Source organism: Phytohabitans houttuyneae (assembly GCF_011764425.1).
In the GTDB taxonomy this organism is placed as follows: domain Bacteria; phylum Actinomycetota; class Actinomycetes; order Mycobacteriales; family Micromonosporaceae; genus Phytohabitans; species Phytohabitans houttuyneae.
The window spans coordinates 1,766,587-1,881,929 of the sequence record NZ_BLPF01000001.1; the positions used below are offsets into that span (position 1 = coordinate 1,766,587).

A 115,343-nucleotide genomic window follows, 5' to 3' on the forward strand; every position below is an offset into this window, starting at 1 on the left:
CACAGTGGACGCCGACCATTTGCGAAGAGATCCAACGCCTGGGTGACCTAGGATCCGATGAATCGCTCGACCCAGTCGTCAACGTGGCGATCCGCAACGCCCTCCACCCGCACGCCCAGGGCTCTGGCGTCACCAAGGATCCTGCCGCGCGGGCCCTTGAGCGATTCCCTGCCTCGCTCGAACACGACTTCGCGCTCGCCCTCCACGACGGCTGGGGCCGCATCCTGGGCCGCAAGCGAGGCTCACTCGATGATGCGCCCGACCGGCAAGCCTTCTTCGACCACGTAGCCTCCAAAGCAACGAACCTGTGGGCCGACGAGGAACTGTGCAACCGGCTGGAGCGGCGCCTGACCACCGAACGACGCGCCTTCAAAGCCGGTGGTGGCAGGGCAGGCAACCCCGCCCCCTTCGTCTGGACCTTGATCCGGACGCGGCCCTCGCTCGGCTCCGTCATCTGTCGCCGTGTTATCGACGACCCAACCTCGGTACTTCTTGAGCTCGTCCCCACGGCCCTGAGCAGGTTAGCCAACAGCAATTCCGCCGACACCATCGCTCTGGCGGATGCACTCATCGCCACGGGTTCGACTGTCGTCGCTCGACACGTCGCCCACGCCTTCGCGTGGGGCCGCGGCGACCGCAGCGACCTGCTCGACAACGAGGCCAACCTCCTTCGATCACTTGCCACCCACGATGACCCGACCATTCGCCAGATCGCTGCCCAAGCCGTTCAGCCGCTGAGCAGCGGCCAACGACCGCTCGCCCTCGAGCTGGCCGCCACGATCCGCTTCGTCGACGATACGCAAATCGCCGCCGAGCTCCTGGGAGCCTTCGGCTCCCACGGCCGCCTACGCTGGGACGAACTCTCCGATGCCCAAGCCAGCGACTTTCTCGACCAACTCCGCCACTGCCCGTCAATCGACGACTACCACATACTCGATTTCCTTTCCCACCTTTCCCGGACCGAGCCAGACACGGTGGTCAGGCTGTTGCTCGATCGAGCAGAGATCGGCGACGAACTACCCTACGCTAAGTACCGACCATTACCGCATCACTGGGAGCCCTCCCTGCACGTCAGAGCGAATGATCGATTCCCAGAGATTCTTCGCACGATTCGCGACTGGATCGTCGATGGCGAAGCCCCTAGCCGTCGTTCCGACGGGCCGGAAATCTTCCACGCAGTCGCTCAGGATTACGATGCCCAAGCGATCCAGATCCTCGACGAAACACTACTTGCCGACACCCCGCAACACATCAGAGTCGTCGGCGCGATCCTTCGTGAAGCGCCCAGGCACCTGGTATGGGACAACGTGCCTTTCGTAGCACGAGCACTGCACATCGCCGAAAGGCACGGCCAAGACTCTATACGCGCCATCGGCAACGGTCTCCACGCAGCGGTAACAACCGGTAGCCGCTCGGGCAGCATCGGCGAACCGTACCAAGAAGACATCGAACAACGCGACAAATCCGCCGAGATCGCCAACAAGCTGCCGACCGGATCGATCGAACAAAGTTTCTACCACTCGCTGACAAGGGCAGCAGAGGCAAGCATCAAATGGGAAATCGAACACGACCGCGCCACCGACCGGCGAGACTGGTAGCGGCTTCGCACAACGAAACCAAGGCCGGGAATCGTGTTGTGTCGAACGCACGGTAGTGTCGTACGGCACCTGTACCGTACCTCCGTGCTGCCCTCGCTCACCCTAGTACCTGCGCCGGCCACAGACACCCCACACTGGGCCGATATCTTGCAGGCGTACGCCGCCTGGGCCGGTGTGTTGGTCGGCGTCATCGCAGCCACGGTAACGGGCGCGCTGCTCGTCTTCGAAATCCGCCGGAGCCGCAAGGCCGACCGTGAGGCGGCCAGCGACCGCGCGGACGCTGCCGTCGACCGAGAGCTAGCTCGCCAAGATCGGGACCGGGCTACCGCGGAGCGACGCGACGCGGAGATGGCACAGGCACGCACCGTCCTGCTCGGCCAGGTCACGATGGACGACACGAATCCAGAGTTGCGGCGGGTGAATGTGGCGGTACGGAACTACGGCGTCGAGCCCGTGACCGATGTCCGGCTGGAAGTTACCGGCCCTGCGGGACAAGCCGAGTTCCGAATTGTGGACGGGACCACCGTGCTCGGCGGTGGCGAGGCCCTCAACATCGACGAGAGGCTGCCGGGCCTGGTCGGGGCCATGCTGAGGGATGAGCGAATCCGGCGGAATCTGGCCGTGACAGTGGAGTTCGCCGACATGCGCGGGCTGCGGTGGCGTCGGGTCGACAACGGACCGCCGGAGCGGGTACTCGTCGACGAGTTTTCACCCGGTGCAACGGCCCTGGGTCCGGCTTGCTGCGACCGGGAGGAAGCGTCCACATGAAACGAGGTAGGACGCTCCCGGGGTGGCGGCATGCCGCGGACCGTACCCGACCGCCGGACCGGCGGGCACCACATTTCCGGCGCCCCTTCACCCTCCCACCCGCCGCCGCTCGACGTCTAGGTAGATGCGTACCACCGATCGTAGAGGAGTTCCGTCTCGATGCCGCTGGTGGCGACGTCGACGTGCTTCGCTGTGTCCCGTACGGTACCTCCTTGTTGCGGCTGGCCGAAGGCACTTGCCTCCTTTGCAATCAGGTCCCTCGAGTGGCAGCCAGGGGTGTTGCCCCGGTTCTAACTGCCGAACCCGGCACGCTCTGAGGTCCGAGAGCTCTTCACTGCCCAGCGAGCCAGCACCGCCGACTCATCCCCAGGGATCCGCGAGCGCAGCCGACCCCAAGACCCACGCAGCCGTCAACAACATCGCACAACTTTGCGGCACGCTCATGGCCACCCGCCTGCAGGCCGAAGGGTCTGCGAGTCGCTGGTGTCCGGATTCGCCCCAGGAATCATCGCCAACAACGACACCAAGACGGATCGCCTCGATGATCATCGAGATACAGAGCCGCGACGCGCAAGCCAACGACTGGATGGAGTCGCTGTTCGCCCAGGATACGACGATGCTCGGTGTCCGACTCGCGATCGCCGAAGCACTCCTGGGCGGCGACCCCGACGGCCGGGCAACCCCTGCTCAAAGACCGGCCAGACTGCCCGCCCGAAGTGGTCACCTAATCATCAACAAGCTGCCGCCTCTGAACCCGCCTCCGCCGTGTCGCGAGCAGTTGGGTTCTGTGCTGTTCCGAGCGGCAAGCCGCGAGGCCTGACACGGAGTCGTTGCTGAGTGGAGGGTCATGTCGGTCGTTGCGGCTAGTCTGTTTCGGATATGGCTGAAACAGACCTGCTCAGAGCCAGCCGCGACGGCGACCAGTTCCATTACTACTGGGCGGCGCGCCAGTGCCTGGGTCTTCTCGCGCCGGCGGCGTCGCTTGTTGCGGTGTCGATCGAGGGCGTATCGGCGCGGGAGTTCCCGGTTGGTAGCCGGGTCGTGGCCGGCGAGCAGGTTGTGGACATCGCGGAGTACTACGGCTCGGAGGAGGTTTCCGAGGCTGACGCGGTTATCTATCGGCAGCTAAAGCACTCCACAGTCCGGGAGACCACACCGTGGACTATGTCGGGGCTGAGGAGGACGTTGGCCGAGTTCGGCAAGCGGTTCAATGCCCTCAAGACAGCAGATCCGGCCATATCCTCCAAGATCAGCTTTCGGTTTGTGTCGAACCGTCTGGTTGGGGAGAAGGTCCTCCAGACGCTGGAGGACCTGGCTCGGGGGCAGGCGCCGCGGCATGCCGATCAAATGAAGCTACTACGGCGATACCTCGCCCTCGCTGACGACGCGGCGGCTTCGGAGTTTGCGCGCGCCTTCGACCTTGGGCGTCCTGAGAGAGGGCTCCTGGCGCTTCGCTCAGACTTCGAACGGGGTGTTGCGGATTACCTGCCGGGCATGCGAGGTGATGCGCCGCTGCGGTTGAAGGAGATCGTCGCGCAGCGAGCAACCTCGTTGGGCGGCGATTGCACGATCAGGCGCGCAGATGTGCTGGTGTCGCTCGGGGTGACCGAGGACCAGCTCCTGCCCGCACCGTCACGCCTGACGGCGGTTGGGAACCGCCTCGACAGACGCCAGTTCCGTGACATCGCTGACCAAATCATCGCCACTGACAGCGCTGTGGTCGTGCACGCCGTCGGCGGGGTCGGTAAGTCCGTGCTTGCTGGGTCGCTCGAGCAGTACCTGCCCGAGGGATCGGCGTGCATCACGTACGACTGCTTCGGCGGGGGTGGGTACCGCCGTATGAGTGAGCCACGCCACGAACATCGACAGGCGTTGTTGCAAATCGTCAACGAGTTGGCGGGCCGCCGCCTCTGTCAGCCGCTCATACCCGCTTCGACCGCTGCTGCGGCGGACTACACTGCCGCCTTCCTGGACCGGGTAGAAAGGAGCGCAGCTGCACTCGGTGCCGCCAATCCGGGCGCCCTACTGATCATCGCTGTCGACGCTGCCGACAACGCAGTAACGGCGGCGAGGGACCACAACAGCGAATCTTTCGTACCGGATCTGTTGGCGGAGAAACGGCTGCCCGGCAACGTTCGGCTGGTCATGTTCGCCCGCACCGAGCGCGTGGGCACGCTTGATCCACCCCCGGGCGTCGCGCGAGTAGAGCTGACCGGCTTTTCCCTGGCAGAGACCGGTGCCTACCTACACGCGAAATTCGCCGACGCAACCGACGCGGACGTCGCCGAGTTTCACCGCCGAACCTTCGGCAACCCGCGAGTGCAGGCCCAAGCACTCGAGGATGCAGACCGCGTTGAGGACTGCCTTCGGCTCTTGGCTGCCTCAGCCGCTGCCGATGCCGCGGGTGCTCTCGATGCCGTGATTGCTCAGGCCGTGGAGCGGGTTCGGTATGACCGAGTACTAAGCACAGAAGAGGTCGACCTGATCTGCGAGGCACTGGCGGCGCTCCGCCCACGTGTACCGGTGCAGGTCATGGCAGACCTTTGTCGCCTGCCAGCACAGGTGGTCCATAGCTTCGTCAGTGATCTTGGTCGGCCGCTGCTCATCGATGGCGAATCCGTGCAGTTTCGCGACGAGCCGACCGAAACGTGGTTCCGGAGAAATCACAGGCCGACTGGTCAAGCATTGGCCTCCTTCCTGCAGAGGCTTCGGCCGCTGGCCGACCGCTACGCGTACGCCGCGGCCTCCCTTCCTCAACTGCTGTGGGAGGCCGAGCAGTTCGCGGAGCTAGTTCAGCTGGCCGTCGACGGCGCGGCACTGCCGACGCAGAACGACCTCGAACGCGCGGAGATCGAGCAGCAGCGCATCCAGTTCGCCTTGAAGTCGGCGATGAAGCGCAACATGAAGCCCGAGGTGGCACGGTTGGCGCTGAAGGCAGGCTCGCTTTCGGTGGGCCACTCTCGCCGGCTCACCCTGATCAAGGAGAACACGCACCTCGCCGGCGAGCTGCTCGACGGGCAGACTCTCGATGACCTCGTCGCGCGCCGCGCCTTCAGTGGCGACTGGCCCGGGTCGGGCCTTGGCTACGAGGGTTGCATGCTCTCGTTCGTGCCCGAGGAGCTTGATCTGGCGCGCAGCCGGTTGCGTAGCGCTGTGGATTGGATGGTGGGCTGGTCCCGGTTGCCCGCCGAGGCTAAAGAGAATCATCGCCTTCGAGACGAGGATGTTGCGCAGGTTGCATTGGGTCTGGTCAACACCGACGGTCCTGAGGCTGCGGTGTCTTACCTCAAGGGGTGGACCCCAGCAACCGTGGCGTATCGAGCTGGCCTCATCGTCGCCGCCCGCCTGATCGAGATGGATCGCATCGAGCAGCTCAACAGACTCGTCGTCGAAGCAGCCGACAACGCCTTCATCCAGATGGCTGTGCTCTACCACGCCAGCCGGTCCGATCTCACGCTTGGGCGCGAGGCTGCTGGCACGGTGCTAACCACCCTCCGACGGCGCCGCAAGGCGATCGACGTATCGGGCGGCCAACGGGAATACGGGCACGAGCACGACGCGCTATACGCGGCGATCGCCGCCGTTACCGCGGCAGCGAAGCACCGGCTGAGCGAGTCGAGGGCTCTTCTGCGGATCTTGAAGGTCTACTTGCCTGCGTCCCTACCGCACGGCTTGGGCGACCGTTTTGGTAGCCAACCTGATGTCCTGCTGAAGGCATACGCGCTCAAGGCCTACTGGGAGGGGCGAGACTTCATCGACCGTGACCTCGCCCATGCCGAACTGCTGAAGGAGATGGACAAGTCCCGGCATCAGGATTCCCGCGAGCTGTTCGACTTCCAGCGGAACATCACCCCGATTGTTCCCTGGGCGCGGATCTGGGCTCGAGTCGCATGCGGCGATGACGACGTGGAGGCGGAGCTCGATCGGGCCGCTGAGAAGGCCTACGCACAGAGTGTCACCGACTACCAGACGCCGTTTGCCATGCTGCGTCTGACAGCGTGGCTGTCCGCGCAAATCCTCAGCCGAGGGTGTGGCGCTGGCCTAACGGCGAGGTTCAACGACTGGCTGCGGCGGGTCGAACAGTTCGTCTCCTGGGAAACGCTGATCGACGTCGTCCGCCGCACCGCCCAAGCTGAACACATGGACGAGGTCACCTTCGCCGTCGCGGCACGGCTTGATGAGGCGATCTCGCAGGCTCGTAGTCAGGCCAGCGAGAAGATCTCCGCCTTCACCGAGCTGGCTCAAGCGATTCGCCCAGCCAGCCTCGACGAGGCACGCGCCTTCTTCGGCCGTGCGATCGACACCGCCGACAAGATCGGCGACGATGTCATGCCGCGTTGGGAGGCGATCAACGCCTTGGCCCAGCAGGCTTCGAACGCGGGCGAAGATGCCAAACGTGCCTATCTGACTGCCAGAACCTTCGAAGCGCTCGCCGAGTACCTCGGCGACGCAGCGTTCCACCCGCAGTGCATCCAGACCGTTGCCAAGTTCACTAGGTCGAGCGCTCTCGCGTTGGCTGCTCGATGGCGCAGCCGCCGGTTCGGAGCGGGCTCTCGCGTGCTGCAAGCACTGCTGGAGCCCGACGCTCGCCTGGTGGCGGACGTGCCGCTGGGTGGGGTGGCGCTGCTGCCCTTGGCCGAGACCTTCGACGTGCGTGTTGTCCTGGAGCAGGCGTTGCGTGGAGGAGACGTCGAGCCGGCACGGCTGTTCGAGGTCGTGAGTATCTACGACCGCGTCACCTGGCACACCATCGAGTACTTCGAACAGGTCGTCGCGTTGGCCCATCGTGCCTCAGTCGACCTCAGCAACACGAGCTACGCCCAAGATCGTTACCAGCGCCGCCTCTACGACCCGAACAGACACGCATCCCGCCACAGCTACACCTCATCGTGGCTAACGCGTAAACCCGAAATTGAGGCCCGCCGCGAGGTCGAGCTTGGCGCGTTGAGAACGCTCGACCTCAGCAATCCCAGCGACCTGGAAACGGCACGCCGCATGTGCGAAGAGCGGTCCCGCACCCTTCGCCTCGATGACTTTATCGACGCCGTGCTCGCCACGCCGAGCCGCCGGCTACACAGGGCGATAGACAACCTCCGAAACAATCATCACGTCGACACCTACATCTACCGGTCGGTGCTGGAACGGCTCACCACCACCGAGGGCCTACCCCGTGCCGCCGTCGACGCAGCTCGTGACCTTGCTAGGTACGCGGTCCGGCGCTTTTGCCACAAGATAGCCGGCGCCCACAGGTACGAGCCGTTGCCTTTGGATCTGCTGTCCCGAGCAACTGGGCAGCAGCCCGACGTGCTCTACGACCTGGCGCTGGCCGAGTGGGGCGCACGAAGCGACCTGCTCAAGAGCGAAGACTGCTTCAGTCTCGTCTACAGTCTCGCTCCACGGTTGTCGGCCGAGCACGCGCGAGATGCCTTCGACCAAGCGATAGCGGAGCTGGACTACCTGAACAACGCAGACACCGCAGATGGACCGTGGGACAGCACCCTCATTCCACCGATCGACCTGAGTCGCTGCATCGCCGGCTACATCTGGTCGGCGTTGGCCGACCCTGACGAATCGGTCCGCTGGCGCGCCGCGCACGCGGTTCACATGCTTTGCCGACTCGGCGCCACCACCGAACTCCAGGCACTCGCCGAACTGGCAACGGCAGCATCGGCCGGTCCATTCACTGACGCCCGCATGTTGTTCTACGAGAAACATGCCCTGCTGTGGCTCCTCATGGCGATCGAACGCGCCAGTCTGGATGCGCCGGCGGAACTCAAGCCCTTCGAGACTGTCCTCCGACAGGCCGCCCTCGGCGTCGACACCCATGTGCTGCTTCGCGAGGCAGCGCGTCGCGTGCTGGCCATCCTTGACCGCAACAACGTGGTACGCCTCGATGACAGCGAACGCGACCGCCTGGCCCGGCTCAACCAACCAATCGGCCAGGTGAGCGGCCGTGCGGTCCGGCCATCATGGAGCCAACGCACCGGCAAACGCCACGACGACGAGTACTGGTTCTACTTCGACTTCAAAGACCACTGGATCGAGCCACTGGCCGAGCGCTTCGGTCCGCCACTGGATGAGCTCAGCCGCCTGGTCAGTGAGGTGATCACGACCTCCTGGGCGCTACAACTGTCCGACGGGCGCGTCGAGGATCAACGCCGCACCCGCCGGATCCTCCAGGACGAACGCACCTCTTACTACAAGAGCGAGATGCCGGCCGTCCACGATCTCGACTTCTACCTCAGCTTTCACGCGCTCATGACCGTTGCCGGGCAACTGGTCGACACGATGCCCGTCCAAATGGACACGAACGGCTTCGACGAACACGAAGACTTCACGAGGTGGCTACAAGGCTTCCGACCCACTCGCCCCGACGGCCGGTGGCTTGCCGATCGACGCGACACAGTACCCGCCGACCAGGTCACACTGCTCGACGCCGACTACCGCGATGGCACTTGGACCGACGAAGTGCGTCGAGAGGACCTACTGAGCCGGGTATTCGACGTCGCCCCTGACGCAATCACGGTTTGGGAGTGGTCCACACAGGAGCATAGTGGCGCGAAGGAGACCGTCACCATCGAAACGGCGTTGGTCGCACCCGATCGTGCTGCACACCTAATGGCCGCATGGCAGACATCTGCCCGCAGCTGGAGCTTCAAGGTGCCGACCGCGGACGACGAAGACGACGACCTGGACGTCGACGGATACCGGCTCATCGGATGGGTCGAGGACCACGATTTGACGAGCACCCTGGACGAACGCGACCCGTACGCCAGTGGCGTTCAGTTTCCCGGTCCACGGCCGTCGGCTCAAGCAACACAGTGGCTCGACATCGTCGGCGATCCTGACCAGCGGGTGTGGTCACGCGACGGCGAAACCGCACTGATCTCAAGCGTGTGGTCCGACATGAGCGACGTTTCAGGTCGTAGCAGCGGAAGTCAAGGCAAACGGCTCAGCATGAGCCTGGACGATCTACGCCGCCTAACGAACGTGACAACCATGAGCGTGATCTTCAAGGTCACCCTCAGACGGCGTAAGCGCGACGCCAAGGAAAACAGGCTGGAGCCAGATGAACCAGGAACGCAAAACGCCGATCCCCATTTCAAGATACTCGTCTTCGACGAACAACTCGGGTTCATCGAGCTATGACAACATCGTCGCGCTCGGCCGCGAACTCGCCGACTGCCTGGAACCACACGACACGCTCGGTCGATGGATGGCCCACTACATCGCCGACCTGATCTACCGCGCCGAGGGCGCCGATAATTCAGATCGCGACCGGCTCCAACGTGAGTGCGCCGACGAAATCCTGCGCCTGTGGAACCACCGCGGCAGCTTCCGGAACCCCGACCGGCCGATGGCCAGCTACGAACCTATCTACCGCGCTCTGGGCAGGCTCGATCCAGAAAACCCTCCATGGACGTACTGGCGCGGCTTCAATCGTGACAACGCCCCAACCCCGGACCAGTTGGAAATCAATACTCTGCTGAAGGCGGCGCTCGCGATCGAGGAGGCGGCCCGTGACGCGGTGCGCGAGCTGATCCTTGCTGCGGCGCACGCAGCGACGCTGAAGGAGGCCAAATGGCTTGACCTCGCCAAACACATCGACGACGGCGAAACCGGACTGTTCAGAGCCTTCGCGCGGCTCAGACACGCACGCACAGATGACGAGCCGGACGAGTCTGCGGATGAAGAGCCTGCCGATGATGCCGTCCGAGCCCTTGCGGCGCTGTCGACCGCCTGCCTTCGTGCGCGTGAGGTAGCGGAACTGCACCGAGGGCCAAACGCCTGACATGTCCTCGGCGCTCTGTGCTACGTATGCCTCCGCCGCGTCCAGTTGTGGACGTGGCAGCAGGGACTGCACTTGATTAGCGCCGTTAATCAACACGCTCACAGTAGAGATCAACCATCTTCGAAGTAACGCTTTTGAGTTTCGGAGGGGCGGTTCTGTGCTACCGCCGAATCGACCAAACCGGCCTACTCAACCCACTTGAGACGCGGCCTAAGCCGGCTGTTTGCGGGGACGGTCGCGACGGACGGCGAGGATGTCGCGATGCGGCCGGGTCGACGAGCCGTTCCTGCTGGAAGCCTGAGCCTGGCGCTCCTGTTTGTCGACTGCTACGGCGCTCTCGGCGGTCCGCGCGCCGTCCCTATGTGTGAGGGCTGCGGGTGGAGGCCGGTTCGCACCTGCCGCTTGGCGCCATCACCGCTGATCTACTCGCGTGCCGCGATGCTCTGAAGGCAACTGCGAGGTGTCCCTCGTCCCAGATGGGAGCACTGCCGAGAGGCTGCAGGGGTGGTGCTGGCCAAAGCCTGGTGCCTGGGACCCCAGGGCATACGCCGAATGGGGTTCAATCGCAGGCCACGTCGCTGACTCCTTTACTCGGCCGATTCATAATCGTCGCGACCTGGGCAAACGTGCGTGAGCATGCCCGCTGGACCACCGGACTACTGGGGGTCAAGGGCTGCAGACGGGAGCTGATCACGGGTGCGCGGCGGCTTGCGGGCCGATCCGTCCGCGCAGCAGCGGCGGAGTCCCCGCCTTAGCGGCCTGGGCCTGGGGAGCACCGCGATCTGGTGTGCGAAGCGCCCCAGCCGCACGGTGGCTGGGGCGCTGGTTCAGCAACGTGTCGCCTGCTCATCGGCGAGGGGATGTGGTTCGCCGGACAGGGCCGTCAGGGCGGCGGCGACCTCCTGAATCGTGGCCCGGACGTAGGTGGTGGTGGTCCCGGCGTCGGTGCCGCTGTCGTTGTGACCGGCGTAGGCGCGGGCGACGGCGTAGCCGAAACTGCGTTCGACCCAGGTGAGCGTGGTGTGCCGTAGCCAGTGGGTGCTGATCTGTTGAGCTGCCACCCAGGGCAGATGCCGTCCCAGGCGGGCCCATAGGTGGTCGTAGCGGCGGTAGGTTATCGGCCGTCCGCTGCGGTAGCGCAGCAGCTGCTCCCCCGGTGGCGCATGCCGTTGTTCGGCGTGTCCGATGAGGTGCGCCATCAACGTCGGCGAAACGGGCTGCCAGCGGACGGTGCCGCCTTTTTCCCGCAACATGATCAGGCACTGCTGCGGGTCAAGGTCGGCCGGCCGCAGCGCGAGCGCGCCGCCGAGACGGCAGGCCGTCTCGGTGTGCAGCCGCAACAGCAGGCTGTCCAGCACCGGATCGTCGCCGGTGCCAGCCGCGACCGCGTTGATCTCCGCAAGCCGGGTATCGGCCACGGCCTGGCGGGTGCTGGGCAGCCGCCGCGGCTTGGCCACCTTCCGGGCCGGGTTGTCCGCCTCGGCCACGTGTCCGTCCTTGACCGCGTGGTTGTAGAGGCAGCGCAGCGCAGCGATCAGATGCTCGGCGGCGCTGCGGCCACCACGGCCGTTGCGCCGCACGACCACACCTCGCTTGACCTGCTCGGCGAGCCGTTCGATCTGCGACGGGGTCGGCTCGTCCAACCGCCGCCCGCCCCACTGCTGTGCGATCCGGGTCCAGTAGCTGCCATACACCCGGCGGGTGCCGTCGCTGACCGCGGCGGACACCACCGGATGTAGTCACCGAACGTCGGCGTCACCGACTCCGGTCGTGTCGGCGTACGGGTTGAAGTGCACAGGCGCGTACGGATAAACGTGCGCAGGGCTGCGTACGGGGGCTTCACCTGGCTGGCGGCGGTGATGACGTTGTGTGAGGCCGACACCGGTCTGGTACCAGTGACCGGCTAGCGGTCGCTGTCGCTACCGAAGTCGGCGGGTCATCATGAGTGCGAGATCGTCATCCACTTTCACTGGGGCGCCGGGCTGGACGGTGATCCCGCGATAAGCCACGCCGCGCCCGTCTGGTAGGTAGCCGCGGCGTAGGTACATGAGGTGGGCGGCTGCGTAGTCGGCATTGAGGCCGACGCCGATTCCTGCGGTGTCGCTCCTGGAGACGGTGAGGTCCTCGGCTGCGTCCATGAGCGTCGAAGCGATCCGTCTGCGGCGGAACTGTGGAAGCACGTTCAGGTCCACGACCTCGGGGATGCCGGCAGCGCGGAACGGTGTGTAGTCGCTGCTCCAGCGCACGGTCAGGTAGCCGGCGAAGCGTCCTTCGAACAATGAGACGAGCACGGCGCGTGTCTTGGCGGTCTGGTCATCGAGGTAACGCCGGTACTGGTCGACAGTCTTTCCTGGCCAACCGAGCGCACTGAACGCCTGCGCGATCGGGACGGGATCGGCTGCGGTCAGCGGGCGGATCTCTATCCGAGGCACCATCTCATGGTCGAGGACTTGGAGGACGGGCGCGACCGTATTCGACCTCGACCCTTCGGGGTGAGTTACCGGCGGTGGTCGCCGATGGCGTAGCGGCTCCAGGTGGCGCCGGTTGTCTGCGGCTTCCGGGCAGGTCGGGTCATGCGACGTTGGCGCCGGCGGTGCTGGCGTTGCCGTCGATGGCGGTGAGGCGGTTCTTGAGCCGGTAGCTGGGGCCGTTGATCGCGATGACGTCGCAGTGGTGCAGGAGCCGGTCGAGGATCGCGGTGGCCAGGACCTCGTCGCCGAAGACCTGTCCCCACTCACCGAAGCTCTTGTTCGACGTTAATAGCGTTGAGCCTTTCTCGTATCGTTTCGAGATCACCTGGAAGACCAGGTTCGCCTCGGCGCGTTCCAGGGGCTGGTAGCCCACCTCATCAATCACGAGAACGCTGGGCCGTAGGTAGGTGTGCAGCTTGCGGGTCAGGCGGCCGATCGCGTCGGCCGCGGACAGCTGACGGACCATGTCGTCCAGGGTGGTGAAGTAGACGGTGAACCCGGCCCGGCAGGCTGCGACCGCCAACGACACGGCGATGTGGGTCTTGCCGACGCCGGGTGGGCCGAGCAGGGCGAGGTTGGCCTTGGCCTGCACGAAGGCGAGGGTGGCTAGGTCGCGGACCTTGCGTGGGTCCAGGTCGGGTTGGAAGGCGAAGTCGTACTCGTCCAGGGTTTTGTGGTGCGGCAGCTTGGATAGCCGCAGCCCGGCGCGGAAACGGCGCTCGTCGCGGACGGCGAGTTCCTCCTCCAGGACCAGACCAGGCCGCAGCCAGACGAGCGCTGCGTGAGGCAGACACGCGCAGCACCGAGCAGATAGCCGACGAGGTTGGGCAGCTGTACCAGCGCTTTCTCGACGCCTGGTGGTACGGCTCCGCTGAGCAGACACGACATGCCGCGCAAGCGTTCGCGCGGGCCATGGAGCATCCGTCCGCTGACCGGCTCTACGTGCACGCCGCGGCCGTCCAGGTCGGCGACTACGTCCGCCTGGTGGGTTTCGACCCCTTCGGTGCACGGGACGCGGCTACCGGTGTGGTCGAAGACGTGACCTACACCGAGCGGGTCGTCGACCCCTACGGATTCGGCGAACCTGACAGCCACTACGGCTTCGCGTTTACGGTCAATCCAGTGGTCCGCGCCGACCGCGTTGCGGACGCGGAAGAGATCTGGGTTCGCGAGACCGGCTCACCGGAGGTGCTGCGGCTACCCCGGCCGGTCGACCGGGGGCGGCAACCATGGCTGGACGAACCCAACGAGCCGGCACCGGAGCGCGGACCGGCGTCGGTGGCTGGCCTGAGTTTCGGTACGGACGCTGGCGCGGCCGCAGACCAGTCCGACGCCGTGCCGCAGACCGGCGAGCGGCGACGCAACGGGCGGCCGCCGGGGACGATAACACCACGGCGCCGACGGGCCGGCCAAGGCGCCCGCTCGAGCGCACGCGGGCCGAACCACAAACCGACGCGCGGCGACTCGGCCTTAAGACGTTCGCTCCTTGAAGTGCGCGAATACGTTCGGTCGGATTTCGGGTCTGTGCAGGGGCAGGCTGGCGGTTACGGTGCTGCCGCCGTTTGGCCCGTCCGCAGCTGTGAAGGTTCCGCCAAGCCCAGCGACTCGGTCTTGGAGGTGCTGGAGTCCGCCGGCCGGTTCGACTCGGGCCCCTCCGGTCCCGTTGTCGCGTATCTGGACGTAAGCCTGGCCGTTCCCTTCGCGGACACAGACCGCGACGGCCGTTGCCCGGGAATGCTTGACGGCGTTGGTTAGGCACTCCGCCACTGTGAAGTACACGGTCGCCTCCACTGCCGGGTCCCATTCGTGGTCGGCGACGTTCAGAGTCATCGGTAACGGGCTGGTATCGCGCAGTTCCTCGAGGGCGGCTGCCAGCCCGTTGTTGGCGAGCGTCGCGGGGTACAGGCCGCGGGTGAGTCGGCGCAACTCGGCGATTGCGGCGGAGAGCCGGTCGTGGGCGCGTCGCAGGCTGGCGCCGGCGGCATCGGTGTCGTGTTGCTCTAACAGGTGGTGCTCGGCGTCGTCGATGAGGGTCAGGACGGAGAAGAGCATCTGCTGTGCCCCGTCGTGGAGGTCTTGTTCGATCCGGCGCCGTTCGCCGAGGGCGGTGGTCACCAGCCGTTGCCGGGAGGATGCGATCTCCTCGGCCTGCTGCAACGCGAGCGTCTGCAGCCGTAGTGCCTCGAACGCCGCGCCGACCATGGCGAGGATCGCCTCGATCTCGACTGTGGACCGGCGCCAGACCTCGTCGCAGCGCAGCACCGCGACTGTGCGGCCTTGCCAGCGAATCGGCCAGTCGACCCGCCCGACCTGGGGCGGTGGGATACCCGGCCCGTCGGTGGGATATAGCCGGAGTCCGGGGTCGTGCAGCGCGTAACGCAGTGCCGTTTCCAGGCCAAACATTCCGGCGGCTGCCGGTGCATCACCGACTCCGCCTGGCGAGGCCGGAAGGTTCGGATCGGGGGCGGGCAGCAGCCGGCGCATCATCTGCCAGCCCAGGCGCTGCCGGAGCACAGGGATCGCCAGCAATCCGAGCTGGACGAGGTTGAGTGTCGCCGCGGTCAGCGCGAGCCGGGCTTCGCGCGGCAGCGGGCTCCATGACGACACGGTGACCACGAACCCGCAGACGGCGGCCACGACGACGAACGCCCACGTCGGCAGGGTGACGCTGCGGTGGGCCTGGCGGGATTGCAGCCACCGGATCAGCACGATGGCGAACATCGCGGCGATCATGATGGCGAGGGTGGCGGTGCCCAGCGCCTCGGCACTGGTGCCGGAGCGATCGGCCCGCTCGTCCCACCACGGTCGGCGCGGGACGAGGTCGCCGTCGAGAACCAGACGCCCGATCTGGGTGCCGATCGCTCCCAGGTATGCGGTGACGATCAGTGCCCAGGCGGTGCGGTGGCCGAGGAACGGACGCGCCCACACCAACGCGAGGTGGCCGAGGAGGGCGACCCAGACGTAGGAGGTCGCGAACACCAGCGGAAACAGCATCGGTACGTGCAACGGAGCCAGCACACTGACGTAGTAGGTGAGCCCGACGAGCATGACGAGCCGACCACGGGTGCGCGCCGGTGCGTCCCGGGTCATGGTTGCACCCAGCAGCGCCACCAGCAGACCCCATGTCGACAGCGGCGCGGTGACCCACCACGGTTTGGTGGAACCGGGCCACGACAACGCCACACCGGCGACGGCGAGCGCCACGACAACCGGCGTCATCCACGAGCGTGACGCGTCGATGCGGAAACCCAAACGTCCTGTACGGCGTCTCACGCGGCTCACCCCCCGCATCAGTGTGTAACAGCCGCTGCGGGTGCTTCGGTCATCGTCCGGGCGGGCCTGCGTCGTGCCGGAGAAACGCGAGGACCGCAAGGACGCGGACGTTGAACTGCGGGCGCTCCAGCTCGGTCAGCGACGGTAGTCCGAGTTTGTCGGTGATCGACGACAGATGGCGTTCGACGGCGCCGACCGTCAAGTTCAGCGCCTGGGCGATGCCGAGGTTGGACCGGCCCTCGGCAACTCGCTCCAGGACGCGGCGCTCCTGCGGGGTCAGCCGGTCAAGGGGGTCGCGTCCACGCTTTCGTGAGAGGAGCTGATCGATGAGCCAGGGGTCGATCACCACCTCGCCGGCGGCGACCCGGGTGGCCGCCTCGATGAGGTAGGACAGCCGGCCGGCACGCTCCTTCATGAGATAGCCGACAGCGCGTGACTGTTCCTCCAGCGACAGCAGCCGTTCGGCAATGGCCGGGGTGCCGTCCTGGGCCAGCAGCAGAATTCCGACGGCCGGGTAGCGTTGCCGCACCGCAGAGGCGATCTGCAGGCCCTCGTCGGAGTATCCGGGCGGCAGTCGGATGTCGGCCAGCACCACATCCGGCACTGTCCGGTCGACCGCCGCCAGTGCGCCGCCCAGATCCTGAGCCTGGCCGACCACCTCTACGCCCCGCCCTTGGAGGGCCTCGCTCAGGGTGTCGAGGAACAATCCGTTGTCCTCGACGATCACGATCCGCACCGGGGACCCTCCGCCGATCTTGACAGGCCGTGCCGCCAGGCTAGCCGCGCCGTCGGCTCGGCGGACTCGGGTTTTCCGCCCAAATCTGCGCGGGTCTCCGACCGGACGGCGGTCGGGATACCTCATGGATACCCAGCGTTACCCCGTCGATCCTGTGAGGTGCGAACACGCCCCTCGGCCCGGGTGGGCGGTCTGACTTGCGAAGGAGCAGCAGATGGTGCCATCCGTAGATCCGTGCCCGCCGCAGGCGACCAGGCTCAGAGCGCGTCCGAGCATCGCCGCGGCGACCGTCGCGCTGCTTGTCGCGATGCTGGTCCCGTTTCTCACCACCGCACCGGCCCAAGCCGATGATCATGTGATTTGCCGGATCAGGATGGTTGTGACGACCGGCTCCGATGGCATTCGAGACGAGTCGGAGATCTACGTGCGACTCGGCGGCGAAACTTTGTACGACGGGCAGTCGTTCCTCTTCGAGGACACCGGACAGCCGTTCCACACCGGCGGCACCGGCGACCGCCGTGACACCACCTTCGTCTGGTTCGCCCGCGCCACGCCCTGCGTCCCGGATTCAGCGCTGGTCCGCGGCTTCGAGATCCAGCACCGCAGCACCTCCGGCGGCTCAGTTGCTGCGGACAACTGGACCATGCAAGGTCTTACGATCAGCGATGTCGCCGACAACGCCGGACCGGATGATCCAGGCCGCGTACTCTACGACCGGCCACCCGCCACCGGCCCGATCTACCGGTTCAAGGCGAACACCGGCGCGGTTTGGAACACCACCGGGCGCGATGACGGCGTCGCCTGCCGGGTCCGGGTGATGCTGACCACCGGCGCCGACGGCATCCGCGACGACACCGGAGTGGAGATCACGCTCGGCGGACAGAAGCTCATCTTCGACAACGCCGACGGCGACGACGACCTCGACCCATATACCTACGTCGACTCCAACGGCGACGAACACGACGATCTGCCGAACGGTGTCCGCACCCACCGCGGCGGGACCGGAGACCGCCCATACGACACCCTGACCTGGAACGCCCGGCTGTCCCCCTGCGCGCCGTACCCACTGCTACGCATCGGCGTGCGCGTCGAGCACGTTCCCGACGGATTCCCCAGCCCGAACGACGACTGGGAACTGGCCGGGCTGCGGATCGTCGACCTGGACACCAACGAAACCTACATCGATCGACCGATCTCCTTTGATCCTCCGCTGATGACATTCCACAACGACACCGACACCGTCTTCACAACTGGCGCCACCTGGCCGTTGACGGCGCCGGCCGACGCGGCCGTGGACACTGATCAAGACGGGCTCACCGACCGAGTGGAGCTGCACGGCATCCCCAAGGGTGACGGCACCTTCGACACCTGGCTGCCCGACCACGGTGCCGACCCGTGCCGCCGGACCGTGGCGGTGGACCTCGACTGGCTCGCCGAGAAGTCCCAGCCCGGTGAGCCGCCCGCGCCTTCCGACCGGCCCCTCCTGACTGCGCTCAACGAGACCAAAGACACCTTCACCCGCGCCCCGATTCAGGCCCCCGCGAGCTGCCCGTACGGGTGGCGTCCCAGCAGCGGGGTCCAGTTGATGATCGACATCATGAACGGCGCGATCAAGGTCTCTTCCGCGGAACGGGAGCAGCCGCTCGCGGGTGACCTGGGCCGACGGGACCTGCAGGCCTGCGCGTCCGGCGCGAGCTCCCCACAGTTCTGCGTCCAGCGCGAGGCGCACTTCCCCGCCTGGCGCGAGGGCTTCTTCCACTACAGCCTGTGGGGCAAACGGTTCCACGCCGGCAGCACCACAAGCGGCCATTGCTGCTACGGGCCGCACGGCACCGACTTCATGGTGACCCTCGGCGCCTGGCCCCCCAGAAGCCCAGCCGTTTCGAGCCGTATCCAGGCCGGCACCTTCGTGCACGAGCTCGGCCACGCGCTCGATCTGCAACACGGTGGCGAGGACTCGGCCAACTTCAAGCCGAACTACGCCTCGGTGATGAACTACCGGTACCAGACGGTCGGTGTCACAGACTTCAGCGCCGCGACGGCCGCACTCGGCCGCCTGCCGACCGAAACGGACTTCGACGACCGAGAGTCCCTGCTCGTCGCTTCCGGCCGGGTCGACTACTCCCGGCGGGAGCTGCGCCCGCTCAACCCGAAGGTGCTGCTTGAGTCGGCCGGCGTGGAGGCGGCCGAGGACTACGCGGTCACCTGGTGGGACCCGGACTTCGTCTTACGCGCCGGCAACGGCCTGCGCGGGATCGACTGGGACAACAGCCAGAACGGCACCGCGAACCCGGACAACGGCACCGCCAACGTCAACATCATGAGCGGATTCGAAGTGTGCGCCGAACCACCCGAAGGCTCCTCTACCTTGGCCACAACCGTCCACAAGGACGACAGACTGGTCCGAAACAAGATCATTGCATTCGACGGCAAATGTGACAGTCTTCGCAAGGCCCCGGACGTCGGCGTCGACCAGGGCTTCGACTTTCCGACCACGTTCGGCTACCGCAACGGCGTTCTCGGGCACGATGACTGGCAGACATTGCGGTACCGCCTAGACGGCCAACCGGGCACCGGCGAGCCGGGCATGACCGAACCCGAGCACAACCAGCAGGTCACCGACCTGTTCGACGCGATCGCCGGGCATCCTGCCCCACCCTCGATCGGCCCGCGGTGGGCCTACGCGTACGTCACCGCGGCCACCACCGCCGAGGCGCCAATCGGGGTGACGACCGCGCTGCACCCGGGCTGGAACTGGAGCACCGGAGGCGGACAGGCGACCGTCGTCCACACCGACACCGGCGAATACCAGGTCCGACTGCCAGGCATAGCCGCCGCGAGCGGGGTCGCCCACGTCACCGCCTACCGCACCGTCTACCGGGGACGCACCTGCGCCGTCACCAGCTACCGCCCCGACGGACTAGACGAACTCCTCGGCGTGCGCTGCGTCGACGAGGCCGGCAACCCGATCGACTGGTGGTTCACAGCCATGTTCACCTCCCCCACCATCGGCACCCATCCGTACGCCACCGTGCGGTACGACGGTGCCGGGAACGCCGACCCCGCCGTCAACAACGGCACCTTCAACTCGGCGGGGCAGCCCAACCAGGTCCTGCACGACGGCGTCGGCCAGTACCGGGTGCGGCTGAACGGAGCGGCGTTCGCCGCCGGAACCGGGCACGTGCAGATCACGCCGTACGGCGGGAGCGTCGCGGCCCGCTGCGCGGCCGAGCACCTGACAACGCTCCCTACGGCGGTAGAAATCGCGGTGACCTGCCGCACGATCGACGGCCACGCCCACCAGGACAGTGGATGGCTCTTGTCCTACACCGATGGCGTCGGCCTACACGGCGACGAAACCGTCCCGGCCGCCTACACCCAGATCCTCGGCGACCCGGCCGCCCCCACCATCGACGCAACCCACTCGTGGAGCACGACCGGCGCAACCCCGACCGTGACCCGCCTAGGAACCGGCTGGTACCGACTGACCTGGGCCAACGGCGGCAAACTAGGCGGCAACGTTCACATCACAGCAACCGGTTCCAGCGGCGGATACTGCCACCTCGGCGTGATCAACGACTATGCCGCGCAGCCACAACTGTCCATCGACGTTTACTGCCACACCCCCTCGGGCCAGCGGGGCGACAACACCTTCGGCGTCGCCTACATCCGTCGCCCCTGACCCTCACCTGCAACATCACGACCGGCACCGGCTGCCCACCCGTGGGCGGCCGGTGCCATACCAAGCAGGACCGGCCTCCCCGCGGCGAAGTCGCGAGCTGCGCTGAACTCGGCTGGGCGGTCAGCAGACCCTCTGCATACCCGGACAGGAACCCTCGCCGGCACGTAGGCGGCCTGTCCACTGAACGGGCCGAATAAGTGGCTTCGTTCGTCACCGTGTCGCCTGTCAGATCGTGGCGCTCACGGCTACGGGCATGAGGCCCCAATCCCGCACGGACCTGCCGCCGACAAAGCGCCACTCGTCCTCACACTTGAAGCAATCGATTCGCACGTCGTGCTCCCGGAAGCCCGGTACGTTGTCATGCTCCTCGATGATCGCCCCGTCACCGCAGGGACACCGGTACTCGTAGCGCTCCACGGTCCCCGAATTAGCGCCCCAGCCCCCATGATCGTGGTCGCCTCCACCAATCGACTCGGTACGAAGGGGCGCTGCCGACGGCACGGTCCTCATCCACTCCGCGATGGCGCTGACGACAGCGTCGTACGCCTCGGGCGAGTGCGAAACCACGTGGAAGATCGCCAGCAGATCATCGGGGGTACGGGCGATGCGGTGGTCGCTGTCTCGCACACCCACGACGTAGTCACCCGCAAGATCGCCGACGACGTCGTTCCGGCCAGCCTGCAGGACCAGCCAGTCGTGAAACGGAGCTGACAGGGCCACCGGAGCAGGCCGGACCCAGGCACGTGTGATGCGCTCACCTGCCGCCGCCCGCGCGAGCACGGTCTGCAGGTATTCATATCCGGCGGGGCGGTGATGGTCGGCCTTCGGCCGAGTCTGCCCCGAGCCGGTCATCCGGCGCACGTAGTCGTGCTCGCGCTCCGGCACACCGATCAAGAGATTCGGCCCGGAGCCGCCCGGGTCGACAATTGGGAGTCCCAGCGCTGCCGCCGCCCAGATCAGGCGGCCGTTGGACACGTAGGAGCAGTGCCAGCCGAGGAAATATTCTGCGGTGTGCTTCAAGGAGTAGGTGTCTACCTCCGGCCTCTCCGAGTCCGGCATCGGCGTGAACATCCGGAGCATGTCCGTAATGAGCGCGAGTTTGATGAAGTCGGTCTCACGATCGAAGCGCCACGCCGCTTCCGAGCGGAAGCCGTTCTCGCCGAGGCGAGGGGAACCACCGCGCGCGCCGACCACCTCGTGATCAGCGAGTGTGGCGATCAGGTGCCGGGCGCTGACAGGCTCGCCGAGAAGTCCCTGGGCCAGAGGGGAGTCCATCTGGCGCAGCGCGGCGGTGTACTTCGTACCCGTGAAGTCTGCCCACGCACGCGCATCCTGCTGGAGCTCGCGATTGCGGGTGTGGTTGTCGGAGGTCATCTCAACTCTGCTCCGGACTGTGCCACCCACGCCTGCCAGCCCTGTGCCATGAGAGAGATCTCGACCGACAGGTACTGCGCATCTCTGGATCGGCCCCCGTTGTCCTCGGCGTCGTCGTCGCGTGGGGACTCAGACTCGGAGAAAGGCAGTCCAGACCGCCCACACGAAGCCTAACAGCAGACGCCCATCTTCGCCGTGGCCCATCTCGCACAGCACCATGGCCCGACTCCTGACAACCACGAGGCGCACTCACCGACCCGAGGGCGGCGCAGCGCCGTGATGGCAGGGTCGCGGCCTACTGCCAGGTTTCCGCGTCGATCGCGATCTCTGGAAGCAGAGTAGCGACCTCGGCGGGCGGATCCTTGACGCCGCGTTCACGCAGGGCCTCGATGAGGGCGTGGAAGACGGCGCGCGGTGCGGGAACGACTCCGTCGGTCGTTGCCGCCCTGAGATGACCGAGGTAGCCGTGCGGTACCGGAATGCCGCTTTCGTGAAGAGCATCCAGTGCGGCAACGACGACCTGCTGGTACCGCTGCGTGCGTTGCCCGTCCGGGCAGTCCTGCAAGGCACCTTGTAGTGCGTACTTGGAGACGAGGATGAGATTGTCCGCGGACACCTGGGCGGCCACCAGCGCTACAGAACGCCACGCGTGAACACTTTGGGTGTTGAAGCGTCTCCACCACTGGCTGCGGCTGATGTTCAGTAGGCCAGCGCCGCTCCAGGTACCGTCGGGCTCCAGGAACGCCAGGTCGTGGCCCTGCAACGGGAGGTCAACTACGTTTTCCGCTCCGAGCTGACGGATCATCTGGATCGCCTGGTCCGTCGAAATTCCAGCTGCGGATATCAGGTCGGTGGTGCCGAAGGCGGGGACGTTGTTGGCGCGCGCGGTCTGGCGCAGGGCGACGTCGTCGGCGTACAGGGCGATGCCGAGCCGGTGGGCGAGGCCGACGGCGTCCAGGGCTGGCCCGCGGCTGGGTTCGACGTCGTGGTGTGTCAAGCGGGTGGTGATCCGTTCGAGGTCGACGGCGTGGGCGCGCAGGGTCGCCCGCCGGTCGTCGGGGATGGCTTCGCGGCGAAGTTGTCCGTTCTGGATCCCGAAGGTGAGTTCGGCGGCGGTGGTGGCCCAGACGCTGTCGCGGGTGCGGATGGCATCGTCGGCGGCGCTGCCCGGCGTGTGCAGTCGCGCGAAGCGTGTCCGCAACAGCTCGCCCTCACGGCCGAGCAGTTGCTGCAGGTACACCGCGGACTGGTCGAGGACGACCTCGCCCTTCGTCAAGGCTTCGCGGGCCGCTGCCACCCCGGCAGCAACGATGGCCGGTTCGGGGTCGGTGGCGACGGTCATGCCGGCGGTGCGCAACAGCAACATCTTGCCGTATGGGCTGCGCGCCAGCGACGCCAAGGCGGCGAGGGGTTCACGGCCCTGCTGGACCTGGCGGCGGAGAGCTTCCAACCGTTCGTAACCGATCTGTCCGAGTTGCTCGGCCACGACGTTCTCGGCGACCACGTCGGGATCCGCGCCGGCGTGCACGGTCGCGGACAACGTGTCGATGCGGTCCTGCAAGGGCTGCGGCCACTCAGGGACGCAGTCTCGTCGACGGCGGCTCTGCTCGCGGCGCAGCAGCATGGTAAGGCCCTCGGCCAGGGCCGGTACGTCGAGGAACCGTTCGGCGAGGTCTGTCGCGATGTCCGCGTCCCGGTCGGTGAGGTCGACGCCCAGATGCAACTGCGCCCAGAGCCGCGCCCGTTGTTCAGTGTCCGGGACAGGGCAGTGCTGTATGAGTGCGGTTCGCGCGGCCGGGACGTCACGTACGAAATGCAGTGTCTGCACCAGGCTCCAGGCCAGGTAGTCGTCGCGGCGTTCCTGCAGACCGGCTCGGCATACGCGGATCGCCCGGTCCCAGTTGCGGCACTCGCGAAGATGGTGGACAAGGCGGCGACGGAGCCGGGCCCGGGCTTCGCCCGAGAGTCTGGGGTCTGCGAGGAGGTCGGTGACTAGGGATGGCGTGCCGTCATCGGCCGAGTCCCATGCGGCCTCGGGCAGGACATCGACGAGCGCGATGTCCTGCCACCGGTCCAACTGCTGCCGCCACTCCTGGGCGGCCGCGGTCCCACCGTGATGCCGCTCGATCAACATGATCAGCCGAACCGCCGCGGCGACGCGGTGCTGCGCCATGGCACGCACGATCGGCAACGCCCCCGCAGGGTCCCCGGTCGCGGCACGCGCGACGGCCTCGGCCAGGTTGTACGTCCACTCCGGGGTGATCGATCGGGCACGGAGGTCTTCGGCCTCCGCGATCGGCCAGACGCCGAGGTCGGCCAGGCGCATGACACACGAGGCGCGGCTTCGATCGTCATCGGCGGCGCGGAGCGCTTCCAGCCATGCTTGCTGCCTCTGCGCGAGATCGCCACCCTGAACCTCGAGGCGCTGCGCATCCAGCTGGGCGAGATACGGGTCACCCTCCAGGGTCTGCCGGAACACCGCCAGCGCATCAGCACGGCCGGACATGAGAGCAGCTGTTGCGCCGCGTCGGGCGATCTCGGGCGCTGCAGCCTCCCGGTCCGATGCCGCTCCGCCTGCGGCGGCTGGTAGCGCGAGCTCGACCACCGTGGCGACATCGCCGTCCAGCAGTTCCAGGTCTAGGAGCTCCCCAAGTGCGCTCTCGCTCGGGCCAGCCCATCGGCGGAACTCCTCCAACGCCGTCCGGGCGTGCTGGCGCGCCTCCCTGCTGTCGGGGCCACCGAAGCCGGAGTGCTCCTGAATCCGACGTCGCAGCATCTCTGCCAGCCGCAGCCGCATGGCGGGATCACACCCGCCTGGCCTGTCGACGACGCGCCGAATGAAGTCGACTGCACCGTCGACGTCGCCGCCGCGAAGCCGATGCTCGGCCAACGCGTTCAGCACGGTGGGCTCGGCGTCGATATCCGTGTCCGACGCATGCAGGATCGACAGGGGCAACTCGACCTGCTGTGCTACATCAGCGGGAACGGTGAGAGCGGCAAGGCCGACGTCGGCGAGCAGGACGGCTCCCTCCGCCTTCGCCTCCTCCAACCACGCCCGCGCCTCATCCCGCCGTCCGGCACCGATCAGCACAAGCCCGCCAAGCGCCCGTCGGCGGGGAGCCCGGGTGCCACCGGCCTGCACCGACATGTCGAACGCCTCGACGGCGACGTCGTTCTCGCCGTGAGCGTTTGCGTATGCGGCGGTCGCCGCCCACAGCTCGGCACTCACACGGCTTCCGACCAGCCAACTCGGCATCGCCGCCAACACCTGTCGAGCCGTGAAGCACGGCTGCGCGCGTCCCTCCGCCAGGAGTTGCGCAAGCCGGGCGGTCCCCATCCGATCGTCCGCCTCCACCGCCTGCAACACCCGCGCTGTTGACCACGGCAGGACTTGGAGCGACTGGTCATAGACGGCGAGCGCCGCTGGCCCCAGCCGGCGGGCGATGTCCTCGAGGGCCGGCTTCGCCGAGACGTCCAGCACGTTGGACGACGGCACGATGACGGTGAAACCTTTGCCGGACCCATCGCTGGTGATCTTCGCGGTGGTGTGGTCGACGACCTGCCAATACAGCTTCTCGGTCGCGGGATCGTGCAGGATCACAATCACGGGCAGGCTATGGCCGAGCCAGTAGTTGTAGTGCTTGAGGTTGCTCTCGTAGAACGTCCACCCGCCCGGCGCCACCTTGGAGAACCAGAACGGACCGCTCTTGATCTGGGCGCCGATGAGCTTGCCGGTCAGATGGTCATCATCCGAAACGACTTCCAGGTGCCCGTCAATCCCGTAATCAGCGATCGACTGCTCCCGGAAGATCCACTTCAGGCGCTTCGTGACCACATGATCTATTTCGACTACGCCCTCGCGCTCGACCTGGTGAGTGTCAGCACGGGTCGGCAGCTCGGTCGGCTCGACGGTCACAGATGAATTCTCGTGTCACGATCCGCTACCGCACGTGCACGTGACGCGCGTGTCGCAGATTGGACACAGCCCCCGCGATCGCGGCCGGCAGGTCGTTCGCATCGAGGTCGTCGACAACGCAGGCGACCACCCAGACAACAGTGGGCATCGACGACCCGGCTCGCCCAAACACGGCGGTTGCAGAGCGGAGGTCCTCTTGCGCGGTCGAGCCGGCTGCCACCCGGATGGGGCCGCCAGGCGTCCACGACCGGCAGGAAACCGGGTCCCGCTCCGCGGCGAATCCGAAGGCAATCTGATGCCGCCTCGTTGCCGCTCCGGCCAGACCTACGACTTACGACCTCGCGCAAGATCGAAGACCAGACGGCTCGGAGGTGCGCCGATCAGCACAGACCGGTCCGGACGCTTCCGAAACAGTGGATCACTTTTCGGACACAGTAGGTCCACAGTGGATAAACGAAGAAAGACGGTTGATCTACGTTTCTGCACTTCAACCGCCTCTTGACCCTGGGCACTCAAAGGGACTCGAACCCTAACCTTCTGATCCGTAGTACAGGATGCCCAGCAGTCCTGGTCGCAGCCTTGATCGGGCCGAGCGGGTGCTACTCAATTACGCATCGTTTGACCTGTTTGTCGTCCACATTGGATGGTTTCTGACCGCGTCAATCAAGATCAACGGCGGTTATCGGCGGCCCGCGCGCTACGGGTAGCGCTCCCTGAAATGCACGGCCGGCCTTGGTAGCGGGTGGCGGCACGCGCGCCACCGCTACGGCCGGGCACCGTGCGCTTCCGCTTCCGCTTCCTCCTTCCTACCGCAGAAGGAACAGGAAGCGGAATGTCGCCCCGTAGCAGCGGCAGCGCGAGCGCCGATTCGGCCGGCATCGGAAGTGGTAGCCGGGGCCCGGTGGCGAAACGAAAACGTGCGGTCAATCGGGTCTGCCGGTGCGGCGCCTGGGGGCTCAGCCGCTGCTTCCGTCCAGCCGCACACCGGTGCGCTACCGGTACCCGTAGCGGTGGGGTGAGCCGTGGTTAGCGGCGGCGCTACGGGGCTACGGCAGCGCCGCCGGTAACCCATCGGCGCCAGCGTGGCCGACATGACCCGAACCCGTCGAACTCTTGTGCTGCTGGCCACCGCGGCGGTTGCGGCGGCCTGCTCCTCGGGCTGTTCCCCGGCGTCGCCGCCGACGGCGCCCGCAACATCCGCGACTGCGGCCGCCGCCGACCCGGCCATGGACTACCGCGGCCCAGCGCGGGTGTGCCGGGCGTTCGCCGCGGCGCTGCACCGGGCCGACACCACAGTGGACGGCGGACCGGACGAGGCGGTCGCGAGGGTCTCGATCGAGTGGTCAAGCGCGCTTGACCACCGGTACGTCAAATCAAGCAGATATGCTTGGCGTTTGTGTCCGAGGGGGACTTGAACCCGCGCCAAGCGAGAAAGCGTAAGCACGCCCTACTGAACCCGAGCCGATCCAGACCCCGCTTGCTGAACACGCCGGGCGAGGTCTCCCGACCACAGCATCGTAAGCCGGAAGCCGCGGGTCTCGTTGGTGGATAGGTCAACGCGATGTCGCCAGCCCTCTTCCTGCTCAAGCGCCCTCCACGCGTCTGCTAGAGCCGCTTCTTCGGGGGCTTCTGCCCTCGCTTGGGTTGCCCAACGAAAACTCGCACGCCCGCATCTATGAGAATCTGGCGTCGTCCCTCTTTACCAGACGCCTCCCACTTCTCACCAAATGTGAGGCCAGTTGATCTCAGCTCGAGGCGATCCTCCGTCTCCGGCAACGCACTCAGCATCTCAATGCGGGCCTCAACCGCCGCAACCTGGCGCTCATAAACCTTCGCCACAGCCTCGCCTTTACCTGCAGCGCGGGTGATCAGGTCGGCCAAGATCGCCTCGGCCTCGGCCAACTCTTCTCGATACGACTCGCCCTTAATCTTGACGGGAACTAGGACTTCCAACTCACCACAGACTGGGAGCAGCACCTCTCCGACCTGGGACTCCACGTCGTGCGCCCGGATTAAGCCGGCTTGACAACGGTCGGCGGGATCTTCCACGGGCCAAGTTCGGGCGCTTGCTCGACAGTAATAGTAATAGTTGGTGGATCGGCCGTTGTATTTCTTGACATACAACTTGCGTCCGCAGAAAATACAGAACCCAACGTCCAACATCATGGACACGTTGCGCCTGCCCGACTGTGGGTTGCGGGTTGCCTCGGCCAATTTGATCTGGATGGTGTCGAAATCTTCGCGCGCTATCAATGCCGGCGCCTTCTGTACCGGTCTGCCTTCTTCATCCAGAACTACCGCACCCCGGTGCTCATGTTGTCCGAGCAGAACCTTGTTGGTGAGAAGGTTAGTCAAGGTTTTCGGGCGCCAAAGGATGGGATGGGTCAGGCGTTGCCCCTTCTTAACCATCTGCCCATCCCGGAAGGCAAGCCTGGCCTCTCTAGGAAATATCGACACTTCCTGCTCGCCAACCCTAACCACCCCGTTCTTACCAATGGTCAGCGAACCGTTCGTGGGCGCCACCGGTATACGCCCGGAGCTTCGTGCGGCATACTCCCGCGGCGATTCGATTCCTGCCACGTTTAGTTCTTCACATAGAGGTAGGCGCCTTACTCCCTCCAAAATACGGGCGATGATGTGCCGCATGGTTGGTTCGGTCTCGGGGTTGAACTGGAGACGCCATTCCCTGCCCTCCTGCACAGGCATCAGGTGATACGGTGGAACTCCCCACGCCATCGACCCAGTTGACGCATGTGCGCCGCCGCATCCCTGTTCCTTTCTCTGATCTCTTGCCATTCCATCTGGGCCGCAAAAGCCAGGATTGTCAGGATGAGGTGTGTGACCGCATCAAGTGGACCTGCGCGAAGATCCAGCTTAAGAAGGCCACCAGCAGGGCCGCTCGCAAACATGATGATCTTGCGACGATCAGCCGCCCATTTGGCCAGCTCGTGAAGATCAGCCATCGACCGGAGTGCCCGGTCGAAGCGAGACCAGATAATCCCGTCAAACTCATCCGGACGTTCCCGAAGCCATTGTCCAAGGTCAGGACGCTCGAACGGCGACACCAGGCCAGCGCTGACATCCAGATCTCGGGCCCAACCAACGACCTGGCCACGCTCCTCTGCCGCAGCCTGGGTAATCGAGGCTTCCTGGCGCTCAGGTGCAGTTGACGGATCCGCCTCACCCCTGTGCCTGGACAGTCGGATAGCTCCCAGGAAGCCGAGACCCCGCCTGTCTGCGATGCTCATGCCATTGAGCGTAGAATTTGGGATGAAGCATGTATAGCGCGCCTTCGAAGTCGTCGTCCCAGCGGTTGACCCGCCACGCGTCCTGGGCGAGCTGCACGAGCTGGGCGCGCTCGCGCTCGTCATACACCCCGTAGACGTCGAGCAGCGCGACCACGTGGTCGCGCCGGAACGGCCACTCGGCCCGCTCGTAGCGCGCGAGCGTGGAGAACTCCACGCCGAGATACGCGGCGATGTACTTGAGTGTCAGACCCCGCTCCTCGCGGAGCTCGCGCATTCGCTGGCCGAGCCACTGCGCGCGAATGGTCTGCACGAACTGCTCTCGTTTGGTTGGCATTCCACCCTCTCAAATGGACCTGTTGCCGGCCGGTCAGGGGAAAGGCTTGCGAAATAAGGGATGCGAGCGGGTGCAAGCCGCCGGATCCGGTCAGTGTTTTACCACGGCATGGTCAGCAGGTGCCAGGGGATGCAGGGAAAGTGTTGTATTGCTATTCACCAAATAGCTGGCGCCCCGCGCTCAGTGGACAAACGACCTTGGCCCGAGGCACCCAAACCCTTGGGCGGCATCGCCTTTCGCATCGCTGCCCTTGTTCCAACAATTCGCCTTTGGCAGCGTGCTGACCAGCGGGCACGGCGACACACCGGGCTCACAGCAATACCGGCAATGGCTCAGTGGGAAAGGCTCCAGTGAAATCTTGCAAATGACGACCGGGAGGCTATTCCGCTCCCGGCCACCCCGGGGCGCGTGTGCGAGACGCGCTCCGACCTTCCCCCGTTAGAACGACTCCCCGGCGGTGCGCCGACACCGATTCCGCGCCGCCGGGTGAGACCGGCGGGCGTGCTCGCGCGCCTCCCGCAGACGCGCCACATGCGCGGGCACGCCCGCCCTTTCCCATCCCCGGAGGAAACGTGAACCTCGTCAAACGCGCATCGGCCGCCGCACTCGCGGTACTGCTGGCGGTGGGTGCCTGTGACAGCGGCGGCGCCGCACCCCGGAGCGGTTCGCCGGACAAGGTGACCTACCTGACCGCGGTCGGCGCGTTCGGCCGCGAGTCGTACGCGTGGGTCGCGAAGGAGAAGGGCTTCTTCACCGAGGTCGGGATCGAGGTGGAGATCAGGCCCGGCTCCGGTACGACCGAGAACCTCGGGCTGCTCGCCTCGGGGCGCGCCCAGTTTTCCGCGAACGACCTCTCGGCGGTGATGATCGTGCTCGGCAACGGCAAGTACCGCACGGACGTGCGCGCCGTCGCGGCGATCCAGCAGCGCACGCTCAACTCCGTCACCGCGCTCTCCGGCAGCGGCGTCACCACACCGGCCGACCTGCGCGGGCGGACGGTCGGCGGGGTGCGGGGCGGCGCGCCGTGGCTGCTGTTCCCCGCGTACGCCAAGCTCGCCGGCATCGACCCGGCCACCGTGAAGTGGGTGGGCGTCGAGGCGGCGCAGATGCCGAAGCTGCTCGCGGCCGGCCGGGTCGACGGGGTGGGCCAATTCGTGGTGGCGCGGCCCGCGGTCGAGAAGGCGGCGGGTGGGCGGCCGGCGGTCGTCCTGCCGTACTCGGACGTCCTGACCGACCTGTACGGCAACGCGCTCATCGCGTCGACCAAGGTGCTCCGCGACGACCCCGACCTGGTGCGGCGCTTCACGCGCGCGCTGCTGGCCGGCCTCGTCTACGCGATCGAGCACCCGGAGGAGACCGGCGAGATCCTGCGCAAGTACGTGCCCACTGTGGACCCTCTCACCGCCGCCGCCGAGGTGCGGCTGATGGAGCCGTATGTGCGCGCGAACGGCGTGGTGGGCACCCTCGACGGCGCGCGCGTGGCCCGCGCGGTCGCCATCCTGCGTGGCACCGGCATCGTCGCCGGCGAGCTTCCCACCGCCGACCTGGTGGCGTTCGACCACGTCAGCGGAGGAGTCCGATGAGGACGGTCAGCACCGCCGACCTCGACGTGCGGCGGGACGTGTACCTCGCGGCCGCGCTCGACACGTTCAGCATCGGGCGCCTGGCCGGCCTGCCGAACCTCACCGGCGCGCGCTGCCTGGACCTGGGACCGGCCGGCAGCGCGGTACCCGTGTGGCTGCGCGACCGCGTGGGTGCGCACGGCGAGGTGGTCACCGCGCCCGGCGACCCGCTCCCGCCCACCGTCCTGACCTCAGGCCGGTACCGGCTGATCCGGGCCCGCCTCGTGCTCATGCGCGTGCCGCACCCGGAAGCGCTGCTGCGCCGGCTGGTGGCCGCGCTCGGCCCGGACGGCACTCTGGTGGTGGAGGACTGGCACCTGTGGCCGGAGGACGCCGTGCTGTGCGCACCCAGCCCGCGCGACGCCGACCTGATCTCGCGCTGCATCCGCATGCTCGTCACCGACATCCTTCCCGGCCACGGCTACGACCCGAAGTGGGCCACGAGAGCGCACGCCGCTGCCCGCGCCGCCCGCCTGACCACTGTGGACACCCAGATCCATCTGCCGGTCTGGCCGGCCGGCGAGCCGGGTGCGCTGCTGCTCGCGGTCGACCTGATCCGTTACCGCCGGCGCCTTCTGGCCGCCGGCGTGACCCCGGCCGAGCTGGACCGCGGGCGCCAGCTGGTCACCGATCCCGGCTCCGGGCTGGTGCTGCGCGGCCACCCGCTCTACTCCACGTCGGGCCTCGCCCTTGAGGACTCATTCCAGATGATTTGAGCTACCGCGACGCCCGCGGTGGTCCAGACCGTTGCTCCCGCGGCCTCACCGTCCGCGGTCGTGCACCTCAAACCCTTACTGACGGCGCTGGTCGGTTGGGACGCCGGCCCGCGAGGCCCGACACGGTCACCGGATGCCTTGAGCCGCCACAGGCGGCCAGGTCGAGAGCCACGCGGCGGCAACCCCTGGCTCTTCGGGGTGAGCTGGCCCCCCGCGGAGGGCAAGGCCCGCGGGAGCAACGGTCCGGACCACGACGGACGTCGCGGTAGCCCTCATCTGCTTCTCGGGTTGGACTCTCTGGAGGCTGCCGGCGATCGGCCCGAAGGCCGCTAGAAAACGCCGAAGTAGCCGGCGAAGAAGCGGTCCGGAAACACGGACGTCGCCACCTCGTGCGGGCCGCCGGCGGACGGGCGCCAGGCCGTGGCGCCGTCGGCCGCGACCGTCACCTCGCCGCGGGTGAAGGCGCACACCTCGTCGTCGAAGATGGTGGCGGCGGCCAGCGGGTCGTGGAAGTGGAGGCCGTCGCGCTCGGCGAACCACACCGCGGCGAAGTCACGCACCGGGCGCAGCAGCGGGGTGGTGCAGCGGGCGCTGAAGGAGTCGGCGTCCATGTACACCTGGCGGGTCACGTCGAGCCCGACGGCCCGTAGGCGCGGCACCGGCGCGGCGAACACGGCGGTGGCGGCCGCGGGGTCGCAGCGGATGTTCCACTCCGGCTTGCCCTCGGTCGTGTAGCGGCCGCCCATCAGCACGAGGGCCTTGAGGAGCGGTGCCACGTCGGGGTGGCGGTCGAAGAGGAGGGCGGCGTTGGTGAGCGGGCCGATCGTCAGGAGCGTCACCTCGCCGGGGTGCGCGCGGATCGTGCGCGCCAGCAGGTCGACCGCGTCTCCCGGCGGGAAGTCGGTGTCGTGCGGCCACCTGGCCACCCGGTCGGCCTGGTGGGCCAGCGCCTGTGGCGAGGGCGCGCCGGCGAGCGTGTTCTCCGCGCCCGGACGGATCGGCACGCCGGCGCCGGCCACCCGGCAGAGCGCGGAGGCGAGCATCGCGCGCTTCGTGGCCTCGCCGGTGACCGTGGTGATGCCGAGCAGGTCGCAGCGCGGCTGGGCGAGCAGGTACGCGAGGCAGACCGCGTCGTCGATGTCCGAACCGATGTCGGTGTCCAGCAGGATTTTTTCCGGCACGCCGACATTCAACCCGCTTGCCGGAAGGCGTGCCCAGGCGGCACACTCGACGGCGTGACGTACGCCGCGACGCGATTTCCACGCCCCCGGGTGACCGGTGGGCGACCGCGGCTGCGCTGACGGAGACGGCGCGAGACGAGCCCCCTGGCCACGCCGGGGGCTCGCTCCCTTTTCCGCCGCCTTCCGAAGGATCACCATGACACCCGAAGAGCTCCGCGCTGCCCTTGAGCTGCGCGACCTGACCGACCCCGACGCCGGCGAGCACGCGATGCAGCACGTCGTGTCCGCGATCGAGTACGCGCTGGCCCGCGACTGGGGCGTCCCTGTGCGCCGCGACCCCGGCCCGCGGATCGTGTCCGTCACCGACAACTACGACCGGCTGCGCTACTCGCCTGAGGCGGTGACGCGGGACCGCCGGTACAGCCGCTACCTGGACGGCGGGCGCATGCTCCGCTCGCACACCACCGCCCGCATACCCGCCCTCCTGGACGCCAACGCGCTGCCGGACGTGCTGCTCAGCGTCCCCGGCATCTGCTACCGCCGGGACGTGATCGACCGCCACCACGTGGGCGAGCCGCACCAGCTCGACCTGTGGCGGATCCGCCGCGCCGGTCCCCCGCTCACCGAGGCCGACCTGATGCACATGATCGGCCTGGTCGTGGCGGCGGTGCTGCCCGGCCTTCCGTGGCGGACGCAGCCCAACACGCACCCGTACACGCTGGCGGGCCGCGAGATCTACGTGGGTGACGTGGAGGTCGGCGAGTGCGGGCTCGCGCATCCCGAGGTGACCGGCGGCCACAGCGGGCTGGCGATGGGGCTCGGCCTCGACCGGCTCGTGATGCTCGCCAAGGGCGTCGACGACATCCGGCTGCTGCGCTCGGCCGACCCGCGGGTGGCGGCGCAGATGCGCGACCTCACCTCGTACCGTCCGGTCTCGGCCATGCCCTCCGCGCACCGCGACCTCTCCCTCGCGGTCGCCGGCGACCTCGACGCCGAGCTGCTCGGCGACCGGGTGCGCGACCTGCTCGGGCCGGAGGCCGCCGCCGTCGAGGAGATCGTGGTGCGGGCCGAGACGGGGTACGACGAGCTGCCCGACTCCGCGCGGGCCAGAATGGGTGTGCGGCCGGGCCAGAAGAACGTGCTGCTCCGCGTGGTCCTGCGCGACCTCACCCGCACGCTCACCTCGGCCGAGGCCAACGCGCTGCGCGACCGGATCTACGCCGGGCTGCACGAGGGAGAGGTCTACGAATGGGCGACCTGAGCGACGAGCTGCACCGCCTCGACCTGGACGGCGCCCGCGTCGTGGTGCTGGTGCCGGACGGCACCCGGTCGATCCCGCTCGGCCGCCTCTTCGCGGAGGTGCACGACGCGCTGATCGGCCGGGTGGCCTCGCTCGACGTGCTGATCGCGCTCGGCACGCACCCGCCGATGCCGCCGGAGGCGATCGAGCGCCGCTTCGACCTGCCGGCGGGCGGCTGGGCCGCCCGCTACCCCAGCGTGGCGGTGCACAACCACGCCTGGCACGACCCGGCGACATTCACGGACCTGGGTGAGATTCCGGCCACCGAGGTCGCCGCCGCCTCCGCGGGGCTTCTCTCCGAGCCCATCCGGGTACGGGTGAACCGGCTGGTCGCCGAGGCGGACGCCTGCCTGGTGCTGGGGCCGGTGTTCCCGCACGAGTCGGTCGGCTTCTCCGGCGGCGACAAGTACTTCTTCCCCGGTGTGTCGGGCCCGGAGGTGATCGACGCGTTCCACTGGCTCGGCGCGCTGATCGGCACGATGGACATCATCGGCAAGCCCGGCCTCACCCCGGTACGCGCGGTCATCGCGGCGGCCGCCGAGCGCATCCCGGCCCGCCGCCTGGCGGTCGCGGTGGTGGTCGCGCCGGGCGGCCCTTCGGGACCCGGTGAGGTGCTCGGCACGTACGTGGGGACGACCACCGAGGCGTGGGAGGCCGCCGCCGAGCACTCCGCTCAGGTGCACGTGCGGTACGTCGACCGCCCGTACCGCCGGGTGGTCTCGGTGATGCCCCCGATGTACGACGACCTGTGGACCGCGGCGAAGGGCATGTACAAGGTGGAGCCGATCGTGGCCGACGGCGGCGAGGTGATCGTGTACGCCCCGCACGTGCCGACCTTCTCGGTCACCCACGACGCGATGATCCGCCGGGTCGGGTACCACTGCCGGGACTACCTGCTCGCCCACGCCGACCGCCTGGCCGGCGTCCCCCGCACGGTGCTCGCCCACTCGATCCACGTGCGCGGCGCCGGCACGTACCGGGACGGGGTTGAGCGCTGCCGCATCGACGTGACGCTGGCGACCGGCATCCCGCCGGAGGACTGCGCGGCGGTCGGCCTCGGCTGGGCCGACCCCGCCTCCCTGGACCTGGCCGCCCTCGCCGCCGACGAGGACACGCTCGTCGTGCCCAAGGCGGGTGAGCAGCTCTACCGCCTGGCACCGTAAGCGCGGCCTCGGCGGTGCGGTTCGCGGTCCCGTACCGTAGCGGCGTGACGTACAAGGTCCAGGTCACCTGGTGGGGGCACAGCACCGTCTGGGTCGAGGACTCCGGCGTGCGCATCGTGACCGATCCCGTCCTCGGTGACCGGATCGCCCACCTGAGGCGCATGCGCGGGACCTCGCCGCGGCTCGCCGGGTCGCCGGACGCGGTGCTCGTGTCACACCTGCACGCGGACCACCTGGACGTGGCGTCCCTGCGGCGGATCGGCCCGGACGCCACGCTCGTCGTGCCGGCCGGTGCGGGCGCGTTCGTGCGGCAGCGGCTGGGGCCGGCCTTCCACCGGCGGTGCGCCGAGCTGGCGATCGGTGACGAGGTGACCGTGGGCGGGGTGCGGATCAGGGCCGTCCCCGCGGCGCACGACGGCGCCCGCGGCCCCTGGTCCCGGCACCGCGCCCAGGCCGTCGGCTACACCATGCACGGCGCGGCCAACACCTGGTTCGCCGGCGACACGGGCCTCTTCGACGGCATGACCGACCTCGGACCGCTCGACCTGGCCCTGGTGCCGGTGGGCGGGTGGGGCCCCACGCTCGGGCACGGCCACCTGGACGCGCACACGGCGGCCGAGGCGATGCGCCGCGCACGGCCGCGGGAGGCGGTGCCGGTGCACTTCGGCACGTTCTGGCCGGTGGGGTTCGCCCGGGTGCGCCCGGACCGCTTCCACAACCCGGGCCCGGACTTCGCGAGGTTCAGCGAGACCATGGCACCCACCACCCGCGTAACGGTCCTGTCCCCCGGCGACTCCATGACAGTTGTCCCGTGAGCGAGCGAGCTGGCGCGGCGGCGTCTGGACTGAGTGGCCCCGCCGACGCAGTCGGGGTTTCGGGGCCGCGAGGGAAGACGTCGCCTTCAGCGCCGCACGAGCGAACGAACCCGGGGTCACAGTGAGCGGTACCCTCAGCACGCTGATCTGGTTGATCGTCGTGGTGGCGTTCGGTGCGGTGGTGCCGATCGTGCCCACCGGGGCCGCGGTGAGCGGCGCGGCGGCGTACGCGGCGCACCAGAACCCGGTGTACGTGCTGCTGGTGATCGTGGTCGGTGCCGGCGGGGCGTACGTGGGAGACCTCGTCATGTACGCCATCTGCCGCTGGGGTGGGGAGCAGCTGGCCCGGCGCCTGCGCTGGCTGCGGGACCAGGAGCGCCTGGAGAAGATGCGCAAGAAGCTGAACGAGCGGCAGATCTCGGTGCTGCTCGTGTCCCGCCTGCTGCCCGGCGGCCGGGTGCCGGTGCTGCTCGCGGCGGCGCTGATGGGGCTGGACTGGCGGCGGTTCGCGGTGACGAACCTGCCGGCGTGCCTGCTGTGGTCGACCGTGTACGCGGGCATCGGCATCTTCGGCTACGCGATCTTCCCGGAGCCCTGGCAGAGCGTGGTGGCCGCGGTGCTGCTCGTGCTGCTGATCTCCCAGACGGCGGGGATTATCAGCCGGCGGCGGGAGGCGGCTGCCGAGCGCCGGGCCCTCAGCCCCCGGCAGAAGGAAGCCTGACCGGGGCCGCGACGGGCAGGTCGTCGTCCGGGACGGCCGGCGGCGGCGCCTCCGCGTCCGGCTCGCGCAGCCCCAGCGTCTTGAGCCAGCCCAGGAGCGTGCGGTACACGCCGTCCGGGCCGACCACCGGGTCGCTTTCCAGCGCCCACCCGGACGGGTAGAGCAGCAGCGCGTCGGTCTGCCAGCCGCCCAGCCCGCCGTGGCTGCCGACGAGCTCCTCGAAGGCCGCCACGTCGTCGATGCCCGGCTCCACCGCGCTGATCAGCACCAGGTCGCCGACGTGGTCCATCTCCTGGTGGCGGCGCAGGTCTTCGCGGGCGTGCGGCCCGTAGGCGGCGAGTGGGTCGTTGCCCTCCACGTGCCCGTCGCGCAGGCGGTGGCGGCCGCGGCGGCCGAGCGCCACCGGCCCGTGCTCCGCCTCGTCTACGACCACCACGCCCACGCCGGGGTGCGCGACGAGCCCCGCGATCAGCTCTGGGTGCTCGGCGTCGATCACGTCGCGGGTGAGCTTTCCGGGGTACCGGGTCAGGTAGACCATGCCGAGGTTGCCGGACGCGATCACCACGGTGTCCGGGTCGCGTTCGGCGATGGCCTTGGCCTCCTCGTCGGCGGGGCCGAGCGTGACCTCGCCGTCGCGGGTGTGCCTGCGGATCACCTTGCGGGTGGCGGCCGCGGTCGGCCCCTGGCGGCCGACGGCCTCGGTGAGCAGCGCGTTGACCCGGCCCCATTCCTCGACGGTGCGGGTGGCCACGCCCGGCCGGTGCCCGTTGGTGCCGCCCCTGGCCAGCCGCGCGACGACCTCCTCCAGCGACTCTTCGAAGCGCTGGCGGAACGTCGCGCCCTGGCTCTGGCCGTGGTCGGAGAGGACCACCAGGTGGTAGCGGCGGGCGGCCTCGGCGGAGAGCCGCTGCAGGATGCCGAGCACCTGGTCGAGCGACTCGAGCACGTCGAGCGACTCGGGCCGCGCGGGGCCGGCGTGGTGGGCCACCTCGTCGTAGTCGACGAAGTCGCAGAAGATCACCGGGGCGCCGCGCGCCATCTGCTCGGCGATCAGCGTGACGTTGAGGTCGCGCAGCAGGGTGGTGGCCGGCCGCAGGGCGAGGAACGCACCGCCCCGGCTCACCCGCGGGCGCACGTCGCGGCGCCGCTGCACGCGCGCCTGGTGCAGCTCGCGGATCAGCTCGCCGATGCCGACCACGACCGCGCGGGTGAAGCCGTACGGGCTGGTCATGAACGCCGCGTACCCCCGCGCGTTGCGGCCGGGCAGGGCGGCGTGACTGACGGTGAGGAGGCAGGTGGCTGCGTCGCCGGAGAAGACGTTGCTGATGCTCACGCCACCGTCGCGGAGCAGGCCCTGGCCGCCGGCCAGGCGGCGCTCGACCTCGGCCGCGTCGCGGGGGCGGCTGGTGACGAGGAGGCGGCGGCTGTCCTTCTCGTACCACCGGAACGCCGGCACCCGCCGGACGTCGCCGTAAAGGATGCCGGCCTGCGCGGCGGGCGTGGTGGCCGGGATGCCGGTGTGCCAGGTGGTGAGCCGGTGGCTGCGGGTGCGCAGCCAACGGCCGACGTTGGGCAGGTTGCCGGCGCGGACCGCCCACCGCAGCAGCGGCGCGGGCACGCCGTCGAGCTGGACCACCAGCAGGCCGTCGGGGCACGCGACGCCGGGTGTGCCCCGCTTGGCCTTTTCCTCGATCCGGCGCACGCGGTCCATCAGGCGGACCGTCTCGCTGACGAACGTGTCGTCCGTGCCGGCGTCGGCGAACCAGTTGACGAGGGCGGCCAGCGCCACCGCGACCCAGGACGCGCCGAAGACCACCGGGAGGTTGGCGACATGCGTGTCGGGCGCCAGCCACAGCGCCACGTACAGCACGATGGCCTGCACCATCGCGCCCAGCACCAACGCGCCGAAGCCGCCGAGCACCGTGGCTATCGCGAGCAGCAGCGGGCGGAGCAGCGCGCCGACGGCGGCGACCAGCACCACCAGACCGAGCAGGGCCGCGAGGTTGCTCGCGGTGACGCCGGGCAGCAGCCAGAACGTGCCGGCGAGCACGATGAACGAGGTGACCGCGCTGCGGAGCGTGCTGCGCACCCGGCGCATGGTGGGCCGCCAGCCGCGCAGGGCGCGCAGGCCGACGCGGGCCCGCCCGGGGCGCGTCGCCACGACGTCACGCTCCGGGTTCACAGTGGCCACCAGCAAACGATGGCACAGACCGTCACGCCCGGTTGAGGTATACCCTGTCTATCTTGCTGCCGTCGTATCACTTTGTCCTATTTTGCTGGTGGGTGGAGTCGCGGTACGCGCCCGGTGTTACCCCGTAGCAGCGCGTGAACCACCGGGTCAGGTGACTCTGGTCGGCAAACCCCGCCGCGACCGCCGCCTCCGCGATCCCGTGGCCGGCTCCGATCAGGCGACGGGCGCGCCGCAGCCGGCTCTGGCGCTGGTAGTCGCTCGGCGACAGCCCGTACACCTCGCGGAATGCCCGGTAGACCGCGAACCGGCTGGTGCCCGCGGCGGCCGCGAGGTCGGCGGCGGTGAGGTCCTCGGTGTACCCCTCGTCGAGCCGGTCCCGCACCCGCCGCGCGATGCCGGCGGCGCCGGTCAGCCGCGGTGCCGGCGCCGCGCGGGCGTGCCGGGTGATGGCCGCGACGGCGGCGGCCAGGCGTTCGTCGCGGGCGAGCGCCGTCGCCGGCCCGACCAGCGCCGCGTGCAGCCCGGCCACCGCGCCGGCCAGCGCCGCGTCGGGCACCACCGGCTCGGCGAACAGGGGCAGCCCGACCTCGCGCCCGGCACGGTCCGCGAGCACGTCGCGGACCAGATCGGGGCCGATGTGGACCATCCGGTACGTGAATCCCAGCGCGTCGGCCGCGTGACCGTCGTGCGGCTCATCCGGGTTGAACGCCATCACCATGCCGGCGGCGGAGGTGTGCGCGCCGCCGCGGCAGGTGAAGGACTGCGCTCCCGCCTCGGTCACGCCGAAGGAGTAGGTCTCGTGGCTGTGCCGGTGGTAGACGTGCTGCTCGAAGTGGGCGTGCATCGCCTCCAGCGGCCGGTCGGCGGCCCGCCAGTATCGCGCCCAGTCCCCCACCGTCCCAGTATCCCCCGCGTGCCCGAACGCCCTTCGGCCGGTGATCAAGTAGCGCACCAGCGTCCAAGACCGCGGCACCCGGTCGAGGTGATCATGGCGTAATGGCCACCACGAAGATCGCCATCGTCGTCCGCGACGACCTCGCCGCGTGGCAGCGGCTGAACGTGACCGCCTTCCTCGCCTCGGGCGTCGCCGGTGCCGCGCCGGCCACCGTCGGTGAGCCCTACGAGGACGCTTCCGGCACCCGCTACCTGCCGATGTTCGGGCAGCCGGTGCTCGTGTACGCGGCCGACCTCACCGCGCTCACGCAGGCGCGGGCCAAGGCGGTCGAGCGGGGCCTCGCGGTCGGCGTCTACACCGAGGAGCTCTTCACCACCGGCAACGACGAGGACAACCGTGCCGCGGTGCGCGCGGTGCCCGCGGAGAAGCTGCGGCTGGTGGGCCTGTCGGTGCACGGGCCGCGGAACGCGGTGGACAAGGTGCTGAAGGGACTGTCGCTGCATCCGTGAACGTGCCGGCATAGTCTCGGTGAATGCGTCTCGCCACGTGGAACGTCAACTCGCTGAAAATGCGCCTGCCCCGCCTCCTGCCCTGGCTCGCCGACAAGCAGCCGGACGTGCTGCTGCTGCAGGAGACGAAGCTCGCGGACGCGGCGATCCCCACCGCCGAGCTCAAGGAGGCCGGCTACGAGGTCGCGACCCACGGAGCGGGCCAGTGGAACGGCGTGGCGATCCTCTCCAAGGTCGGCATCGAGGACGTGGTGCGCGGCTTCGACAAGGAGCCCGGCTTCCCCGACCCCGAGGCGCGCGCGATCTCGGCGACGTGCGGCGGCGTGCGCGTGTGGTCCGTGTACGTGCCGAACGGCCGCGAACCCGACTCGCCGCACTACGAGTACAAGCTGAGGTGGTTGGCCGCCCTCCGCGACGCGCTGGCTGCGGACCTGGCTGCGGGGTCGGATCAATCCGGAGCTGGGCGCGGAGCGACCGGTCCGGATTGGGCCGGCAGCCGCAGCCAAAGCGAGCGCAGCGAGCCAGCCAGCAGGGCCACCCGCCGGCCCGTGGTGGTCGCCGGCGACTTCAACGTGGCGCCCACCGACGCCGACGTGTGGGACCCGAAGGCGTTCGTCGGCTCGACTCACGTCACCGCGCCGGAGCGGGACGCGCTCGCGCAGATCCTGGCGGCCGGCTTCACCGACGTGGTGCCGACGCCGATGAAAGGGCCGCACCCCTTCACGTACTGGGACTACCGGGCCGGCATGTTTCACAAGAACCTGGGCATGCGCATCGACCTGGTGTACGCGAGCGCGGGCGTGACGGTCGAGTCGGCGTACATCGACCGCGAGGCCCGCAAGGGCAAGGGTCCGTCGGATCACGCGCCGGTCGTGGTCGAGCTGAGCTAGGAGGTTCGGGAGCATGCTGAGCCCACAGCGGGTGCCCATGCCCGGGCTGCCGATGTCCGTGACCATCTGGGAGGTCGGCCCGCGCGACGGCCTGCAGAACGAGTCGACGATCGTCCCCGTCGACGTGAAGCTCGAGTTTCTCGACCGCCTCGCCGCCACCGGCCTCGGCGTCATCGAGGCGACGAGCTTCGTGCACCCGCAGTGGGTGCCCCAGCTCGCCGACGCCGAAGACCTCCTCACCCGCCTGGCACCCGCTCCCGGCGTGCGCTACCCGGTGCTGGTGCCCAACGAGCGCGGGCTGGAACGCGCGCTGGCGTTGGGCGTTCGCGAGATCGCCATCTTCGGCAGCGCGACGGAGACGTTCGCCAAGCGCAACCTCAACCGCACGGTCGACGAGTCGATCGCCATGTTCGAGCCGGTGGTGCGGCGCGCCCGCGCGGAGGGCCTGCGGGTGCGCGGCTACCTGTCGATGTGCTTCGGCGACCCCTGGGAGGGCGAGGTCCCGGTCGCCCAGGTCGTCTCGGTCGCCCGCCGCCTGGTCAGCCTCGGCTGCGACCAGCTCTCCCTCGGCGACACGATCGGCGTGGCCACGCCCGGCCACGTGGCGGCGCTGATCCGCGCCCTGTCCGACGCGGGTGTCGGCCCGGACCGGCTGGCGGTGCACTTCCACGACACGTACGGCCAGGCCCTCGCCAATACCCTCGCCGCCCTCCAGGCCGGGGTGACCACAGTGGACTCTTCGGCCGGCGGCCTGGGCGGCTGCCCGTACGCCAAGAGCGCCACCGGCAACCTCGCCACCGAAGACCTTGTGTGGCAGCTGCACGGCCTGGGCATCGAGACGGGCGTGGACCTGCCCGCGCTGGTCCGCACCAGCCTGTGGATGGCACAGCGGCTGGGCCGCCAAAGCCCGTCGGCCGTGGTGCGCGCGCTCGCCGCCGAGGTTTGACGCCCGATTGCTCTTCCGGCGCGCGCTTGTCCCGGGTACAACCGGCCGTAGGTAAAGGCCGTCAACTCCTGGGAGACCCGAATGTCCTATGTACGCGCGTCACTGACGCTCTCACTGACCCTGGCCACCGCCGCGGCGATCGTGGTCGCGGTGGTGGCACAGCTGCTCGTGCTCCGCGCTCTCCACATCGACCCGATGCTGCTGGCCCACCCGGTAATCGTGCTGGGCGACTACGCGTTCCACGCCTTCGACACGATGCTCCTCGCCAACCCGGTCATCGTCCTCGACTCCTACTGAGGTAGCAGTGAGGCGGTGCGAATGAGATCCCACTCCGCACCGAGACCGGCGTAGAGGCTGCGGGCTGCGTCGAGGTTTGCACGGGCACCACCGGCGTCCCCCGCCTCGGCAAGCGCGACGGCCGCCGCCTCAAGCGCCTGCGCCTGCGGCAGGGGGCGGCCGGCCGCCGCGTATCGCCGCGCCGCCTCACCCAACCTCACCGGGTCGCCCCCGACCAGGCCGGCAGCGTGCAGGGCGACGGCCTCAAAGGACGATCCGGTGTTGCGGCGCGCAAAGATCTCGACCTGGTCGAGGACCACCTGGATTCCAGCGCTGTTGCCCAGGCTCATCGCAAGGCGTGCGGCATCGGCAAGCAGATCGACCGCGACGTTGACCTCTTCAGATTCGTCCAGCGCACCGGTCAAGAGCGTCAACGCCTCGGCGCCTCGGCCCGTCCTCTCGTGCGCGAGGCACATCGCGAGGTGCCATGGTGCCACCACACGGCCACCGGGCTTTGTCGCCCGCCAGTCCTGTTTGCACAGTTCCTTGTCCGGGAAGGACGGGTCGCGGTGCGCCCGGATGACGTTGGCCACGCCCCAGACCGTCGCCTCGTCGTCCGGATGCGCTTGGCCATCGAGGACCAGGTGCGCTTCCATCAGCGCGTCATCCCACCGACCGACGTCGAACAGCAGCTCGATGAGAAGTGTTCTGGCCTGCCCCAGGCGGAGAACGTTGCCGGCCCGGTCCGCCGATGCACGCACTCGCTCAGCCGCATCGATGGCCTCCGACCGCCGGTCCAGGTGGCAGAGCACGGCCCCCCGGTTGAGCTGAAGCGTGAGCCACAGGTCGGCAAGCGCTGGGTCGTCCTTGGCAACGGCCAATGCGCGCTCACATAGGCGGAGCGACTCCGCCGCTTCTCCGCGCATCCCGCATGCCGCGGACAAGACGCTCAACGCCCGAGCCGTTGTGGGCGGGTCCTCCGCCCTGGTAGCAGCCTCCAGCGCCGTGCGGGCCAGCTTGCCACCCGCTTCGACCTCGCCGATCATGCAGCGAGTGCGGGCGGCGATAACCATCAGCCGGGCACGGTGTCTTGGCTCGAGGGCCGGCCTGGCGAGCGTTGGACCAAGCATCGCGAACGCATCCTCCGGGTGGCCTTCGCTGACTGTGGCCTCGGCGAACGTCCACATTAGGTCCACCAGCAGATCCGGATCCCCGGTCCGTGCGACCGACTCCCCCGCCAAGCGAGCGGCATCGGCGGTCTCGCCGGTCCGCCGAAGCGCGTCCGCAAGGCGGCAGACAAGTAGGTCGTAGTGCGGCGTGCCGCTTGGCCCCCGTGCGACCACCCAACGTAAGAGCGGGATCGCGGCGGCCGGGGCACGGCCGATCAGCTCATCCGCCACCCCGGCCAGCCAGCTCGCGGTCCAATGATCCGCGACCTCGGAGTCGATTGCGGGAAGCAGCTGCCGGGCCACCCGCTCAGGCGGAGCGCCGACGGCGGCAAGCGCTTTCGCCGCGTCACGGTGCCACGCCGCACGGACCGAGTGCGGCGTCTCCTCGTAGAGCGCCGTACGGAGGAGGGGATGCCGGAAGGCCATCTGGCGGCCGTCCTCCCGGAGCACGCCCGCCTCGATCGCCTCGTCGAGCATCGGAAGCAGTTCGTTGATACCCCGGCCGAGCACCGCTATCAGCTCCGTCACCGAAAACTCGGTGCCGAGCAGCGCGGCGGTCCGGAGAACCACGCGTGCCTGCTCGGACAGGAACTCAAGGCGATCGGCGATCGCAGCCGCCAGCGAGCCGGGCGCGCTGCCGCCATCGATCTCCACTCGTCCGGCCACCGGCACCAGCGCGGCCGCACGGGCGAGGGCGGCCATCAGCTCGGTCAGGTACAGCGGGTTTCCACCGGCGCCCGCGGCAAGCTCGGTCAGGTGAGGGCCGGGAGGGCCGCCCGCCGCAGCCGCCAGAAACTCGGCTACCTCGGCGCCGGACAGGCCACTGAGGTGGATCCGATTTGATGGTGGGAGTGCGCGGCGGAGAACGCTCAGGTCGCGCCGGTGCGGGATCCGGCGGGCTGCCGCGACCACCAGCAGGGGCAGGCGCTGGGTCATCCGCAGCAGGCGTCGCAAGGCGACCATCGTCGTGGTGTCCGCCCACTGGATGTCGTCCACCATCAGTGCCACGGGTGTCGACGCGCAGAGCTCGTCGACGAGGGCCAGCAGCCGCTCAGTGGCCGCCGCGACAAGATCTATTCGATCTCCGGACGAGGCGCTGGCCTCGAATACGGTCGCGACCGCGGGCGTGACGCGCTCCGCTGCCGGTATCGCCGCGTCGACCGTGTCCACTAGCGGCAGGAGCGGAAAGGCCTGGCTGAGCTCGTCGCACGACGCCCACAGCGTGCGGCACCCCTGTGCGGCGGCGTACGCCGACACGGCTCGCATCAGGTACGACTTGCCGATTCCCGGATCGCCGTCAATCAGCACCGCCCCGCCACGCCCTTCGAAAACCTCCACCACCCTGGCCCGCAACAGGTGAAGCTCCCGTGCCCTGCCGACCAGCTTGGCGGTCAGGACCGGCGACGGCTCAGCGGCGGCCAACGCTTGGTCTTCGGCGTCGCGCGCCTTCATCCACAGCGTGCGGAAGTGCTCGACGTCGCCGCTGAGTGCCGCGACCACCTGCTGCAACGGATCCCACCGGGGCACCCGCTGGCCGCGGAGCACGGCGTTGACCGTCGTGTGGCTCAGGATGCCGCGACCGATGCGGCGCATGACCTCGCGCGAGCTTGGCTCCCCCGCTTGGCGATGCAACAAGCGAATCTCGTCCAACAACGATCCAACGGAGTCACCGCTATCGGGCCGAAGAGATTGCGACACAAGGCAAACCAAATCGTCGAGGTGCACCACGCCGTCAACAGGCAACCAGGCCACCACCTTAGTCACCAATAACAGATCTTGACGCACGACAGCGTGCCAATTTCCCGCCGATCACTCATTGGGCTGATACTCCATCTCCGAACTCACAGAATTGACGTCACAGCGACACGTTCGGTAGTGGCGCGGTCCGCCGCACAGCCTGTGCGACGCAGATATCCCCACGTCGCCGACCAGGAGCGACACCATCCGGAGGGAACGCTCACGCCGGCCAGCATTCGAGGACCAGACATATGTCGCGGCCAGCGCGGCGAGGATAAGGGCAGATAGTGAAGCGAGCGACAATGCGATCAAAAGGATGATGGTCAACGAATCTCCTGAGGGAGCGGCGATAAGCGACGCCCATCAGGATTGCTCTTTCTCAACCGCATGGCACGGCCGTACAACAAGCCCTTACAAAGGCTGACAGTGCGCCCTCAGGTGGGTGGGTCGATGATCGTGGCGCCGGTGCGGCGGGCGCGCTCCAGGCCCCAGTCGTACATGGCCTGGAGCACCGGGGCCAGGCTGCGGCCCTCGTCCGTCAGGCGGTACTCGACCCAGGGCGGGTTGGTGTCGCGCTCGTGGCGGCTCACCAGGCCGTCGGCCTCCAGCTCGCGCAGGCGCTGCACCAGCATCTTCTCGCTCACCTCGGGCATGCGGCGGCGCAGCTCGCCGTAGCGGTGCACGCCTTCCTTCAGGTGGGCGAGGATGACCGGGCGCCATTTGCCGCCGACCACGTCCATGGTCAGCTCGACCGGGCAGTGGTAGCGGCTCGCCATGTGGGCTCCTTACCGGATGGTGCGTACTTGATCACGGTGGGCGTCCGTGTTGGGCTGTACCCATGGTGCACCCACCGACGTTGTTCGAATGGGCCGGCGGCACGGAGGCGCTCACGCGGCTCACCGAGGCGTTCTACCGCCGGGTCGTCGAGGACGAGCTGCTCCGGCCGCTCTTCGCCCACATGGACCCCGCCCACCCGCGGTACGTGGCGCTCTGGCTCGGTGAGGTCTTCGGCGGGCCGGCGGCGTACACGGCCGAGCGGGGCGGCTACCCGCACATGCTGCGGCAGCACCTCGGCAAGGCGATCACCGAGGCGCAGCGGCGGCGGTGGGTCAACCTGCTGATGGACGCGGCGGACGAGGTGGCGCTGCCGAGCGACCCGGAGTTCCGGGCGGCGTTCGCGGGCTACATCGAGTGGGGCACCCGGCTGGCGGTGCAGAACAGTCAGCCGGGTGCCCATCCACCCCAGGAGGCCCCGGTGCCGAAGTGGGGCTGGGGTGTCGCACCCCCGTACCAGATCAGCCCTTGACCGCGCCGGCGGTGAGGCCGACCGCGATGTTGCGCTGGATGGCGAGGAAGAACACCACGACGGGCAGCGACGTGATCAGGGCGCCGGCCATCAGCGGGCCCCAGGCGGTACCGCGGTTGGTCTGGTTCTGCAGCAGCCAGGCCATGAGGTTCTGGGTCTCCGGGTTGTTGAGCGTGTTGATGATGATGAACTCGTTCCACGCCTGGATGAACCCGTAGATCGACGTGGCCACGAGGCCCGGCCCGGTCAGCGGCAGGATGATGCGGTAGAACGTCTGCCACCGGCTGCAGCCGTCCACCAGCGCCGCCTCGTCGAGCTCGCGCGGCACCGCCGCGATGAAGCCGCGCAGCGTCCACACCGTGTAGGGCAGGATCAGCACGAGGTACGTGATGCTGACGCCGACGAGGCTGTTGGTGAGGTTGGCCCGGTTGAGCATCAGGTAGAGCGGGATGAGCAGCGCGAGCAGCGGTACGAGCTGCACGCCGAGGACCACCATGATGAGCGCCCGCCGGCCGTAGAAGCGGAACCGGGCGATCGCCAGCGCCGCCAGGAAGCCGACGACGATCGCGCCGGCCACCGCGGTCGTGGTGATGATGAGGCCGTTGCGGAGGTCGACGAGGAAGAACGGCGCCTTGATGGCCGACCGGAAGTTGTCCAGCGTCGGGTTTTCCGGCCAGAACGAGGGCGTGAACGAGAGCACCTCGGACGCCGGCTTGAAGGCGGTGTTCAGCACCCAGTAGACCGGGAACGCCATGACGATGACGAAGAGCACGCCGACGGTGTTCGCCGCCACCGTGCCCGCGCGCGAGCGCTGGGAGCGTGGTGTGGACATCAGTCGACCTCTCCGATCTGGAACATCTGCTTCACGTAGAACGCCATCACGCCCAGCATCAGGATCACGGTGATCACCGAGATGGCCGAGCCGAGGCTGTACTCGTTGCGCCCGAACGCCTGCGTGAACGCGTACGTGGCGAGGGTCTGGTACTCCTGCTCGGGTTTGCTGTCGCGCAGCGCCCAGACCTGGGTGAAGAGCCCGAAGTTCCAGATCACCGAGAGCGTGGTGACGATGACGATCAGCGGCCGCAGGACGGGAAGGATGATGTTGCGCAACGTCTGCCAGGAGCTGGCGCCGTCGACAAGCGCGGCCTCGCGCAGGTCCTGGGGCACCTGGGTGAGGCCGGCGTGGAGGGTGATCGCGAGGAACGGGATGCCGGCCCAGACGACGAGTGTGGTGATGACGATCCAGCCCTGCGTGGGGTCGGCGAACCAGCTGTGGTTGGCGAAGTCGACGCCCGGTATCTGGTCGATCATGTAGTTGAGCACGCCGAAGTCGGCGTCCACCATCCACTTGAAGATCTGCGCGGAGACCAGCTGCGGTATCGCCCAGACGAACATCATGGTGATCACCATGGCGATCCGCACGCCGCTGCTGACCCGCTGCATCAGCAGCGCCACGCCCAGGCCGAGCACGATCGAGATGGTCACCGAGACGACGGTGAAGATCGCGGTGCGGGCCACCACGCTCCAGAAGACACCGTCGGTCAGGATGTCCTTGTAGTTGTCGAACCCCACCCACGGCGGGGTGGCACCGGAGAAGAGGTGCCGCAGCTGCATGTCCTGGAAGGACAGCACGAGCATGCGGCCGAGCGGGTAGGCGAGCAGGCCGGCCAGCAGCACGAGCGTGGGGATGGCGAGAATCAGGGGTGTCCACTGGGGACGACGCCGCCGGCGTGCCCGGTGTCTGTCCGGTGTGGATGGCGCGGATGGCGCCGGCGCCGGTGGCGCGGTCGCCGGGCTGTCGACGGCGTGCATCGGTCTCCTTTCCGAGTTGTCAAGCCGCATCCGCGCCGTAGTGGATGGCGGCGGATGCGGCCGGTGAAGGCCGCGCCGCCCGCGCGAGCGGGCGGCGCGGCACCGGTTCAGCCGTTGAGCGTCTTTGCGATCTCGGCATCGCCCCACGCGGCGGCGTCGGCCACCGACTTCTTGCCGGTGACGATGTCGCGCAGCATCTGCTGGAGCACGGACGCCTTCTCGACGTCCGCCCACTTCTCGGCCATCGGCACGAACCAGCTGCTCTTCGCGGCCAGCGCGGTCGCCTCGTTGCCCTTCACGGCGGCGGCCTTGTCGAGCAGGTTGGTGGCGTTCGGCAGCACGGCCTTGGCCAGCAGGGCCTCCTGCGACTTGGTGTCGGTGAAGTACTTGATCCACTCAGCGGCGAGCGCCTGGTTCTGGCTCTTCGAGGCGACGCCGAGGTCGGAGCCACCGAGGAAGGACGGGATGCCCGGCATCGGCGCCGAGGCGACCTTGCCCTTCACCTTCGTCGGTACGAGCGCGGAGTTGGGGTCGTTCGGGTCTTTGCGCTGCTCCTGCGTGGCGCCGACCTCCCAGCCGTGGCCGTAGAGCATCGCCGACTCACCCTGCGCGAAGATCGCCGCGTGGTCGTTCTCGTCCTTGGTCACGTCGCCGGCCGAGTAGTTCTTGACCAGGTCGGCCCACTTCTGGAGGCCGGCCTGCGCCTGCGGCTCGGAGAGCGTACCGACCCACTTGTCGCCGTCCTTCTTGGCGATCTGCCCGCCCTCGGCGTGCACCCAGGACATCGCCGCGTACCAGTAGGCGCCCGGCATGTAGAAGGCGGCGAACTTCTTGCTGCTGCCGTTCTTCGCCTTGAGCGCGTCCGCCGCCGCGATCACCTCGGCGTAGCTGGTCGGCGGCTTGAGGCCGGCGGCCTCGAAGAGGTCGGTGCGGTAGATGAGCACCCGCGCACCCGCGTAGTAGGGCACGCAGTAGGTCTTGCCGTCCAGCTCGCAGGGGCCGGAGAGACCCTGGAGCCAGTTGGCGGAGTTTTCGAAGCGGCTCTTGTCCAGCTCGGCGAACGCGCCGCTGAAGACGTACTTGGGCATCTCGGTGTTGCCGAGCTCGACCACGTCGGGCACGTCGTTGCCGGCGAGGGTGGCGTCCAGCTTGGTGAGGTGGTTGGCCCACTGCTGGTACTCGACCGTCACGTTGGCACCGGTCGCCGCCGTGAACCGCGCGTTGGCGTCCTCGACGACCTCCTTCCAGGCGGACTGCGCGTCGACCATCAGCCAGACCTTGATGGTCTTGCCCTTGCCGTCAAGGGCCTGGGCCGACGTGTCGTTGGCTCCGGTGTCGTCGGAGCCGCCGCACGCGGCCGCGCCCAGCAGCGTCGCGGCGAGCGCCGCGGCGATAGCGATCCTGTGTCTCACGGATCCTCCAGGGTGGTGATTGGGTGTGTATTTCCGGTGCCCCCGCGGTGCTGGGGAGGTCAGTGCACGCCGCTGTGCTTGGCGGCCTTGTGGGGGTCGACGGCCTGCGCGGTGCGCTGGAAGGCCGCGTGCGAACGTTGGTGGGTGCGCTGGGCGACCGCCACGTAGAGCAGGTCGAGGACGACGAGCTGCGGGTGGCGGGCGGAGAGGGCGTCGGGCCGGAAGGTGGTGGCCTGGGTCGCGGTCAGGAGCACGACGTCGGCCAGCTCGGCGAGGGCGGAGCGGGGAAAGCTCGTCAGTGCGATGGTGGTGGCGCCGTGGCCGGCGGCCTCGGCGAGCATCTCGATGGTCTCCCGAGTCTGTCCACTGTGGGAGATCCCCAGCGCCACGTCACCCGGTCGGGAGAGCGCCGCGCTGGCCAGTCCGTTGTGGACGTCGGTCCACGCCCAGGCCGCCACCCCGATGCGGTGGAGGCTGAACTGCATCTCCTCGCCGACGAGCGCGCTGCCGCTGGCACCGAAGATGCTGACCCGCGACGCGCCGGCGATCGCCTGCGCCGCACGTTCCACTTCGGACAGGTCGAGCAGCGCAGCGGTGTCGTGCATGGCGCGCGTGTCGGCCGCCATGACCTGTTCGAGCACCTTTTCGAGCGGGTCGCCGGGCTCGATCTCGCGACCGATGTCGACGCTCCACCCGGCCGCCCGCGCCCGGCCCGTCTCGGCGGCGATGCCGAGGCGGAGGTCCGCGTACCCCTCGAAGCCGAGGGCCCGGCAGAACCGGGTGACGGTCGCCGGCGACGTGCCGCTCCGCTCGGCCAGCTCGACGATCGTGGACCGCGCGGCATTCGCCGGATCGGCGAGCACCAGCTCGGCCACCCGCTGCAGCGCTCCGGTGAACTCCGGCAGCTTCGCGCGCATGGTGAGGATCACCGACGCGTCGACCACTGCCGTCGGCGCGTGACCGTCCACCTCGCGCTCGACCATCGGCAAGCCCTTCAGAAAAGAAACTTAACTGTTAGTGGTAATATTTCTTACTGAAGCGCGCCTCAAAGCGCAAGAGCCTGGGCGGGGTTTTCAAACCGTTACGCGCCAACCGGCAGGGCAAAACAAATCAGAGCCGCTCAATCCGGGCACCGTCGCGCGCCCCAGAAGCTCCCCTCCCTACCCCCAGGCGCCAACCCCGGTTCGCCGAGACCTCCCGAGCCCCGCGCTCCGGAGGGAGGTAACTGCAAGATCCTGTTTTGCTGCCTCAGAGCGCGTGCGAGGCAACAAAACCGGGATTTGTGGTGAGCTTGAGCAGGTCGCCGTGGCGATCTGTCGGGATCGCAGCACGGTGTGGCGGAGGTCCGCCGAACCACGTCCATAACGGTGGGCGGGTTCCGGACGGGCCCGGCATCCCGGCCGTTGCGGGCGGGGCGGGGCCGGTCGTGGGGTGGCCTTTACCAGTGGGAGGTCCCGTCGGTGGGACCCGGCAACGCACCGACGAGCGGGCCCGTCGGCCCATGCGCCGACCGGGCTGTGCCCGGCCGCTGGGAAGGCGACCTTCCCATCGGCGCCCGCGGCAGCTCCGCGATCATCACCCTGTCGATCGCACCACCCTTTACCTCATCAGGGTGGCGTGCGACGGTGGTGGCGGTTTCAGAAGATCCAGTTCGAAACAGATCCGGGCTACCGCGATGCCCGCCGTGGTCCAGACCGTTGCTCCCGCGGCCTCACCCTCCGCGGTGGGCGAGCTCACCCCAACCCCCGGGTGCCGCTGAGATCGTGGTCGTTTGCTGACACCGATCAGGGAACCAGCGTGGTCCAGGCCGCTGTTCACGCCCTGCGGTCGCCGCGATCGGCGTCGGCAACGGCGACCACGCCCGCTCGGTTGTGGACGGATTCGTCGCCGCGGCTCTAGCTGAGGGCGCGGAGGGCGGCGCGGACCGAGCGGCGGCGTACGGCGTTGAGGAGTACCGGCTCGCCGCGGCAGAACCTCGCGAACAGGCTCCAGCCTGTCGGGGTCGCCAGCAGCGTGTGGAACGCGCCCGGCCGCCTGCTGTACGCGGCCAGCAGCTTCCGGCCCGCCCACATCTCCGTGCCCAGCTGCGCCTCCACAGTGGACTCGTAGCGGCCCAGGTCGCCGGCCGCGGCGGCCTCGCCGGCGTACGTGCCGGAGCGGAGCGCGAAGCTGATGCCCTCGCGGGTCCACGGCTCCAGCAGGCCACCCGCGTCGCCGGCCACCAGCACGCGGCCCCGGCGCAGTGGGGAGTCTGGGGTGCGGCAGCGGGTCAGGTGGCCCGAGTCGTGGACCGGCTCGATGCCGGACAGGCCGAGGCGCTCGACGAAGCCCCGCAGGTACGCCTTCGTCGCCGCCCCCTGCCCCCGCTCGGCGATCACGCCGACCGTGAGGCGGTCGCCCTTGGGAAAGACCCACGCGTACGAGCCGGGGATCGGGCCCCAGTCGATGAGCAGCCGCCCCCGCCAGCGCTCACGCAGCGCGGGCGGGATGGGCAGCTCGACCTCCAGGCCGAGGTCCACCTGCGCATACGCGACGCCCACGTGCCGGGACGTGATGCCCGACGAGCCATCCGCTCCGATCACGGCGCGCGCCGCGAGGGGCGTACCAGATGATGGTCGGACCACGACGTGGCCGCCGGCGTCCTCCAGGCCGCGGACCGTGACCCGCTCGCGGACCTCGGCCCCCGCCTCGGCCGCGGCCTTGCGCAGCGCGTGGTCGAACGCCTCCCGGCGCACCATGGCCAGCACCGGCCGGTCGCTCGTGCGCTCGATCTGGCGGCGGCCGTCGAGCGTGAACGTGGCCCGCCCCACCCAGTCGTCGGCCGGCACGTCGATCAGCCCGCTCACGGCCGCGAGCGAGGTGCCGAGCAGGCCACCGCCGCACGTCTTGTACCGCGGGTGGGTGGCCTTTTCCAGCACGACCGTGCGTGCGCCGGCCCGCGCCGCGGCGTGCGCGGCGGACATGCCGGCCGGTCCCCCGCCGACGACGGCGACATCCCACATCTCCACCCAGCGCAGAATAGCCACCGTGGCTATCCCGATGATCCTCGACTGCGATCCTGGGCACGACGACGCGCTGGCTATCATGCTGGCCGCCGCCGACCCCCACCTCGACCTGCTGGCGATCACCACGGTGGCCGGCAACACGACCTTGGACAAGGCCACGCTGAACGCGCGCCGGGTGTGCACGATCGCCGGCATCTCGGGGGTACCGGTGGCGGCCGGCTGCGACCGCCCGCTCGTGGCAGAGCTCCAGATCGCGGACGACATCCACGGGGAGAGTGGGCTCGACGGTCCCGCGTTCGGCGAGCCGACCGTGCCGCTGGCCGGCGAGGACGCGGTGAGCCTGATGCGGCGGCTGCTGCTCGATCACCCCGAGCCGGTGACGCTGGTACCCACCGGCCCGCTGACGAACATCGCCACGCTGCTGCGCGACCACCCCACGGTCCTCCCCAAGATCCGCGAGATCGTGTTCATGGGCGGCTCGACCGGGCGGGGCAACATCAGCCCGTACGGGGAGTTCAACATCTTCGTCGACCCGGAGGCCGCCGACCTGGTCCTCCAGTCCGGGCTGCCGGTCACCATGATCGGCCTGAACGTCACCCACCAGGCGCTCGTCACGCCCGACGTGGTGACCCGCTTCCGCGCGGTGGGCAGCCCGCTCGCCGAGACGTGCGTGGAGCTGATGACGTTCTTCGGCGCCGCGTACGAGAACGTCTTCGGCCTGCCCGACCCGCCGCTGCACGACCCGATCGCGGTCGCGCGGGTGATCGACCCGTCGCTCGTGTCGTGCGTGTCCGCGCCGGTCGCGGTGGAGCTGACCGGCGCGCACACGCGCGGCGCCACGGTGGTGGACCTGCACCGGCGTACCGGCGCGGACCCCAATGCCCAGGTGGCGTTGGACCTCGACGTCCCCCGCTTCTGGGACCTGCTGACCGGGGCGCTCACGAAGCTGTCAGGATCCCCAGCCGCTGGGTCGCCCGCGTGAGCGCCACGTAGAGGTCGTTCTGGCCGCGCGGGGACTCGGCCACGATCGCGTCCGGGTCGACCACCACGACGGCGTCGAACTCCAGACCCTTGGCCTGCCGTACGGTCAGGACCGCGACCCGCTTCTCCAGGTCGGGTTCGGCGCCCAGGACGACGTCGGGCACCGCCTCGGCGATCGGCGGGCCCAGCTCGGCCAGGCGGCCGGCCGGCACGATCACGCCGAGCCGCCCGTCACCGACCTCGGCCGCCTCGTCGATGACGACCTTGGGCAGCTGGGCGGTGTCCAGCGGGCGGGTCCACGGCTCGACGCCGGTCTGCCGCACCGAGCGGGGCGGCTCCAGCGCCGGGTCGATGCGGGCCAGCACGTCGGCCGCGACCGCCATGATCTCCGACGGCGTCCGGTAGTTGACCTTGAGCTCGGCCAGCCTCCACCGGTCCGCCACGTACGGCGCGAAGATCCCGTCCCACGACGAGGTACCGGCCAGGTCGCCGGTCTGCGCCACGTCGCCCACCGCGGTGATCGACCGGTTCGGGCAGCGCCGCATCAGCAGCCGCCACGCCATCGGGGACAGCTCCTGCGCCTCGTCGACGATCACGTGCCCGAACGCCCAGGTGCGGTCGGCCGCCGCCCGCTGCGCCGCGGTCAGCCGGTCGCCGTCCTCGTGCCGCTCGGCCAGCTCGCTCGCGCCGATGATGTCGGTCGCCGAGAGGATCTCGTTTTCCACCTCGTCCTCCGCGTCGATCGACACCGAACCGCGGGCGATCTCCAGGGCACCTTCCGCGTACGCGATGCGGGCCTGCCGCAGCCGCTCGGCCAGCGCCGCCTTGCTCGCCTCGTCTTCGCCGAGCAGCTCGGCGGCCTCGTCGAGCAGCGGCACGTCGGCCGGCGCGAACCCGCCGATCGGGTCCCGCCGCAGCTTCGCCGCGTCCTCGCCGAGGTGCTCGAAGGCGACCGCGAGGCGCTTGTCCGACGCGAAGAGGCCGGCCACGAGCTGCTGCGGCGTGAGGATCGGCCACAGCCAGTCGAGCGTGCCCAGCACCTCCGGCTCCTTGCGCAGCTCGCGGCGGATCTCGGCGAGGTCGGCCTCGTCGAAGAGGATCTCCTCGCCGGGCGCGTCGTCGCCGCCGAGCGGGTCGTCGGCGTACGGGTCGAAGCCGATCTTCTCGGCGAGCTGGGCGGCGAGCGCGTGCACGATCTCCGTGTCGAAGACCTGCCGCGCCAGGTTGTGCGGCTTCTCCGACCGCCGCGCCCGCTCCCGCGCCGCGCGGATGGTGGCCGGCTGGAGGTACAGCGTCTCGCCCTGCGCGGCGGTCTCGAGGGTGATCGGCAGCGGCTCGTCGGGCACCCGCTGCCGGTCGCGCACCGCCGCCGCGAGCACGTCGGCCATCACCGGGCGACCCTTGATCTCGGCCACCTCGTCGGGCTCGGCGCGGCGCGCGGTCACGCCCGGAAACAGGTCGCCCAGCGTGCCCAGCAGCACCCCGGTCTCGGCGAGGGACGGCAGCACCTGGGAGATGTACCGGAGGAAGGTCTGGTTGGGTCCCACGATCAGCACCGCGCGGGTGGAGAGCTCGCGGCGGTGGGTGTAGAGCAGGTACGCCGCCCGGTGCAGCGCCACCGCCGTCTTGCCGGTGCCCGGCCCGCCCTGCACCACCAGCACGCCCTCCATCGGCGCCCGGATGATGCGATCCTGCTCGGCCTGGATGGTCTCGACGATGTCCCGCATCCGCCCGGTGCGGCTGGCCGAGAGCGCGGACAGCAGCGCCGCCTCGCCGGTCAGTCCCTCGTGGACGGAGTCGCGGGCCGCCTCCAGGTCGAGCACCTCGTCGTCCAGCGCCACGACGGTGCGGCGGCGGGTACGGATCTGGCGGCGCCGCCGCACCCCGTCCGGAGAAGCCGCCGTCGCCAGGTAGAACGGCCGGGCCGCCGGCGCCCGCCAGTCCACCAGGAGCGAGCGGTGGTCGTGCTCGTCGTCGAAGATGCCGATGCGACCGATGTACCGCGCCGGCTCGCCGTCCGCTTCGAAGTCGAGGCGGCCGAAGCAGAGGCCGGCCTCCACGGCGCCGTACTGTGCGACCTGGTCCGTGTAGAGCGCGACGCCGCTGTCCCGCTCGGTCTTGGCCTGCGGCGTGCCGCCGCTCTGGCGCAGCAGCGTGGCGAGGCGGCGCGCGGACTGCTCGCGCATCTCGTCCAACCGTCGGTAGAGAGCCGAGACGTATCCCTGCTCGTGGGAAATCTCCGCGGAGTTGCTTGACAATGCGGCTCCCTGGTGCTCTATACTTGCCGACGTGAGGGGCAGCTTGTGCTGCCCTTTTGTTGTGCTCAGCCGACAAAGATAGCGCACCGGACGGCGGTCCGGCTCGCGGATCGGCGGGCCTATTCTCACCCCTCCCACCCCCGAGCCGGACCCGCCGGCCTAAGGTTCGCCGAAGATCACACCCCGGCCGTTGGTCGCCAGGTAGACGCGGCCGAAGACGCGAGGGTCGCCGGTGATCGCGGCGCCGGTCCAGGCGTACTGGTGGCGGTCGTCGTTCACCCGGGTCCAGTGCCGGCCGGCGTCGTCGGACCGGAAGATGCCGCGCACGCCGCGCACCTTGGCGGTGACGAACACCGCCGGGTAGCCACCGTGGCGGCGCGCGCGGCCGAAGCCGACCGCGTCGGCCTCGTCCACGTTGGACAGACGGGTGAACGAGGCGCCGCCGTCGGTGGAGCGCCACAGGCCATACACCCCGCCGGCCGTGTTGCCGCCGGCCAGCCACACGTCGCCGGCGCCGCCCGGGCGGGCCTTGAAGCGCACGTTGCCCTCCGCCGGCAGCCCGGCCGCGGCCGTGGCGGCGAACGTCGCGCCACCGTCCACACTGGAGTAGAAGGTGCCGGCCGCGTACGCGTAGAAGCGGGCCGGGTCGACCCGGTCGGACTCGACGGTCGCCCCGGCCGGCACGCCCGCGGACGCCGCCCACGTCGCGCCGCCGTCGCCACTCCAGCTGACCGCCGCCCCGGCCGGCGCCCACACCGCCCGCGCGCCGTCCGCGCTCACCGCCACCGTCCCGCCGCCGGTCACGCCGGCCGGCTCGGCGGCCGCCGCGGTCCAGGTCGCGCCGCCGTCGGTGGAGCGGCCGAAGCGGGGCGCCGTGCCGTTGCCCGCGCGCACCACCACCGCCGGGCTCAGCTCGGCGAAGTCGAGGCTCGTGGTGCTGCCGAGCGTGGGGTTGGCGTACATGAGGCCCGGGTTGGCGAAGTCGTGGTGCACGAAGCCGCCCACGTCGCCGACCGCGGAGAGCAGGTGCGCGCCGGTCGGCGGGCTGATCAGGTCGAGCACCGCGGTCTCCTCCAGGCCACGCGCCCGGACCGCGATGTGCACGGTGCCGCCGCTGTCCCAGTCGGTGAGGTTGCGGGTCTCGTAGATCGTCGCACCGGTGCCGTAGAGCAGGTGGTCGGAGTCGAACGGGTCGATCTCCACCGACTCGGTCATCCAGCCCAGCTTGGGTGCCTGCTCGGGGAGCGCGGGCGTCGCGTTCCAGGTCAGCCACGGCGCGTCGGAGATGTCGATGTCGTACCGGTTGGCCCGGTCCGGCCAGCCGACGTGGTCCCACGCCCGGGTCCAGGTGGCGCCGAAGTCGGTGCTGCGGAAGAAGACCACGTCCGGCCACCACGAGATCTGCGTGGCCACCATCAGCGTGCCGGGGCTCCGGCGGTCGACGGTGAGGCCGCTGTACCCGTACGTGTTGTCGGCGCTCGTCGACGGCGTCGGGCTGATCCGGACCCACTCCCCCGTCGCGGTGTCCAGCCGCCACACGTCGCCCTTGCCGCCGTCGTACGGCCCGGCGGTGTCGCTCGTCGCGATGTAGAGGTAGCCGCTGTCCGGGTCGAGCACGCCCTTGTGCGGGATGTAGCCGGTCGGCTGCCCCGGCACCCGCTCCCAGGTCGCGCCCGCGTCGGTGGAGCGGTACAGGATGTTCTCCTTGTCGGCCACGCCCGCGTAGATCGTGCGGGTGGCCCGCCGGCGCCCGCCCGTGCGCGGGTCGAACACCACCCACAGCACGCCTTGGTTGTCGCTGCTGTAGCCGCTGGTGTCTCCCGGGTTGTCGGCGTAGTTGCCGGCGTTGGGAAACGACTCCACCCGGGCCCAGTTCGCGCCGAAGTCGGTGCTGCGCCACAGCCCGTGCCCGCCGCGCACGCCGAGGTACAGCACGCTGTTGCGGTGCGGGTCGATCGCGAGCCGCTCGCCCATCCCTCGGCCGGGCATGTTGCCGCCGAGCTTGAACGGCAGCGGGCTCACCTTCCACGTCGCGCCCCGGTCGCGGGAGCGCAGGATCGCGCCGTTGTTGGGGTCCCAGTCGTTCGTGTAGGTGCCGACGGCCAGGTACAGCCGGTCGGGGTCGGCCGCGTCGGTGGCGAGGCTCACGACGCCGGTCCACCCCCACTGGTCCCAGCCCACCCAGTCGAGCAGCGGTACCCACCGCTCGCGGCGGCGGTCCCACCGGTAGGCGCCGCCGATGTCGGTACGGGCGTACGCGAGGCCGGGCTCGCGCTGGTTGAAGACGATGCCGGGTACGAAGCCGCCGCCGACGATCTCGACGTTGCGCCAGGTGTAGCGGGAGCCGCCCGCGCTCGCGGGGTCGGCGGGGAGGGCCTGAGCCGCGATACCGGCGGCGCCCGCGGCGAGCAGGCTCCGGCGGGTGAGGTGTGCGCCAGTCATGCGCCAGATTCGACAACCTCGATGGAACGGGCGTCAATAGTTTGGAGCCTAAACCAACTCTTCAGCCACCCGGGGCCGGACGGCCGACCCGGGCGTCACCCGGACTGCGTACCGAACTTGCCAGGCGGCTCGAATCATTGATCACATGGAGGGCGCACCAGCGGATGCAGGGCTTGCCGCCATGCCGCAAGATGGACGGACGCCCAGCTCAGAGGCCCGATTTGGAGGGGAATGCAGTGACGGACGGGACACCCTCGGTGACACCGCCGGCGGCCGCGGACACGGCGGAGGCCACCTGCGCGCACTGTGGGCTGCCACTCGCGCTCGACGACATCTGGGGCTGGATCCACGCGAACGGCCGCTACCTGTGCTACGACCCGGAGACGGGCGAGCCGATGTCGATGCCCGCGGAGCCGTCCTACACCTGATCCCTTCTCGACCGATCCAGAGCTTGGCAACCCCGGCGGGAGGCGGGACCATAAGGCGACGGGCCTAGGGAGGGCTGTATGCCCCGTCTGTTGCCGCGCATCTCACCGGAGCCACCGCCGGAGTACATCGAGTTCGTCGAGCTCCACCTCGACGCGCTCCGGAAGGACGCTGCCCGCGTCGTCGGCACCGAGCACGACGCCGACTGCCTGTACCCCGATGTGCTCACCGACGTCGCGGCCCGCTGGGGTTGGCTGAAGCTGCAGCGGCGGCTGCGCCAGGCGGACGCCGTCGACCTGTACCTGCGCCGCGCCTTCACCCGCCGCGCGGACAGCTGGCGGGCGCCTGACCTGCTGCCCCTGGAGTCGCTGGACGAGGCGTGGCCGGTCGAGATCCAGGTCTGGTCCACCGGCTCGATCGACCCGCCGCCACCGTCGCCGCCGTCCCAGCGGATCGGGTCGAGCTTCGCGCTCCGGCTCGCGCCGCACCTCGACCCCACCCAGCGGCCGCAGGCCGGACCGCTGGCCGAGGCGGCCGTGGCCTGGTGGCACGCGTGCGAGGCGCGCCGGCGGCGGCGCCGGATCGCGGCCGGGATGGTGGCGCTGGTCCTGCTCGCACTCATGAACCGGCTACCGCAGCACCCCTCGACCCGGAGCCTGGAATGGGTGGACAAGGGGGTTGCGGTTTCCTCGACGTGGAGTACTGTATCGATTTAGAAGCACTGGATCGATACAGAAGGGCCGCTGGCCATGAAGCCCACGTTGCAGACCGTCGCCGACCGGGTCGGCGTCTCGCGCAGCACGGTTTCGAATGCGTACAGCCGGCCCGACCAGCTCTCCCCGAGCTGCGCGAGAAGATCTTCGAGGCCGCCCGCGAGCTGGGGTATTCGGGTCCCAACCCGACCGCCCGCTCGCTGCGCAGCGGCCGCGCCGGCGCGATCGGCGTGCTGTTCACGACCGCGCTGTCGATCGCCTTCACCGACCCCTACGCGGTGCAGTTCCTGCGTGGCCTTGCCGAGGTGGCCGAGGACAACCGCACGAGCCTCCTGCTCGTGCCGCTGCGCGACGACGACGAGGGCGCGCTGGAGGCGGTTCGCAACGCGTCGGTCGACGGCTTCGTCGTCTACTGCGTCCCGGGGTGGTACAAGGCGATGGAGGCGGCCTGGGCGCGCGGCATCCCGGTGGTCAACTCCGACCACTTCGGCTCGCTGTTCGTCGGGATCGACGAGATCGCCTCCACCCGCGCCGCCGGTGAGCACCTCATGCGCCTCGGCCACCGCCGGATCGCGATCGTCGCCGACTACATCGCCCCCGACCGCCGCACCGGCGAGGTCCGCGTGCCGTCGGTCGAGGGCCTGGGGTCCTATGTGAGCCGCGAGCGCCTCACCGGGTACCGGGACGCGTTCGCGGCGGCCGGGCTCGACTGGTCCGAGGTGATCACGATCAGCGCCGCCGGCAACAGCCGGGAGCACGGCGCGGCCGCCGCGGCACACGCGCTGGACCGTTCACCCCGCCCGACCGCGGTGGTGGCCACCACCGACCTGCTCGCCCTCGGTGTGCTCGACGCGCTCGCCGCCCGCGACCTGCGGCCCGGCCGTGACGTCTCGGTGATCGGCTTCGACGACATCCCCGACGCCGCGCAGGCACACATGACCACCGTCCGGCAGCCGGCCCTCGATCGGGGTCGCATCGCCGGCCGGCTGCTGCTCGACCCACCGGACGACCCGGCCGATCGCCGGGTGATCCTGCCGACCGAACTCGTCGTCCGGGCCTCGACCGGCCCGGCATCCGCAGGGAGCATCTGATGTTCGATCCGACCGCGATGATCATGGCGGACAAGGCGACCAAGCGCCACGTGCTGTCCGCCCGACCAGAGGCCCGCACGACACCCGAGCGACCACCACGGCAGCGAGGTGAGTCGATGCGCCTGCTCGCGGCGACGACCCTCCGTCGGCTGGCCGACCGGGTCGAGCCACGCACCTCGAAGCCCTGCGTACAGGTCTCCTGACCTGCGGTTACTTGAGATCCGCCACCTCGACGTGGTCCCCATTCCAATGTCGTTGAGGTGGCGGATCTCTTGCTTGCCCGGTGCGACGAACCTATGAGGGTGAGCGTCATGCACCGTGGCGACGAAGACCTGCACTACAGCGACAACTCCCACCGCTGGATCGCCCCGCCGGAGGTCGACCAGGCCACCTGGGAGGCCGGGCTGAGGGCGCACATGCAGCAGCACCGCAGCACGATGGGCGGGCGCTTCAACATCGACGAGCTGCTCGAGGTGCCGCCCGCCCGCATTCCCCGCCAGCGGGAGCCGGACTGATCCAGGGCCATCGAATCCCCGGCGTTCCGCATGACATTCGATCCCCGGGGATATCGAGCATCGAGAACTATGCAATTTGCTCGGGGCATTTGCGATGCGCAGTGTGTTCAGAGCGTGATGCCGCTCGACCGCCCAAAACGTTCGTTAAAGAGCTTCTCGCCTCGACCTTCGCCGTCACTTAGCGTAGTCAACGCTCAGCCGACCGACTCCACGCCGGCGCCGCGCAGGCTCGCCTCGCGGGCGATCTCGGTCCGCGAGTGGAGCTGGAGCTTGGCCAGGATGTGCGAGACGTGGGTCTGCACGGTGCGCCGGCTCAGGAAGAGGTGCGCCGCGATCTGCGGGTTGGACATGCCCTCGGCGACAAGCCCGGCGACCTTCATCTCGGTCGGCGTGAGGCTGTCCCACCCGCTGTCCGCCCGGCGGTGCCGCGCGTGCGGGCCGCGGCGGATGCCGTACGACCGGAACTTTGCCTGCGTGCGGGCCAGGTCCCACTCTGCGCCGAGCTCGCTGTAGATGGCGTGCGCGCTGGTGAAGTGGGCGCGGGCGCCACCCAGGTCGCCCCGCTCGGCGAGAGCCGCGCCAGCCGCTTCGAGGGCCTGCGCGCGGGGCAGCGGCCGCTTGGCCGCCGCGTAGTGCTCGGCGGCGGCGAGGAGCAGCTCGGGATCGCGGTCGAGCAGGCCCCGGCAGTGCGGTGCGACGGCCAGGTGGTGCGGGACATCGGAGTCGCCCGCCATGGACTCGGCGCGCTCGACGAGCGTGCGAGCGGTCTTCACGTCGCCCACCTCGATCGCCAAGCGGGTCGCCTCGGCGAGCAGGCCGGCCGACTCCTCCATCTCCTCGGTGTCCAGCATGCCGTCCATGAGCTCGGCGAGGGCTTCCTTGGGGGCGCCGGCCTGCTCACGGGCGAGGCTCCGGGCCAGCGCCAGCGCGCAGATCACCAGGTCGCCCAGGCGGGCCGCGTGCTCCTCGGCCTCGGCGAGGTGGCGGGCGGCCGCCGGGTCCGCCCGGTGCAGGCGGATCTTGGCAGCGATCCCCAGGTCGAGGCACTCGGTGGGCGGGTTTTTCGGGATCTGCGACACGAGGTCGACCTCGGCCAGCGCGTCGTCCCACCGGCCGGTCTCGAAGAGCAGCTCACCCAGCGTGCTCTGGGCCTGCGCCAGCCGCACGAGGTTTCCCACCTCGTCGGCCATCTGGCGCGCCTGGACAGCGGCCGGGATGGCCTCTTCCTGCCGGTCCAGGTTGCCCAGGACGGCGGCCTGGTTGATCTGGAGACCGAGCCGCAGGTCCGCGAGGCCCGGCTCCGTCTCTGCCACGGTCAGCGCCCGGTCGAACAGCGGCAGCGCCTGGGCCGACTCGCCGCGCATCGCCTGCGCGAAGATCAGCGTGCCGAGTGCCCAGCCGATGGTCCACCGGTCACCCGCGTCGGTCGCCTTCTGCAGGGCGCTCTCGGCGACCTGGCCGGCCAGGTCGAGCCGACCGAGCATGCAGAGGGTACGGGCCTTGAGCACCAGCAGCCGGTGCCGAGTGGCCGGGATCGGCGCCTCCAGAGCCCGCTCCAGCGCCGCGAGCGCCTCCTCCGCGCGTCCCTCCACGGCCCAGCACTGGGTCCGCGTCCAGTGCAGGTCGACCAGGTAGTCGTGACGGGTCACGTACTCCAACGCGCCGGTCGCCACATCGGCACCGCCGCCCGGGTCGCCGGACTTGTAGAGCGCGTCAGCGAGCCGGCAGGCCAGCAGGTCGTGCGGGGCGACACCGGCGGGGATCGCGGCGACCGCGCGGCGCAGCAGCGGGATGGCGGCGCCCGGCGCGCGGGCCACGAGGCGCTGGCCGGCATCCACCAGCCACTGGACCATCCACTCGTCGGCCACGCCCGTGGCGCCGTCGTCCTGGAACGCGGGCAGCAGCTGACGGGCGACGCGCTCGGCCGGCGCACCGCCTCTGGCCAGCGCGCGGGCCGCGTCACGGTGCCACGCGGCGCGTACGGCGGCGGGCATCTCCTCGTAGAGGGCGGCCCGGATCAGGGGGTGCCGGAAGGCCAGCGCGAAGTCGTTTTCCCGGAGCACGCCGGCGAGGATCGCCTCGTCCAGCACCGGCATCAGCTCGCCGACGCTCTGGCCGGAGACCATGGCCAGCTCGGAGACCGAGAAGTCGACGCCGAGCAGCGCCGCCGCCCGGAGCAGGCCACGGCCGGGTGCGGAGAGGAACTCGACCCGGTCGGCGATCGCCGCGGACAGCGAGCCAGGGGTGCGGGTGCCGGTCGCCTCGACCAAGCCGTCGTCCATGGTCAGCGCGCCGCCGCGGGCCAGCGCGTCGACAAGCTCCGTGACGTACAGCGGGTTGCCCGCCGCACCGCCCGCGAGCTGCAGCAGGCGGGGGCCGGGACGGCCGCCGGTCGTATTCTGCACGAGGCGGGCGACCTCGGCGTCGGAGAGGCTGTGCAGGCGCAGGCGGTCGGCCGGCCGGACCGACCTGCTCAGGGCCTTGAGGTCTTCGCGGATCGGCACCGGACGGGTCACGCCGGCGACGAGCAGCGGCAGCTGATGCACGGTGCGGACCAGGCGGCCGAGCGTCTGCACGGTGGCCGCGTCGGCCCACTGCAGGTCGTCGACGACCAGCAGGACCGGTGCGCCCGTGCACAACTCGTCGACAAGGGACAGCAGGCGCTCGGTGGCGGCGGCGACCTGGTCGACGCCGTTGCCGGGGACGGACTCCGCGCGCAGCAGCTCGGCGATCTCGGCGGGACCGCGGTCGACGGGTGCGGACTCGAGGGCGTCCAGCAGCGGCAGGAGGGGAAACGCCTGGCTGAGCTCGTCGCAGGAGGCCCAGAAGAGCTGGCATCCGGCGGTCTTGGCGTCGTCGGCCGCCGCACGCATGAGGGAAGACTTGCCGATGCCCGGCTCGCCCTCGACCAGGACCGCGCGACCACGACCGGCCGCCAGGGCGGTGATCCACTCCCGGGTGCGATCAAGATGACGCCGACGCCCGATCAGCGACGAGCCGTAGCGCGTCTCGATCATCATGTGAACCTCACCCTTCGTTCGCCGCCACGAACCCGTCGTTCACGCGTCGTATACGTGCGTCAGCCGTCCACCCCTTTTTGCAACGTCCGGAACCTGCAACACTCGGTTACGCTTGGTTCCCAAACATTCGTATCTTGGGTGACCTAGATCAGCACCAAGAGGATTTAATCACGCAGGTAAATTGTCCGTATTTCAAAAAGTTGAAAAGCATGAAGGGGCTACCCATTTACCTCCAACCCCGCGCCGCTTACGCTTTGCAATTAATACCTGGCCGGGTGTAATTGGAGGCAGCGGCCACCGGAGCGATGACGCGGACGTCATCGCTATTGGTGTCTGCAACGCTTGGCAGGAGCGTACCCATCATGCGGAAGCTTAGACGCGCTCTGGTCACCATTTCGGTGATGACCTTTAGCGCACTAGTAGCAGCCTCGGCGGCCGGTGCAACGGTCGCCATGGCAACTCGGCTCCACCCGTGAGCTAACTGGTCACCACCGACTTGGTTTGTAACCCCTCCTCTGAGGATCGGCATCAGAGTAAGTACCTCAACGAGTAGTTACTATGCCGCTTCAGAAGCTCTGAGGGAAGGGTTTACGGCCACGAATCTGCAACTTGCACAGAGCATCTGCAGAGAGCCCATTGCACAACACCCCCGACCCCGACCAGTGGTGTCACAAGAGGTACACGCGCACCCCTCTTCGAACCACCACCACGAGCAGGATCGACGTCCAGCGGAGATTCACTCTCCACGATCAACGATCGGCGGGACAGGCCTCCCGGTTGGACAAGATCCCAACGATGGACGTTAGGTACGCCCCCGCGCGGCGCTGGCGGGGCGTACCGCTGTTTGGGACGGGGCGCCAACGGACGTCACCGGCCGGCGCGAAGGGACGACATGATCTCCTGCGCCTCCCCGCGCACCCGGGCCGCCGAAGGCGCGTCGCCGTTGGCCTCGTACGCCCCGCCGAGCACGTGCAGGGCGAGGGCCAAGAAGGAGAGCCACCCGCGGGTGCGCCAGATCGCCACCGACTGCTCCAGGTAGGACACCGCCTGCGCGGGGCGCCCGGCCACCAGCTCGATCTCGCCCAGCGCGCCGAGCGCGTCGGCGATGTGGTGGCTCATGTTGAACTCCCGCCCGAGCGCCAGCGACGTCTCCGCCGCCTCGCGCGCCCGCGGGTCGCCCTGGCGCAGGTAGAGGCGGGCCAGCGCCACCATGGTCAGGACCTCGGTGTAGACGTCGTGGTAGCGACGGGAGATGGCCAGGGACTCGTCCAGCATCCGGGCGCTTGTCTCCAGCTCGCCTGCCTCCCGGTAGGCGATGCCGAGAAACTGCAGCACGGCCGTCTCGTACCGCGGGTTGCCCAGCGCACGCGCGGCGGCCAGGGCGGCGTCGAGGTGGCCGATCGCCCGCGCCACGTCGCGCGACTCGGCCAGCGCCACGGCGAGCGCCACGTGCGCGCGGGCCTGCCCGCCGAGGTGGTCGGTCTCCTCGGCGAGCCGCAGGGCCCGCTCGCCGTACTCCAGCGCCTCCGCCTGGGCGCCCCGCGCGGTGAGCGCCCACGAGCACATCACCGCGGCGTCCGACATGCCGCGCCGCTCCCCCAGCTCGGCGAACATGTCCAGCAGCCGGAACGCGTCCGCGTGGAAGCGGGTCGTCGCGTCGCCCACGTCGGGTGTGGAGTTCCACGTCACCACGTCGATGAGGCCGCGCAGCATGACGGCCTCGCCGAGCAGGTTGCCGGAGCGGCGGCAGGCCTCGATCACCAGGCGGTTGATGGCGCTCCAGTCGCCGTACATGCCGCGGATGTCGAAGTACTTCTCCAGGCAGCCGGCGAGGTCGAAGGCCAGCTCGTCGAGGTCGAGCGCGCACGCCTGCCGTACCACCGAGAGCAGCGCGGAGCGCTCGGCGTCGAACCAGGCCAGCGGCTCCACGTCGTCCGGCGGCAGCTCCACGGCGGGGCGCGGGGCGGAGCCGCTGATCGCGGCGTAGCAGGGGCCGGGCACGCGGGCGGCCATCCGCTCGGCGATGGCCAGCCACCCGCCGAAGCCGCTGCCGAGCACCTCGATGCGGTCGCCGGGCGGGTCCTCGACGTCGGCGCGCTCGCGCGCGTAGAGGCGGACGAGGTCGTGGAAGCGGTACCGGAGCTGGCCGGCGGCGTCCACGCCGGACACCGCGACGAGCTGGGCGTCCACGAGAGACTCCAGGAGCCCGGCCGCGTCGGCCGCCTCCTCCAGCACGGCACCGGCGAGCCAGGCCGCGAAGTCGGGGGTGTCGAAGCGGCCGAGCCGGCGGAAGAGGCGCTTCGCCTCCTCCTTCAGCCCTCGTAGCTGAGCGCCAGCGAGGCGCGCACCTCCAGGTCGCCGGTGGCCAGCCGGTCCAGCCGGCGCCGCTCGTCGCGGAGCATCCGGGACAGGTGCGCCAGCCGCCACGTGGGGCGGGCGGTGAGCCGGGCGCCGGCCACCCGGACGGCGAGGGGCAGCCCGCCGCACAGCCGCACGATCGCGGCCGCCTCGTCGGGCTCGGCGGCGACCCGGGCGTCGCCGGCGACCCGGCCGAGCAGCTTGATCGCCTCGGCGCGGGCGAAGACGTCTAAATCGATCCAGCGAGCGCCCTCGACCCCGGTGAGGCGGGCGCGGCTGGTGAGCAGCACGGCACAGCTCGCCGCGCCGGGCAGCAGGGGGCGCACCTGCTCCTCGGAGGCGGCGTTGTCGAGGACCACCAGCACGCGCCGGCCGGCGAGGCGGGTGCGGTACAGCTCGGCCCGCTCGACCGGGTCGTTCGGGATCGCGCGGGCGTCGACGCCGAGCGCGCGCAAAAACCGCGCCAGCACGTCCGACGGGTCGAGGGCGACCGCCTCGGCGCCGCGCAGGTTGGCGTAGAGCTGGCCGTCCGGGTACGCGGAGGAGGCGAGGTGCGCCACGTGTACCGCGAGCGTGGTCTTGCCCACGCCACCCATCCCGGCGACACCGGCGACGGCGAGCGCGCTCGACGGGCGCCCCGCGGTCAGCAGGTGGTGCAGCTCGCCGGCCGGCCCGTCCCGGCCGGTGAAGTCGGGGATGTCGGGCGGCAGCAGCGCCGGCGCGGCGGGCGCGTGCTCCCCGGCGGTGGGCATGGCCGCCGCCGGCACCGGGTCGGCGCGAAGGATCATCCGCTCCAGCTCGGCGATCTCCCGCCCCGGGTCGAGACCCTCGTACTCGGCGAGCAGGTTGCGGTACACCCGGTAGCTCTGCAGCGCCTCCACCTGCCGCCCGGTCCGGTACAGCGCGGTCATCTGGCGAACCCGCAGCCGCTCGCGCATCGGATGCGCGTCGACCAGCGGCGCGATCTCGGCGGCGACCACCTCGGCGCGGCCGAGCTCGAGCTCCAGGTCGGCGAGGTCCTCGACGGCGGTCAGCCGCCGCTCCACGAGCCGCGCCCGGGCCGCTTCCACGAACGCGCCGGTGGCGTCCGCGAGCGGCTCGCCGCTCCACAGCCCCAGCGCGCCGCGCAGCAGCCGCGCCGCCTCCTCGGTCCCCCACGCACCGCCGCGTCGCGCGCCAGCCGCACGCCGTCGTCGAAGCGGGAGATGTCGACCTGCTCCGGCTCGACCAGCAGCTCGTACCCGGAGGGGCCGCTGTCGAGCACCTCGGGCGCGCCGAGCTCCGCGAGATGGGCGCGGATCACGGTGACCGCGTTGTGCACCTGGGACCTTGCCGTGGAGGGCGCGGCGCCGCCCCACATCGCCTCGATCACGGCCTCGCGGGAGATCCGGCGGCCGCGGTTGAGGAGCATGAGTGCGAGGAGTCCCCGAGTCTGTGCGCGGGGTATCCGGTGGTGGCGACCATCGATCACCACGGTGACCGGACCAAGCACCGCGAACTGTGTGGGATCTGTGTGTGCCACGTGTATGTGCGTTTGTATCACGGCCCCTGCCAGGCTAGAAAGCGCCCACGGGGTTCCCGCGCGGCTGCCCCTGCCCACCCCGGACACGTACCTCGGGGGAGTGCGAACCAGGGTTGGAGCAAGGAGCGCGACGCGAGCCGGGGGATGCGGGAACCCCGTGACGGCAGGCGAAATCAGGGCGCCCCGGCGGGGCGCCCTGACTATCGGGTTCGGGTGACGGTCAGCGTGGAACGCGGCGCAGGAGCCAGTGCGCCCGGCCCTCGTCACCGCTGGCCAGCGCGTGGTCCGCGTCGGCGATGAGCGTGGCCCAGTCCGGCCGCGCCCGCCCCGCCAGCACCGCTCTCTGCGCGGCGTCGCGGGCCTTGTCCAGAGTGGAGCGCGGGTGGTCGGTGCGCAGGCCCCAGCCGTACGGGAACAGCGGCCGGTAGTCGGCGTCGCCCACGTTGATCGGCACCTGCGCCTCGCTGGCCGGCCAGGTCATCGACAGGCGGCCGGTGAACGGTCGCCGGCCGAAGAGCACGTCCGCGACGCCGGCGCCCTCGCTGCCCGGCAGCCAGGACGCCACCAGCGCGTCGATCTGTGCGACCTGGTCGGTGAGCACCTGCGGGCGGCCGGAGACCACCAGCACCACACACTTGTCGATCGCCGAGCAGACCTTGTCGACGACCGCGCGGTCGCCGGGCTGCAGGCGCAGCGACTTCTCCTCCTGCTGCGGCACCGTGCACCAGCCGCACTCGGGTCCGCCGACGTCGCCGTAGCCCTCGGCGTACGGCGTCTCGCCGACCACCACGACGCCGACGTCCGAGCCGGCCGTCGGTGCCGACGCGTCGGCGCTGAACGTGACCGTGGCCCGGGGCGCCACCTCGCGGATGCCCTCGAGGATCGTGGTGCCCGGGATGTTGTCGCCGGAGTTGCCCTGCCAGCTGATCGTCCAGCCGCCGGCCTGGTTGCCGATGTCGTCGGCGTTGCGGCCGGCCACGTACACCTTGGCGTTCTTGCGGAGCGGCAGCACGCCGTCGGTGTTCTTCAGCAGCACCTGCGACTCGGCTACGGCCTGCCGGGCGATCGCGCGGTGCTTGGCGCTGCCGACGTCGCCGGCGCGGTCGTCGGACGCGTACGGGTTTTCGAAGAGACCGAGCTGGAACTTGACGCGCAGGATGCGACGTACGGCATCGTCGATCCGCGACTTCTTCACGCCGCCGGCGGCCACCTCGGCCAGCAGCAGGTCCTCGAACTGCTTCGCGGTGTTGGGCTCCATGAACATGTCGATGCCGGAGTTGACGCCGAGCCGCACCTTGTACGCGGTCAGCGCGCCGTTGGTCGGGTCGGCCGGGTCCACGATCTGGTGGATGCCCTCCCAGTCGGAGATGACGAAGCCGTCGAACCCGAGCCGGCCCTTGAGCGTGCCGGTGATGAGGTCCCGGTGCGCGTGCATCTTCGTCGGGTTGCCCACGCCGTCCTCGGTCCAGTCGACGCTGGAGAAGGAGGGCATGACGCTGGCCACGTCGTGCTTGCCCAGCGCGACCACGTACGGCGCGAGGTCGACGCTGTTGAAGTGGCCGCGGCTGGTGACGGTCACGCCCTGGTCGATCGGGTACTTCTGCTCGTACCACGGCTTGCCCACGTTGGCGTCGGCCACGGCCTGGTCGTAGCGGGTGTCACCGTCCCCGGCGTAGTGCTTGACGGTGGCGAGCACGCCGTCGCCGAGGCGCCGGCCCTGCATCCCGTCGATCACGGTCTCCAGCGACGCGACCAGCGCCGGGTCCTCGCTGAAGCTCTCGTAGGTGCGGCCCCACCGCTCGTCCCGCGACACGCAGATGCACGGCGCGAAGTTCCACGGGATGCCGGTGGCGAGCACCTCGTCGGCGGTGGCCTTGCCGATCTTCTTGAGGAGGTCGGGGTTGCGGGTCGCGCCGAGGCCGATGTTGTGCGGGAACACGGTGGCGCCGTACACGTTGCCGTGCCCGTGCACCGCGTCGATCCCGTAGATCATCGGGATGCCGAGGCGCGTGCTGAGTGCCTGCTCCTGAAACTCGTTGACCATCTGTACCCACGCCTCGGGCGTGTTCGGCGTGGGCACCGAGCCACCGCCGGACAGCACCGAGCCGAGGTGCCACTCGGCGACGAACGCGGGGTCTTCGGCGACCGCGGCCCGCTCCGCCTGGGTCATCTGGCCGATCTTCTCCTCGAGCGTCATCCGCCGCAGCAGGTCGTCGACGCGCCGCTCGACCGGCTGCCGAGCGTCGAGGTACAGCGCGCCGGCGGGCTTGGTCGCCACCGGCTGGGCGGTCGCGGGCTGCGCCGACACCAGGGACGCGGCCAGCGCGGCCACCCCCAGGAGTGCGGTGCGCGCGCGGGCCCGTGGACGTGTTCGCATATCGTCTCCCCCGCGGCACGGCCGGGTGCCCGGCAGCCCCGGTGGCCCGGGATGTCCGCCGTACCGCTGCGTTCGATCCTCGTAGCGGCGATTTGGCCGCGTCAATGCCAGGTCAACAAGAAAGCTTACGGGCAAGCTCCGGAAAGTTTTCCAAGATCGGAAGGAAGTTGGGTGTGAGGGAATCGGAAGCCGAGTCACCGAGCGCCGGGACCTCGTCCGGGAGAACGCTCGCTGACCGGCTCCGAGGCGCGCGACGGAAGGGCTTCGTGGGGCGGCTGCAGGAGCAGGAGGAGTTCCGGAAAGCGCTCCACGAGCGGCCGCCGTCCAGCACCGTCCTCTTCGTACACGGTCCTGGCGGTGTGGGAAAGACCGCATTGCTCGCCGTCTTTGCCGAACTGGCGGCCGAGGCGGGCCGTCCCGTCGTGCGGGTCGACGGCCGGACCGTCCGAGCGGTGTCACACGGCATTTCCGGCGCGGTCGGAAATGCCTCCCCCGGGCTTGTGCTGCTGCTCGACACGTACGAGCTTCTCGAACCGGTCGACGAGTGGCTCCGCGAGACGTACCTGCCCGCGCTGCCCGCCGACGCGCTCGTTGTGGTCGCCGGCCGCAACCCGCCCTCGCCCGGCTGGGTGGCCGACCCGGGGTGGCGTTCGCTGCTGCGGGTGCTGCCGCTGCGCAACCTGCCGCCGGCGGAGAGCCGCGAGTTCCTGGCCGCGCGCGGCGTGCCGGACGACCGGCAGGAGGCGGCGGTCGCGTTCACCCATGGGCACCCGCTCGCGCTGGCGCTGGTCGCCGGCGCGGGTCCGGCGCCGTTCCGGCCCGGGCAGGAGCCCGACCTGGTGCGCGTGCTGCTGTCCCGCTTCGTCGACCAGGTGCCCGGCCCGCGCCACCGGGCCGCGCTGGAGGCCGCCGCCCACCTGCGCGTGACGACCGAGGAGCTGCTGGCCGACACGCTCGGCGGCGACGACGTGCCGGCGCTGTTCGACTGGCTGCGCGGGCTGCCGTTCGTGGAGCAGGGGCCGCACGGCCTGTACCCGCACGACCTCGCGCGCCAGGTGCTCGACGCCGACCTGCGCTGGCGCAGCCCGGACGGGTACCGCCGGCTGCACCGGGCCAGCCGCGCCGCGCTCATCCGCCGGGTCCAGCGCACGCAGGGCGCCGCGCAGCGGGAGGCGATCTACGACGTGCTCTTTCTGCATCGGTCCAGCCCGGTGCTCGGCGCGCACTACCGCTGGGAGTCGCTCGGGCAGGCCACCGCCGGGCCGGTCACGGCCCGCGAGCGGGACCCGATCTTCGCGCTGGTCGAGCGGCACGAGGGCGCCGACTCCGCACGCATCGCCAGGCATTGGTACGGGCGCCAGCCGGCCGCCTTCTCGGCCTACCACGACGAGGACGGCGCGTTCTTCGGCTTCGACGCGACGCTGGACCTGCACGAGGCGGGCGAGGAGGATCTCGCGGCCGACCCCGCGGCGCGCGCCGCCGTCGACGTGGCCCGCCGGTACGGCCCCACCCGCGCCGGCGAGGAGATGATCTACCACCGCTTCTTCCTCGGGCGGGACACGTACCAGGACATCTCCTCCGCCACGAACCTCTTCGCCACCGCCTGCTGCCGCCACTGGGTGACGCGGCCGCGACTGGCGTGGAGCTTCCTCGCGGTGGCCGACCCGGACGCGTACCACGCGCTCTTCACCCACATGAACCTCCGGCTCCAGCCCGAGGCCGCGTTCACGGTCGGCGGCCGGCGGTACGGCGTCTACACGCACGACTGGCGGGCCGAGCCGCTGCTGCGCTGGTACGAGGTGATGGCCGACCGCGAGCTGGGCGAGGCGGCCCCGGACGCCGGCGGCTCCACTGTGGATACTCCCGCGCTGGTGGTGCTGTCGCAGCCGGAGTTCCGGGCCGCCGTGCGGCGGGCACTGCGCGACTACACCCGCGGCGACGCGCTGGCCGCCAACCCGCTGTCCCGCTCCCGCGTGGTGGTCGAGCGCTCCGGCGACCTGCGCACCGTGCTGCGGGAGGCGGCCGAGTCGCTGCGCGGCAGCCCGCGGGACGAGAAGCTGTACCGCGCGGTGCACCGCACGTACCTGGAGCCGGCTGCCACGCAAGAGCTCGCGGCCGAGCGGCTGGAGCTGCCCTTCAGCACGTACCGCGCGCACCTGACGGCCGGCATCGAGCGGATCGCGGAGTGGCTCTGGCACCGCGAGATGTCCGGGAGCTAGCAGTTTTCGGTCTGGAGAACGAGCAGTTCGCGCCCGTACGTTCCCGGGCATGCGTTCGTACCCGGAGATGGAGCTGGACCGGCTGCTGAGCCGCGGCCGCTTCGTGGGTGACCTGACCGAGCACGTCCTTGGCCTCGCCGGGCTGCAGCCCGGCATGCGGGTGCTCGACGTCGGCTGCGGTACCGGCGACGTCGCGTTCGTCGCGGCCCGGCTGGTGGGTCCGGACGGCGCCGTGATCGGGGTGGACCGCGACCCGGCGGCCATCGCCCGCGCGCGGGCGCGGACCTCGCTGGGCAACGTGCGCTTCCTGGCCGCCGACGCCGCGCGCCTCGACCTGGACGTGCCGATCGACGCGGTGGTCGGCCGGCAGATCCTGCTGCACCTGGCCGAGCCGGCGGCTGTCCTGCGACACCTGCGCGGGCTGCTCGCGCCGGGCGGGCTGGTCGCCTTCCAGGAGCCGGACTGGGCCGGTGCCGGCGCGCACCCGCACTGCCCGCTCGTGGAGGTCACGCTCGGACGCATCCGGGAGACGCTGCGGCGCACCGGCGCGGACCCGCGGGCCGGCGTGCGGCTGCGCCAGATCCTCGCCGACGCCGGCGTGGCGCACCCGAGGGCGATCCTCGGCGCGCGGGTCGAGGGCGGGCCGGACTCGCTCGTGTACGCGGAGCTTGTCGCCACCACCCGCGACCTGCTCGGCGACATGGAACGCACCGGCGTGGCGGCACCCGGCGAGGTGTCCGTCGAAACCCTCGCGGCTCGGCTGCGCGAGGAAGTCGTATCCACCGGGGCCACGGTGACGTCGGCCCACTTCATCGGCGCTTGGGGTAGCTCGGAATGAGAACGATCTCGCTGGTACTCAGCCTCCTGACCACCGGCCTCGCGGCCGGCCTCTTCTACACGTACTCGATGTCGGTCATGCCGGGCCTCGCCCGGGTCGGCGACCGCACGTTCGTCGAGGCGATGAGCAGCATCAACAAGGCCATCCTGAATGGCTGGTTCGCGATCGCCTTCGGCGGCGCGCTGCTCTTCACGGCCGTGGCCGCGCTCCTGCACCTGGGCGCCGGCCACCGCGCGGCCCTGCCGTGGATCGTCGCGGCGCTGGTGCTGTACGTGGCTCAGCTGGCCGTCACGTTCACGGTCAACGTCCCGCTCAACAACGACCTCGTCGCGGTCAACCTGGACACCGGCGACCTGGCCGCCGCCCGCGAGCGCTTCGAGGCGGCGTGGGTCCGCTGGAACGTGGTGCGCACGCTGCTGGTCACCGGCGCGTTCGGCGCGATGATCGGCGCTGCGCTGAAGGCTTGACCTCAGGCCCGCTTGAGGTTGCAGGCTTGTCGGTGTGAGAGTCGTGTGGCTGACGAAGTTTGGTGACCCTTCGGTGCTCGTGGCGGGCGACGCCCCGGATCCCGTGCCGGACCCGGGGCAGGTCGTGATCGACGTGGCGTTCGCGAACATCACGTTCATCGAGACCCAGTTCCGCGCGACGGGGGCCGGCCCGTTCAAGGCCGAGCCGCCGCTCATCCCCGGCAACGGCGTCGGCGGGGTGATATCGGCGGTCGGGCCGGACACGGACACCGGCCTGGTGGGGCGCCGGGTGGTGACGAGCCTCAACGGCACCGGCGGGTACGCGTCCCGGGTGGTGGTCGACGCCACGGCACCGTTCGAGGTGCCGGACGGGCTGGCGCTGGACGACGCGGTGGCGCTGCTGGCCGACGGGCGTACGGCCACGATGCTCATCCGCGCGGCCGCCCTCTCCCCCGGCGAGCGGGTGCTGGTCGAGGCGGCCGCCGGCGGCGTCGGCAGCCTGGCGATCCAGCTCGCGAAGGCGGCCGGCGCCCGCGTCGTCGCCGCGGCCGGTGGCGAGCGCAAGCTGGCCTTGGCCCGCGAGCTGGGCGCGGACGCCGCGGTGGACTACCGGCAGCCGGGCTGGGCCGCGGAGGCCGGCGCGCTCGACGTCGTGCTGGACGGGGTCGGCGGCTCGGTCGCGCGTGAGGCGTTCGAGCTGCTGGTGCCGGGCGGGCGGATGCTGAGCTACGGCCTGGCCAGCGGCGAGTGGGCCACGATCGCGCCAGAGGAGGCGGCGTCACGCGGCGTGGAGCTGATCCGCCCGCGTCCAACCCCGCAAGAGCTTCGGTCGTACGTGGAGAGCGCCCTCGCCACGGCGGCGGCGGGCCTGCTGCGCCCGGTGATCGGCCAGCGCTTTCCGCTCGACCGCGCGGCGGACGCCCACGCCGCGATCGAGTCCCGCGCCACGGTCGGCAAGACCCTCCTCGAGGTCAAGCCCTGACGCGGCTTGAAGCCCGCCCACCGCGGAGGGTGAGGCCGCGGGAGCAACGGTCCGGACCACGGCGGGCGTCGCGGTAGCTCACATCTGGGAAAAGCAACTCCGGCGGGTGAGCCTCAGTCCGGGAGCATGGGCATCGTCAGGCCGGGGTCGCGGCCGAGCAGCACCGCGCGGGTCAACGCGGACGTGCCGAACCTGTCGCGGACGGCGTCGACCGCCTCGTCGAGGTCGGCGCCGCTGTCCGGGTTGAACGGAAGCATCAGCTGGACAGCCTTGCTGTCGTCGAGGTTGCCGACCGCGACGCCGACCAGCGTCACCCCGCGCTCGTCGATCATGGGCATGGCGGTGGCGAGCAGGCCGCGGAGGGCTTCGAGGATCGTCCTCGTGTTGGCGGTGGCGCGCGGCAGGGTGTGCGAGCGGGCCGCGCGGGTGAAGTCGTCGAAGCGCAGGCGCAGCATCACCGTGCGACCCACCCGGTTGGCCGCGCGCATGCGCCGTGCCACGCGGTCGACGAGCCCGCACAGCACCGCGTCCAGCTCGGGCGGCGTGCGCGGCCGGCGGCCGAGCGCGCGCTGGGCTCCGATCGAGCCCCGCCGGCGTCCGGTCTGGACGCGGCGCGGGTCGTGGTTGTGCGCGAGCGCGTGCAGGTGGCGCCCGGCCGCCACGCCCAGCATCGAGACCAGCGCCGCCTCGCCGATCCGCGCGACCGCGCCGACCGTGCGCAGGCCGCGGTCGCGCAGCTTGGTCGCCGTCACCGGGCCGACGCCCCACAGCCGCTCGACCGGCAGCGGGTGGAGGAACGCCAGCTCACCGCCGACCGGCACGACCAGCAGCCCGTCCGGCTTGGCCACGCCGCTGGCCACCTTGGCCAGGAACTTGGTCTTTGCCACTCCGACGGTGATCGGCAGGCCGACCCGGCGCCGCACCTCGGACCGCAGGCGGGCGGCGATGTCGGCGGGCGTGCCGGAGATCTTGCGGAGGCCACCCACGTCGAGGAACGCCTCGTCGATCGAGATCCCCTCGACGAGCGGGGTGGTGTCGCGGAAGACCTGGAAGACGGCCTTGCTCGCCGCGCTGTACGCCGACATCCGCGGCTCGACCACGACGGCGTCCGGGCACAGCCGGCGGGCCTGGCGGCCCCCATGGCGGTGCGCACGCCGCGCGCCTTCGCCTCGTAGCTGCACGCCAGGACCACGCCGCCGCCGACGATGACCGGCCGGCCGCGCAGTCGCGGATTGTCCCGCTGCTCGACGGACGCGTAGAAGGCGTCGAGGTCGGCGTGCAGGATGCTGGCTCCCACGTGGATCATGTTCGCACACATGTTCTAATCCGGGAAGCGTGTCGAGACCGGCGGGGCGGCAACGACCACGTGTCGAGAGGCGCCACGAAGGCGCCGCGACCCCGAAGGATCTCCGATGAACGAGACGACGCCCCCGAAGGCCGGCGCCCGGGAGTGGATCGGCCTGGCGGTGCTCGCGCTCCCGAGCCTGCTCGTCGCGATCGACCTCTTCGTGCTGCTGCTCGCGCTCCCCACCTCAGCGCTGACCTCGCGCCGACGAACAACGAGCAGCTGTGGATCCTCGACGTGTACGGCTTCCTGCTGGCCGGCTTCATGATCACGATGGGAACGCTGGGCGACCGCATCGGAAAGCGGCGGCTGATGCTGATCGGCGCGGTCGGGTTCGTGGCCGCGTCGGTGCTCGCCGCCTACTCGACAAGCCCCGAGATGCTCATCGTGGCCCGCGCGCTGCTCGGCATCGCGGGTGCCTCGCTGGGTCCGACGATGCTCGGGCTGATCGGCAGCATGTTCCGCGACCCGCGCCAGCGCACCACCGCGATCGGCACGTGGGTCGTCTGCATGATGGGCGGCATCGCGCTCGGGCCGCTGGTCGGCGGCGTGATGCTGGAGCACTTCTGGTGGGGCTCGGTCTTCCTGCTCGGCGTCCCCGCGATGGTGCTGCTGCTGATCCTCGGACCGATCCTGCTCCCGGAGCACCGCAACCCGAACGCCGGACGCCTCGACCTCGCCAGCGTCGCCCTCTCGCTGGCCGCGATCCTGCCCGCCATCTACGGCCTCAAGGAGCTGGCCCGCAACGGCTGGGAGCTGGAGGCGGTCGCCGCGCTCGCGTTCGGCGTGACGATGGGCGTGCTCTTCGTGCGCCGGCAGCGGCGGCTGGCGGACCCGCTCCTGGACCTGCGGCTGTTCGCCAACCGCGCGTTCGCCACGGCGCTGTCCTGCATGCTGATCAACACGATGCTGCCGGGTGCCACGATGGTGCTGCTCACCCAGTTTCTGCAGCTCGTCGAGGGGCTCACGCCACTGGGCGCCGGCCTCGCGCTGGTACCGGCCGCGTTCGCCGGCATCGTGAGCGTGCAGCTGGCACCGCTCGCCGCGCGGCGGGTGCGCCCGGCACACCTGATCTCGGCCGGGATGGTGGTCGCCGCCACCGGGCTCTTCGTGATCACGCAGTCGGACACCGCGGTCGGGCTGGTCGCCGGGTTCTCGCTGATCAACCTCGGTGCCGGGCCGCTGATCACACTCGGTACCAACATCGTGGTCGGAGCCGCGCCGCCCGAGAAGGCCGGCTCGGCGGCGTCGGTCTCCCAGGTGAGCAACGAGTTCGGCTTCGCGCTGGGTATCGCGACGATGGGCAGCCTCGCCGCCGCCGTGTACCGCGCGGACGTGGCCGGCACACTGCCGCCGGGCGCACCCGCCGCGGCCCGGGACACGCTCGCCGGTGCGGCCGCCGCGGTGCCCCAGCTGCCGGCGCCACTCGGCGAGGCGGTGCTGGCGTCTGCACGCGCCGGGTTTACCAGTGGGCTGCACACGGTGGCCGCGGTCAGCGCGGTGCTGGTGCTGGGCGTCGCCGTGGTGTCGCTGGTGCTGCTGCGACAGGTGCCGCCGGTCGGCGCGGCGACCACGGCTCCGGCCGAGCCGGAGGCCGTGCCCGCGGCGTAAGCCAGTCCTGGTCCGCCCGCTGCGCGGGCGGACCAGGAAGGACTAGCCGACCAGCTCGTAGCCCGCCTCGTCGACCGCGGCGCGCACGGCGGCGTCGTCGACGGGGCGGTCGCTGGTCACGGTGACCGCGCCGCTGGCGAGGTCGACCGACACGTCGGTGACGCCGGGGATCTGCCCGACCTCGGCGCTCACCGAGCCGACGCAGTGGGCACAGGTCATACCGCTGACGGCAAAGGTCTTCGTCTCCATGCCGTCACGATACCCCGTACCCCCTGGGGGTATCAAGCGAGACCTAGACCACGATGCTCACCATGCGGCCGGGCACCACGATCACCTTGCGCGGGTCGCGGCCGCCCAGGTGATCACCGACCGCGGCCAGCGCCGCCTCGCGCACCGACTCCTCCTCGGCGCTCGCGGAGATCTCGACCCGCCCGCGGACCTTGCCGTTGACCTGCACCGGGTACGTGACCGAGTCCGCCACCAGCAGCGCCGGGTCGGCGACCGGAAACTCGACGTACGCCAGGGAGCCCGAGTGGCCCAGCTTCTGCCACAGCTCCTCGGCGATGTGCGGGGCGAACGGCGACAGCATCAGCACCAGCGGCTCGGCCACCTCGCGCGGCGTGGCCGGCAGCGGCGTGACCGCGTTGGTCAGCTCGATCAGCTTGGCGATCGCGGTGTTGAAGCGCAGCTCGTCCATGTCGTTGCGCACGCCGTCGATCACCTTGTGCAGCACCCGCCGCGTCTTGTCGTCGGCCGGCTCGTCGACGACCCGGGTCGCGCCGGAGCTCTCGTCGACCACCAGCCGCCACACCCGCTGCAGGAAGCGCTGCGAGCCGACCACCGCCCGCGTCTCCCACGGGCGGGAGACGTCCAGCGGGCCCATCGCCATCTCGTACACCCGGAACGTGTCGGCTCCGTACGCCTCGCACATCTCGTCCGGAGTCACGACGTTCTTCAGCGACTTGCCCATCTTGCCGTACTCGCGGAAGACCTCCAGGCCCTCGTAGAAGTACTTGCCGTCGCGCTCCTCGACCTCTTCGGCCGGCACGGCGACACCCCGTGCGTCGCGGTACGCGTACGCCTGGATGTAGCCCTGGTTGAACAGCCGGCGGAACGGCTCGAACGACGAGACGTGGCCCAGGTCGAACAGCACCTTGTGCCAGAAGCGGGCGTACAGCAGGTGCAGCACCGCGTGCTCCATCCCGCCGATGTACAGGTCGACGCCGCCGCAGTCGCCGGGGAACTGCGGGCCCAGCCAGTACCGCTCGATCTCCGGGTCGACCAGCGCCTTGTCGTTGCGCGGGTCCAGGTAGCGCAGCTCGTACCAGCAGGAGCCGGCCCACTGGGGCATCGTGTTGGTCTCCCGCGTGTACCGCTTCGGGCCGTCACCCAGGTCCAGCTCGACCTCGACCCACTCCTGCGCGCGGGACAGCGGCGTCTCCGGGGTGGAGGCGGCGTCGTCAGGGTCGAAGGTGCGCGGCGAGAAGTTGTCCACTTCGGGCAGCTCGACCGGCAGCATCGCGTCGGGCAGCGCGACCGGCAGGCCGGTCTCGTCGTACACGATCGGGAACGGCTCACCCCAGTAGCGCTGGCGGCTGAACAGCCAGTCGCGCAGCCGGTACGTCACCGCGCCTGCGCCGACCTGGTGCGTCTCCAGCCACTCGATGATCCGCGCCTTGGCGTCCGCGATGCCCAGCCCGTCCAGGAAGGCACTGTTTATCGCGGGACCTTCCCCGGTGTACGCCTTGCCGTCGAAGTCGGCCGGCGGCTGGACGGTGCGGACGATCGGCAGCTCGAAGACCTCGGCGAACTCCCAGTCGCGCTCGTCCTGCCCCGGCACCGCCATGATGGCGCCCGTCCCGTAGCCGGCCAGCACGTAGTCGGCGATGAAGACCGGGATGCGCTCCTCGTTGACCGGGTTCGTCGCGTACGCCCCGACGAAGACGCCGGTCTTCTCCTTGCTCTCCGCGGTCCGCTCGGCCTCGGTCTTCGCGGCGGCGGCGCGGCGGTACTCCGCCACGGCCTCGGCCGGCGTCGCGTGCCCGCCGGTCCAGACCTCGTGCGTGCCAGCGGGCCACTGCTCCGGGACCAGCTGGTCGACCAGCTCGTGCTCGGGCGCCAGCACCATGTAGGTCGCGCCGAACACGGTGTCCGGCCGCGTCGTGAAGACCCGGATCGGCGCCACATCCGTCGGGAACGCGATGTGCGCGCCGGTCGAGCGGCCGATCCAGTTGCGCTGCATCAGCTTGACCGGCTCGGGCCAGTCCAATGTGTCCAGGTCCTCGACCAGGCGGTCGCCGTACGCGGTGATCCGCATCATCCACTGCTTCAGGCTGCGCTGGAAGACCGGGTAGTTGCCGCGCTCGCTGCGCCCGTCCGGCGTGACCTCCTCGTTGGCCAGCACGGTGCCCAGGCCGGGGCACCAGTTGACCGGCGCCTCCGACACGTACGCCAGGCGGTGGTCGTCGACGATCCGGCGGCGCTCGACCGCGGACAGCTCACTCCACGGGCGGCCGTCCGGCGTGACGCGCTCGCCGGCCTCGTACGCCGAGATCAGCTCCTCGATCGGGCGGGCCTTGCGCTGGTCGGCGTCGTACCACGAGTTGAAGATCTGCAGGAAGATCCACTGCGTCCACCGGTAGTACTCGACGTCGGTCGTCGCCACCCACCGCCGGCTGTCGTAGCCCAGGCCCAGGCGGCGCAGCTGGCCGCGGTACCGCTCGACGTTGGCCTCGGTGGTGATCCGCGGGTGGGTGCCGGTCTGCACCGCGTACTGCTCGGCGGGCAGGCCGAACGCGTCGAACCCCATCGGGTGCAGCACGTTGTACCCGGCCATCCGCTTGTACCGTGTGTACGAGTCGGTACCTATATATCCCAGCGGGTGGCCGACGTGCAGGCCGGCGCCGGACGGGTACGGGAACATGTCCTGCACGTGCAGCTTCGGGGCGCCGGCGCGGGGGTGCCCGGGGTCGGCCAGGTCGCCGGTCGGGTTGGGCGCGTCGAAGGTGCCGTGCGCCTCCCAGAAGTCCTGCCAGCGCACCTCTATCTCACCGGCCAGCGCCGCCGTGTATCGGAAGGGCGGAATGTCCGCGGCCTCTTCGCTCATTTTTCTACCTCCAGGGCCATTCTCGTCAGGGCGGCGGCACAGCCCGCGATCGGGGCGCAGCTGGGCCTGCCAGGGGACATAAAAATGCCCCTCACACAGGAGGGGCTGCCGCGCTGTCGACGGGGGCGTCGAGGGCGCGGCTAGGTAAGAAGCAGGTAGGCCCTGGCCATGACGGCAGTGTACTACGCGGCCGTCATGACCGACTCGGCGAATTCCACCGACAGGGCTAGCCTGTGCACATGCGGGTGGTCCGTCACATCCCGGCCAGCATTCCCGCGAACCATCCGGGGACCCTTGCGTATCTATAAGGGAAGCCGTGGTAAACGAGGAGGAGGCCCGTGACACAACCATCCTGGGACCAGGTTGGCAGCCCTCTGTCCGGCGCGGAGTTCCGCGCGGCCAGCGACGCCATCGTGGCCAACATCGAGCAGGTCATCGAGGGCAAGACCGCTACGGTGCGCCTCGCATTGGCAGTCCTCCTGGCCGAGGGCCACCTCCTGATCGAGGATGTCCCCGGTGTCGGCAAGACGAAGCTCGCCAAGGCGATGGCCCGGTCGATCGACTGTTCCGTGCGGCGGATCCAGTTCACCCCCGACCTGCTGCCCAGCGACGTGACCGGCGTGAGCGTCTACAACCAGGAGACCCACGACTTCGAGTTCAAGCCGGGCGCCGTCTTCGCCAACCTCGTGGTGGGCGACGAAATCAACCGGGCCTCGCCGAAGACACAGTCCGCGCTCCTGGAGAGCATGGAGGAGCGGCAGGTCACCGTCGACGGCACGACGTACGAGCTGCAGACGCCGTTCATGGTGATCGCGACGCAGAACCCGATCGAGATGGAAGGCACCTACCCCCTTCCCGAGGCGCAGCGCGACCGGTTCACCGCCCGGATCGCGATGGGCTACCCCGACCCGGGCGCCGAGCTCGCGATGCTCGACGTGCACGGCACCCGCGACCCGATCGTCGCGCTCAAGCCGGTCTCGGACGCCGCCACCGTGCGCCGTCTCATCGCGACCGTGCGTGAGGTGCACGTGGCCGACGCCGTCAAGCAGTACGCGGTCAACCTCGTGACCGCGACCCGCGAGGCGCCCGACCTGCGGCTGGGCGCATCCCCCCGGTCCACCCTCCAGCTGCTGCGCACCGCCCGCGCGGTCGCCGCGCTCGAAGGGCGCGACTACGTGCTCCCCGACGACCTGCAGACGCTTGCCGTGCCGGTGATGGCGCACCGCATCATCCCCACCGCGGACGCGCAGCTGGCCCGCCGCACGACCGACGCGATCATCGCGGACATCGTGCACCGCCTCCCGCTCCCCCACGAGCGCCAGCGCTCGCCGTACGACACGCGGCCGCCGGCGGGTGACGGGCGCGCCCAGTACGACCCCCGGAGGGGCTGACAGTGCGCGAAGCGCTGCGCGGGCTGACCACGCGCGGCCGTTCGTTCCTCGCGGCGGCCGCGGCGGCGGCCGTGTCCGCGGTCATCCTGGGCGAAAAGGACCTGCTGCGGGTCGCGATCCTGCTGGCGATCCTGCCGCTGCTGGCCGCGGCGTACGTGGGACGCAGCCGGTACCGGCTCGCCTGCAGCCGCTCGCTGGAGCCGCACCGCGCGCCGGTCGGTGCCAGCGCCCGCGTGGTGCTGCGCCTGCAGAACATGTCCCGCCTGCCCACCGGCACGCTGCTGCTGGAAGACCGCCTGCCGTACGCGCTGGGCAGCCGGCCACGGGTCGTCCTCGAGCGGCTCGGCGCCCGCCAGGCCAGCTCGGTGGCGTACACGGTGCGGGCGGACGTGCGCGGCAAGTACGAGGTCGGCCCGCTCGTGGTGCGGCTGACGGACCCGTTCGGGCTGTGCGAGCTGACCCGCTCGTTCCCGAGCGTCGACCGGCTCACCGTGATCCCGCAGGTGCATCCGCTGCCCAACGTCCGCCTCGCCGGTGAGTACGCGGGGGCGGGCGACAGCCGGGCCCGCTCGGTGGCCGTGCACGGCGAGGACGACGCGGCGACCCGGGAGTACCGGCGCGGCGACGACCTGCGGCGCGTGCACTGGAAGTCGACCGCCCGGACCGGCGAGCTCATGGTGCGCCGCGAGGAGCAGCCCTGGGAGAGCCGGGCCACGGTCGTGCTCGACACCCGGCAGTTCGCGCACCGCGGCGAAGGCCCGACGGCCAGCTTCGAGTGGGCGGTGTCGGCGGCGGCCAGCATCGCGGTGCACCTGCGGCAGGCGGGGTACAAGCTGCGCCTGGTCACCGACACGGGCATCGACGCCGAGGCGGCCGAGGGTGGCGAGGGCATCCTGCTCGACCACCTCGCCGACGTGCGGCTGGACAAGCGCGGCGACGTCGGCCAGCTCGTCGAGGCGGTGCGCAAGCGCTCCGACGGCGGCCTGGTGATCGCGCTGCTCGGAGCGCTGACCAGCGCCGAGTCCGAGCTGCTGGCCGGGCTGCGGGGCAACAACGCGACCTGCGTGGCGTTCCTCATCGACTCGTCGACCTGGCTCAACCTCCCGCCGGAGAGCCGGATCGAGGCGGGCCGGGCGCACGGCGCGGCCGCACTCGGCCTGATGCGCAGCGGCTGGCGTGTGGTGGGCGTGTCCCACGGCGCCAAGCTGCCCGCGCTCTGGCCGCAGGCCGCCCGCGGGTCGCAGGGCTTCGCGTGGCGGGCGACGATGGCCGAGACGGTGGGCATCGGCCCGGCCGAGGGCCGGCGAGGGCCGGTCCGGGGAACGCAGTGACGAGGCAGCTGGCAGATATCGGGCTTTCGGGCCCGGGAGGGTTGGGTAGCTGTGCGTGATCGGCACCTGGGGTTCGTCGCGGCGGCGGCAACACTGCTCGCGGCCGCTCCACTGTCGACGATCTTCGAGCGGTGGACCTGGCTGGTCCAGTGCGCCGTGGCGGTGGCGCTCATCGCCGGCGCGGCCACGCTGGCCCGTTCGCTGCGCGCGCCGCTGTGGGCGCAGCTGCTCGGCATGATCGTCACGCTGACCCTGGTCCTGACCCTGATGTTCTCCAGCGGCGAGGAGCTGCTGGCGATCATCCCCATGCCCGGGACGTTCACCCACTTCGGCCAGCTGATGAACTTCGCCGTCGACGACATGCGCTCCTACGGCGTGCCCGTGCCGGACCGGGTCGGCCTGCAGTTCATCACGGTGCTGGGCGTCGGCTCGGTGGCGATCATCGTCGACCTGCTCACCGTCGGCCTGCGCCGGCCCGCGCTGGCCGGCCTGCCGATGCTGGCGATCTACTCGGTGCCCGTCGCCGTTTACACCGACAGCGTCCACCCCCTCCCCTTCGTCGTCGGCGCGGCCGGCTTCCTGTGGCTGCTCGTCGCCGACAACGTCGACCGCGTGCGCCGCTTCGGCCGCCGCTTCACCGGTGACGGCCGCGACGTGGACGTGTGGGAGCCGTCGCCGCTGGCCGCCGCCGGCCGCCGCCTCGCCGTGGTGGGCGTCGCGCTGGCCGTGCTGCTGCCGCTCGCCGTGCCCGGCATGACCACCGGCCTGCTCTCCAACTTCGGGGCGGGCGGCTCCGGCCCGGGCGGCAACGGGCGGGGTGGCGGCGGCCGGGTCGACCTGTTCGCCAACCTGAGCGGCGAGCTGCAGCAGGGCAAAGAGCGCGACATGCTCAAGGTCACCACCAACGACGAAAAGCCGCAGTACATCCGCTTCGGCGTCGCCGACGAGCTGACCCAGGACGGCTTCCGCAACGGTCGCCGCACCTCCAGCAGCCGCCTCAGGGACGGGCTGCCGCCCTTCCAGGAGCCGGGCGTGGCGGGCGTGAGCACCGACAGGTTCCGGGCGACGATCGAGGTAACGGAAGACTTCGACATGGGCCTGCTGCCCATCTACGCCTCGCCGGTCGGCATCGAAAACTTCAAGGGCAACTGGTTCTACGACCCCAACCAGCAGGTCGTGTACTCGGGCGGGTCCTCGGCGCGCAAGCAGAAGTACGCGGTCGAGTACATGAAGACGTCGTTCAGCGCGTCGGCACTGCGGCGGGCGGATCCACTGCCGGCGGACCACCCGCTCGTCAAGCCGTACACCGCGATGCCGACGAACGACACGGTGCAGGAGCAGGTCAACGAGCTGATCGAGGGCAAGACGACCCCGTACGACAAGGTTCGGGCGATCTACGACTTCTTCTCCGTGAAGAACAACTTCACCTACAGCCTGCAGACCGAGCAGGGCACCGGCGGTACCGCCATCGTCGACTTCCTCACCAAGCGCCGGGGCTTCTGCCAGCAGTACGCGGCGGCGATGGCCTGGATGGTGCGGGCCGCCGGGATCCCCGCGCGGGTGGCGTTCGGCTTCAGCAGCGGCAGCAACAAGCGCGACGGCGACTCCTTCACGCTGACGAACAAAAACCTGCACGCGTGGACCGAGGTCTACTTCGGCGAGGCGTACGGCTGGGTGCCCTTCGACGCCACGCCCGCGGCGTCGGTCCTGGGTTCGGTCCGCTCCGACTACGCGCCGGACGTCGACGCGGCCCCGGACCCCGAGCCCTCCGCGAGCGTCAGCGGCGGGCCGGCACCCGAGGTGAGCGGCGGCACCCTGGGCCCGCAGGATGACGGCAACGACGAGGCCGACCTCGGCGCCGGCATCGGGCCGACCACGCCGACGACGCCCAAGTGGCCGTGGTTCACGATCGGCGCGGTGGTCCTGCTGCTCGCCCTCCTGGCCGTACCGGCCCTGCGACGCGGCCTGCTCCGCCGCCAGCGACAGTCGGTCGGCGGAGGCGGGGGCGCGGCTGCGGCCGCGGTGGGTGCGGACGCCGCCGGCGGCGACGGCCCGCGCATCGTGGTCACCGACGTGGCGGCAGCCGGGCGGGCCCGCGAAAACGCGCACGCCGCCTGGGCCGAGCTGATCGACACGATGGTCGACTACGGCGTGCCGATCGACCTGACCGAGACCCCGCGCGCCACGGCCGGCCGCCTGATCCGGGAGAGCCTCGTCGACGGCCCGTCGGCCGAGGCGGCGCTCCTGCTGGGCCGGGCCGAGGAACGCGCCCGGTACGCCCGCGACCCACTCCAGGCCGGCCGGCTCGGCGAGGGCCTGCGCGCGGTCCGCAAGGCGCTGGCGAGCCGGGCCAACCGCCGCACCCGCCTGATGGCGCGGCTGCTGCCCCCGTCGGTGCTGTTGCGGTGGCGGCTGGCGATCGTGGAGAGCTCGATCCGCACGGTCCTGACCTCGGGCCGCATGCGCGACGGCCTGATGCGGTGGAGCCCGCGCCGCCTGCTCACCCGCCCGTCCCGCTGACCCGCTTGCCACAGTGGCCGCCCTCCGTCCGGAGGGCGGCCACGTTCGTCGGTGGCCAAGGCTCGTCGGAGGCCTCATTCAGCGGATGTGCCCCGGTCCGCGCGAGTAGCTGACCGCATGCTCCCGCGGGCACCGCTCCGGTCGGCGGCTCGCCAGGGCTCGCCGAATTCCCCGACCTACGCTGCCACCCCCGCGGTGGCCCGACCGCCGCCCCCGCACCGCCTGACGCTCACCGGCCTGCGCAACATCGACAAGACCACGCCGCTCACGCTGCCGCAGCCATCAGCCGGCCGTGGACCACCCGCCGCCCGGCCCCGCGCAGTCTGATCTCACCGGCCTCTCACAGCATCGACAAGACCGCGCTGCCGCGCTCGCACGCCCTCACCCGGCTGTGGGCCACGTGAAGATCCAGGCCATCAAGACCAGTCACCGCGCCGTCCAGTGAGCGCAGCCCTGCACACGCACGGTCGCCCTCGCCCACGCGCCGTGCCCCACGCCACCAACTCCCTGATCAACGCGGAGACCGGCGCTGGTGACACCCGCGCGCCTCGGCGCCCCTCGCTCGCGTGACCATGGTCTGCGCAGGAACACTGCTGGCAGTCCACGGTCAGCCGCAGAGCCGTGATCGCGCGGGTGGGCACAGGTCCAGCGCCGCGGCGCGCCCTCGCACTCATGGCCACCGCGACCGTGCTGGGCAACTGTTGATCAGGGAGTTGGTGGGCGTGTCGGCCGGCGTGTCCACCCACAAGGTCCCTGATCAACGGCGAGGGGCAGCCGAGGAGCCAGCCCTGGCCCAGGGCTCCCGCGCACACGAGGGGAGTGTGGCGCGCGCGCTGCTCCTGCGGCATCACGAGCGCATCCCTCGATCGGTGCGGCTCGTCAAAGGGCTGGCGAGTAGCCGACCCCTCGATCGCCGTATTTCGCGCGGCAGTCGTGCCGGCCCCTCGATCAACGCGCGCGGCGCTACAGCTCTCGGATGGGTCGGGGCTTGCCTTTGGGGTGACGCTGGTCGACCGCGGAAGGTGAGGCTGCGGGAACGCACCCCAAGAAAACGCTCCGGTGCGCTCCACGTTTCCCCAGGGGTCCGCGCAACGGGCCGGACTACGACGGACAGTGAAGCGGTAGCTCGCCGCTCATGGGGTTTGACCTTCCGCGCGACAAGAGCGCGCGGGCGTCAGGGCATGGTGACGGAGGAGGCGAAGATCGGCAAACGCGGGCAGGCTTCAGCGGCGGACCGCCTCAGGGGGTTGGGTCAGCGGTGGCCTTCCGGCCGCTGACGCCACCTTTCCTCCAGGCGGTCGACGAACGACATCCGGCGACCGCGGGTGCGGCGGGAGGTGGTGCCTCCCACGACACGGAGGTCGGCGGGCGACTGTCCTTTGCGGTGCGAACGCATCGCGAACGCCGCGGCGCTGAGCATGACCACGAACCCCGCCACGCCGAGCAGTGTCAGCTCTGTAACCGTGCCGTAGACAACCAACGCGAGACCGACCGCGATAACGCCGACAGCGAGCAGCAGACGACGTCGCGCATGGAAGCGCGGGTCGCTGGCGCGAACGGCCGAGGCGAACTTCGGGTCCTCGGCCAGCGACTGCTCGATCTGCTCGAACAGGCGCTGCTCATGCTCAGAGAGCGGCACGGCACTCCTCCCCGGTCACGTAGGCCGGCCCGGGCGGACCGACAGACCGTGGCAGCCAAACCGACTGCTTACCCGCCAGTCTACGAGGGGGTAAGCGGCTCGGAAAGCGGGACGACCCACGGCCTGAGTGATTTTCGGTCCACCGCAGGTCACCGGGTCGCAGAAAGCATGTCACCTGCCGTCTGAAATGCCAGATCAAGCGTGCCGGAGGTCGGATAGTGGACATGCGGATCGCTCAGCCGTCGTCGGCGCGGCGGAGGAGGCTCGCCGGGCGAACCACCGCGCGGCCGAACTTCGCCGCGGCCGCGTCCACGGCTGCCTCGGCGTCCCGCCAGCCGTGCTCGGGCTCGCCCAGCGCGGGCTGATGCGGGGTGGCGCCGGCCTGGGTCAGGCCCTCGACCCGCACCCCCACCAGGCGGATCCGGCCGCCGAGGCCCTGCTGGTCGGCGCCCGCGCGGCGGGTCCCGGCGGCACCGCCGACTCCCAGTGCCTCCCACAGGGCCCAGGCCGTGTCGAAGATTTCGCGTGCCACGTCGGTCGGTCCGGGCAGCGTGCGGGAGCGGCTGACCGTGCGGAAGTCGGCCATCCGCACCTTGATGGAGACGGTGCGCCCCACCTGGCCGGAGCGGCGCAGGCGGGCGCCGGTCTTTTCGGAGAGGGAGAGCAGCGCGCGGCGGATCACGGCGGGGTCCGCCACATCTGTGTCGAACGTCACTTCCGCCCCAATGGACTTGTCAACCAGCTCTGGTGTCACCCGTCGCGGATCACGCCCCCAGGACAGCTCGTGCAAGTGGGTGGAGGCGGCCTCGCCGAGCCCGCTGCGCAGCATGCCCACCGGTGCGCGGGCGACGTCGCCGACCGTGCGAAGGCCGAGGCGGCCCAGCGTCTCGGCCGCCTTCTCCCCCACACCCCACAGCGCGGCCACCGGCAGCGGGTGGAGGAACTCGAGCACCTGGTCGGCGGGCACCACGAGCAGGCCGTCGGGCTTGGCGCGGGTGGAGCCGAGCTTGGCCACGAACTTGGTCGGCGCCACGCCCACCGAACACGTTAGCCCCAGCTCATCCTGCACCCGCGAGCGGATGAGGCGGGCGATGGCGGCGGGCGGCCCGAGCAGCCGCCGCGCGCCGGCCACGTCGAGAAACGCCTCGTCCAGCGAGAGCGGCTCGACCAGCGGGGTGACGTCGCGGAAGATGCCCATCACCGCGCGGGAGGCCGCCGTGTACGCCGTGAAGTCGGGCGGGATGAACACCGCGGCGGGGCACAGAGCCCGCGCGCGGGCGGTGGGCATCGCGCTGCGGACGCCGAACTCCCTCGCCTCGTAGCTGGCGGAGCTGACCACGCCGCGCGGGCCCACGCCGCCGACCACGACGGGCCGCCCCTTCAGCGAGGGGTCGCGGTGCACCTCGACCGACGCGTAGAACGCGTCCATGTCGACGTGGAGGATGGGGCTGCCGCTGTCGTCGCCCTCCGGACCGAAGCGCGAATCGCCGCGCGGCACCGCCTGGCTCCGACCCATGACCGCAGGCTAGACCGCCCGTACGACAATCAGCGGGACCATCATCTCGGCCGCCGTGTACGAGCCGTGGTAGGCCACGAGCTTGGCCACCGTCTCCGGCTCTCGCGCGGTGGCGAGCACGGCGGTGAGGCCGTTGCTGGTCACCACGACGTCGCCGATGCGGGCGAGGTGGGCGTCGGACACCCGGCCGAACCAGCCGCCCTCGACCACCTCCTCGCGCGGCGCCACCCACGCGTGCTCGCCGAGCACCTCCCGCCACGCCGCCAGCACGTCGTCGGTGGCGCCCGGGAGGGTGTGCAGGTAGCGCACCCGCGGCTCGCCGGCGACCACGCGGATGCCGGCGCTGAGGCGGGCGTCGGCGTCCACGTCGTACCGCCCCTCGCCGGGCACGTCGAGCTGCCCGTGGTCGGCGGTGATGAGCAGCGCCGCGTCGGCCGGCAGCCCTTCGACAAGCCGCGCGAGCGGGCCGTCGAGCTCGGAGACCGCCGCCCGCCACTCCGGCGAGTCGACGCCGAAGCGGTGGCCGGCCGAGTCGATCGTCGGGTGGTAGCCCACGACCAGCGCCCGCCCGTCGGCGGCGAGGCCGTCGAGCATGCCGGTGACCAGCGAATCCACGTCGGGCGCCGCGCGGTAGTCGCCGCCGCGCCAGGCGGCCGCGGTGAGGCCGCTCCCCGCGTACTCCGGGCGGCTCACCACGCTCACCGCCACGCCGGCCGCCCGCGCCACGGCCAGCCGGCTGGGCACGGGCTGCCACACCAGCGGGTCGGGATCATCCCACCACTGGGTGTGGTTGAGGACCCGGTCGGTGCCCGGCACGTTCACCGTGAAGGCGAGCAGGCCGTGCGCGCCGGGCACGGCTCCCGCGCCGATCGACGCGAGACCCGCCGGCGTCGTCGAGGGAAAAACGGAGGTCAGGTCCGTGGCGGCGAGCGCCACGTCGCCCAGGGTCGGTGCGTGAGGGGTCGCCAAGGGGATTTGGTACGAGCCGAGTCCGTCGACCACGAGCACGGCGATCCGGCGTACCCCCTCGAGTCGGGCGGTGAGGCCGAGCGGATCGGGCGCCGGGACGCCGAGGACCGCGAGTGCGCTGGGCAGCAGCTCGGCGAGGCTGGCCCGTCCGTAGGCCGGCCGCACGTGGTCGAGCGGCCCGACGGTCATGAGGCCGGGCGGCGGGCGAAGAGGTGCAGTTGGGCGGCGATGTCCCGGTAGGGCGGGTGGGCAGCCGCCGCCATCTCCAGGTCGATCACCGCTTGGGGTTCGCCGTCGGCGACCGTGGCGGGCAGGAGGTCGGCCAGCACGCGTACCCCATGGATCTCGGAAACCTCGAGCCCCGCGGAGCGCAGCAGCGCGGCGGCCGTCTCCGCGTCGTAGCGCCGCCGCAGCGTGTCCTTGGGTCCGGCGCAGCCGTGCGGGTCGGTGAGGAGCGCCGCGGCGTCGGCGAGATGGCCGTTGACCGCGCGGGCGAGCACCGCGGCCGCCTTGCCGGCCACGAGCACGCTCGCCGCCCCACCCGGGCGCAGCGCGGCGGTGACCGCGCCCACCACGCCGGCGGGGCTGTCGACGACCTCCAGCACGGAGTGGCACAGCACCAGGTCGGCCGCGCCCGGCTCGACCAGGCCGGCGAGCGCGTCGCCGTCGCCCTGCACGGCCCGGATCCGGTCGGCGACCCCGGCCTCCGCGGCCCGGCGGGTCAGCGCGGCGAGCGCGTCCGGGCTGGCGTCGACGACCGTCACGCGGTGGCCGTCTTCGGCGAGCGGCACGGCGAATCCGCCGGTGCCGCCGCCCACGTCGAGCACGGTGAGCGCGCGGCCGCTCTGCCGCTCGATCTCGCGACGCAGGGCCGCCCAGACGACGGCGGTCCGCGGTCCGCTGCGCTGTGCGCGGGTCAACTCCATGCCCTACCTCGCTCCGTGGCCTCGCGGCACCCGCTCATTTCCGCAGCCTATGCCAGGGGCCGGGACCACAGGTGGCGGAGCCCCACGGCCTCCGCCACCAGGCTGTCCACTGTAATCGCGCTTAACGGTTTATCCGTCAGCCACGAGCGAGGATCTGGCCGACCGCCGTGGCCTTGTCGCCGAGCATGGCGCGCAGCCGCAGCGCGATGTCCTCCGGCTCGTCGCCCGGCCCGAACGCCTGCACGACCTGGTCGGGCACCGCGTCGATGCCGACCTGGATGCTGGTCAGGTCGAGCTGGAGCTGAGTCTTCGTCTCCTCGTCGACGTTGCCCACGGCGGTGGCGAGGGCCTTGACCGCGTCGGTCATCCAACCGGCCCACACGTGCAGCGGCACCTTGCCGTCGCCGGTGGGGTTGGGGATGGCAACTGCCGTGGTGTAGTGCGCGTCCCGAAGCTGCTGGGCCTGCTGGGGGGTCATCTCGTTGTACTCCGATCTGCCCTGCCAGACCGCGAGGGACTCCCCGCGGAGCACGGACAGGACACCGTCAAGGGCGGACCAGTCCTCACAGAACTGCCGGATGATCGAAAGGTGGATGTGCCACAGGTGGGTCTCGTCGCGTCCCGGGTCGGGCCCCGCGTCGGCGCCGACGCCGAGCGGCCGCCCGCCGGTGAGCACGTAGCAGTAGACAGTGCTGCTGTTTTTCGTGCCGATGAACTCGCGCAGCACCGGCCCGCGCGGTGTGTAGAGGCGTGGGTCGCGCGAACGGGCCGCGCTGTCCAGCCGCCCCGTGTAGTTGCGCATGGCGGCGTCGGACATGCTCAGGTCGATCGCCGACGCCAGCGTGCCCGAGCCCTTGCGGTCGGCGGCGACGTCGCGAACCGAGTAGTCGGACGGTGGCAACGCGTTGCGGTAGTTGTGGTAGCCGGGTTTCGCCGCATACACCCGCCGAGCAGCGCCGAAGGCTCGAAGCGGTCGAAGTCGGTCCACAGTCGCCAGATGGCGGCGGAGATGCGGCTCGGGTTGGGGTTGCCGGCCAGGATGGCGAGGTCGTCACCGTCGGCCTCGGACGCGGCCTCGGCGATGGCCGAGAGGGCCACGTCGCGGGCGCTGGTCACCGGGGCGGCGGATGGGTCGGGCAGGGCGAGCACGTCGTACTCCTGGCCGATGGCGCAGTCGATGGCGAGATCGTCGGTCAGCGGCTGCGGCTCGGGGTCGCGGACGTGGAAGGCGCCGTCGCGCCAGTCGTAGAACCACGCCCGCCCGCTGGGCTTGTCGCCCAGGAGAAACCCGCTGGGGTAGCGACTGATCCGCACCTGACCGTCCAGTGGGCCGCCATGGCAGCGTCCCTCGTGCACGGTGCTGCTCCCTTCCTCAACGGGGGATCGTAGGGTCGGGCTATGAGCACCGACGACCAGGCAGAGTGGCACAGGCGTCGGCGCCACGCGGTCACCGTACACGCCGAAGCTCAAGAGCGCCTGAGGGCGGTGGAGGTCGCGCAGGCGCGTGCGCTGGTGGCCGACTTCGTCCGCCGGGCGCGCGAGCGGGGCCTGGCGACGGAACCGCTGGTGGCGCGGGCGTACAGCGGCCGGGGCCGGTACCGGACCGGGCTGCGGGGCTGGTACCTGAAAGCGGATCGATCGATAGCCGTCGCTGAGGATGGCGTCTTCCACCTGCTCGCCGTGCCGGCCAGCCTGCGGGCCCGCATCACCGGCGTCACCCTCCGGGGTGATGATCCGCCGCTCGTGGTCGGCCGCGGCGGACGGGACGGCGAGTCGATCCCGCTCGCCACGCTTCTCGAGCAGGCGCTGAGCAGGGAATGAGGGCATTTCTGAAAACGGACAGGTACGTCCGTCGTCCCTTAGGGGTATCAGGGGCGTAAGCCGATGCGTATTGACGATGCGCGACCGGCGTGCACGGCGCAACATGTAGCCGAATCGAATGCGTGTGTCCACGGGGGATTCATGACCAGAAACTTCGCCGGACTGCTGACCGGGCGCCGGACGAAATACCTCATCATCGTGTTCTGGCTGGTGGTCGTCGCGATCGCCGGTCCCCTCGCGGGCAAGCTGTCCAGCGTCCAGGATGACCAGGTCAAGTCCTGGCTGCCGGGCAGCGCCGAGTCCACCCAGGTGCTCGACAAGCAGGCCGCGTTCTCCTCACCGGACATGCTGCCCGCGGTCGTCGTCTACGAGCGCCCGTCCGGCCTGACCGACGCCGACAAGGCGAAGGTGGCGGCCGACGCGCAGCAGTTCGGGCAGCTCGAGGACCTCGACGGTCAGGTGCAGGGTCCCGCGTTCTCGACGGACGGGCAGGCGGCCCAGATCTACGTGCCGCTCAACCTCGGCCCCGAGGGCTGGGAGCTGGCCGGCTCCATGGTCGACTCGATCATGGCGACCGCGGAGTCGGGCGCCAACGGCCTCGAGGTGCACGTCACCGGCCCCGCCGGCAGCGCCGCGGACTCGGCCGAGGCGTTCGAGGGCATAGACAGCACGCTGCTGTTCGCCACGATCGCGGTGGTCGTGGTGATCCTGCTGTTCACCTACCGCAGCCCGGTGCTGTGGCTGCTCCCGGTGATCTCTGCTGGCGTCGCGCTCACGTGCGCCCAGGCGGTGATCTACCTGCTCGCCAAGCACGCCGACCTCACCGTCAACTCGCAGAGCGCGGGCATCCTGACAGTGCTTGTGTTCGGCGCCGGCACCGACTACGCGCTGCTGCTCGTCGCCCGATATAGGGAAGAACTGCGCCGCCACCACGACCGGCACGAGGCGATGGCGGTCGCCCTGCACCGCGCCGGCCCGGCGATCATCGCGAGCGCGGCCACCGTGGCGATCGGCATGATCTGCCTGCTCTTCGCCGAGACGAACTCCACCCGCGGCCTCGGCCCCGTCGCCGCGATCGGCATCGTGGTCGGCCTCGCGGTCATGCTCACGCTGCTCCCGGCGCTCCTGGTCACCGTGGGCCGGTGGATCTTCTGGCCGGTGCGCCCGAAGGAGGGCACCGCCGAGCCGACCACCACCGGCGTGTGGGCCAAGGTCGGTCGCCGCATCGCCCGCGCGCCCCGCGTCACCTGGATCACCACGAGCGTGGTGCTCGCCATCATGGCGATCGGCCTGGTCCAGCTCGACGCGACCGGCCTGACCAACAAGGAGTCGTTCCGCGGCAACCCCGACTCGATCGTGGGCGAGGAGGTGCTCGCGCGGCACTTCCCGGCCGGCGTCGGCACCCCGGTCGCCGTGGTCAGCAACGCCGCGCAGGCGGCGGAGGTGCGCACCGCGTTCGCCGGTACACCGGGCATCGAGCCGTCCTCGGTGCGCGAGCCGGTGGTCCGCGACGGCGTGGCCTACCTGGAGGGCACGCTCACGTCGCCGCCGGACAGCCCGGAGGCGTACGACACGGTCGAACGGGCACGGGACCGCGTGCACGCGGTGCCTGGCGCGGACGCCCAGGTCGGCGGCCAGACCGCGATCAACCTCGACCTGCAGACCGCGGCCCGCCACGACCGCAACCTGATCATCCCGATCGTGCTGCTCGTCGTGCTGGTGATCCTGTGCATCCTGCTCCGCGCGATCATCGCCCCACTCGTGCTCGTCGCGACCGTGGTGCTCTCCTTCGCCGCGGCGCTGGGCGTGAGCGCGCTGGTCTTCCGGCACGTGTTCGGCTTCGGCGGCGCGGACAGCTCGCTGCCGCTGTTCGTGTTCGTGTTCCTTGTCGCGCTCGGCATCGACTACAACATCTTCCTGATGACCCGGGTGCGCGAGGAGTCCGTCCGCCACGGCACCAAGAAGGCCGCCCTGATCGGCCTCGCCGCGACGGGCGGCGTGATCACGTCGGCGGGCGTGGTGCTGGCCGGCACGTTCGCGGTGCTGGCGACGCTGCCGCTGACGGCGTTCGCGGAGATCGGGTTCGCGGTGGCGTTCGGCGTCCTCCTGGACACGATCGTCGTCCGCGCGGTGCTGGTCACCGCACTCAACCTGGACATCGGCCGCCACATGTGGCACCCGAGCAAGCTGGCGAAGGTGCCGGACGAGATCCCGTCCGCGACGGCACCCGAGCCGGCACCGGCGGTGCGCTAGCTGGGTTTTCCGGGTCCGCCGCTGCCCGCTTGTGGGCGCCGGCGGACCGGACCGCGGCTTGATGCAGCCTCGGGCGGGTCCGTCTACAGTGCAGCGCCGTTGCGGGGAGCAAGCACGATAGAGATCTTGGCGGGTTGGTGCGCCATATCGCCGCCAACTCACCAAGGTCTGCCAGGGCCGGCCGTGGTCCCGAGTTGACCTTGTCCGGCGTGCCGCCGTCCGCCCTGCTGCACGTGCTGGACCAACTCCGGGCCGCCGAGGTCGGCGATCGGTCCGTCAGGCGGCCGAAACGCTCTACCACGCCTTTGATCGAGGCCGAGCCCACCGCGGTGATCGGCGCCGAACTCCACTACCGCACCGGCATTCGGACCCCGCAGCGCAACGGCCATCGTCCCCTGACCACGACGGCGGGTGATTTGAGGCTGCGGATCCCGAGGCTGCGGTCGGGGTCGTTCTTCCACCAACCCCCTGGAACGGCTGAACAATGAGATCAGACGCCGCGCAGACGCGGTCGGTGCGTTCCCACCGCCGAGCCCCCTGCTCCACCCAGCCGGCGCGGTCCTGGTCGAAGCCCACGACGAATGGCAAAACCGGCGACCGCCACTACCTCTCCGAAGGCACCCCGCCCGGCCAACTCAAGCAACGGCAAGGCCGCAGCCGCAGAGTGTCCGGGCCCGCCCGTTCGGCGGCCGACCCGCATCCGTCCACAGTGCAGCGTCGTTGCGGGGAGCAAACAAGATACGAGATCTTGGCGAGTTTGGGGCCGCCATAGCGACGCCTCGACTTTCGGAGTTTCGTCGTCTGGAGTCCTTTCGCGGTCACCGCCTCACCCTCCGCGGTCGCCCAGCTCAACCCAGGAGCCCGATCCGCCAGATCTTGGCAAGTTAGCGTCGAAATTACGCGCCAACTTACCAAGATCTCGAAGCGCACACCGAACCCGACTGATCGACAGTCACGGACCGCGACGACGGCGCCGAACCGCGGACGGACTCGCGCACTCGCGCTCGAAAGATCTACAGAAGCACGGGTAGGGCAGACCAGACAGGTGGATCTTGCATGGGAGGACACCGGCGGCTGTCGCACGGAAGCAATCCCAACTCCGAAGGTCGAGCGACGCCAACTCGCCAAGATCTCCGGAGCCGGCCACGAGCACGTCCGGTTCGCCGCGGAGTCCCGATGCGGCCCGACCTGCCAATCCGCGTCGCCACCCTCGCCCGTTCAGCGGCGCGGACCGATGGCGAGCGGTCAGTCTTCTGGGACCAGGACGCGGGCCGACCGCTGGGCTGGCACGGCTGGGTTGCCGGCCGCGAGGCGGCGGGACAGCGCGCGGTTGAGCACGAGCGAAATGACGTTTACCGCGACGAATACCGCAATGTAATAGATCATGGCGGCATCGGCGAAGGGCGATGAGAACGCCTCCTGGTAGGGCACCAGCCGCGCGTTTTCCGGAATGCGGTGCAGAGCGCGGGCGCCGATCGCGAGGAGCGCGAGGTAAATAGTGAGCGACGCCACAACGATGACCAGTTGCACTCGCCACCACGATCTGGCTTTGGACGCGGTTACCTGGCGTCCCCTCAGATGTCTCGTCGCGAGCAGTAGGAATATCGCATCGATCAGCAGCACCGCGATCGCGCTCACCCAAATCTCGCCGGCGACCGCCCGCATCAGGGTCATCTGGGCGACCTCGAAGGCGTCGTGGTTGTCACCGCACCAGGAGATCGTCTCGCACTGTGCCCTGGTGTACTTGGCGTCTGCCCTGCTCACGCCGAACGTGTAGCGCGCGTGCGCGGCAACGAAGAACGGTGTGTAGACAGCAAGGAAAAACACCCAGAAGAGGTACTTTGCGCCGACCAGAAAGGTCGTCCTGTTGTGCATGGCTACCCGGATTCCGCTATTTGGTACTCGCCGTTCGCCACGGGCCCGAAACAGATTGACACAGCGAAGTGACTCATCGTGCACCACTGTCGGAATACCGTCGAAGGCGTATCAGCGGAAATCGCGTGACGCTGGGGTCACCGGCGGCGTGATCGGATCGAGCCGGTCGGCGGTCAAATTGATCACGCCGTCGTGCTTTTCCAGGCGGCCTCTGACGATCAGTGCGGCACTCGTGCGAGCCACTTTTCGGTACCGCTGCCACAGCCCCGGCGAGCACGTCACGTTGAGCATGCCGGTCTCGTCCTCCAGGTTCATGAAGGTGATCCCGCCCGCGGTCGCCGGCCGCTGCCGGTGGGTCACGAGGCCGCCGACGCGCACCCGCGTGCCGCCGTCGATCATGCCCAGCCGCGCTATCGGCACCGCGCCGGCCTCCTCCAGCTGGGGCCGGATGAAGCGGGCCGGGTGGCTCTCCGGCGACAGGCCGGTGGCCCACACGTCCGCGACCAGGCGGTCGACCGCGTCCATGCCGGGCAGCGTGGGCGGCGGGTTGGGGCTGCTGCCGGTGCCGGGGAGGCGGCCGGGCCGCTCCTCCGCCGCCGCGCCGGCGGCCCACAGCGCCTCGCGGCGGGTCAGCCCGAAGCCGGCGAACGCGTCCGCCGTGGCCAGCGCCTCCATGTGCGCGCCGGTCAGGCCGACCCGGCGGGCCAGGTCCGCCATGTCCCGGTACGGGCCGGCGCCCTCCCGCTCCTCCTCGATCCGCGCGGCGAGGTCGTCGCCGATCGTGCGCACATAGGACAGTCCAAGTCGGACGGCCGGGCCGCCCATCCCCCACTGGTGCGGCGGCTCGCCCTTCTCGCTCCCCCATCGGGTGTCCGATGTGTACTCCAGCTTTGCCTTCGCCCCGCTCGCGTTGATGTCCGGCCGGCGCACCTCGACACCGTGCCGCCGCGCGTCGTCGACCAGCGTCTGCGGCGAGTAGAAGCCCATCGGCTGGGCGTTGAGCAGCGCGGCGAGGAACGGCCCGGGGTGGTAGCGCTTGAGCCACGAGCTGGCGTACACGAGGTAGGCGAAGCTGATCGCGTGGCTCTCCGGAAAGCCGAAGCTGGCGAACGAGGAGAGCTTGAGGTACACGTCGTCGGCGAGCTCGCCGGTGATCCCCCGCTCCGCCATGCCCGCGTAGAGCCGCTCCCGGAGCGCTGCCATCCGCTCGTCCGAACGCTTCGAGCCCATCGCGCGGCGCAGCTGGTCGGCCTCGGCGCCGTTGAAGCCGGCGACGTCGATCGCGAGCTGCATGAGCTGCTCCTGGAAGAGCGGCACGCCGAGGGTCTTGGCGAGCGCGTTCGCCATCGCCGGATGCGGCGGCTCGGCCTTTTCCAGGCCCTTTTTGCGGCGGATGTAGGGATGTACGGACCCGCCCTGGATCGGGCCGGGGCGGATCAGCGCCACCTCCACGACAAGGTCGTAAAACTTGCGCGGCTCCAGCCGCGGCAGGGTGGCCATCTGGGCGCGCGACTCGACCTGGAAGACGCCCACCGAGTCGGCCCGGCACAACATGTCGTAAATTTCGGGATCGTCCAACCGCATCCCGCTCAGGTCGAGGTCATCCTGGATCATGTCGTGCGCGTACCGGAGCGCGGACAGCATCCCCAACCCCAGCAGGTCGAACTTGACCAGCCCGGCGATCGCGCAGTCGTCCTTGTCCCACTGCAGGACCGTGCGATTCTCCATCCGCGCCCACTCCACCGGGCACACGTCGATCACCGGCCGGTCGCAGATCACCATGCCGCCGGAGTGGATGCCCAGGTGGCGTGGAAACGTCTGCAGCTCGTTTGCGAACTCGATCACGCGCGGCGGGATGTCGTCGACGTCGACGGCCGCGATGCTCCCCCACCGGTCGATCTGCTTGCTCCACGCGTCCTGCTGCCCCGGCGAGAAGCCGAACGCCTTGGCGATGTCGCGCACCGCCGACCGCGGCCGGTACGAGATCACGTTGGCGACCTGCGCGGTGTGCGTCCGGCCGTACTTCTCGTAGACGTACTGGATGACCTTCTCGCGCTCGTCGGACTCGATGTCCACGTCGATGTCGGGCGGCCCGTCCCGCTCAGGGGCCAGGAAACGCTCGAAGAGCAGCTCGTGCTGTACCGCGTCGACGTTGGTGATGCGGAGCGCGTAGCAGACCGCCGAGTTGGCCGCTGATCCCCGCCCCTGGCAGAAGATCCGGTTTCGATGGCAGAAGGCCACGATGTCGTGGACGATCAAGAAGTAGCCGGGAAAGCCCAGCTCGTCGATCATCTTCAGCTCGCGGTCCAGCTGGGCGTACTCCTTGGGTGCCGCCTCCCGCGGCCCGTACCGCTCCAGCGCCCCGCGCATGGTCAGCTCGCGCAGCCAGCTCATCTCGGTGTGGCCCGGCGGCACCTCCCAGTCCGGCAGGTTGGGCGCGACGAGCTGCAGGTCGAAGGCGAGCTCGCGGCCCAGCTCGGCGGCGCGCGCCACCGCGCCCGGGTACCCCGCGAACCGGGCCGCCATCTCCTCGCCGCTGCGCAGGTGCGCGGTGGCCGCGGCGGGCAGCCACCCGTCGATCTCGTCGAGGCTGCGCCTGGCCCGTACCGCCGCGAGGGCCGTGGCCAACCGCCGCCGCTTGGGCGTGGCGTAGTGCACGTTGTTGGTGGCCACAGTGGACAGTCCTGCCGCGGCGGCCAGCTCGGCGAGCGCGTCGTTGCGGTCGCCGTCGCTCGGGTCGCCGTGGTCGGTCAGCTCCACCAGCACGCGCTCGGAGTCGAACGCGGCCACGAGCCGGTCCAGCTCCGCGGCCGCCGCGGCCATCCCGCCGATCCGCAGCGCCGCCGGCACGGTGCCCTTGCGGCACCCGGTCAGCACGACCACGTCGGTGAGCCCTTGGCCCAGCTCGTCGATCGAGGGGTACACCGGGCGGCCCTTCTCCTTCCCGGCCAGCTGCGCCTGGCTGACGGTGCGGGCGATCTGCGCGTACCCGGCGGGGCCCCGGGCCAGCACCACCAGGTGGCGGCCGACCGGGTCGGGCTCCCCGTTCTGCGGGCCGGGCAGGCCGAGCGAGAGCTCCGCGCCGAAGACCGTGGGCAGCTGGTGGGCGCGGGCCGCCTCGGCGAAGCGCACGACGCCGTAGAAGCCGTCGTGATCGGTCACCGCGAGCGCGGTCAGCCCCAGCCGGGCCGCCTCGCGTGCCAGCTCCTCCGGGTGGCTCGCCCCGTCGAGGAAGCTGAAGTTGGTGTGGCAGTGCAGCTCCGCGTAGGACACGGCGCCCTCGGCGCGGATGAGCGCGGGCCCCTCGTACGGCGGGCGCTTGCGGCTCCACGCCGGCGAGTCGCCGCCGTCGGCGTCCACGGCCAGCGGGTCCACGACGTGCTTTCCGGAGAGCACCCGCTCCATCTCCGCCCACGGGCGGACGGGGTTGTGAAAGCCCACGGGAACCTCCAGCCTGCCTTCCAGGTCGATCAGGGAGTTGGTGCAGCGAAACGCCGGACGACACGCCCACGAACTCCCTGATCAACTGCGATGTCAGTCATAGATCGCCTCCACCGACCAGATACCGCCGGCCAGCGAGAGCAGAAGGCCCCAGCCGCCGGGGAGGGCCACCTGGAAGCGCGCCCGCCGCCGCGACTCCTCCGGCGCCCACCAGCGCTCGTCCACCGGCCACGGCCCGATCCAGCCGATCACCTCGACGGTGCTCTCTCGCCGCGCCGACCCGATCACGACGCGGGCCGGCGGCGCGCTGAGCTCCAGCCGGCCGCTCACCTCGACCGGGGTGCCCTCCGCGTCGTACACCATGACCCGCGCCGGCGTGGCCAGCACCGTCGCGGGCGCGGGGGCGGGGAGGTGGCCGGGCCAGGGCGGCTGGGCGGGGCGGGCCGGCGTCCGCTCGTCGCCCCACGGGATCATCCGCGCCTGGTCGTCCGGCGAACGCCCGCCGCCGCGCACCGGCGTGAGCACCGCCTCCGGCCCGAGGATGCCCTGCACCCGGTGCAGTGCCCGGTGCGCCCGCTCGCGCTCCTCGCCGGTCTCGCCCCACAGGCCCGGCTGCAGGCCGACATGCGTGAGCACCCCTTCGGGGATCAGCCGCAGCCGCACGATCCCGGACACCGGCCGCTCCCGCCGCCCGGAGATCCACCCGTCGAGCTGCCAGCGCACCCGGTCGGCGATGGCCACGGCGGTGAGCAGCCCGTCGTGCCGCCACACCCGGTGCAGCTCCTGGCCGTCCACGGTCACCGCCTCGATCGCCACACGGGTGCAGGCGAGGCCGTGACCGGCGAGCTTTTCGTGCAGCCGCTCGGCCAGCGACCGCGCCGCGAACGCCGCCACGTCGACCCGGTCGAGCGGCTCGTCGTACGTATCGGTGACCTCCAGGTCGGGTGGCACGCGGCGGACCGCGAGCGGCCGGTGGTCGCGCCCGGCCGCCAGCCGGTGCGCCAGCGCCGCGTCGAACCCGAACCGGGACAGGACGTCCGCGGCGGGCAGGGCCGCGAAGTCGCCGAGGGTACGCACGCCGAGCCGCCGCAGCAGGTCTGTCAATTGTGGACGGTCGAGCGCCTCGACCGGGAGACCGGCCAGGAACTCCCGGCTCTCCCCCGGCGGCACGATCCGCCCGCTGCGCGCCGCCAGCCCGGCCGCGAACACCCCGTCCGCGATCCCCACCTGGCTCTCCACCCCGCACGCCTCGGCGATCCGCTCGACGATCGCCTCGGCCGTGCGCTCCTCGCCGCCGAAGTAGCGTGCCGGTCCCTTGGCGGCCAGCGCGCAGGACCCGGGCCGGACCGCCTCGACGCCGACCACCAGCTCCTCGACCGCCGCGACGACCGGCTCGAACGCCCGCGCGTCCCGGTCCGGGTCGTGCTCGGCGACGGTCAGCCGCGGGCAGCGGCTCTGCGCCTCCCGCTTGCGCAGCCCGCGCCTGACGCCCTCCGCCCGGGCCGCCTCGGAGCAGGCGATCACGCGGTTGGCCCGCACCACCGCCACCGGCCCGGTCGCCGGGATGCCTTCCACGAGGTCCAGGGCGATCACCGGCCAGTCGGGGCACCAGACCAGCAGCGTGCGCATGCTTGATCATAGAACAAATGTTCGAAGCGTGCCGCCAGCCTCGACCCACCCGCACGGGTCCCGCGTCAGCGGATGAGCGTCAGCGTGGCGCGGCGGCCCGCGGGCGGGCGGCCGGGTCGACGTCGACCACCGCGACCACCGGCTGCCCGTCGGGGCCGGGCAGCCAGACGGTGATCTCTTTGGGGCGGGCGGCCGCACCACGGCCGCGGGCGACGACCGTCACGCGGCGCTGGCGTAGCCGGCCGCGCCCCGCGTCCAGGCCCTCCCAGTCGCTGCGGACCACCTGGAGCGTCACGTCGGCGCCGTCCCACCGCCCGTACGGCACGAGCACGCTCCCGCGCTGCCGCGCACGGGCGGCCAAGCGACTGGCGATGGAGGCGGGCACGGCGCCGGGCACGGCGATGACCACCACGTCGATGCCGTCGATCAGGGCGGCGACCACCGCGGCCCACTCGGGGCCGGGGTTGGGCACCAGTGCCACGCGGTCGAGCGCGATGCCGGCGTCGGCGGCCGCGACCGCACCGAAGGTGGGGATGCCGACCAGCGCGCACCACGCGCCGGTGCGGGACGCCTCGGCGATCAGCGCGAGCACCAGGGCGGAGCTGCCGCCCAGCGCACCACCGGCGGGCAGGCCTCCCTCGGGCACGCCGCCGGCCGCGACGGTGGTGCCGCGGCGCAGGCCACCGCCGGGCAGGAGCACGCCCAGCGGGGACGCGACGGGCAGCACGCGGTGCCGCCCCGTGACGTCCGGGTCGCTGGCCGGCCGGACCAGCCCGGCGACGGTGGCGGACCGGAGAGTCGCCTGGCCCGCCATGGCCTGACTCGCTTTCCCGTGCGCTTACAAGGACGGCTGGTGCGCGCGGCGGGTCAGGCGGCGGCCAGCCCGTCCAGGGCGGGCTGGTGCGCCAGGCCGAGTGCGACCTCGACCACCGCCACGAACTGCTCCGCGGCCCGCAGCAGGTCGTCGGCCTCGCGGCCGGTGACCACGCGCGGGATGCCGGCCTGCGCCGCGGCGCGCTTGCTCGCACCGGCGGCGAAGTAGGTGGCCCACTCGCGCAGCTCGGGCGCCACCATCAGCAGGAGCGTCCAGACGCTGGTGACCCTGTTGCGCCGGGTGGGTGCCGGCTGCGCGCGGGCGGCGAGCATGGCTGCCGCGGCGCGCAGGGCGGACAGGTGGGCCGCGGCGTACCGCAGGCCGTCGGGGCGGGTCTGTGCCGCTTCCTCCAGCCCGCGCCGGGCGAGGACGAGCAGCTCGGCGGGAGTGCGGTGCGGCAGCACGCCGGCGGGCACGGTGGGTGCCTGAGCGCTACTGGTCGGCATGGGACTCTCTCCTCGGCAATGTCCTGTCGACGGCGCCGGCCGGGCGTGAACGCTTCCCCTCCTCACACCCGGCCAGCTCGGCCGGCGAGGCCGTTGCTCGCCGCCCGGGGGTCGGGGGAGGCGAGCAACGGTCCTGCCTGAGGGCCCGGACCCGCGAATGTCCAGGACCCGCACGCGGTCTCCGCGAACCGCCCTCGGATGGCGCGTCGCGAACCGCTCCACCCGAGTTGTTCGAACAGTCGTTCGAACTACCAAGACAGTACACCTCCCCTACGACAAAAACGCAACGCCCGGCGGCGCGCCGCCGGGCGTTGCGGAGAGGTAACGACCACAATGCGATTCCACTCCTGACAGTAGGCCGGTAGCCTCACCTGCGTGACGAGGAAGCCCGCGCTGGGAGTGGCCATGGTGGTCGCCGCCGGCACGCTGTTCGCGGTCAACGGCACCGTCTCCAAGCTGGTGCTGCGCGCCGGCGTGGAGCCGCCCCAGCTCGCCTTCCTCCGGGCCGCCGGCGCCTTCCTGGGCCTGCTCGCGGTCATGCTGATGCTCGGCTACGGCCGCCGCCTGGCGGTCACCCGCCACGACCTGCCGCTCCTGATCGGATACGGGCTGGCCGGCTTCTTCCTCGTCCCGATGCTCTACTTCGTGGCGATCTCCCGGCTGCCGGTGGGCATCGGGCTGCTGTTCGAGTACACCGCGCCGCTCTTCGTCGCGCTCTGGGTGCGCTTCGGCCAGCGCCAGCCCGTGCGGCCGAGGCTGTGGGGCGGGCTCGCGCTCAGCCTCGCGGGGCTGGCCTGCGTGGCCGAGGTGTGGGGCGAGCTGCGGCTCGACGGGCTTGGCGTGCTCGCCGGCCTCGGCGCGGCCGTGCTGCTCGCGCTCTACTACCTGCTCGGCGCGCGCGGTGTGGCGCGGCGGGACACGCTGTCGCTGACCACCTGGGCGTTCGGCGCCGCGGCCGTGGCCGGGCTGCTCACCCAGGCCGTCGCGCCGGCCCGCGGTGGCTGGGCGCCGCTGAGCGAGACCACCTCCGGCGGGGTGCCGGTCGCACTGCTGCTCGGGTACGTGGTGGTGCTCGGCTCGATCGCCCCGTACCTGCTGGTGGGCGCCGCGCTCCGGCACCTGCCGGCGACGAGCGTGGGCATCATCGGCATGGTCGAGCCGGTGATCGCCTCGGCTGTGGCGTGGATCACGCTGGGCGGCAGCGAGGCCCTCAACGTGGCCCAGCTGACCGGCGGCGCGCTCGTCCTCGCCGGCGTGGCGCTGGCGGAGACCGCCCGGGTCCGGCCGCAGGCACCCGAGCCGGCCACCGCCGAGGAGAAAGCCGTCGCCGTTCCGGCCGGCTAGCGGCAAAGATGGTCGGCATGTCCACACATCCGAATGTGCAGGCCGTCCAGGACGCCCTGCTCGGCGCCGACACCCGCGACGGCGCCGGCCGCCCCAGCGAGGTCCGGTTGCTGCCCGAGGCCGTACACACCGCGGCGGCGGCCGCGGCCGCGCTCGGCATCGAGGTGGGCCAGATCGCCAACTCGCTGATCTTCGACGCCGACGGCGAGCCGCTGCTGGTCCTGACCTCCGGCGCACACCGGGTGGACACCGTCAAGGTCGCCGCCGAGCTGGGGGTCGGCAAGCTCAAGCGGGCCACGCCGGACTTCGTGCGCACGCACACCGGCCAGGTCATCGGCGGGGTCGCGCCGCTCGGCCACCCCAAGCCGCTGCGCACGCTCGTCGACACCGCCCTGGAGCAGTACGGCGAGATCTGGGCCGCCGGCGGCGTACCGCAGGCGGTCTTCCCCACCACGTACGCCGAGCTGGTCCGGATCACCGCGGGGAGCCCGGCCGAGGTCGCATGACCCTGTTCGTGACGCTGCACGCGTGGCGGGTCCCCCGCCGCGCGGTGCCGCACGCGCTGGCCCGGCTCGCGTTCGACCGGCGCCGGCTGCGCGCGATGCCCGGCGTCCGCTTCGCCAAGCTCCTCGGCACGGGTACCGGCCAGAGCTTCGGCCCCGCGGACGCCGACCTGACCCGGTACGCCGCTCTGGTGGTGTGGACCGGCGCCGAGCCGGCCGAGGCATTCGCCGGCTCGCCGGTGGCCCGCGCCTGGGAAAGCCTTGCCACCGGCCAGATCCGGATCGACCTGCGCCCGCTCGCGAGCCGCGGGCGGTGGTCGGGCGTCGAGCCCTTCGGCACGCCAAAGGGCACCGCCGAGGGGACCGTGCTCGCGCTCACCCGCGCCCGGCTCCGGCCGCGCCGCGCGGTGACGTTCTGGCGTGCGGTACCGCCGGTCGCCGAGGCGGTGGCCACCGCGCCAGGGTTGCTCAGCCGCTTCGGCATCGGCGAGGCACCGATCGGCTGGCAGGGCACGGTGAGCGTGTGGCGGAACACCGCAGACCTCGTCGAGTTCGCGTACCGTCACCCGCAGCACCGGGCGGCGATCCTCCGGACACCGGCCGAAGGGTGGTACGCGGAGGACCTGTTCGCCCGGTTCGCCGTACTGGACGTCATGGGCGACCGTAAGGTCGTGGGCTGGAGCGACGGAGGGGAGCGCGGGCGCGCATGAGGTTGGTGCCGTGGATGCCGGACGACCTCACCAGGCGGCTGGACGACGTCGTCGCGGTGTACGGCGAGGCGATGGGCTACCGCTCCGAGCTGCTGGAGGCGCGGCGCGGCTACATCGCCACCCATGCACGGCGCCCGGGCTTCCGGGCGGTCGCCACTCTCACCCGCGACGGCCATCTGGTCGGCTTCGGATACGGCTACACCTCCGCCGGCGGCCAGTGGTGGCACGACCAGGTGCGCGGCGCGCTGAGCGAGGAGGCGCGCAAGACCTGGCTCACCGACTGCTTCGAGGTGGTCGAGCTGCACGTCCGCCCGCCCGCGCAGGGGCACGGCGTCGGCGCCCGCCAGCTTCGCGCGCTGCTGCGCATGGCCACCGGCGCGACCACGCTGCTGTCCACGCCCGAGGCAGACGAGTGGGAGTCCCGCGCCTGGCGGCTGTACCGGCGCTTCGAGTTCGTCGACGTGCTGCGCGACTTCCGCTTCCCCGGCGACGAGCGTGCGTTCGCGGTGCTGGGGCGCCAGCTGCCGCTCCCCACGTGACACGATGAGGCGCCGCCTGCCCTGGGCCCTGCTCGGCGGGCTCGTCCTCCTCCAGATCAGCTACCCGCTCAGCGGCGGCGACACCCGCGCGGCGGTCACCGTCGCCACGGTCATGCTCGGGTACGCGACCTCGGTGAGCCACGCGCTGCTCACCCGCGGCCCTCGCGCGACCGTGCTGCTCGTCGCCGTCACCACGGGCGGCGGCTTCGCGGTCGAGGCGCTGGGCGTGGCGACCGGCTTCCCCTTCGGCGAGTACACCTACTCCGGCGACCTCGGCCCCCGGCTCGCCGGCGTGCCGGTCGTGGTGCCGCTCGCCTGGACCTGGATGGCCTGGCCGGCGTGGCTCGGGGCGGTGCGGGTCACCCGCTCCCGGCCGGCCCAGGTGGTGCTCGCCGCGGTCGGCCTGGCCGCATGGGACCTCTTCCTCGACCCGCAGATGGTCGCCGAGGGGTACTGGACCTGGGTCGACCCGCACCCCGCCCTGCCCGGCGTGCCCGGCGTACCGGTCGGCAACTACCTCGGCTGGCTCGCGGTGGCGCTCGTGATGGCCGCGCTCATCCGGACCACCGGCACCCGGCCCGGCCCGGACGACGCCCCGATGTACGCGCTGTACCTGTGGACGTACGTGGCCAGCATCGTGGCGCACGCGGTCTTCCTGGACCTGCCCGGCGTGGCTTCGGCGCTGTGGGGCGCGCTCGGCATGGGCCTGCTCGCCGCCCCGCTGGCGTGGTCGCTGCGGGAGGAGAGCGGCCCGCGGTCACCCGCGGCTCCCCGCCGCGCCGGAGAGCCATGGTGACCTGGGTACTCGTCGTCGCGGTCGCCGCGCTCACCGCGCACACGCTCGTCAACGCACGGCTGCTCCGCCGCCCCCGCGCCGCCGCCTCCACAGTGGACGAGAGCGTGGCCGTGCTCCTCCCGCTGCGCGACGAGGCGGCCCGCGTCGAGCCGTGCCTGCGCGCGCTGAAGGCGCAGGAGGGCGTACCGGGGCTGGAGGTGATCGCGCTGGACGACGGCTCCACCGACGGCACCGCCGACCTTGTCCGTGCGCACGGCCTGCGGGTGGAGGATGGCACCGCGCCGCCGCCGGGCTGGCTCGGCAAGCCGCACGCCTGCCACCAGCTCGCCGCCCGCGCGCCGCACGCCACCGTGCTCGTCTTCGTCGACGCGGACGTGGTGCTCGCACCGCACGCCGTGGCAGCCGCCGTGTGCGAGCTCCGGGCGGCCGGGGTGGACCTGCTCTCGCCCTACCCGCGGATCGTGGCCGGTACGGCCGGCGAACGGCTCGTCCAGCCGCTACTGCAGTGGTCGTGGCTCACCTTCCTGCCGCTGCGCGCGATGGAGCGCTCGCCGCGCCCCTCCCTCGCGGCGGCGGGCGGGCAGTTTCTGGTCGTGGACCGCGCGGGGTACGACCGGGCCGGCGGCCACGCGGGCGTGCGCGACGAGGTGCTGGAGGACGTGGCGCTGGCGCGCGCGGTCAAGCGGACCGGGGGCGGATCGCGCTCGCCGACGGGTCGGGGCTGGCCACCTGCCGCATGTACGGCTCGTGGGGCGAGCTCGTGTCCGGCTACTCGAAGTCGCTGTGGGCGGCGTTCGGCTCGCCGGTGGGCGCGGCCGCCGTCGTGGTGCTGCTCCTGCTGCTGTACACCGCCCCGGTTCTTCTGGTCACGGTCAATGTGGCGGCCGGTCTGTGCGGGTACTCCGTCGGGGTCCTGGGTCGTGTGGTGGCGGCGCGGGCGACCGGGGGTCGGGCCTGGCCGGACGCGGTGGCCCACCCGGTTTCGATAGTGGTGTTCGGGTGGCTTGTGGTGCGCTCCTACCGGGAGCGGCGGCGGGGCCGGCTGGTCTGGCGGGGGCGGAGGGTGCCGTGAAGGTCGTGATCGTGGGAGCGGGCGTGGGCGGCCTCACCGCCGCGCTGCGGTTGGCCGGCGCGGGGCACGAGGTGACCGTGCTGGAGCGGTCCGCGGTGGTGGGCGGCAAGCTGGCGAGGTACGCGCGGGACGGTTTCGCCTTCGACACCGGCCCGAGCCTGCTCACGCTGCCGGAGGTCTTCGGCGACTCGCTGCGCGGCCCTTTTCGCCCCGGCGCGGGCTCGGGACCGGACGAAACAGGCTGGACGGCGCTGGAGCCGGTGCCGCTGGACCCGATCGTGCGCCACCGCTTTCCGGACGGCGCGGTGCTCGACTCGTGCCGGGACCCGGACGCGTTCGCCGGCCGGGTCGCGACGGTGCTGGGCGAGGCGGCGGCCGAGGAGTGGGCGGCGCTGTGGCGGCGGGCGGGGCGGATCTGGGACGCCTCGTGGCGGCATGTGCTGCGCACTCCGCTCGCGCCGGCGCGGCAGGCGTGGCGGCTGCGCGACCTGTGGGCGATCCGGCCGGGGCAGACGCTGCGCGGCGTGGGGGTGCGCGACCCGCGGCTGCGGATGTTCGTGGACAGGTACGCCACGTACGCCGGCGCCGACCCCCGCCGCGCGCCGGCGGCCCTGCTCGCGGTGGTGTACGCGGAGCTGGCCTTCGGCGGCTGGTACCTGCCCGGCGGCCTGGCCACGCTCGCCGACGCGCTGCTGTCCCGCTGCCTCGACCGCGGCGTGGTGGTCCGCACGCAGACGCCGGTCACCGCGATCGACGCGGCGGGCGGGCGGGTGCACGGGGTGCGCGCGGGCGGCGAACGCATACCCGCCGACGTGGTGGTGACCGATGTGGACGCCGCCACCGTGTACCGCGACCTGCTGCCGGCACCGCGCCGCCTGGCCCGGCTGGCCGACCGCAGCCTGGCCGGTTTCGTGCTGCTGCTCGGCGTGCGCGGCGATTCGGGTCTGGCCCACCACAACGTGTTCTTCCCGGAGGACTACGACGCGGAGTTCGACGCGGTCTTCGGCGACCCGGGCCGGGGTGTGCGCGCCCGGCCCGCGCCGGACCCCACCGTGTACGTGACGGTGGCGGACGACCCGCTGGTCCGGCCGGCCGGGCACGAGGCGTGGTTCGTGCTGGTCAACGCCGCCCGGCAGGGCACGGCACCGTCCGCTGTGGACTGGCGCCGCCCCGGGCTGGCGGAGGCGTACGCGGAACGGATCCTGGACGTGCTGGAAAGCCGTGGCGTCGCGGTCCGCGACCGCCTCGCCTTCCGCGAAGTGCTGCTGCCCAGCGACCCGATCTACGGTACGGCCGGCTCACTGACCCGCCCGCCGAACCGCGGCCCGGTCGAGGGGCTCTTCCTGGTCGGCGGCACCGTCCACCCGGGCGGCGGCCTGCCGATGGTGACGCTGAGCGCCGAGATCGCCGCCGCGCAGATCGGCCCGGCCTGACCCGACCCCCCGCCCCCGCCGGGGTCAGCGCATCGCGCGGTGGAAGGCGGCGAGCAGCTGCAGCAGGCCGACCAGCGCCAGCAGCACCCACACCGCGGTCACCACGGTGATCGTTCCGGCGGGCAGGTCGGCTTGTACCAGCTCGACCGCGCCGGCCAGCAGCAGGCCGACGAAGGCGATCGACACACGGGTGGGGCGTTCGCCGACGGTGACCACGCCGATGTCGCGCATGCCGGCGGCGGCGACGCGGGCGCGCACGTACTCGTGGAGCCAGGACAGGCCGCCGGCCGTCACCACCAGAATGCCCGGCGCGCCCACCAGCCAGAAGGCCATCAGCCAGGCCGCCTCGCCCAGCCGGTCGGCCACCGAGTCGTAGAGGTAGCCGAGGCGGGTGGCGCGGCCGGACACCACCGCGGTGGCGCCGTCGGCGCTGTCGGCCATCGCGGCCAGCAGCACGAACACCGCGGCGAGGGCGGGGCGACCGGCCAGCACCGGCACGGAGACGCACAGGACAAGGCCGGCGAAGGTGACCCCGCCGGGTGAGATGCCGATGCGGGCCAGGCCCGAGCCGATGACGTACGCCACGCGCAGCCAGCCGCGCACCATCGGCCCGGCCTTGCGGGGGTCGAACCCACCGTGCAGCCGGGCCCACGCGACCGCGTACTCGTCCCAGCTCAGCCGGTCCCGTCCCACCTTCGGATCAACCGCGCAGCGGGTCGATCAGACGCGGGCGCCGGCCGGCAGGTTCTGCCACACCTCGCGGGTCGCCGTCGACCGGTTGAGCGTGATGAAGTGGATGCCCGGCACGCCCTCGTCGAGCAGCCGCGTGCACATCTCGCTGCACTGCTCGATGCCGAGCCGGCGCACCGCCTCGGCGTCGTCGGCGATCCGCTCGAAGCGCGCGAGCAGCGCCGGCGGGAAGGGGGCGCCGGAGAGCTGCTCGGACCGCTCGATCGTGGCCATCCGGGTCACCGGCATGACGCCCGGCACGATCGGGGTGTCGCAGCCGGCGGCGGCCACCCGGTCGCGAAGGCGCAGGTAGTCGTCGGCGTCGAAGAACATCTGGGTGATCGCGAAGTCGGCGCCGGCCCGGCACTTTTCGATGAAGCGGTCGGTGTCGGAGGCGATGTCGGGCGAGCGTGGGTGCTTGTACGGGAAGGCGGCCACGCCGACGCAGAAGTCGCCGGACTCCTTGAGGAGGCGGACCAGATCCGCCGCGTACATCACGCCGTCGGGGTGCCGCACCCACTCGCCCATCGGGTTGCCCGGAGGGTCGCCACGCACCGCCAGCACGTTGCGCACGCCGACGCCGGCCAGGCGGCCGATCACGTGGCGCAGCTCGGCGACCGAGTGGTTGACCGCGGTGAGGTGGGCCATCGGCAGCAGCGTGGTCTCGGTGGCCACGCGCTCGGTCACCGAGACGGTGGTGTCGCGGGTGGTCCCGCCCGCCCCGTAGGTGATCGAGACGAACGAGGGACGCAGCGGCTCGAGCTCGCGGATGGCCTGCCACAGCAGCGGCTGCCCCTCCGCCGTCTTGGGCGGGAAGAACTCGAAGGAGAACGTCGGCGCTGGGCCGGCGATCAGGTCGCCGATCGACGGCTGGGAGCCGCCGGGGAGGACGGAGGGTAGACCGAGAGCCACCCAGTGACTGTATCGGTTGGCCTCGACCCGCAGTCGGCCCATCTCAGAGCGTGGCGGCAGGGCGTGCGGATCTTCCACGCCGAAAACGTCGTACCCGCGCGGTAAAAGGTTTGGCAGCACGGGTGCCCGCTCCCGGCCCTTCGCGGGGGTGACCGGCCGGGGGCGGCGCCCCGTGCGGGGTTACGGGGGCGCCCGGCGGCGCCCAGGGGGTGGGGCGCTGCCGGGCGGCCGAGGGGTCGGCACGTGCGTCAGGAGGTTTTCGTGGCTCGAGGGGGCTGAGGTTCGCCGTGTCCGTTGGACGCATCGACCAGGATCCGGGCGGCACGCCGCCGCCATCCACCGCGCCCGCATCGCTGGGCGCCCTGTTGGCCGCGCTCCGGCTGGGGCGCGGCTGGTCGCAGCTGCGCGTGGCCGAGCAGCTCACCGCGGCTGCCGGCGTGCACACCGTCAGCCGGCACGAGGTCAGCCGCTGGGAGCGCGGCGAGCGGGTTCCCGGCGACTTCTGGCTGAGCTGGCTCGCGGTCGTGCTCGACGTGCCGGGCGGGGAGCTGGCGCTGGCCGCCGAGGCCGCCCGCCGAGGCCGGCGATCCACGCTGCCGCCCGCACCGGTCGACGGCCAGGACGACCTTCTCCGCCTCGCCCACGCCTGGCTGGCCGACCCGGCCGGCTCGCTCGGTCGGGCCACGGCCCGGCCCGCCGCCACGCCGGCAGCCAAGGGCGCAGGGCCGGAGCGGCCCGGAGCCGCGCGGGGATCGGGCGGTCGCGCCGCGCACGCGGCGGCGCCCCGCGACCGGGCCGGACCGGTGCCATCGACCCTCGACGCGCTGGCCGGCTGGCTGGCCGGCGCGCGCCGGGCGGCCGCACCGAGCGGGCGGCGCCGCGGTGGAGCCGACCCCGACGCGGTGGCCGCCACGGTCGCCGTCCTGCGCCGGCAGGACGACCTGGTCGGCGGCACCGACCTGGCCGGGCCGGCCGGGCGCGAGCTGGACGCGGCGCTCGGCAGGCCGCCGGGCGGGCCGTCGAGCCGGCGGCTGCTCGCGGTGGTGGCCGAGGCGGCACAGCTCACCGGCTGGCTGGCCGCCGACGCGGGTGACGTGGGCAGCGCGCTCACCGCCTACCGCGCCGCACTCACCGCGGCGGCGGAGGCCGGCGACCGGCCGCTCGCCGCACACGTGCTCGGCTCGGCCAGCCACCTGCTCGCCGGCCACGGCGACCCGCGCGGGGCACTGCTGCTGGCCCGCACCGGCCTGGCCGGCGCCGGCCGGACGGCCTCGGCCACGCTGCGGGCGCTGCTGCTGCACCGGGTGGCGTTCGCGGCCGCGCTGTGCGGCGAGCGCCGGGCCGCGCACGACGCGCTCGACCAGGCCGGCACCATCGCCGCCCGCCGCGACCCGACCCAGGACCCGACCTGGCTGTACTGGGTGGACGAGGCGGAGCTGTCCGCGATGACCGGCCGCAGCATGGCCGCGCTGGGCCGCCCGCTGCGGGCCGAGCCGCTGCTCACCGCCGCCGTGGGCCGCAGCGGACAGCCGCGCACCACCGCCCTCTACGGCGCCTGGCTGGCGCGCGCCTGCCTGGATCTCGGCGAGGTGGAGCGGGCCGGCGAGGTGGCCGGCACCGCGCTGCTCGACGCGGTCCGCTCGGGCTCCGCGCGGGCCGCCGCCGAGGTGGTGAGGGTACGCCCGCGGCTGGCCGCCCACCGCGAGGTGCCCGAGGCCAGACGGTTCGCCGAGCTGGCCACCGCCTGCGGTCCCTATCTGCCCGAAGTTGCAGGGATGGGGCCCCCGAAAGCAGTGGAGATCAGAAGCGACTAGCGTCGTGATGTGGCCGCAGACGACCCCTCATCGTCGCCCGTCGACCGCGCCGACCTGCGCACCCGTGTCGACAAGGCGCTCGCCGAGTTCCTCGCGCGGCAGCGCGACTGGCTCGCGACCGTCGACGAGGCGGTCCTGCCGATCGCCGACGCGATCGAGGACTTCGTGCTCGGCGGCGGCAAGCGGCTGCGCCCCGCGTTCGCCTACTGGGGCTGGCGCGCGGCCGGCGCCGCCGACTCGGACCGGGTGGTGGCCACCGTCGCCGCGCTGGAGCTCGTGCAGGCCAGCGCGCTGATCCACGACGACCTCATGGACCGCTCGGACACCCGGCGGGGCGAGCCGGCGGTGCACCGGCGGTTCGCCGCCCGGCACCGCGCCGCGGGATGGCGGGGGACCCGGACGCGTTCGGCGACTCGGCCGCGATCCTGCTCGGCGACCTGTGCCTGGTCTGGTCCGACGAGCTGCTGCACGCGGGCGGGCTGCCGCCGGAGACCCTCGCTCGGGCCCGGCCGGTCTTCGACGAGATGCGCACCGAGGTCACCGTCGGGCAGTACCTGGACGTTTTCGCCCAGGCCACGGCGCACACCTCGATCGAGCTGGCCAGCAAGGTCGCGCGGTACAAGGCGGCCAAGTACACGGTCGAGCGCCCCCTGCTGCTCGGCGCCGCGCTCGCCGACGCCCCGCCCTCGGTCCATGCCGGCCTCTCGGCGTACGGGCTGCCGCTCGGCGAGGCGTTCCAGTTCCGCGACGACGTGCTCGGCGTGTTCGGCGACCCGGCGCAGACCGGCAAGCCGGCCGGCGACGACCTGCGCGAGGGCAAGCGGACGTACCTGGTGGTGGCGGCCTTCGAGGCGGCCGGCGACGCGGAGCGGGCGGTGCTGGAGGCGCGCCTCGGCGACCCGGCGCTCGATGCCGCCGGCGTGGCCGCGCTGCGCGAGGTGATCAGGTCCACCGGCGCGCTCGACCGCACCGAGGCGCGCATCGCCGAGCTGACCGCGGTGGCCCTCGACGCGCTGGCCACCGCCGACGTCGACCCCGAGGCCCGCGAGGTCCTCGCCGAGCTGGCCGCCGCCGCGACCGCCCGCACCGAGTAGGGCTCAGAGCGTCGGGATCAGCGCGGTGCCGTCCGGCTCCTGGACCGGTCCCGCGCCGCGCAGCAGCACGTAGAGCGGCGGCGCCCCGGCCTCCCGCCGTGCCGCGATGGCCTCGACGAAGACCTGGTGCGCCTGCCGCCACGCCTTGACGTCCGACCGGGCCAGCCCGCCGTACTGCTCCCACAGCAGCACGTGGCCCCGCCAGGCCAGCCACGACAGGTCGGCGAGGCAGTCGAAGAAGGCGTCCCAGCCGCGCCCGGACCAGGCGGGGAATGACAGCTCCTCCGCGCAGCGGTCGAAGAGGTCCAGCCGACCGCCCAGCGCCTTTCCGTCGAGCTGGTGCACCGCCCAGCTGGCGGCCGCGAGCTCGCGGCGCACAGCGCTCGGATGTGCACGGGACAGCCAGCGGTAGACCCCCGGCGGGCGCGTACCCGCAAGGACCGCGGCGAGCCGCGCCGTCGTCACCGGGCTCCCCCTCCTGAGCCGCTCCCCCGCGCGACGCACCGGACCACGGGCCCCCCGACCCTCCGGCGCACGCGCCTGTTGGCGAAGTGTGCCCGCCGTGCCCCGTACAGGCAAGACCGCCCTATGCCCGTTCGGGCAGGTCAACGGGGTATGAAGCGCTTATTCGGGCACG

Annotated in this window: 82 protein-coding genes and 7 pseudogenes (2 of these 89 only partly in view); 44 read left to right on the forward strand and 45 right to left on the reverse strand. The window is 71.0% G+C overall.

The window, feature by feature from the left end; translation table 11 throughout:
• From Phou_RS08090 to Phou_RS08110, 5 genes are all read left to right on the forward strand, one after another.
• Positions 1-1,598, forward strand: the 3' portion of a protein-coding gene (locus tag Phou_RS08090) for a hypothetical protein (protein WP_173054948.1). It extends 1,258 nt beyond the left edge of the window; only the last 1,598 of its 2,856 coding nucleotides appear in the window; its start codon lies off the left edge, out of view; the stop codon is at positions 1,596-1,598.
• Between the two features lie 84 nt (positions 1,599-1,682).
• On the forward strand, positions 1,683-2,366 hold the full coding sequence (locus Phou_RS08095) for a PepSY domain-containing protein (RefSeq protein ID WP_173054950.1): 684 nt from the start codon (positions 1,683-1,685) through the stop codon (positions 2,364-2,366).
• Positions 2,367-2,907: 541 nt separating this feature from the next.
• A complete protein-coding gene (locus tag Phou_RS08100) occupies positions 2,908-3,186 on the forward strand; it encodes a hypothetical protein (RefSeq protein WP_173054952.1) in 279 nt (92 codons plus the stop codon).
• A 59-nt stretch (positions 3,187-3,245) separates the two neighbouring features.
• On the forward strand, positions 3,246-9,515 hold the full coding sequence (locus Phou_RS08105; RefSeq protein WP_173054954.1) for a hypothetical protein: 6,270 nt from the start codon (positions 3,246-3,248) through the stop codon (positions 9,513-9,515).
• A complete protein-coding gene (locus tag Phou_RS08110) occupies positions 9,436-10,158 on the forward strand; it encodes a hypothetical protein (protein WP_173054956.1) in 723 nt (240 codons plus the stop codon). Before Phou_RS08105 ends, Phou_RS08110 begins: the two co-directional genes overlap by 80 nt.
• An 827-nt stretch (positions 10,159-10,985) precedes the next feature.
• On the opposite strand, the gene Phou_RS08115 is transcribed toward Phou_RS08110, so the two are convergent.
• The 5 genes from Phou_RS08115 to Phou_RS08135 all read right to left on the reverse strand — a co-directional run bounded on the left by Phou_RS08115 (position 10,986) and on the right by Phou_RS08135 (position 16,638).
• Positions 10,986-11,885, reverse strand: a complete 900-nt coding sequence (locus Phou_RS08115; RefSeq protein ID WP_246273380.1) for a site-specific integrase — start codon at positions 11,883-11,885, stop codon at positions 10,986-10,988.
• Positions 11,886-12,077: 192 nt separating this feature from the next.
• A complete protein-coding gene (locus tag Phou_RS08120) occupies positions 12,078-12,590 on the reverse strand; it encodes a GNAT family N-acetyltransferase (RefSeq protein WP_246273381.1) in 513 nt (170 codons plus the stop codon).
• A gap of 139 nt (positions 12,591-12,729) precedes the next feature.
• Positions 12,730-13,638, reverse strand: coding sequence for an IS21-like element helper ATPase IstB (gene istB / locus Phou_RS08125; protein ID WP_308784425.1), 909 nt, complete (start codon positions 13,636-13,638; stop codon positions 12,730-12,732).
• A 461-nt stretch (positions 13,639-14,099) separates the two neighbouring features.
• Positions 14,100-15,902 (reverse strand): sensor histidine kinase, encoded by a 1,803-nt coding sequence (locus Phou_RS08130; protein WP_173054962.1) that lies wholly within the window; start codon positions 15,900-15,902, stop codon positions 14,100-14,102.
• 49 nt (positions 15,903-15,951) lie between these two features.
• Complete coding sequence (locus Phou_RS08135) at positions 15,952-16,638, reverse strand: response regulator (RefSeq protein ID WP_173054964.1); 687 nt, start codon at positions 16,636-16,638, stop codon at positions 15,952-15,954.
• Between the two features lie 214 nt (positions 16,639-16,852).
• On the opposite strand from Phou_RS08135, the gene Phou_RS08140 reads away from it, so the two are divergent.
• Entirely contained in the window at positions 16,853-20,320 is a 3,468-nt protein-coding gene (locus Phou_RS08140) for a zinc metalloprotease (RefSeq protein WP_173054966.1), read from the forward strand.
• 225 nt (positions 20,321-20,545) lie between these two features.
• Here the strand turns inward: Phou_RS08140 and Phou_RS50985 are convergent, their stop codons facing one another.
• The 5 genes and pseudogenes from Phou_RS50985 to Phou_RS08165 form a co-directional block, all read right to left on the reverse strand.
• Positions 20,546-21,694: a hypothetical protein gene (locus Phou_RS50985; protein WP_218578861.1), complete on the reverse strand. Its 1,149-nt coding sequence runs from the start codon at positions 21,692-21,694 to the stop codon at positions 20,546-20,548.
• A gap of 295 nt (positions 21,695-21,989) precedes the next feature.
• On the reverse strand, positions 21,990-25,610 hold the full coding sequence (locus Phou_RS08150; RefSeq protein WP_173054968.1) for a DUF4365 domain-containing protein: 3,621 nt from the start codon (positions 25,608-25,610) through the stop codon (positions 21,990-21,992).
• A gap of 1,605 nt (positions 25,611-27,215) precedes the next feature.
• Entirely contained in the window at positions 27,216-28,316 is a 1,101-nt protein-coding gene (locus Phou_RS08155) for a recombinase family protein (RefSeq protein WP_173054970.1), read from the reverse strand.
• A complete protein-coding gene (locus tag Phou_RS55375) occupies positions 28,316-28,981 on the reverse strand; it encodes a recombinase family protein (protein WP_371872089.1) in 666 nt (221 codons plus the stop codon). The genes Phou_RS08155 and Phou_RS55375 overlap by 1 nt, the downstream gene beginning before the upstream one ends.
• Positions 28,890-29,192 (reverse strand): annotated as a pseudogene (locus Phou_RS08165) (helix-turn-helix domain-containing protein); the annotation flags it as partial. The gene Phou_RS55375 and the pseudogene Phou_RS08165, both read right to left, overlap by 92 nt.
• A 572-nt stretch (positions 29,193-29,764) precedes the next feature.
• Between Phou_RS08165 and Phou_RS08170 the strand changes: the two are divergent.
• Both Phou_RS08170 and Phou_RS08175 read left to right on the forward strand, forming a co-directional pair.
• Positions 29,765-30,775 (forward strand): ABC transporter substrate-binding protein, encoded by a 1,011-nt coding sequence (locus Phou_RS08170; RefSeq protein WP_218578862.1) that lies wholly within the window; start codon positions 29,765-29,767, stop codon positions 30,773-30,775.
• On the forward strand, positions 30,772-31,530 hold the full coding sequence (locus Phou_RS08175; protein ID WP_173054976.1) for a methyltransferase domain-containing protein: 759 nt from the start codon (positions 30,772-30,774) through the stop codon (positions 31,528-31,530). The genes Phou_RS08170 and Phou_RS08175 overlap by 4 nt, the downstream gene beginning before the upstream one ends.
• 329 nt (positions 31,531-31,859) lie before the next feature.
• Here Phou_RS08175 and Phou_RS08180 read toward each other — a convergent pair whose 3' ends face one another.
• Entirely contained in the window at positions 31,860-32,711 is an 852-nt protein-coding gene (locus Phou_RS08180) for a nucleoside hydrolase (protein ID WP_218578864.1), read from the reverse strand.
• A 196-nt stretch (positions 32,712-32,907) separates the two neighbouring features.
• Here Phou_RS08180 and srmL point away from each other — a divergent pair, with 196 nt between their 5' ends.
• The 4 genes from srmL to Phou_RS08200 all read left to right on the forward strand — a co-directional run bounded on the left by srmL (position 32,908) and on the right by Phou_RS08200 (position 36,710).
• Entirely contained in the window at positions 32,908-33,972 is a 1,065-nt protein-coding gene (gene srmL, locus Phou_RS08185) for a PheS-related mystery ligase SrmL (protein ID WP_173054981.1), read from the forward strand.
• On the forward strand, positions 33,960-35,174 hold the full coding sequence (locus tag Phou_RS08190; RefSeq protein WP_173054983.1) for a lactate racemase domain-containing protein: 1,215 nt from the start codon (positions 33,960-33,962) through the stop codon (positions 35,172-35,174). Before srmL ends, Phou_RS08190 begins: the two co-directional genes overlap by 13 nt.
• A 44-nt stretch (positions 35,175-35,218) precedes the next feature.
• Positions 35,219-35,989 (forward strand): MBL fold metallo-hydrolase, encoded by a 771-nt coding sequence (locus Phou_RS08195; RefSeq protein ID WP_173054985.1) that lies wholly within the window; start codon positions 35,219-35,221, stop codon positions 35,987-35,989.
• A 121-nt stretch (positions 35,990-36,110) separates the two neighbouring features.
• Entirely contained in the window at positions 36,111-36,710 is a 600-nt protein-coding gene (locus Phou_RS08200; RefSeq protein WP_173054987.1) for a DedA family protein, read from the forward strand.
• Here the strand turns inward: Phou_RS08200 and Phou_RS08205 are convergent.
• Both Phou_RS08205 and Phou_RS08210 read right to left on the reverse strand, forming a co-directional pair.
• Positions 36,685-38,901, reverse strand: a complete 2,217-nt coding sequence (locus tag Phou_RS08205; RefSeq protein ID WP_371872090.1) for an alkaline phosphatase family protein — start codon at positions 38,899-38,901, stop codon at positions 36,685-36,687. The genes Phou_RS08200 and Phou_RS08205 overlap by 26 nt on opposite strands.
• Positions 38,902-38,968: 67 nt before the next feature.
• Positions 38,969-39,796, reverse strand: coding sequence for an AraC family transcriptional regulator (locus tag Phou_RS08210; RefSeq protein ID WP_218578866.1), 828 nt, complete (start codon positions 39,794-39,796; stop codon positions 38,969-38,971).
• A gap of 101 nt (positions 39,797-39,897) precedes the next feature.
• Here Phou_RS08210 and Phou_RS08215 point away from each other — a divergent pair, with 101 nt between their 5' ends.
• The 4 genes from Phou_RS08215 to Phou_RS08230 all read left to right on the forward strand — a co-directional run bounded on the left by Phou_RS08215 (position 39,898) and on the right by Phou_RS08230 (position 42,438).
• A complete protein-coding gene (locus Phou_RS08215) occupies positions 39,898-40,305 on the forward strand; it encodes a DUF2000 domain-containing protein (protein ID WP_173054989.1) in 408 nt (135 codons plus the stop codon).
• A 23-nt stretch (positions 40,306-40,328) separates the two neighbouring features.
• Positions 40,329-41,195: an exodeoxyribonuclease III gene (locus Phou_RS08220; RefSeq protein ID WP_173054991.1), complete on the forward strand. Its 867-nt coding sequence runs from the start codon at positions 40,329-40,331 to the stop codon at positions 41,193-41,195.
• A 13-nt stretch (positions 41,196-41,208) separates the two neighbouring features.
• A complete protein-coding gene (locus Phou_RS08225) occupies positions 41,209-42,141 on the forward strand; it encodes a hydroxymethylglutaryl-CoA lyase (RefSeq protein WP_173054993.1) in 933 nt (310 codons plus the stop codon).
• 81 nt (positions 42,142-42,222) lie between these two features.
• The gene (locus Phou_RS08230) at positions 42,223-42,438 is read left to right on the forward strand and encodes a hypothetical protein (RefSeq protein WP_173054995.1); all 216 of its coding nucleotides are present in this window, start codon (positions 42,223-42,225) and stop codon (positions 42,436-42,438) included.
• On the opposite strand, the gene Phou_RS08235 is transcribed toward Phou_RS08230, so the two are convergent.
• Positions 42,432-45,350 carry an ATP-binding protein gene (locus tag Phou_RS08235; RefSeq protein ID WP_173054997.1) on the reverse strand — a complete coding sequence of 973 codons (2,919 nt, stop codon included), beginning with the start codon at positions 45,348-45,350 and terminating at the stop codon, positions 42,432-42,434. The genes Phou_RS08230 and Phou_RS08235 overlap by 7 nt on opposite strands.
• A 407-nt stretch (positions 45,351-45,757) precedes the next feature.
• Entirely contained in the window at positions 45,758-46,099 is a 342-nt protein-coding gene (locus Phou_RS08240; protein WP_173054999.1) for a winged helix-turn-helix transcriptional regulator, read from the reverse strand.
• Between the two features lie 62 nt (positions 46,100-46,161).
• On the opposite strand from Phou_RS08240, the gene Phou_RS08245 reads away from it, so the two are divergent.
• Positions 46,162-46,629, forward strand: a complete 468-nt coding sequence (locus tag Phou_RS08245; RefSeq protein WP_173055001.1) for a group II truncated hemoglobin — start codon at positions 46,162-46,164, stop codon at positions 46,627-46,629.
• Here the strand turns inward: Phou_RS08245 and Phou_RS08250 are convergent.
• The 5 genes from Phou_RS08250 to Phou_RS08270 all read right to left on the reverse strand — a co-directional run bounded on the left by Phou_RS08250 (position 46,619) and on the right by Phou_RS08270 (position 52,861).
• Positions 46,619-47,461 carry a carbohydrate ABC transporter permease gene (locus tag Phou_RS08250; protein WP_173055003.1) on the reverse strand — a complete coding sequence of 281 codons (843 nt, stop codon included), beginning with the start codon at positions 47,459-47,461 and terminating at the stop codon, positions 46,619-46,621. The genes Phou_RS08245 and Phou_RS08250 overlap by 11 nt on opposite strands.
• The gene (locus Phou_RS08255) at positions 47,461-48,441 is read right to left on the reverse strand and encodes a carbohydrate ABC transporter permease (RefSeq protein ID WP_173055005.1); all 981 of its coding nucleotides are present in this window, start codon (positions 48,439-48,441) and stop codon (positions 47,461-47,463) included. Before Phou_RS08255 ends, Phou_RS08250 begins: the two co-directional genes overlap by 1 nt.
• A 107-nt stretch (positions 48,442-48,548) precedes the next feature.
• Complete coding sequence (locus Phou_RS08260) at positions 48,549-49,853, reverse strand: extracellular solute-binding protein (RefSeq protein ID WP_173055007.1); 1,305 nt, start codon at positions 49,851-49,853, stop codon at positions 48,549-48,551.
• A 59-nt stretch (positions 49,854-49,912) separates the two neighbouring features.
• Complete coding sequence (locus Phou_RS08265; RefSeq protein WP_173055009.1) at positions 49,913-50,836, reverse strand: MurR/RpiR family transcriptional regulator; 924 nt, start codon at positions 50,834-50,836, stop codon at positions 49,913-49,915.
• A 912-nt stretch (positions 50,837-51,748) separates the two neighbouring features.
• A complete protein-coding gene (locus Phou_RS08270) occupies positions 51,749-52,861 on the reverse strand; it encodes a geranylgeranyl reductase family protein (RefSeq protein WP_173055011.1) in 1,113 nt (370 codons plus the stop codon).
• A gap of 19 nt (positions 52,862-52,880) precedes the next feature.
• Between Phou_RS08270 and Phou_RS08275 the strand changes: the two genes are divergently transcribed.
• Positions 52,881-53,840 (forward strand): nucleoside hydrolase, encoded by a 960-nt coding sequence (locus Phou_RS08275; protein WP_173055013.1) that lies wholly within the window; start codon positions 52,881-52,883, stop codon positions 53,838-53,840.
• Here the strand turns inward: Phou_RS08275 and Phou_RS08280 are convergent.
• Together Phou_RS08280 and Phou_RS08285 are read right to left on the reverse strand one after the other, a co-directional pair.
• A complete protein-coding gene (locus Phou_RS08280; protein ID WP_246273390.1) occupies positions 53,797-56,097 on the reverse strand; it encodes a HelD family protein in 2,301 nt (766 codons plus the stop codon). The two genes, Phou_RS08275 and Phou_RS08280, sit on opposite strands and share 44 nt — an antisense overlap.
• A gap of 159 nt (positions 56,098-56,256) precedes the next feature.
• Positions 56,257-58,539 (reverse strand): sialidase family protein, encoded by a 2,283-nt coding sequence (locus Phou_RS08285; RefSeq protein ID WP_173055015.1) that lies wholly within the window; start codon positions 58,537-58,539, stop codon positions 56,257-56,259.
• 236 nt (positions 58,540-58,775) lie between these two features.
• Between Phou_RS08285 and Phou_RS08290 the strand changes: the two genes are divergently transcribed.
• From Phou_RS08290 to Phou_RS08310, 5 genes are all read left to right on the forward strand, one after another.
• Positions 58,776-58,967: a hypothetical protein gene (locus Phou_RS08290; protein ID WP_173055017.1), complete on the forward strand. Its 192-nt coding sequence runs from the start codon at positions 58,776-58,778 to the stop codon at positions 58,965-58,967.
• 78 nt (positions 58,968-59,045) lie between these two features.
• On the forward strand, positions 59,046-59,681 hold the full coding sequence (locus Phou_RS08295; RefSeq protein WP_173055019.1) for a SigE family RNA polymerase sigma factor: 636 nt from the start codon (positions 59,046-59,048) through the stop codon (positions 59,679-59,681).
• A 227-nt stretch (positions 59,682-59,908) separates the two neighbouring features.
• On the forward strand, positions 59,909-60,769 hold the full coding sequence (locus Phou_RS08300) for a substrate-binding domain-containing protein (protein WP_246273392.1): 861 nt from the start codon (positions 59,909-59,911) through the stop codon (positions 60,767-60,769).
• Positions 60,769-60,972, forward strand: coding sequence for a hypothetical protein (locus tag Phou_RS08305; RefSeq protein WP_173055021.1), 204 nt, complete (start codon positions 60,769-60,771; stop codon positions 60,970-60,972). The genes Phou_RS08300 and Phou_RS08305 overlap by 1 nt, the downstream gene beginning before the upstream one ends.
• Before the next feature lie 108 nt (positions 60,973-61,080).
• Entirely contained in the window at positions 61,081-61,284 is a 204-nt protein-coding gene (locus Phou_RS08310) for a hypothetical protein (protein WP_173052336.1), read from the forward strand.
• Positions 61,285-61,478: 194 nt separating this feature from the next.
• Here the strand turns inward: Phou_RS08310 and Phou_RS08315 are convergent, their stop codons facing one another.
• The 5 genes from Phou_RS08315 to Phou_RS08330 form a co-directional block, all read right to left on the reverse strand.
• On the reverse strand, positions 61,479-64,304 hold the full coding sequence (locus Phou_RS08315; protein ID WP_218578868.1) for an ATP-binding protein: 2,826 nt from the start codon (positions 64,302-64,304) through the stop codon (positions 61,479-61,481).
• Between the two features lie 867 nt (positions 64,305-65,171).
• Positions 65,172-66,539, reverse strand: a complete 1,368-nt coding sequence (locus Phou_RS08320) for a tetratricopeptide repeat protein (RefSeq protein ID WP_173055023.1) — start codon at positions 66,537-66,539, stop codon at positions 65,172-65,174.
• 77 nt (positions 66,540-66,616) lie between these two features.
• Positions 66,617-67,795, reverse strand: a complete 1,179-nt coding sequence (locus Phou_RS08325) for an AfsR/SARP family transcriptional regulator (protein ID WP_246273740.1) — start codon at positions 67,793-67,795, stop codon at positions 66,617-66,619.
• Positions 67,693-68,073, reverse strand: coding sequence for an AfsR/SARP family transcriptional regulator (locus tag Phou_RS52360; protein WP_246273829.1), 381 nt, complete (start codon positions 68,071-68,073; stop codon positions 67,693-67,695). The genes Phou_RS08325 and Phou_RS52360 overlap by 103 nt, the downstream gene beginning before the upstream one ends.
• A gap of 331 nt (positions 68,074-68,404) precedes the next feature.
• Positions 68,405-70,561, reverse strand: coding sequence for a glycoside hydrolase family 3 protein (locus Phou_RS08330; protein WP_173055027.1), 2,157 nt, complete (start codon positions 70,559-70,561; stop codon positions 68,405-68,407).
• Between the two features lie 266 nt (positions 70,562-70,827).
• Between Phou_RS08330 and Phou_RS08335 the strand changes: the two genes are divergently transcribed.
• Genes Phou_RS08335 through Phou_RS08350 form a run of 4 tightly spaced genes read left to right on the forward strand, consistent with a single transcriptional unit; the run spans position 70,828 to position 75,067 of the window.
• The gene (locus Phou_RS08335) at positions 70,828-72,780 is read left to right on the forward strand and encodes a P-loop NTPase family protein (protein WP_218579160.1); all 1,953 of its coding nucleotides are present in this window, start codon (positions 70,828-70,830) and stop codon (positions 72,778-72,780) included.
• A 49-nt stretch (positions 72,781-72,829) separates the two neighbouring features.
• The gene (locus tag Phou_RS08340) at positions 72,830-73,618 is read left to right on the forward strand and encodes a methyltransferase domain-containing protein (protein WP_173055031.1); all 789 of its coding nucleotides are present in this window, start codon (positions 72,830-72,832) and stop codon (positions 73,616-73,618) included.
• On the forward strand, positions 73,615-74,085 hold the full coding sequence (locus Phou_RS08345; protein ID WP_173055033.1) for an anthrone oxygenase family protein: 471 nt from the start codon (positions 73,615-73,617) through the stop codon (positions 74,083-74,085). Before Phou_RS08340 ends, Phou_RS08345 begins: the two co-directional genes overlap by 4 nt.
• 34 nt (positions 74,086-74,119) lie before the next feature.
• A complete protein-coding gene (locus Phou_RS08350) occupies positions 74,120-75,067 on the forward strand; it encodes a zinc-binding dehydrogenase (protein ID WP_173055035.1) in 948 nt (315 codons plus the stop codon).
• Positions 75,068-75,180: 113 nt separating this feature from the next.
• On the opposite strand, the pseudogene dinB (Phou_RS08355) reads toward Phou_RS08350, so the two are convergent.
• Positions 75,181-76,373 (reverse strand): annotated as a pseudogene (dinB, locus tag Phou_RS08355) (DNA polymerase IV).
• A 106-nt stretch (positions 76,374-76,479) separates the two neighbouring features.
• On the opposite strand from dinB (Phou_RS08355), the pseudogene Phou_RS08360 reads away from it, so the two are divergent.
• A pseudogene (locus Phou_RS08360) lies at positions 76,480-78,023 on the forward strand (MFS transporter).
• Positions 78,024-78,065: 42 nt separating this feature from the next.
• Here Phou_RS08360 and Phou_RS08365 read toward each other — a convergent pair.
• Both Phou_RS08365 and leuS read right to left on the reverse strand, forming a co-directional pair.
• Positions 78,066-78,272, reverse strand: a complete 207-nt coding sequence (locus Phou_RS08365) for a heavy-metal-associated domain-containing protein (protein WP_173055037.1) — start codon at positions 78,270-78,272, stop codon at positions 78,066-78,068.
• Between the two features lie 43 nt (positions 78,273-78,315).
• Positions 78,316-81,129 (reverse strand): leucine--tRNA ligase, encoded by a 2,814-nt coding sequence (gene leuS / locus Phou_RS08370; protein ID WP_173055045.1) that lies wholly within the window; start codon positions 81,127-81,129, stop codon positions 78,316-78,318.
• A 338-nt stretch (positions 81,130-81,467) separates the two neighbouring features.
• Between leuS and Phou_RS08375 the strand changes: the two genes are divergently transcribed.
• Genes Phou_RS08375 through Phou_RS08385 form a run of 3 tightly spaced genes read left to right on the forward strand, consistent with a single transcriptional unit; the run spans position 81,468 to position 86,371 of the window.
• Positions 81,468-82,520 carry an AAA family ATPase gene (locus Phou_RS08375; protein ID WP_173055047.1) on the forward strand — a complete coding sequence of 351 codons (1,053 nt, stop codon included), beginning with the start codon at positions 81,468-81,470 and terminating at the stop codon, positions 82,518-82,520.
• 2 nt (positions 82,521-82,522) lie between these two features.
• Positions 82,523-83,851, forward strand: a complete 1,329-nt coding sequence (locus Phou_RS08380; RefSeq protein WP_173055049.1) for a DUF58 domain-containing protein — start codon at positions 82,523-82,525, stop codon at positions 83,849-83,851.
• A 51-nt stretch (positions 83,852-83,902) separates the two neighbouring features.
• Positions 83,903-86,371 carry a transglutaminase TgpA family protein gene (locus Phou_RS08385; protein WP_173055051.1) on the forward strand — a complete coding sequence of 823 codons (2,469 nt, stop codon included), beginning with the start codon at positions 83,903-83,905 and terminating at the stop codon, positions 86,369-86,371.
• Between the two features lie 1,252 nt (positions 86,372-87,623).
• Here the strand turns inward: Phou_RS08385 and Phou_RS08390 are convergent.
• From Phou_RS08390 to Phou_RS08415, 6 genes are all read right to left on the reverse strand, one after another.
• A complete protein-coding gene (locus Phou_RS08390) occupies positions 87,624-88,010 on the reverse strand; it encodes an SCO2097 family morphological protein (RefSeq protein WP_173055053.1) in 387 nt (128 codons plus the stop codon).
• Positions 88,011-88,245: 235 nt separating this feature from the next.
• Positions 88,246-89,526, reverse strand: coding sequence for a DNA polymerase IV (gene dinB / locus Phou_RS08395; RefSeq protein ID WP_173055056.1), 1,281 nt, complete (start codon positions 89,524-89,526; stop codon positions 88,246-88,248).
• Between the two features lie 9 nt (positions 89,527-89,535).
• The gene (locus Phou_RS08400; protein ID WP_173055057.1) at positions 89,536-90,684 is read right to left on the reverse strand and encodes an alkaline phosphatase family protein; all 1,149 of its coding nucleotides are present in this window, start codon (positions 90,682-90,684) and stop codon (positions 89,536-89,538) included.
• Complete coding sequence (locus tag Phou_RS08405) at positions 90,681-91,421, reverse strand: methyltransferase domain-containing protein (protein ID WP_173055059.1); 741 nt, start codon at positions 91,419-91,421, stop codon at positions 90,681-90,683. The genes Phou_RS08400 and Phou_RS08405 overlap by 4 nt, the downstream gene beginning before the upstream one ends.
• Before the next feature lie 136 nt (positions 91,422-91,557).
• Positions 91,558-92,322: a hypothetical protein gene (locus tag Phou_RS08410; RefSeq protein ID WP_173055060.1), complete on the reverse strand. Its 765-nt coding sequence runs from the start codon at positions 92,320-92,322 to the stop codon at positions 91,558-91,560.
• Complete coding sequence (locus Phou_RS08415; protein WP_173055061.1) at positions 92,241-92,777, reverse strand: hypothetical protein; 537 nt, start codon at positions 92,775-92,777, stop codon at positions 92,241-92,243. Before Phou_RS08415 ends, Phou_RS08410 begins: the two co-directional genes overlap by 82 nt.
• Positions 92,778-92,819: 42 nt before the next feature.
• On the opposite strand from Phou_RS08415, the gene Phou_RS08420 reads away from it, so the two are divergent.
• From Phou_RS08420 to Phou_RS52370, 4 genes and pseudogenes are all read left to right on the forward strand, one after another.
• Positions 92,820-93,242: a hypothetical protein gene (locus Phou_RS08420; RefSeq protein WP_173055062.1), complete on the forward strand. Its 423-nt coding sequence runs from the start codon at positions 92,820-92,822 to the stop codon at positions 93,240-93,242.
• A gap of 141 nt (positions 93,243-93,383) precedes the next feature.
• The gene (locus Phou_RS08425) at positions 93,384-95,495 is read left to right on the forward strand and encodes an MMPL family transporter (RefSeq protein ID WP_173055063.1); all 2,112 of its coding nucleotides are present in this window, start codon (positions 93,384-93,386) and stop codon (positions 95,493-95,495) included.
• A gap of 209 nt (positions 95,496-95,704) precedes the next feature.
• Positions 95,705-95,953 (forward strand): annotated as a pseudogene (locus Phou_RS08430) (transposase); the annotation flags it as partial.
• Positions 95,952-96,083: pseudogene (locus Phou_RS52370) on the forward strand (transposase); the annotation flags it as partial. The pseudogenes Phou_RS08430 and Phou_RS52370, both read left to right, overlap by 2 nt.
• A 657-nt stretch (positions 96,084-96,740) precedes the next feature.
• On the opposite strand, the gene Phou_RS08440 reads toward Phou_RS52370, so the two are convergent.
• From Phou_RS08440 to Phou_RS08460, 5 genes are all read right to left on the reverse strand, one after another.
• Positions 96,741-97,370, reverse strand: coding sequence for a hypothetical protein (locus Phou_RS08440; RefSeq protein WP_173055065.1), 630 nt, complete (start codon positions 97,368-97,370; stop codon positions 96,741-96,743).
• A gap of 111 nt (positions 97,371-97,481) precedes the next feature.
• Positions 97,482-100,811, reverse strand: a complete 3,330-nt coding sequence (locus Phou_RS08445; RefSeq protein WP_218578872.1) for an error-prone DNA polymerase — start codon at positions 100,809-100,811, stop codon at positions 97,482-97,484.
• A 93-nt stretch (positions 100,812-100,904) separates the two neighbouring features.
• Positions 100,905-102,440, reverse strand: a complete 1,536-nt coding sequence (locus Phou_RS08450; protein WP_173055067.1) for a DNA polymerase Y family protein — start codon at positions 102,438-102,440, stop codon at positions 100,905-100,907.
• A gap of 79 nt (positions 102,441-102,519) precedes the next feature.
• The gene (imuA', locus tag Phou_RS08455; protein WP_173055069.1) at positions 102,520-103,254 is read right to left on the reverse strand and encodes a DnaE2-dependent mutagenesis accessory factor ImuA'; all 735 of its coding nucleotides are present in this window, start codon (positions 103,252-103,254) and stop codon (positions 102,520-102,522) included.
• Between the two features lie 53 nt (positions 103,255-103,307).
• Complete coding sequence (locus Phou_RS08460) at positions 103,308-103,760, reverse strand: SAV_6107 family HEPN domain-containing protein (protein WP_173055071.1); 453 nt, start codon at positions 103,758-103,760, stop codon at positions 103,308-103,310.
• A 375-nt stretch (positions 103,761-104,135) separates the two neighbouring features.
• Between Phou_RS08460 and Phou_RS08465 the strand changes: the two genes are divergently transcribed.
• From Phou_RS08465 to Phou_RS08495, 7 genes and pseudogenes are all read left to right on the forward strand, one after another.
• A complete protein-coding gene (locus Phou_RS08465; RefSeq protein WP_218578874.1) occupies positions 104,136-105,104 on the forward strand; it encodes an EamA family transporter in 969 nt (322 codons plus the stop codon).
• A 17-nt stretch (positions 105,105-105,121) separates the two neighbouring features.
• The gene (locus Phou_RS08470) at positions 105,122-105,610 is read left to right on the forward strand and encodes a YbaK/EbsC family protein (RefSeq protein ID WP_173055073.1); all 489 of its coding nucleotides are present in this window, start codon (positions 105,122-105,124) and stop codon (positions 105,608-105,610) included.
• The gene (locus Phou_RS08475; RefSeq protein WP_173055075.1) at positions 105,607-106,317 is read left to right on the forward strand and encodes a monooxygenase; all 711 of its coding nucleotides are present in this window, start codon (positions 105,607-105,609) and stop codon (positions 106,315-106,317) included. Before Phou_RS08470 ends, Phou_RS08475 begins: the two co-directional genes overlap by 4 nt.
• A complete protein-coding gene (locus Phou_RS08480) occupies positions 106,314-106,856 on the forward strand; it encodes a GNAT family N-acetyltransferase (protein WP_173055077.1) in 543 nt (180 codons plus the stop codon). The genes Phou_RS08475 and Phou_RS08480 overlap by 4 nt, the downstream gene beginning before the upstream one ends.
• A gap of 4 nt (positions 106,857-106,860) precedes the next feature.
• A complete protein-coding gene (locus Phou_RS08485) occupies positions 106,861-107,652 on the forward strand; it encodes a carotenoid biosynthesis protein (RefSeq protein ID WP_173055079.1) in 792 nt (263 codons plus the stop codon).
• Positions 107,646-108,724: pseudogene (locus tag Phou_RS08490) on the forward strand (glycosyltransferase family 2 protein). Before Phou_RS08485 ends, Phou_RS08490 begins: the two are co-directional and overlap by 7 nt.
• Entirely contained in the window at positions 108,721-110,157 is a 1,437-nt protein-coding gene (locus tag Phou_RS08495) for a phytoene desaturase family protein (protein ID WP_173055081.1), read from the forward strand. Before Phou_RS08490 ends, Phou_RS08495 begins: the two are co-directional and overlap by 4 nt.
• A gap of 24 nt (positions 110,158-110,181) precedes the next feature.
• On the opposite strand, the gene Phou_RS08500 is transcribed toward Phou_RS08495, so the two are convergent.
• Both Phou_RS08500 and metF read right to left on the reverse strand, forming a co-directional pair.
• A complete protein-coding gene (locus Phou_RS08500) occupies positions 110,182-110,850 on the reverse strand; it encodes a CDP-alcohol phosphatidyltransferase family protein (protein ID WP_246273401.1) in 669 nt (222 codons plus the stop codon).
• Between the two features lie 27 nt (positions 110,851-110,877).
• The gene (gene metF, locus Phou_RS08505) at positions 110,878-111,798 is read right to left on the reverse strand and encodes a methylenetetrahydrofolate reductase [NAD(P)H] (protein WP_173055083.1); all 921 of its coding nucleotides are present in this window, start codon (positions 111,796-111,798) and stop codon (positions 110,878-110,880) included.
• 287 nt (positions 111,799-112,085) lie between these two features.
• Here metF and Phou_RS08510 point away from each other — a divergent pair, with 287 nt between their 5' ends.
• The gene (locus Phou_RS08510) at positions 112,086-113,612 is read left to right on the forward strand and encodes an NsdA family TPR-like regulatory protein (RefSeq protein WP_246273403.1); all 1,527 of its coding nucleotides are present in this window, start codon (positions 112,086-112,088) and stop codon (positions 113,610-113,612) included.
• A 9-nt stretch (positions 113,613-113,621) separates the two neighbouring features.
• Positions 113,622-114,706, forward strand: a pseudogene (locus Phou_RS08515) (polyprenyl synthetase family protein).
• 3 nt (positions 114,707-114,709) lie between these two features.
• Here Phou_RS08515 and Phou_RS08520 read toward each other — a convergent pair.
• Both Phou_RS08520 and Phou_RS08525 read right to left on the reverse strand, forming a co-directional pair.
• A complete protein-coding gene (locus Phou_RS08520; RefSeq protein ID WP_218578875.1) occupies positions 114,710-115,171 on the reverse strand; it encodes a barstar family protein in 462 nt (153 codons plus the stop codon).
• Between the two features lie 159 nt (positions 115,172-115,330).
• A protein-coding gene (locus Phou_RS08525; RefSeq protein ID WP_173055085.1) for a lycopene cyclase domain-containing protein crosses the window boundary here: on the reverse strand, positions 115,331-115,343 show its 3' end. The gene runs 296 nt beyond the window's last position; 13 of the gene's 309 nt are visible here — the last part of the coding sequence; its start codon lies beyond the right edge, outside the window; its stop codon occupies positions 115,331-115,333.

Bases quoted from the DNA above. Each gene is read 5' to 3' on its own strand.
- Phou_RS08100 (WP_173054952.1), top strand. From the start codon at position 2,908: ATGATCATCGAGATACAGAGCCGCGACGCGCAAGCCAACGACTGGATG.
- Phou_RS08105 (WP_173054954.1), top strand. From the start codon at position 3,246: ATGGCTGAAACAGACCTGCTCAGAGCCAGCCGCGACGGCGACCAGTTC.
- Phou_RS08110 (WP_173054956.1), top strand. From the start codon at position 9,436: ATGAACCAGGAACGCAAAACGCCGATCCCCATTTCAAGATACTCGTCT.
- Phou_RS08140 (WP_173054966.1), top strand. From the start codon at position 16,853: ATGGTGCCATCCGTAGATCCGTGCCCGCCGCAGGCGACCAGGCTCAGA.
- Phou_RS50985 (WP_218578861.1), bottom strand. From the start codon at position 21,694: ATGACCTCCGACAACCACACCCGCAATCGCGAGCTCCAGCAGGATGCG.
- Phou_RS08155 (WP_173054970.1), bottom strand. From the start codon at position 28,316: ATGCCTGTGCAGGAGGGCAGGGAATGGCGTCTCCAGTTCAACCCCGAG.
- Phou_RS55375 (WP_371872089.1), bottom strand. From the start codon at position 28,981: ATGACGAGCGCGAGCGCGCCCAGCTCGTGCAGCTCGCCCAGGACGCGT.
- Phou_RS08175 (WP_173054976.1), top strand. From the start codon at position 30,772: ATGAGGACGGTCAGCACCGCCGACCTCGACGTGCGGCGGGACGTGTAC.
- srmL (WP_173054981.1), top strand. From the start codon at position 32,908: ATGACACCCGAAGAGCTCCGCGCTGCCCTTGAGCTGCGCGACCTGACC.
- Phou_RS08190 (WP_173054983.1), top strand. From the start codon at position 33,960: ATGGGCGACCTGAGCGACGAGCTGCACCGCCTCGACCTGGACGGCGCC.
- Phou_RS08215 (WP_173054989.1), top strand. From the start codon at position 39,898: ATGGCCACCACGAAGATCGCCATCGTCGTCCGCGACGACCTCGCCGCG.
- Phou_RS08220 (WP_173054991.1), top strand. From the start codon at position 40,329: ATGCGTCTCGCCACGTGGAACGTCAACTCGCTGAAAATGCGCCTGCCC.
- Phou_RS08225 (WP_173054993.1), top strand. From the start codon at position 41,209: ATGCTGAGCCCACAGCGGGTGCCCATGCCCGGGCTGCCGATGTCCGTG.
- Phou_RS08230 (WP_173054995.1), top strand. From the start codon at position 42,223: ATGTCCTATGTACGCGCGTCACTGACGCTCTCACTGACCCTGGCCACC.
- Phou_RS08240 (WP_173054999.1), bottom strand. From the start codon at position 46,099: ATGGCGAGCCGCTACCACTGCCCGGTCGAGCTGACCATGGACGTGGTC.
- Phou_RS08245 (WP_173055001.1), top strand. From the start codon at position 46,162: ATGGTGCACCCACCGACGTTGTTCGAATGGGCCGGCGGCACGGAGGCG.
- Phou_RS08250 (WP_173055003.1), bottom strand. From the start codon at position 47,461: ATGTCCACACCACGCTCCCAGCGCTCGCGCGCGGGCACGGTGGCGGCG.
- Phou_RS08255 (WP_173055005.1), bottom strand. From the start codon at position 48,441: ATGCACGCCGTCGACAGCCCGGCGACCGCGCCACCGGCGCCGGCGCCA.
- Phou_RS08265 (WP_173055009.1), bottom strand. From the start codon at position 50,836: ATGGTCGAGCGCGAGGTGGACGGTCACGCGCCGACGGCAGTGGTCGAC.
- Phou_RS08285 (WP_173055015.1), bottom strand. From the start codon at position 58,539: ATGACTGGCGCACACCTCACCCGCCGGAGCCTGCTCGCCGCGGGCGCC.
- Phou_RS08295 (WP_173055019.1), top strand. From the start codon at position 59,046: ATGCCCCGTCTGTTGCCGCGCATCTCACCGGAGCCACCGCCGGAGTAC.
- Phou_RS08305 (WP_173055021.1), top strand. From the start codon at position 60,769: ATGTTCGATCCGACCGCGATGATCATGGCGGACAAGGCGACCAAGCGC.
- Phou_RS08310 (WP_173052336.1), top strand. From the start codon at position 61,081: ATGCACCGTGGCGACGAAGACCTGCACTACAGCGACAACTCCCACCGC.
- Phou_RS08315 (WP_218578868.1), bottom strand. From the start codon at position 64,304: ATGATGATCGAGACGCGCTACGGCTCGTCGCTGATCGGGCGTCGGCGT.
- Phou_RS52360 (WP_246273829.1), bottom strand. From the start codon at position 68,073: ATGCTCCTCAACCGCGGCCGCCGGATCTCCCGCGAGGCCGTGATCGAG.
- Phou_RS08330 (WP_173055027.1), bottom strand. From the start codon at position 70,561: ATGCGAACACGTCCACGGGCCCGCGCGCGCACCGCACTCCTGGGGGTG.
- Phou_RS08340 (WP_173055031.1), top strand. From the start codon at position 72,830: ATGCGTTCGTACCCGGAGATGGAGCTGGACCGGCTGCTGAGCCGCGGC.
- Phou_RS08345 (WP_173055033.1), top strand. From the start codon at position 73,615: ATGAGAACGATCTCGCTGGTACTCAGCCTCCTGACCACCGGCCTCGCG.
- Phou_RS08365 (WP_173055037.1), bottom strand. From the start codon at position 78,272: ATGGAGACGAAGACCTTTGCCGTCAGCGGTATGACCTGTGCCCACTGC.
- leuS (WP_173055045.1), bottom strand. From the start codon at position 81,129: ATGAGCGAAGAGGCCGCGGACATTCCGCCCTTCCGATACACGGCGGCG.
- dinB (WP_173055056.1), bottom strand. From the start codon at position 89,526: ATGGGTCGGAGCCAGGCGGTGCCGCGCGGCGATTCGCGCTTCGGTCCG.
- Phou_RS08400 (WP_173055057.1), bottom strand. From the start codon at position 90,684: ATGACCGTCGGGCCGCTCGACCACGTGCGGCCGGCCTACGGACGGGCC.
- Phou_RS08405 (WP_173055059.1), bottom strand. From the start codon at position 91,421: ATGGAGTTGACCCGCGCACAGCGCAGCGGACCGCGGACCGCCGTCGTC.
- Phou_RS08420 (WP_173055062.1), top strand. From the start codon at position 92,820: ATGAGCACCGACGACCAGGCAGAGTGGCACAGGCGTCGGCGCCACGCG.
- Phou_RS08425 (WP_173055063.1), top strand. From the start codon at position 93,384: ATGACCAGAAACTTCGCCGGACTGCTGACCGGGCGCCGGACGAAATAC.
- Phou_RS08440 (WP_173055065.1), bottom strand. From the start codon at position 97,370: ATGCACAACAGGACGACCTTTCTGGTCGGCGCAAAGTACCTCTTCTGG.
- Phou_RS08450 (WP_173055067.1), bottom strand. From the start codon at position 102,440: ATGCGCACGCTGCTGGTCTGGTGCCCCGACTGGCCGGTGATCGCCCTG.
- imuA' (WP_173055069.1), bottom strand. From the start codon at position 103,254: ATGGCGGGCCAGGCGACTCTCCGGTCCGCCACCGTCGCCGGGCTGGTC.
- Phou_RS08460 (WP_173055071.1), bottom strand. From the start codon at position 103,760: ATGCCGACCAGTAGCGCTCAGGCACCCACCGTGCCCGCCGGCGTGCTG.
- Phou_RS08470 (WP_173055073.1), top strand. From the start codon at position 105,122: ATGTCCACACATCCGAATGTGCAGGCCGTCCAGGACGCCCTGCTCGGC.
- Phou_RS08475 (WP_173055075.1), top strand. From the start codon at position 105,607: ATGACCCTGTTCGTGACGCTGCACGCGTGGCGGGTCCCCCGCCGCGCG.
- Phou_RS08480 (WP_173055077.1), top strand. From the start codon at position 106,314: ATGAGGTTGGTGCCGTGGATGCCGGACGACCTCACCAGGCGGCTGGAC.
- Phou_RS08485 (WP_173055079.1), top strand. From the start codon at position 106,861: ATGAGGCGCCGCCTGCCCTGGGCCCTGCTCGGCGGGCTCGTCCTCCTC.